At 46.2% G+C, this 104,573-nt stretch carries 106 protein-coding genes and 2 pseudogenes (1 of these 108 running past the window's edge); 49 read left to right on the forward strand and 59 right to left on the reverse strand.

The features are described 5' to 3' along the window. On the forward strand, positions 1-1,109 hold the 3' end of the coding sequence (locus ACO0KZ_RS16085; protein WP_422997020.1) for an error-prone DNA polymerase. It extends 2,050 nt beyond the left edge of the window; the window shows 1,109 of its 3,159 coding nt (coding positions 2,051-3,159); its start codon lies off the left edge, out of view; it ends in the stop codon at positions 1,107-1,109. 242 nt (positions 1,110-1,351) lie between these two features. Beyond that, positions 1,352-3,589, forward strand: coding sequence for a DUF6600 domain-containing protein (locus ACO0KZ_RS16090; protein ID WP_422997022.1), 2,238 nt, complete (start codon positions 1,352-1,354; stop codon positions 3,587-3,589). Positions 3,590-3,867: 278 nt separating this feature from the next. Here the strand turns inward: ACO0KZ_RS16090 and ACO0KZ_RS16095 are convergent, their stop codons facing one another. Next, positions 3,868-5,421, reverse strand: coding sequence for a S10 family peptidase (locus ACO0KZ_RS16095; RefSeq protein ID WP_422997024.1), 1,554 nt, complete (start codon positions 5,419-5,421; stop codon positions 3,868-3,870). Between the two features lie 292 nt (positions 5,422-5,713). Between ACO0KZ_RS16095 and ACO0KZ_RS16100 the strand changes: the two genes are divergently transcribed. From ACO0KZ_RS16100 to ACO0KZ_RS16115, 4 genes are all read left to right on the forward strand, one after another. Beyond that, positions 5,714-6,058 (forward strand): hypothetical protein, encoded by a 345-nt coding sequence (locus tag ACO0KZ_RS16100; RefSeq protein WP_422997026.1) that lies wholly within the window; start codon positions 5,714-5,716, stop codon positions 6,056-6,058. Between the two features lie 372 nt (positions 6,059-6,430). Next, complete coding sequence (locus ACO0KZ_RS16105) at positions 6,431-6,841, forward strand: hypothetical protein (protein ID WP_422997028.1); 411 nt, start codon at positions 6,431-6,433, stop codon at positions 6,839-6,841. Then, positions 6,841-7,032, forward strand: a complete 192-nt coding sequence (locus tag ACO0KZ_RS16110) for a helix-turn-helix transcriptional regulator (RefSeq protein ID WP_422997030.1) — start codon at positions 6,841-6,843, stop codon at positions 7,030-7,032. Before ACO0KZ_RS16105 ends, ACO0KZ_RS16110 begins: the two co-directional genes overlap by 1 nt. 58 nt (positions 7,033-7,090) lie before the next feature. Further along, a complete protein-coding gene (locus ACO0KZ_RS16115) occupies positions 7,091-8,110 on the forward strand; it encodes an alpha/beta fold hydrolase (RefSeq protein WP_422997032.1) in 1,020 nt (339 codons plus the stop codon). Positions 8,111-8,238: 128 nt separating this feature from the next. Here the strand turns inward: ACO0KZ_RS16115 and ACO0KZ_RS16120 are convergent, their stop codons facing one another. The 21 genes and pseudogenes from ACO0KZ_RS16120 to ACO0KZ_RS16220 form a co-directional block, all read right to left on the reverse strand. Continuing rightward, positions 8,239-8,724 (reverse strand): hypothetical protein, encoded by a 486-nt coding sequence (locus ACO0KZ_RS16120; protein WP_422997034.1) that lies wholly within the window; start codon positions 8,722-8,724, stop codon positions 8,239-8,241. Between the two features lie 22 nt (positions 8,725-8,746). Then, a pseudogene (locus tag ACO0KZ_RS16125) lies at positions 8,747-8,938 on the reverse strand (DUF5086 family protein); the annotation flags it as partial. A 29-nt stretch (positions 8,939-8,967) separates the two neighbouring features. Further along, positions 8,968-9,657, reverse strand: coding sequence for an aquaporin Z (aqpZ, locus tag ACO0KZ_RS16130; protein ID WP_315472275.1), 690 nt, complete (start codon positions 9,655-9,657; stop codon positions 8,968-8,970). A gap of 264 nt (positions 9,658-9,921) precedes the next feature. After that, positions 9,922-10,857: a class A beta-lactamase gene (gene bla / locus ACO0KZ_RS16135; RefSeq protein WP_422997037.1), complete on the reverse strand. Its 936-nt coding sequence runs from the start codon at positions 10,855-10,857 to the stop codon at positions 9,922-9,924. Positions 10,858-10,925: 68 nt separating this feature from the next. Beyond that, on the reverse strand, positions 10,926-11,423 hold the full coding sequence (locus tag ACO0KZ_RS16140; protein ID WP_422997039.1) for a GNAT family N-acetyltransferase: 498 nt from the start codon (positions 11,421-11,423) through the stop codon (positions 10,926-10,928). A 119-nt stretch (positions 11,424-11,542) separates the two neighbouring features. Beyond that, positions 11,543-11,929 (reverse strand): MAPEG family protein, encoded by a 387-nt coding sequence (locus ACO0KZ_RS16145; RefSeq protein WP_422997041.1) that lies wholly within the window; start codon positions 11,927-11,929, stop codon positions 11,543-11,545. Between the two features lie 141 nt (positions 11,930-12,070). Next, positions 12,071-12,532 carry a hypothetical protein gene (locus ACO0KZ_RS16150; RefSeq protein ID WP_422997043.1) on the reverse strand — a complete coding sequence of 154 codons (462 nt, stop codon included), beginning with the start codon at positions 12,530-12,532 and terminating at the stop codon, positions 12,071-12,073. Between the two features lie 84 nt (positions 12,533-12,616). Continuing rightward, positions 12,617-13,201: an SMI1/KNR4 family protein gene (locus tag ACO0KZ_RS16155; RefSeq protein WP_422997045.1), complete on the reverse strand. Its 585-nt coding sequence runs from the start codon at positions 13,199-13,201 to the stop codon at positions 12,617-12,619. Between the two features lie 251 nt (positions 13,202-13,452). Beyond that, positions 13,453-14,142: a VIT1/CCC1 transporter family protein gene (locus ACO0KZ_RS16160; RefSeq protein WP_422997047.1), complete on the reverse strand. Its 690-nt coding sequence runs from the start codon at positions 14,140-14,142 to the stop codon at positions 13,453-13,455. Positions 14,143-14,187: 45 nt separating this feature from the next. Further along, complete coding sequence (locus tag ACO0KZ_RS16165; RefSeq protein ID WP_422997049.1) at positions 14,188-14,358, reverse strand: hypothetical protein; 171 nt, start codon at positions 14,356-14,358, stop codon at positions 14,188-14,190. Positions 14,359-14,580: 222 nt separating this feature from the next. After that, complete coding sequence (locus ACO0KZ_RS16170) at positions 14,581-14,934, reverse strand: SMI1/KNR4 family protein (RefSeq protein WP_422997051.1); 354 nt, start codon at positions 14,932-14,934, stop codon at positions 14,581-14,583. A gap of 114 nt (positions 14,935-15,048) precedes the next feature. Then, positions 15,049-15,174, reverse strand: coding sequence for a SecY-interacting protein Syd (locus ACO0KZ_RS16175; RefSeq protein ID WP_422997238.1), 126 nt, complete (start codon positions 15,172-15,174; stop codon positions 15,049-15,051). Positions 15,175-15,441: 267 nt separating this feature from the next. Next, positions 15,442-16,107, reverse strand: a complete 666-nt coding sequence (locus tag ACO0KZ_RS16180) for a hypothetical protein (protein WP_422997053.1) — start codon at positions 16,105-16,107, stop codon at positions 15,442-15,444. Positions 16,108-16,328: 221 nt separating this feature from the next. Next, positions 16,329-16,694 carry a glyoxalase superfamily protein gene (locus ACO0KZ_RS16185; RefSeq protein WP_422997055.1) on the reverse strand — a complete coding sequence of 122 codons (366 nt, stop codon included), beginning with the start codon at positions 16,692-16,694 and terminating at the stop codon, positions 16,329-16,331. A gap of 141 nt (positions 16,695-16,835) precedes the next feature. Beyond that, positions 16,836-17,051, reverse strand: a complete 216-nt coding sequence (locus ACO0KZ_RS16190; protein ID WP_422997057.1) for a DUF7661 family protein — start codon at positions 17,049-17,051, stop codon at positions 16,836-16,838. A gap of 112 nt (positions 17,052-17,163) precedes the next feature. Next, complete coding sequence (locus ACO0KZ_RS16195) at positions 17,164-17,655, reverse strand: DUF7000 family protein (RefSeq protein ID WP_422997059.1); 492 nt, start codon at positions 17,653-17,655, stop codon at positions 17,164-17,166. Positions 17,656-17,764: 109 nt separating this feature from the next. Next, positions 17,765-18,039 (reverse strand): annotated as a pseudogene (locus ACO0KZ_RS16200) (DUF3817 domain-containing protein). Between the two features lie 130 nt (positions 18,040-18,169). Continuing rightward, positions 18,170-18,730, reverse strand: coding sequence for a hypothetical protein (locus ACO0KZ_RS16205; RefSeq protein WP_422997061.1), 561 nt, complete (start codon positions 18,728-18,730; stop codon positions 18,170-18,172). Positions 18,731-19,275: 545 nt separating this feature from the next. Next, complete coding sequence (locus ACO0KZ_RS16210) at positions 19,276-19,584, reverse strand: hypothetical protein (protein ID WP_422997063.1); 309 nt, start codon at positions 19,582-19,584, stop codon at positions 19,276-19,278. Positions 19,585-19,708: 124 nt separating this feature from the next. After that, entirely contained in the window at positions 19,709-20,119 is a 411-nt protein-coding gene (locus ACO0KZ_RS16215) for a hypothetical protein (RefSeq protein WP_422997065.1), read from the reverse strand. Positions 20,120-20,277: 158 nt separating this feature from the next. Continuing rightward, on the reverse strand, positions 20,278-20,538 hold the full coding sequence (locus ACO0KZ_RS16220) for a hypothetical protein (RefSeq protein ID WP_422997067.1): 261 nt from the start codon (positions 20,536-20,538) through the stop codon (positions 20,278-20,280). A gap of 666 nt (positions 20,539-21,204) precedes the next feature. Here ACO0KZ_RS16220 and ACO0KZ_RS16225 point away from each other — a divergent pair. Then, positions 21,205-22,287 (forward strand): IS110 family transposase, encoded by a 1,083-nt coding sequence (locus ACO0KZ_RS16225; RefSeq protein ID WP_422997069.1) that lies wholly within the window; start codon positions 21,205-21,207, stop codon positions 22,285-22,287. A gap of 66 nt (positions 22,288-22,353) precedes the next feature. Further along, entirely contained in the window at positions 22,354-22,581 is a 228-nt protein-coding gene (locus ACO0KZ_RS16230; RefSeq protein WP_422997071.1) for a hypothetical protein, read from the forward strand. Here the strand turns inward: ACO0KZ_RS16230 and ACO0KZ_RS16235 are convergent. The 5 genes from ACO0KZ_RS16235 to ACO0KZ_RS16255 form a co-directional block, all read right to left on the reverse strand. Then, a complete protein-coding gene (locus ACO0KZ_RS16235) occupies positions 22,578-23,033 on the reverse strand; it encodes a DMP19 family protein (RefSeq protein ID WP_422997073.1) in 456 nt (151 codons plus the stop codon). The genes ACO0KZ_RS16230 and ACO0KZ_RS16235 overlap by 4 nt on opposite strands. Positions 23,034-23,123: 90 nt before the next feature. Next, a complete protein-coding gene (locus ACO0KZ_RS16240; RefSeq protein WP_422997075.1) occupies positions 23,124-23,540 on the reverse strand; it encodes an SMI1/KNR4 family protein in 417 nt (138 codons plus the stop codon). 543 nt (positions 23,541-24,083) lie between these two features. Further along, a complete protein-coding gene (locus ACO0KZ_RS16245; protein WP_422997077.1) occupies positions 24,084-24,482 on the reverse strand; it encodes a hypothetical protein in 399 nt (132 codons plus the stop codon). A 125-nt stretch (positions 24,483-24,607) separates the two neighbouring features. Then, on the reverse strand, positions 24,608-25,276 hold the full coding sequence (locus ACO0KZ_RS16250) for a hypothetical protein (RefSeq protein ID WP_422997079.1): 669 nt from the start codon (positions 25,274-25,276) through the stop codon (positions 24,608-24,610). A 144-nt stretch (positions 25,277-25,420) separates the two neighbouring features. Next, on the reverse strand, positions 25,421-26,155 hold the full coding sequence (locus tag ACO0KZ_RS16255; RefSeq protein WP_422997081.1) for a ubiquinone/menaquinone biosynthesis methyltransferase: 735 nt from the start codon (positions 26,153-26,155) through the stop codon (positions 25,421-25,423). Positions 26,156-26,317: 162 nt separating this feature from the next. Here ACO0KZ_RS16255 and ACO0KZ_RS16260 point away from each other — a divergent pair, with 162 nt between their 5' ends. The 3 genes from ACO0KZ_RS16260 to groL all read left to right on the forward strand — a co-directional run bounded on the left by ACO0KZ_RS16260 (position 26,318) and on the right by groL (position 29,672). After that, positions 26,318-27,313, forward strand: coding sequence for an integron integrase (locus ACO0KZ_RS16260; protein WP_422997083.1), 996 nt, complete (start codon positions 26,318-26,320; stop codon positions 27,311-27,313). A gap of 366 nt (positions 27,314-27,679) precedes the next feature. Then, on the forward strand, positions 27,680-27,970 hold the full coding sequence (groES, locus tag ACO0KZ_RS16265) for a co-chaperone GroES (protein ID WP_186889009.1): 291 nt from the start codon (positions 27,680-27,682) through the stop codon (positions 27,968-27,970). Positions 27,971-28,019: 49 nt separating this feature from the next. Next, positions 28,020-29,672: a chaperonin GroEL gene (gene groL / locus ACO0KZ_RS16270; protein WP_422997085.1), complete on the forward strand. Its 1,653-nt coding sequence runs from the start codon at positions 28,020-28,022 to the stop codon at positions 29,670-29,672. A gap of 133 nt (positions 29,673-29,805) precedes the next feature. Here the strand turns inward: groL and ACO0KZ_RS16275 are convergent, their stop codons facing one another. Next, positions 29,806-30,390: a hypothetical protein gene (locus tag ACO0KZ_RS16275; protein ID WP_422997087.1), complete on the reverse strand. Its 585-nt coding sequence runs from the start codon at positions 30,388-30,390 to the stop codon at positions 29,806-29,808. Between the two features lie 254 nt (positions 30,391-30,644). Between ACO0KZ_RS16275 and ACO0KZ_RS16280 the strand changes: the two genes are divergently transcribed. Next, on the forward strand, positions 30,645-32,633 hold the full coding sequence (locus tag ACO0KZ_RS16280; RefSeq protein WP_422997089.1) for an OPT family oligopeptide transporter: 1,989 nt from the start codon (positions 30,645-30,647) through the stop codon (positions 32,631-32,633). 47 nt (positions 32,634-32,680) lie between these two features. Here ACO0KZ_RS16280 and ACO0KZ_RS16285 read toward each other — a convergent pair whose 3' ends face one another. The 5 genes from ACO0KZ_RS16285 to ACO0KZ_RS16305 all read right to left on the reverse strand — a co-directional run bounded on the left by ACO0KZ_RS16285 (position 32,681) and on the right by ACO0KZ_RS16305 (position 37,715). Continuing rightward, positions 32,681-33,295 (reverse strand): tRNA-uridine aminocarboxypropyltransferase, encoded by a 615-nt coding sequence (locus tag ACO0KZ_RS16285; RefSeq protein WP_422997091.1) that lies wholly within the window; start codon positions 33,293-33,295, stop codon positions 32,681-32,683. Between the two features lie 13 nt (positions 33,296-33,308). Continuing rightward, a complete protein-coding gene (locus ACO0KZ_RS16290; protein ID WP_422997093.1) occupies positions 33,309-34,205 on the reverse strand; it encodes a TIGR01777 family oxidoreductase in 897 nt (298 codons plus the stop codon). Between the two features lie 22 nt (positions 34,206-34,227). Continuing rightward, entirely contained in the window at positions 34,228-36,207 is a 1,980-nt protein-coding gene (locus tag ACO0KZ_RS16295; protein ID WP_422997095.1) for a TonB C-terminal domain-containing protein, read from the reverse strand. 145 nt (positions 36,208-36,352) lie between these two features. Beyond that, positions 36,353-37,006, reverse strand: a complete 654-nt coding sequence (locus ACO0KZ_RS16300) for a LysE family transporter (RefSeq protein ID WP_422997097.1) — start codon at positions 37,004-37,006, stop codon at positions 36,353-36,355. An 82-nt stretch (positions 37,007-37,088) separates the two neighbouring features. Beyond that, a complete protein-coding gene (locus ACO0KZ_RS16305; RefSeq protein WP_422997099.1) occupies positions 37,089-37,715 on the reverse strand; it encodes a glutathione S-transferase family protein in 627 nt (208 codons plus the stop codon). Between the two features lie 412 nt (positions 37,716-38,127). Here ACO0KZ_RS16305 and ACO0KZ_RS16310 point away from each other — a divergent pair, with 412 nt between their 5' ends. After that, a complete protein-coding gene (locus ACO0KZ_RS16310; protein ID WP_422997101.1) occupies positions 38,128-39,228 on the forward strand; it encodes a hypothetical protein in 1,101 nt (366 codons plus the stop codon). Positions 39,229-39,281: 53 nt separating this feature from the next. Here ACO0KZ_RS16310 and ltaE read toward each other — a convergent pair whose 3' ends face one another. Next, positions 39,282-40,346, reverse strand: coding sequence for a low-specificity L-threonine aldolase (gene ltaE, locus ACO0KZ_RS16315; RefSeq protein WP_422997103.1), 1,065 nt, complete (start codon positions 40,344-40,346; stop codon positions 39,282-39,284). 283 nt (positions 40,347-40,629) lie between these two features. On the opposite strand from ltaE, the gene ACO0KZ_RS16320 reads away from it, so the two are divergent. The 4 genes from ACO0KZ_RS16320 to ACO0KZ_RS16335 all read left to right on the forward strand — a co-directional run bounded on the left by ACO0KZ_RS16320 (position 40,630) and on the right by ACO0KZ_RS16335 (position 44,365). Beyond that, positions 40,630-41,571 carry a 4-hydroxyproline epimerase gene (locus ACO0KZ_RS16320; protein ID WP_422997240.1) on the forward strand — a complete coding sequence of 314 codons (942 nt, stop codon included), beginning with the start codon at positions 40,630-40,632 and terminating at the stop codon, positions 41,569-41,571. A 12-nt stretch (positions 41,572-41,583) separates the two neighbouring features. After that, positions 41,584-42,723: an NAD(P)/FAD-dependent oxidoreductase gene (locus tag ACO0KZ_RS16325; RefSeq protein ID WP_422997105.1), complete on the forward strand. Its 1,140-nt coding sequence runs from the start codon at positions 41,584-41,586 to the stop codon at positions 42,721-42,723. A gap of 62 nt (positions 42,724-42,785) precedes the next feature. Then, complete coding sequence (locus ACO0KZ_RS16330; RefSeq protein ID WP_422997242.1) at positions 42,786-43,058, forward strand: (2Fe-2S)-binding protein; 273 nt, start codon at positions 42,786-42,788, stop codon at positions 43,056-43,058. Beyond that, positions 43,055-44,365, forward strand: a complete 1,311-nt coding sequence (locus ACO0KZ_RS16335) for an FAD-dependent oxidoreductase (RefSeq protein WP_422997107.1) — start codon at positions 43,055-43,057, stop codon at positions 44,363-44,365. The genes ACO0KZ_RS16330 and ACO0KZ_RS16335 overlap by 4 nt, the downstream gene beginning before the upstream one ends. Before the next feature lie 63 nt (positions 44,366-44,428). Here ACO0KZ_RS16335 and ACO0KZ_RS16340 read toward each other — a convergent pair whose 3' ends face one another. The 5 genes from ACO0KZ_RS16340 to ACO0KZ_RS16360 all read right to left on the reverse strand — a co-directional run bounded on the left by ACO0KZ_RS16340 (position 44,429) and on the right by ACO0KZ_RS16360 (position 47,302). Then, positions 44,429-45,232: a transporter gene (locus ACO0KZ_RS16340; RefSeq protein WP_422997109.1), complete on the reverse strand. Its 804-nt coding sequence runs from the start codon at positions 45,230-45,232 to the stop codon at positions 44,429-44,431. 82 nt (positions 45,233-45,314) lie between these two features. Beyond that, the gene (locus ACO0KZ_RS16345) at positions 45,315-45,575 is read right to left on the reverse strand and encodes a hypothetical protein (RefSeq protein ID WP_422997111.1); all 261 of its coding nucleotides are present in this window, start codon (positions 45,573-45,575) and stop codon (positions 45,315-45,317) included. Positions 45,576-45,788: 213 nt separating this feature from the next. Next, positions 45,789-46,151: a zf-TFIIB domain-containing protein gene (locus ACO0KZ_RS16350; RefSeq protein ID WP_422997113.1), complete on the reverse strand. Its 363-nt coding sequence runs from the start codon at positions 46,149-46,151 to the stop codon at positions 45,789-45,791. 287 nt (positions 46,152-46,438) lie between these two features. Beyond that, on the reverse strand, positions 46,439-46,873 hold the full coding sequence (locus ACO0KZ_RS16355) for a hypothetical protein (protein ID WP_422997115.1): 435 nt from the start codon (positions 46,871-46,873) through the stop codon (positions 46,439-46,441). A gap of 39 nt (positions 46,874-46,912) precedes the next feature. Further along, positions 46,913-47,302 (reverse strand): GFA family protein, encoded by a 390-nt coding sequence (locus ACO0KZ_RS16360; protein WP_422997117.1) that lies wholly within the window; start codon positions 47,300-47,302, stop codon positions 46,913-46,915. Positions 47,303-47,486: 184 nt separating this feature from the next. Between ACO0KZ_RS16360 and ACO0KZ_RS16365 the strand changes: the two genes are divergently transcribed. Further along, complete coding sequence (locus ACO0KZ_RS16365; RefSeq protein WP_422997119.1) at positions 47,487-48,224, forward strand: polysaccharide deacetylase family protein; 738 nt, start codon at positions 47,487-47,489, stop codon at positions 48,222-48,224. Between the two features lie 55 nt (positions 48,225-48,279). On the opposite strand, the gene ACO0KZ_RS16370 is transcribed toward ACO0KZ_RS16365, so the two are convergent. Next, entirely contained in the window at positions 48,280-48,723 is a 444-nt protein-coding gene (locus ACO0KZ_RS16370) for a GNAT family N-acetyltransferase (protein ID WP_422997121.1), read from the reverse strand. 117 nt (positions 48,724-48,840) lie between these two features. Continuing rightward, the gene (locus ACO0KZ_RS16375) at positions 48,841-49,032 is read right to left on the reverse strand and encodes a hypothetical protein (protein WP_422997123.1); all 192 of its coding nucleotides are present in this window, start codon (positions 49,030-49,032) and stop codon (positions 48,841-48,843) included. 146 nt (positions 49,033-49,178) lie between these two features. On the opposite strand from ACO0KZ_RS16375, the gene ACO0KZ_RS16380 reads away from it, so the two are divergent. Then, entirely contained in the window at positions 49,179-49,604 is a 426-nt protein-coding gene (locus tag ACO0KZ_RS16380; RefSeq protein WP_422997125.1) for a YidB family protein, read from the forward strand. A 64-nt stretch (positions 49,605-49,668) separates the two neighbouring features. Here ACO0KZ_RS16380 and ACO0KZ_RS16385 read toward each other — a convergent pair whose 3' ends face one another. Then, on the reverse strand, positions 49,669-51,228 hold the full coding sequence (locus tag ACO0KZ_RS16385; RefSeq protein ID WP_422997129.1) for an ATP-binding protein: 1,560 nt from the start codon (positions 51,226-51,228) through the stop codon (positions 49,669-49,671). Further along, positions 51,225-51,923 carry a response regulator transcription factor gene (locus ACO0KZ_RS16390; RefSeq protein WP_422997131.1) on the reverse strand — a complete coding sequence of 233 codons (699 nt, stop codon included), beginning with the start codon at positions 51,921-51,923 and terminating at the stop codon, positions 51,225-51,227. Before ACO0KZ_RS16390 ends, ACO0KZ_RS16385 begins: the two co-directional genes overlap by 4 nt. A 341-nt stretch (positions 51,924-52,264) precedes the next feature. Here ACO0KZ_RS16390 and ACO0KZ_RS16395 point away from each other — a divergent pair, with 341 nt between their 5' ends. Together ACO0KZ_RS16395 and ACO0KZ_RS16400 are read left to right on the forward strand one after the other, a co-directional pair. After that, entirely contained in the window at positions 52,265-52,933 is a 669-nt protein-coding gene (locus ACO0KZ_RS16395) for an energy transducer TonB (protein WP_422997133.1), read from the forward strand. A gap of 47 nt (positions 52,934-52,980) precedes the next feature. Further along, on the forward strand, positions 52,981-54,885 hold the full coding sequence (locus tag ACO0KZ_RS16400) for a vWA domain-containing protein (protein ID WP_422997135.1): 1,905 nt from the start codon (positions 52,981-52,983) through the stop codon (positions 54,883-54,885). Positions 54,886-54,961: 76 nt separating this feature from the next. Here ACO0KZ_RS16400 and ACO0KZ_RS16405 read toward each other — a convergent pair whose 3' ends face one another. Then, entirely contained in the window at positions 54,962-56,380 is a 1,419-nt protein-coding gene (locus tag ACO0KZ_RS16405; protein WP_422997137.1) for an HD-GYP domain-containing protein, read from the reverse strand. Between the two features lie 169 nt (positions 56,381-56,549). Beyond that, positions 56,550-58,202 (reverse strand): hypothetical protein, encoded by a 1,653-nt coding sequence (locus ACO0KZ_RS16410; protein ID WP_422997139.1) that lies wholly within the window; start codon positions 58,200-58,202, stop codon positions 56,550-56,552. A gap of 295 nt (positions 58,203-58,497) precedes the next feature. Between ACO0KZ_RS16410 and ACO0KZ_RS16415 the strand changes: the two genes are divergently transcribed. The 16 genes from ACO0KZ_RS16415 (at position 58,498) to ACO0KZ_RS16490 (ending at position 75,797) form a co-directional block, all read left to right on the forward strand. Further along, a complete protein-coding gene (locus ACO0KZ_RS16415) occupies positions 58,498-60,723 on the forward strand; it encodes a hypothetical protein (protein ID WP_422997141.1) in 2,226 nt (741 codons plus the stop codon). 273 nt (positions 60,724-60,996) lie between these two features. Then, complete coding sequence (locus ACO0KZ_RS16420) at positions 60,997-61,965, forward strand: bifunctional riboflavin kinase/FAD synthetase (protein WP_422997143.1); 969 nt, start codon at positions 60,997-60,999, stop codon at positions 61,963-61,965. A gap of 75 nt (positions 61,966-62,040) precedes the next feature. Then, the gene (ileS, locus tag ACO0KZ_RS16425; RefSeq protein ID WP_422997145.1) at positions 62,041-64,920 is read left to right on the forward strand and encodes an isoleucine--tRNA ligase; all 2,880 of its coding nucleotides are present in this window, start codon (positions 62,041-62,043) and stop codon (positions 64,918-64,920) included. Between the two features lie 235 nt (positions 64,921-65,155). Further along, a complete protein-coding gene (gene lspA, locus ACO0KZ_RS16430) occupies positions 65,156-65,692 on the forward strand; it encodes a signal peptidase II (RefSeq protein WP_422997147.1) in 537 nt (178 codons plus the stop codon). Between the two features lie 108 nt (positions 65,693-65,800). After that, a complete protein-coding gene (gene coaBC, locus ACO0KZ_RS16435) occupies positions 65,801-67,006 on the forward strand; it encodes a bifunctional phosphopantothenoylcysteine decarboxylase/phosphopantothenate--cysteine ligase CoaBC (RefSeq protein ID WP_422997149.1) in 1,206 nt (401 codons plus the stop codon). A 6-nt stretch (positions 67,007-67,012) separates the two neighbouring features. After that, on the forward strand, positions 67,013-67,462 hold the full coding sequence (dut, locus tag ACO0KZ_RS16440; protein ID WP_186890929.1) for a dUTP diphosphatase: 450 nt from the start codon (positions 67,013-67,015) through the stop codon (positions 67,460-67,462). A gap of 454 nt (positions 67,463-67,916) precedes the next feature. Continuing rightward, positions 67,917-69,317: an asparagine--tRNA ligase gene (asnS, locus tag ACO0KZ_RS16445; RefSeq protein WP_422997151.1), complete on the forward strand. Its 1,401-nt coding sequence runs from the start codon at positions 67,917-67,919 to the stop codon at positions 69,315-69,317. A gap of 219 nt (positions 69,318-69,536) precedes the next feature. Further along, positions 69,537-69,863, forward strand: coding sequence for a hypothetical protein (locus ACO0KZ_RS16450; protein ID WP_422997153.1), 327 nt, complete (start codon positions 69,537-69,539; stop codon positions 69,861-69,863). A gap of 631 nt (positions 69,864-70,494) precedes the next feature. Further along, positions 70,495-71,004: a GNAT family N-acetyltransferase gene (locus ACO0KZ_RS16455; protein ID WP_422997155.1), complete on the forward strand. Its 510-nt coding sequence runs from the start codon at positions 70,495-70,497 to the stop codon at positions 71,002-71,004. Between the two features lie 111 nt (positions 71,005-71,115). Further along, positions 71,116-71,664: a peptide deformylase gene (locus tag ACO0KZ_RS16460; protein ID WP_422997157.1), complete on the forward strand. Its 549-nt coding sequence runs from the start codon at positions 71,116-71,118 to the stop codon at positions 71,662-71,664. A 183-nt stretch (positions 71,665-71,847) separates the two neighbouring features. Continuing rightward, positions 71,848-73,125: an RNA polymerase sigma factor gene (locus ACO0KZ_RS16465; protein WP_422997159.1), complete on the forward strand. Its 1,278-nt coding sequence runs from the start codon at positions 71,848-71,850 to the stop codon at positions 73,123-73,125. Between the two features lie 403 nt (positions 73,126-73,528). Beyond that, positions 73,529-73,975 (forward strand): SRPBCC family protein, encoded by a 447-nt coding sequence (locus ACO0KZ_RS16470; RefSeq protein WP_422997161.1) that lies wholly within the window; start codon positions 73,529-73,531, stop codon positions 73,973-73,975. Between the two features lie 40 nt (positions 73,976-74,015). Further along, complete coding sequence (locus ACO0KZ_RS16475; RefSeq protein WP_422997163.1) at positions 74,016-74,426, forward strand: VOC family protein; 411 nt, start codon at positions 74,016-74,018, stop codon at positions 74,424-74,426. Positions 74,427-74,453: 27 nt separating this feature from the next. Continuing rightward, on the forward strand, positions 74,454-74,801 hold the full coding sequence (locus ACO0KZ_RS16480) for a YciI family protein (RefSeq protein WP_422997165.1): 348 nt from the start codon (positions 74,454-74,456) through the stop codon (positions 74,799-74,801). A gap of 80 nt (positions 74,802-74,881) precedes the next feature. Beyond that, positions 74,882-75,292: a VOC family protein gene (locus tag ACO0KZ_RS16485; RefSeq protein WP_422997167.1), complete on the forward strand. Its 411-nt coding sequence runs from the start codon at positions 74,882-74,884 to the stop codon at positions 75,290-75,292. 19 nt (positions 75,293-75,311) lie between these two features. Continuing rightward, positions 75,312-75,797, forward strand: a complete 486-nt coding sequence (locus ACO0KZ_RS16490; protein ID WP_422997169.1) for a DUF1579 domain-containing protein — start codon at positions 75,312-75,314, stop codon at positions 75,795-75,797. A gap of 20 nt (positions 75,798-75,817) precedes the next feature. Here the strand turns inward: ACO0KZ_RS16490 and ACO0KZ_RS16495 are convergent, their stop codons facing one another. Further along, on the reverse strand, positions 75,818-77,152 hold the full coding sequence (locus tag ACO0KZ_RS16495) for an HD-GYP domain-containing protein (RefSeq protein ID WP_422997171.1): 1,335 nt from the start codon (positions 77,150-77,152) through the stop codon (positions 75,818-75,820). 551 nt (positions 77,153-77,703) lie between these two features. Here ACO0KZ_RS16495 and ACO0KZ_RS16500 point away from each other — a divergent pair. Continuing rightward, entirely contained in the window at positions 77,704-78,183 is a 480-nt protein-coding gene (locus ACO0KZ_RS16500) for a YciI family protein (protein ID WP_422997173.1), read from the forward strand. A 244-nt stretch (positions 78,184-78,427) separates the two neighbouring features. Here ACO0KZ_RS16500 and ACO0KZ_RS16505 read toward each other — a convergent pair whose 3' ends face one another. Then, entirely contained in the window at positions 78,428-78,685 is a 258-nt protein-coding gene (locus tag ACO0KZ_RS16505; RefSeq protein ID WP_422997175.1) for a DUF6691 family protein, read from the reverse strand. Further along, positions 78,660-78,848: a hypothetical protein gene (locus tag ACO0KZ_RS16510; RefSeq protein WP_422997177.1), complete on the reverse strand. Its 189-nt coding sequence runs from the start codon at positions 78,846-78,848 to the stop codon at positions 78,660-78,662. Before ACO0KZ_RS16510 ends, ACO0KZ_RS16505 begins: the two co-directional genes overlap by 26 nt. A 503-nt stretch (positions 78,849-79,351) precedes the next feature. On the opposite strand from ACO0KZ_RS16510, the gene ACO0KZ_RS16515 reads away from it, so the two are divergent. Then, positions 79,352-80,107 carry a substrate-binding periplasmic protein gene (locus tag ACO0KZ_RS16515; protein ID WP_422997179.1) on the forward strand — a complete coding sequence of 252 codons (756 nt, stop codon included), beginning with the start codon at positions 79,352-79,354 and terminating at the stop codon, positions 80,105-80,107. A 361-nt stretch (positions 80,108-80,468) separates the two neighbouring features. Here the strand turns inward: ACO0KZ_RS16515 and ACO0KZ_RS16520 are convergent, their stop codons facing one another. Continuing rightward, on the reverse strand, positions 80,469-81,083 hold the full coding sequence (locus tag ACO0KZ_RS16520; protein ID WP_422997181.1) for a glutathione S-transferase family protein: 615 nt from the start codon (positions 81,081-81,083) through the stop codon (positions 80,469-80,471). Positions 81,084-81,399: 316 nt separating this feature from the next. On the opposite strand from ACO0KZ_RS16520, the gene ACO0KZ_RS16525 reads away from it, so the two are divergent. The 4 genes from ACO0KZ_RS16525 to ACO0KZ_RS16540 all read left to right on the forward strand — a co-directional run bounded on the left by ACO0KZ_RS16525 (position 81,400) and on the right by ACO0KZ_RS16540 (position 85,187). Next, entirely contained in the window at positions 81,400-82,131 is a 732-nt protein-coding gene (locus ACO0KZ_RS16525) for a substrate-binding periplasmic protein (protein WP_422997183.1), read from the forward strand. Between the two features lie 215 nt (positions 82,132-82,346). Next, a complete protein-coding gene (locus ACO0KZ_RS16530; RefSeq protein ID WP_422997185.1) occupies positions 82,347-82,940 on the forward strand; it encodes an HD domain-containing protein in 594 nt (197 codons plus the stop codon). 444 nt (positions 82,941-83,384) lie between these two features. Next, entirely contained in the window at positions 83,385-84,353 is a 969-nt protein-coding gene (locus ACO0KZ_RS16535) for a sensor histidine kinase (RefSeq protein ID WP_422997187.1), read from the forward strand. 30 nt (positions 84,354-84,383) lie between these two features. Continuing rightward, the gene (locus ACO0KZ_RS16540) at positions 84,384-85,187 is read left to right on the forward strand and encodes a LytR/AlgR family response regulator transcription factor (protein ID WP_422997189.1); all 804 of its coding nucleotides are present in this window, start codon (positions 84,384-84,386) and stop codon (positions 85,185-85,187) included. 148 nt (positions 85,188-85,335) lie between these two features. Here the strand turns inward: ACO0KZ_RS16540 and gcvA are convergent, their stop codons facing one another. Next, the gene (gcvA, locus tag ACO0KZ_RS16545; protein ID WP_422997191.1) at positions 85,336-86,232 is read right to left on the reverse strand and encodes a transcriptional regulator GcvA; all 897 of its coding nucleotides are present in this window, start codon (positions 86,230-86,232) and stop codon (positions 85,336-85,338) included. 131 nt (positions 86,233-86,363) lie between these two features. Here gcvA and ACO0KZ_RS16550 point away from each other — a divergent pair, with 131 nt between their 5' ends. From ACO0KZ_RS16550 to ACO0KZ_RS16560, 3 genes are all read left to right on the forward strand, one after another. Further along, the gene (locus ACO0KZ_RS16550; RefSeq protein WP_422997193.1) at positions 86,364-87,263 is read left to right on the forward strand and encodes a DMT family transporter; all 900 of its coding nucleotides are present in this window, start codon (positions 86,364-86,366) and stop codon (positions 87,261-87,263) included. Between the two features lie 188 nt (positions 87,264-87,451). Beyond that, positions 87,452-87,859, forward strand: coding sequence for an SRPBCC family protein (locus tag ACO0KZ_RS16555; protein ID WP_422997195.1), 408 nt, complete (start codon positions 87,452-87,454; stop codon positions 87,857-87,859). A 292-nt stretch (positions 87,860-88,151) separates the two neighbouring features. Further along, positions 88,152-88,643 carry a GNAT family N-acetyltransferase gene (locus tag ACO0KZ_RS16560; RefSeq protein ID WP_422997197.1) on the forward strand — a complete coding sequence of 164 codons (492 nt, stop codon included), beginning with the start codon at positions 88,152-88,154 and terminating at the stop codon, positions 88,641-88,643. Positions 88,644-88,833: 190 nt separating this feature from the next. Here ACO0KZ_RS16560 and ACO0KZ_RS16565 read toward each other — a convergent pair whose 3' ends face one another. Then, the gene (locus ACO0KZ_RS16565) at positions 88,834-90,255 is read right to left on the reverse strand and encodes a M56 family metallopeptidase (RefSeq protein WP_422997199.1); all 1,422 of its coding nucleotides are present in this window, start codon (positions 90,253-90,255) and stop codon (positions 88,834-88,836) included. Next, positions 90,252-90,623: a BlaI/MecI/CopY family transcriptional regulator gene (locus ACO0KZ_RS16570; protein WP_422997201.1), complete on the reverse strand. Its 372-nt coding sequence runs from the start codon at positions 90,621-90,623 to the stop codon at positions 90,252-90,254. Before ACO0KZ_RS16570 ends, ACO0KZ_RS16565 begins: the two co-directional genes overlap by 4 nt. A 358-nt stretch (positions 90,624-90,981) precedes the next feature. Here ACO0KZ_RS16570 and ACO0KZ_RS16575 point away from each other — a divergent pair, with 358 nt between their 5' ends. After that, a complete protein-coding gene (locus ACO0KZ_RS16575; RefSeq protein WP_422997203.1) occupies positions 90,982-91,905 on the forward strand; it encodes a methyltransferase domain-containing protein in 924 nt (307 codons plus the stop codon). Positions 91,906-91,948: 43 nt separating this feature from the next. Here ACO0KZ_RS16575 and ACO0KZ_RS16580 read toward each other — a convergent pair whose 3' ends face one another. After that, positions 91,949-92,626 carry a hypothetical protein gene (locus ACO0KZ_RS16580; protein WP_422997205.1) on the reverse strand — a complete coding sequence of 226 codons (678 nt, stop codon included), beginning with the start codon at positions 92,624-92,626 and terminating at the stop codon, positions 91,949-91,951. 312 nt (positions 92,627-92,938) lie between these two features. Between ACO0KZ_RS16580 and ACO0KZ_RS16585 the strand changes: the two genes are divergently transcribed. After that, positions 92,939-93,340, forward strand: a complete 402-nt coding sequence (locus ACO0KZ_RS16585) for a hypothetical protein (RefSeq protein WP_422997207.1) — start codon at positions 92,939-92,941, stop codon at positions 93,338-93,340. A gap of 214 nt (positions 93,341-93,554) precedes the next feature. Here ACO0KZ_RS16585 and ACO0KZ_RS16590 read toward each other — a convergent pair whose 3' ends face one another. From ACO0KZ_RS16590 to ACO0KZ_RS16610, 5 genes are all read right to left on the reverse strand, one after another. Continuing rightward, the gene (locus ACO0KZ_RS16590) at positions 93,555-95,399 is read right to left on the reverse strand and encodes a DUF885 domain-containing protein (RefSeq protein ID WP_422997209.1); all 1,845 of its coding nucleotides are present in this window, start codon (positions 95,397-95,399) and stop codon (positions 93,555-93,557) included. A gap of 172 nt (positions 95,400-95,571) precedes the next feature. Continuing rightward, positions 95,572-97,272, reverse strand: a complete 1,701-nt coding sequence (locus ACO0KZ_RS16595) for an MFS transporter (RefSeq protein ID WP_422997210.1) — start codon at positions 97,270-97,272, stop codon at positions 95,572-95,574. 303 nt (positions 97,273-97,575) lie between these two features. Then, positions 97,576-99,006, reverse strand: a complete 1,431-nt coding sequence (locus ACO0KZ_RS16600) for an efflux transporter outer membrane subunit (protein WP_422997212.1) — start codon at positions 99,004-99,006, stop codon at positions 97,576-97,578. Beyond that, complete coding sequence (locus ACO0KZ_RS16605) at positions 99,003-102,230, reverse strand: efflux RND transporter permease subunit (protein ID WP_422997214.1); 3,228 nt, start codon at positions 102,228-102,230, stop codon at positions 99,003-99,005. Before ACO0KZ_RS16605 ends, ACO0KZ_RS16600 begins: the two co-directional genes overlap by 4 nt. 75 nt (positions 102,231-102,305) lie before the next feature. Further along, positions 102,306-103,619 (reverse strand): efflux RND transporter periplasmic adaptor subunit, encoded by a 1,314-nt coding sequence (locus ACO0KZ_RS16610; RefSeq protein ID WP_422997216.1) that lies wholly within the window; start codon positions 103,617-103,619, stop codon positions 102,306-102,308. A 148-nt stretch (positions 103,620-103,767) separates the two neighbouring features. On the opposite strand from ACO0KZ_RS16610, the gene ACO0KZ_RS16615 reads away from it, so the two are divergent. Beyond that, entirely contained in the window at positions 103,768-104,400 is a 633-nt protein-coding gene (locus tag ACO0KZ_RS16615) for a TetR family transcriptional regulator (RefSeq protein ID WP_422997218.1), read from the forward strand. A 49-nt stretch (positions 104,401-104,449) separates the two neighbouring features. On the opposite strand, the gene ACO0KZ_RS16620 is transcribed toward ACO0KZ_RS16615, so the two are convergent. After that, positions 104,450-104,573, reverse strand: a 124-nt coding sequence (locus tag ACO0KZ_RS16620) for an integrase core domain-containing protein (RefSeq protein ID WP_422997244.1), incomplete at its 5' end; no start/stop codon positions are given.

Consider the following 104,573-nt stretch of genomic DNA (forward strand, 5'->3'; position numbering starts at 1 on the left):
AGGCGGATGAATTACGTCGCGCTATGGCGGCGTGGAAACGTAAAGGCGGCCTCGCACATTACGAGAAACGCATCATTGATAGCATGGTAAAGAATGGCTACGAATTAGAGTTCGCCATGGCAGTATTTAATCAAATGCTGGGCTTTGGTGAATATGGTTTTCCTGAAAGCCATGCTGCCAGTTTCGCCTTGTTGACCTACGCTAGTTGCTGGATTAAATGCCATCAGCCGGCTGTGTTTTTATGCGCCTTACTCAATTCGCAACCGCTCGGCTTTTATACCCCCTCACAATTAGTTCAAGATGCCAAACGTCATCAGATCGAGGTGCGCCCTATTGATGTCATGCATAGTGATTGGGATTCCAGCTTGGAAGATGTCAAAGTTCGTCATACGCAAGGCTTACAGGCCGCAGTACGTTTGGGTATGTCCTTATTGCGCGGCATGTCGCAAGAAGCGGCACAAAGAATTATGGCAGCGCGTCAACAGGCGTCGTTTACAGATATTCATGATCTGGCTCGTCGTGCGCAACTCAAACGTAGTGATGTCGAAGCACTCGCACATGGTAATGCGCTGACTGCCTTGGCCGGACATCGACATCAAGCTTTGTGGTTAGCGATTGCGGCGGTTCCTGATAAGGACTTGTTGCAGCCGACCAATTTAGCAGAAACACCAGCACAACTGAGTACGCCCAGCGAAGCTCAGGAAATCATGCGTGATTACCGTAGCACGGGCTTGAGCTTGCAACGTCATCCTGTTGCCTTATTAAGAACTCGCTTACTCACACAACGCTTCCTACCCGCCGATGTACTTCACACATTTCAAAACAAACAATTTGCACGTGGTTGTGGCTTGGTCACCGTCAGACAACGTCCCGGTACCGCCAAAGGCGTTCTGTTTATCACGATAGAAGACGAAACCGGTCCTATCAATGTGATTGTCTGGCCCGCCTTGGTCGAACAATTCCGGCGTGAAGTATTCCATGCCAGACTATTAGGCGTGTACGGTATTTGGCAAACCGACGGCAAAGTCCATCATCTGGTCGCCAAACGCCTGGTCGATATGACACATTTATTAGGGAATTTTGAAACGATCAGCCGCGATTTTTGTTAATCTTTAGTACAAATACATTTGTAATATTAGGTAAATCTCATCATATTTGAGATCAATCCAATCTACAATTGACTAAGGAACAAATGCGCCATAACAAGAACATCATCATTTTTTTATAGTTTGTGAATTTTTGTGACATCCGAAAGCACCACTCGCGCGTTAAGCCCCAACAGGTAGACTTATTTTCACAATCTAATTCGCTTTCTTCCTTCTATATTCACTCCATGTGCGAGAACATCACCATGACACTGATACATCACACAAGAAAAATTCTGAGCATCGCTGCCATCAGCATTGCCACTTTGGGCTTGGCACAATCAGCAGGTGCTCAAGATGAACCTCCTGCGCGTGTAGCCCGCGTTGGCTACGCCTATGGCAATATTAGTTTTGCCGATGCGGGTAGCAATGAATGGGTACCTTTAATCGCAAATCGCCCAATTTCTACTGGGGATAGTGTCTTTGTACCCGGCAACGCCAGAGCAGAACTACAAGTTGGTGCCAATGCATTACGACTGAGCGAGCAAACCCGTATCAGCTTTATCAATTTAAATGACAACAATATACAAATCAAACTCTCGCAAGGCAGCATGGTGTTACGTGTACGCGCCCTGCAAGAAAGAGAGAATGTAGAAGTTAGCACACCCAATCTGAATTTTTCTGTCCAAGAACCTGGTGAATACCGCATCAATGTCAATGACGACAATACCAGCACCATCATCGTGCGCAGCGGTATCGGCGTGGCACAAGGTGATCGCGATGTCATCACCTTACGTGCTGGTGAGCAAACTCGTTTCTCCGGCACCAACTTGAATCACACACAAATCGCCCGAGTGCCGCCCTTTGACACCTTTGATCAATGGGCCGCGGATCGTGATCGTGCTGAAGAAAATTCGATATCAGCACGCTACGTCCCTCGTGAAGTGGTCGGCTATCAGCAACTCGATGACTACGGCAATTGGGAGACCCATGTTGAATATGGCTCTATTTGGTATCCACGCGGCATCTCCGCAGGTTGGGCACCGTATCGCGACGGTCAATGGGTTTGGGTTGCGCCATGGGGTTGGACTTGGGTAGATCGCTCACCTTGGGGCTTTGCACCGTATCACTATGGTCGCTGGGCATTTGTTGGCAAACGCTGGGGCTGGGTACCAGGTCGCTATGAACGTCATTACCGCCCGGTGTACGCACCTGCCTTAGTGGCTTTCGTTGGTGTTGGCAGCAATGGTATCAGCGCAGGCATCAACCTCAATAGTCGCAATCACGGCTCTTCAGTGTCATGGTTTCCACTGGGGCCTGGCGAAGTTTATCGCCCGCATTACACGCAAAATAGCCGTTACATCCAAAATATCAATCAAACCGTGATCATCAATAACACCACGGTGGTGGATCGTACAGATCGCGGCTACCGCAATCAGCACGTATACAATGCAATCACGTCGGTTCCAACCAGAACCTTTGTGCGCGGCGAACATGTCTACCCTGCTTCGTCTTCGATTCTATCGGGTCAGATAAGACAAATGCAGGTCGCTACTGAAGCACCGAATCTGGTACCAGAAAAAGGTAATCGCTTTGGCGATGCGCGTCCACGCAACTGGCAAGAAAATGATCAGTTCCGCAGCCGTCCGGTTATCACCAATTCAAATCGCGGTGAACCTATACAAACCACGCCAAATACGGGCGCATCAACAGGTACAGTGAACGGCATTATAGGAAGCACACTCAATCAACGCCCACAGGACAACCGCGAGAATAATCGTGAAAACATTCGCGACAACAATACATCATTTGGACGTCGTAACGACAATTCAGAACGCCCACAAGCAGCGCTGAACGATGCCCGAGCCGTGACGGTTCCGAATACGAATCAACAAACAGCGCCAGCGAGCAACAACTTAAACAATACCAATCCATCAGGCATACGTACTGTGGAAGAAATGAATGAACAGCGCAATCGCAATCCACGCATAGAACGTCTGGAACGATCTGATCGTTTTGATCCTCGTAGCAACAACAATAGCGGATTTAATGCTGGCAGCCCAAGCACGCCTATACCACAACCATCACAGCAGCCACAACAAATGCCACAAGCGCCAGTGGTCACGAGACAGGAAGATTCAAGTCGCTCCACGATTAACAATCCAAGAGTAGAAAGTCGTCGTGACAATTTTGAACGCAGCAGCGCTCCCGTCAATGTACAAGACAATAGTGCAGCAATGCAGGTGCCTCGCCCAATGGAACGTTCGGCCGAGCGCACGGTAGACCGTAGCGAACGACGCGTAGAAAGAAGTAATAACGACCGCCAGTTTGAGCGCCCTGCAGAACGCCCAGTAGAGCGTCCGCAAGCAATGCCTAGAGAAGCAGCGCCCCAAGCGGCAATGCCACAAGCACCAAGAGCTGAGCCACGTCCAGCGGCAGAGCCAAGAAAAGAAGTAAAAGCTGAAAAAGAAAAAGAGGGAGAAAAAAAGAGATTCGAACGCTGATTCTTTTCTTAACTCCCTTCTCCCGCAAGCGGGAGAAGGGTTGGGGATGAGGGTGTTTCAGTCTCAACCAAAGATAGTTAAAAATCTAAATCCATCAGATTTTTACTGTTTAACTTCTAACACTACGAAATCGTTTCTGAACTACCCTCACCCTAGCCCTCTCCCGCCTGCGGGAGAAGGGATTTCCAGCGTACTTAACTTGACGAGACGAAGGCTTAGCTGAACGGCATTACACATAGAGCGCCGTTTTTTTCAATCAAAAATACCAATTCACAGTTTTAATACTTCGCAGCTTGTCCACTAGCTGGCGTCGCTTTCTTAATGAACTCGCGAATATGCTCATTTGACGTCACCAAATCTTCCGAACGCAAATACATCATGTGACCACTGCGATAGCCTTTAAACTCCATACGATCTCGCATCTTACCGCTAGGGTCAACTTGCCACATCGTGTATTTCGCGTCGAAATAAGTGGTCGCGCCGTCATAGTAGCCAGACTGCACTAACAAACGCATATAGGGATTTTCTGCCATCGCCAGACGTAGGTTTTCACCCGTACGATCATTGCTGTTATCCCAAGGATGCACAGGGCCAAACATGTTGTACTTCACATCCGTTTTGTACTTCAATACATCACGCAAATAATGATTAATCGCCGGCGTAAAAGAATGCAACCAGGACGTCAGCTCCGCATTGTAATCAGGGCCACTACCCGCATCCATTCTGTCGATACCTAAGTAGCGTGAATCCAAACGTCCGACAGTTTGTCCGCGAGTGCGCAACAAATCTTTCCAGAAATAAGACGTCGGCACCGCCAAATTGTGTTGCAACACCGTGGTTTCAGACAGACCGGAATATCGCGCTACTTTCGCCGCCATGTCTTTGCGTTGCGCCGGATCGATAAACCCACCTTTGGACAAGGCTGGAATAAATTCATTCAGCGTGAAAGTTTCAACTTCCTCCAAGACTTCATTCAAATCGCGCTTCTGCAAATCGGCAGGCAAGACTTTGTGGTGCCATGCCGAAGCCGTGTAATAAGGCAAACTCAAAGCATCATTAACGGGACCATCACGTTTGATTCCCAGTCCTGTGGGAGAGACCAGAATCACACCATTCAAATACATCCAGTGATTATTCTGCAGCTCTTTAGCCAAACCAGAAACACGCGCGGTCCCGTAGCTCTCACCGATCAAATACTTGGGAGAATTCCAACGGCTATTGCGTGAAACAAAGGTATTCAACCATTCAGCCAAATAAGCGATATCAGCATTCACGCCAAAGAACTGATTGCGATCCGCTTTAGGATCAAGAATTCGGGAGAAGCCCGTATTGACCGGATCGATATACACAATATCGGCGACATCCAAAATCGAATGTGGGTTGTCACGAATGCCGTAAGGCTGAACTGGATAACCTTCGTCATCAATGTTCAACATTTTAGGGCCGGTATAAGCCACATGCATCCAAACCGAAGCAGAGCCAGGACCGCCATTAAAAGAAATCACCAAAGGACGCTTGTCGCGATTCGTCACGTCGCTACGTTGGTAGTAGGTGTAAAACAAAGAAGCGATCACTTTGCCATCTTTATCCCACACCGGTTGCGTACCGGCAGTGGCTTTATACGGCACCAGCTTACCTTTGATCGTCACCTGACCCGTTGAATTGACAGCAGATTCGGCTGGCAATAAACGGTCATTACTCGTATTGGCTTTAGCACGCTCTACGACTGGTGCAGGTGCAACGGCTGAAGCAGCAGCGGTAGTTGCTTCCTGTGCATAGGCACTAGAAATGCACAGCGCCATGCTGACAAGAAGTAAGTTGGTTTTTTTCATAGTAAGGTGTCGCCTCTCTTTTTTATAGTCTGGCTAAGTTGCCACGTTCTCACCAGAACAATTATAGGAATGTGAAAAGTATTGCTGCACTTCTAGCGTTACCAGCATGTCCAAACTTATTTGAACCTGCCGTGAAAAGAATCAAGCGCTCCTTTAAGATATATTAAGATGAAATAAGTTCCCCCAAGCACCTAATTTTGCCTGCACTTGCCAGCGTATAATACGCAAAGCTTCTCAAAAATCAGACGCAGCTAGATAAAACCAGACAAAACTAAGCACAACGAGGCAAAAAATGAGCGACACCACCGATATCCAAATCTGCGGCACTTTCAAAGCAAACGACGCCAATGGTAAAGAACATACCATCAAAGGCATACGAATTTACGATGAAGGCTACGGCATTATTGATGTCTTCGTTGATTTTGCTGCAGCGATGGAAGCAGGCAGCTATCGCGATAGCAGCTTGATCAAAACAATCATGCAAGCCCTACATAAAGCCGGCTATGTCGGTCCGGATTTTGGTGTTACCGATCCAAGCTTGCAAGAGCGCAAAATGATCGTATTAGAAGCGCCCGAAGAATTCTGTACGTTTGCCAAGACTAAGGGTTGGAAGAATTTGGCTGAGGAATTTGAATAAAGCATTCATGCTAAAAAACCAATATTTCTTTAGCTTCAAAACTATTTTAAAATTTTTTGTAAAGGATGCTTGACATCCTTTTTTTTTCGTTTAATATGTCAAACATGCTTTACACATTCAAGTGTACAGAGTTTAGAAGCAAACGGTAAAAAGTAAGAGCAGCAATTCATACGCTGCTTATTTTTTACCTAGCCATGTAAAGCTTACTTGACTAAAATTGAGAATACGAAGTAGAAGCAAACGTAGCGATAGATTTAGCAACAACGAAGCAGGAGGTTCCGAGATTGGGATACCTGCTTTTTTAAAACCAAACAATGTAAAACAAACTTTACAAACTCAGCGTTTCACCCATTTCAAAATAAGGAGCACACGATGTCGAACAATCAATATTCAAAGAAAGACAAAGCAATAGCGAAACAATACGGTCTTGAACTAGGACTGAGCCTGCTGATTTACATGATCGTCTTATTTACTTCTATTTATTTCGCCAAAACCATGGAAGATGGTTTGTTGCGCACGCTCACCGTCTTAACGCCATGCATCCCGGCACTCGGTGCGTTGTGGGCGATCGTGCGCCAATTCAAACGCCTCGATGACTATCTGCGAGTCTGGCTATTGGAAGTATTAGCAATCGCAGGCGCTATCACCACGATCTTTAGTTTCAGTTACGGCTTTCTAGAAGGCATAGGTTATCCCAAATTAAGTGGCTTCATTACCTACGCGATTTTTATGGGAAGTTGGTGTGCTATCACCTGCATACGCAAAGTCATGGAGCGCGAATAATGAGAAATATCGTCAAAGAATTGCGCACCGATCGCGACTGGAGCCAGGCCACCTTGGCCGATCATTTAGAAGTATCACGCCAAACCGTGAATGCAATAGAAACCGGGCGCTACGATCCTAGTTTGCCCTTGGCATTTACCATCAGCAAGCTGTTTGGCAAACCCATAGAACAAATATTTTTTGTGGATTAATTTTTAAACGCGAATTTGATTTAAACGAAAACTTTACTACTGATCAAAAGGAAAAATCATGAAATCCCTTTCTTTCTGCAACACAAAACCTTCAACAAAACGTATTCACTTTGCCGTCCTGATCGCACTCATATGTGCGCTCAGCAGCAACACAGCTAAAGCCAGCACAAGCAACGAAGCGCTCTCAGGCAAAGTCACTACGTCAGTCACAACTGGTACAAATAATACGACTAAGGCAGCAAGCGCCGTCGAATACCAAGTCGGCAGCATGTACGTGGAAGAATACCTCAACCCTAATGCCAAAGGCGCTCCCATCATCTTGATTCCGGGCCTGTCGAGCGGCGGCTATATTTGGGATGACACGGTCAAGGCGCTACGTAATGAACATAATTTGTACGTCATCACACTAGCGGGTTTCAATGGCAAGCCAGCTATCGCCGGGCCAAAAATCGCCAAAGCCAAGCAATCATTACTCGAACTGATTACGAGCAAACAAATCGACAAACCTATCTTGGTCGGACATAGCTTGGGCGCCCTGCTCTCGACCTGGTTTGCGGTAGAAAATTCAGCACGGATACGCGGCGTCTTTGCAGTTGATGGCTTACCCGTTTTCCCACGCACAGAAAATATGCCGGCGGCTCAACGTCCGGCAATGGCACAAGCCGCCAAGACACAAATGGCAAATGTAACGCAAGCCATTTTTGCGGAACAACAATTACAATACATGCGTACTATGGGTGTGGTGGAAGAAAAGAACGCACAAACTTTAGCAGAACTCAGCAGCAAAAGTGACCGCGTCGCAGTCGCTGAATACATGGGCGAATTACTAGAAGCCGATATCCGTCAAGATCTGCCAAAAATCAGCGTACCTGTCACTTTTATCTCGCCATACTATGCACCTGATTTTACTCCGGTGAATATATCAGAGGATGCAAAACATGCTTACTATGGCACGCTGCTCAAAGGTATTCCTCAATTAACTATGGTTGGCATAAGTAATTCTCGCCATTTCCCCATGGTCGATCAGCCTCAAATTTTCGCAGACAAATTAGCGCAATTTATCAAATCATTGCCTTAAGTAGCGACGACTGACATCGAAGCTTCATGTGAAGATGTCATCTATAGCAAAACAAAAAAACCATATTCCCTAAGCAAAGGAATATGGTTTCTCATTCAAAAACAGAACCTTGTTTATTACGCTTATACCTAATCTACACGACCAGGCGCATCCAAGCTCCTCTTCAATGCGAGTAATAAATTGCGAGCCTGATGCATCAACGAAAACTGCCTCGTTGCCATAAACCAAGTGCCAGCAATTAGCATCACACCAGCGACTAATGGCAAATGCCACCACGAAAATGGAATCTGAAAAGCAGCGCTAAGAAGTACGAATAGCATGACCGCAGAAAAGACACTAACCAAGGAAAAAACCAAGAGTTGTGTCGCATAAACTGGCATGACGATCGCTTTACTGCTGTGATCAAACCAGCCGTAAATATTCCGCCAGTGATCAGGACCAGGCATTACTAGTGAAAGCCTATCTCCTGATTTCGGATGCAGATGGCCGAATGCACGCGCTCCAATGAAATTCGCCTGAGTTGAAGTAAAACCAAACTCTGTAAAACGTCCTTGCTTGCTAGTGACATGAGTCAAATCGGAAATATTGGTAAATGTAATGTCTTGAATATGCATTAAATTCGTCTCTCGCTAACTCTTATTTTAAACATGCAACAACACTTGATTTGCAAATAACCGACTTCCCCAGCGCATGTTGCGTCTTGCAATTTGCATAAGCAAAGTTAAATGTTTCTGGATAAACAGCGCCCCGTTTCAATGGCTTGATGATACTGGCACGTAAAGCTGTAGCAGAGATCGCCATATGAGGTGCAAGATAACTAAAGTTCCAGACTAGAGTTCCATGTGAGTTTTAACAACTCATTTTTGCTCCGCACCGATAAAACGATATACAGTCGCACCCAATACCGCGCCAACTATCGGCGCAGCCCAAAACAACCACAATTGCGCCACCGCCCAGTCACCTACAAAAATCGCGACGGCTGTGCTGCGTGCAGGATTGACTGAAGTATTGGTCACCGGAATGCTGATCAAATGAATCAATGTCAGACATAAACCAATCGCGATTGGGGCAAAACCGGCTGGCGCACGTTTATCTGTTGCGCCGAGAATCACGATCAGGAAAAACATAGTCAACACTGCTTCAATTAAGAACGCCGCAGTCATAGAATAACCACCTGGTGAATGCACACCAAAGCCATTAGACGCAAAGCCTTTAGCAACATCAAAGCCTGGTGCACCGCTCGCGATCAAATACAAGATCGCGCCACCCGCTATGCCACCAGCCACTTGCGCCACGATGTAGGGCAATAACTGATTCGCTGGAAAACGGCCACTCAACCACAAGCCAACCGATACAGCCGGATTCAGATGACAACCAGAGATATGGCCGATTGCATAAGCCATAGTCAAAACCGTCAAACCAAATGCCAGCGAAACGCCAACAAAACCGATCCCCAAACCTGGAAATCCCGCAGCCAACACGGCACTACCGCAGCCGCCCAAAACTAACCAAAAAGTACCGAAAAATTCTGCGCCTACTTGTTTCATACTATTCCCCCTGCTATTTAGTTTGAGATTGTCATGAATTAAATTCAAAGGCGTCTAAATGAAGTGAAATATTCTTCGCACTACGCTTATCATCAATTGAAAATTAACTAAGTCATCTTGAAACACGTAGATTAATAGGTCAAGTAACTTAATGTAGATTTAACAAAATTTCTCTTTCACACCATGTCCACAAAGCGTGGCAACTGTTCTTTCAATCAACAAAGAAACATCGATCAATTACTTAAACAGCAGCAACAAAAACAATCACTTACTATTTCGAAGCGCTGTGTCCATTTTAGGTAGTTTTAACTCAGACCGGTATTTAACTAAGATCTCAGACGCGATCCGAGCAACTTCCGCTATTACAGTATTTTTTATTTCGCTTGCTACGTTTGAATCCGTATAAAAGACGGCAATAGTAAATGGCGGCAAACCTCGCGGATAAACAATGGCTACATCATTCGCTGCACCATTGGAGCCAGTTCCAGTTTTATCGCCAATCAACCAATTTTTATCGAACCCTGCCTTCAGTCTGTTTGCCCCAGTTGTATTACCAAACAACCAAGCTTTAAATTGTTCTTTAGAGGTCAAACTTAGCACATCCTCACTCAATAGCTTTTGCAAACTACTGGCCATCGCGGCTGGCGTACTGGTATCTCTTTCATCATCTTTCATGTTGGTATTTAAAGTGGGTTCATTGCGATCCAAGCGCGTTGTCTTGTCTCCAAGCGAACGCATAAAATCAGTCAATGCGGCGGGACCACCGATAGATTCAAGCAATAAATTAGCCGCAGTATTATCACTGTATTGAATCGATGCTTCGTTCAACTCTGCGATTGTCATGCTACCGGCACTCAGATTCTCTTTAGTAATTGGCGCATACTCGAGCAGATCGCTTTCTTTATAGGAGATCGCACGCCCCAAGGATTCACGTTGCGCGTCGACCCGAGCGAGCACCGCAGCACCGAGCAAGGCTTTGAAAGTACTGCACATGGCAAATCGTTCGTTCTCACGCCTTGCGAGTAATGGTTTTCCATTTAAAAGCACCACAGCGACACCCAGTCGTCCGCCATGTTGCTTCTCTAAAGCAGACACTCTGGTAACAAACTCTTTTTGAGCCGAATTAGACTCTGCATTGGCAGTTTGTGCAGCAAGGAAAAACAAAAAAGACAGAAGAAATAATGTGAAACTTTTTTGCATACCGCTATTCAAAAAAAACATAAATAAGACTCTACTATTCAAAATAAAAACTGATAAACCCATGAACCCTACATCTCAGCAGCTTGCAAACTGACTTGCTTCGTGTCATTCGCCACCCACTGCTGCCCTAGTTCTTTAAAGCCAAACTTGTCATGAAACGCTTGCGAAGCGGGATTAGGTGGTTGAATATTGTATTCACAGCAGACAGTATGCACGCCCTGCGCACGTGCTACCTGAAACAAGTCTCGATATAAAAGGCTACCAATTCCTAAGCCTGAAAACTCAGCCGCAACCACGATCCTATCGACATAAATAAATGATGCAAATCGAGAAGCGAACCATTCATAATTCATATTTTGGTAAGCAGCATCTTCCCGAAAAGCCATCAAAAAAGCCGCAACCACACCGTCAACGGTGGCCACTTTATGATAAGCCGCCATCTCTGCCAAGTAGTTCAAACGTGGTAGATCCATAGCACTGGTCTGCTGCACTTCGGCTTCGTTCAAAACTAAGATTCGAGCAAAATCTTCTTCAGTCGAATCGCGAATGGAAATTTCTTTTGTCATCTTTTTTCCTGCCCCCCCTATTTATCAGCGTAAAGGTGAACAACGCAGGGCATCTTTCTCGCGTCGCGTCCAGCGACCGAGGGGAGCGGAGTTAACCACCCCGTTACAACTCATGCCATTCATACAGTGAAGTACTTAAAGATGAGAAACACGCAAGACGTAAGCATAGCAGTGAAAGTCATCACCATGCCAGTCACCCTAAAGACAAACTTTTCTTTGAGCTGACTCACACCATACGCGTGAATACTTCGACCAAGCAGCAAGCACAGGCCAAGCGCATGAATCAAAAATTTTGCGCCACCTTGAACTTCAACCAAGTAAATCAAAATCAATACGATCGGTACGTATTCTGCAAAGTTCGAGTGAACTCGCATGGCCCGTAGCATCTCATGGTTGTCACTTGCGCCGATGCCAATTTTTAGTTTCCTACGAAGACCAATGGTTCGAACACTCAGGTAAAAAAACAAAACGCCACACAACGCTGCATATATTGGGAGGATATACATTTTAAACTTAACTCCATGTTGGACTTGCGATTTTCACTAGTTGATTGAGTTTTAATGTTGCCCTGACTAGCACGCTCGTGTGCAAGTGGAACGCAAAGATTTTAAAATTTACTTTTACCGTGTTGGCTCAATTTAGCTTATTCAGTTCTCGAGACGGATTTCTCGTTCAGAAGGTAGAAGCCTCAATCGAACCGTGCCCTCTAGCTTCCACACATTGCCCTCCTTGATCGCTTCGGCAAGCAGAAAAGCTCGACCTTTGGTACCAACCACCGTAACCAAGTAATTAGCCTTGGTCAGCTTGGGACTCCCAATACTTCCAGATGCCTCGATAACACGGACAGGTTCGCCGAGCTCTGCAAGACCAACAGAGCTCCTATGGAGTTGTTCCACCGCCAGTTGAGTCAGACGTGTATCGGGCCTATTGGGCGCGGGCAATTTCGCAAAGTAGCTAGGTAACTTGATGCCAAAGACTTTATAGATATCTGGTCGATCTAGAGGCCCCATGTAAACAACATACTCCGTGCCAATGCCAGCGACAGCGCCAGCCCAAATCCCCCCCACACCAAAAAGCACAAGAGCAAACACAGATAGAATCGTTTTCATTAATGAGTCTCCTTTAATTTCTTTATAGTTTTCATCTAAGGTTCAATTAAGGTGAGGCGACAGCCGTCTCTCTCGAATTTAGGTTTAAGTGTTTGAATCATTATAAATAACATTGCCATCCGTATCGTAGACGCTGTCATAGGGCAAAATTGATTGCACAAATTCTCTAAAATTATGCGCCACCAAGAGATGATTAGCTTCATCAGACTCTACGACGATGACTGTGGGGTCTGTAGCAGACTCCCGATAATCAAGGGCGAGCCATGTATGACCGTCTCCCTCGATCAGCACTAATTCTTTAGGCAAACCCCATTCTTCGGTGAGGCTGGCGCTGTCAAATATCGAAAAGCCATAAGGGTCAGGTTCTATACCAGCAAACTTACCCACCTCATAAAATCCATCTCCAAAATAGAACTGAGTCGATTCGTTGTCACACGATGGCAACTTCACCACGCTTGAACCCTTAGTACCTGCGTATTGGATATATTCAGGTGGGAGTCTGACACCATATTCATCCTCAAACATCTTCACTCGTTCTTCTTTCGAATAGACTCGGTAGTCCTTCTCTTCGTGTAAGTCACCACAACTAGAACATACAAAATAAGCGATGCCATCAATAATATCTGGGGTTGGATAGTCGCTTCGGCAACCTATGCCCTTACATTTCATTAGATTCACCTAGCACCAAGCTTGAGGGAGGTCGACGCGAAACAGTGCGATCCCACTGGAGCTCACGATTAGGTTGATGAAAGGTGATAAATAAGACGGTGTCGGAATTTCTCATAATGTTAAACCTGCTATTAAAAGCTATGACTGTTGATCGGCACTAGTTTTTTTTGCATACCAAATTGTATGCCTGATGCGACCGGAATGAGTCTGATCACTTCGAGCGAGACATAGTTACCCTTCGCAGGCTTACTTCATGCTGCCACGCCGAAGATGGCGCCAACACCAGCGGTAAGTCCCATTGCTAATGCTCCCCAGAACGTGACGCGCGTGACAGACACAAGCACGGGAGATCCTCCTGCACGTGCAGCAATAAAACCCAACAGCGCAAGAAAAAAAAGTGAGCTTCCGGCAAGACCCCACATAAGCGCTGTAGGGGGAAAAATAAAAACCATGAGTAGAGGTAAGAGTGCGCCCGCTGCAAAAGTGCCAGCAGAGGCGAGCGCTGCCTGAATTGGTTTGGCGGCTAAGGTATCTGAGATACCTAGCTCATCTCTTGCGTGCGCGGCGAGCGCATCGTGCGCCATCAACTGCGTTGCGACGCTCGATGCCAATGTCTCATCCAGACCGCGCTTAACGTAGATAGCCATCAGTTCTGCGTGTTCCTGAACTGGATTCTCCGCAAGTTCCGCTTTTTCTCGATTCAGATCTGCACCTTCAGTGTCGGCCTGTGAGCTGACCGAGACATACTCGCCTGCTGCCATTGACATGGCTCCAGCAACCAGGCTTGCAATACCGGTGACGAGAATGACTTTGGTACTAGCACCTGTCGCTGCTATCCCCAGAACCAGACTCGCGGTCGAGACTATCCCATCATTGGCTCCCAGCACGGCCGCGCGCAGCCAGCCTGTTCTGTGAGTTCTATGTCGTTCGCTGTGTCTCATTTAGGGTCCTTGGTTGTTTATAAGCCTAACGCCGTTGGCGCGCAATCAATTTTGACCAGCCTTACGCAGCGCCTCGTAAATTGATTTCAGGCCGTTGATGGGAAACGGGGGTTCATCACCTAACTCAATTCTATCGTAGTACCCATGCAGAGTTGCTTTTTGTTCGACAGTCAGTTCGCCGTAAGTTTTGTTTATTGGAATGGCGCTACCTTGCACGGCATACTGCTTAATGATTGATCCTATACGAGGCTGATCCTCTCGGATTCCAAATTAAGGCTTTACTTTTTGACCTAGGCAGGGAAGACAAAACACAATGGCGAGCGCCGCCACACAGCGTAAAATTAGAATGCTTGCCATAGGCCTCCCAACGAATAACGCCAGGCTACCGGGATCAACGACTACATGGTTAATCCCGAGTTGAACGCCAGATAAAAAGGTTTAATCGGGCAGTGCGCAGTCATTATTTATCCAGTCATCAAAGTTGGTTGTTACCAAAGTACATCCGTCCTCAGTCATGTCTCCATGGTCAACAATGAAAACAGAACCTGTCCATTTGTCGATAGGAATAATAAAAGCTCGACCTCCACTATCATCACCGATGACCAAATGACCAGGGCAATATGCCTTGGTCTCATATATCGAATTGCGCTCAATGAGGTCATCCACAGAATAAAGCAACACACGTTCACCCAAAATTTTCTCAGGATGCTCAAGTAAAAATTTCGCATACTGTTCGGGCAAGCGAAGTCCTAGCCATTCCTCAACCTCAGCAATTTTTTCCGTTGTTTCCATCTGTTCAATTACCTTTTAAAGTTAAGTTGACTTTCTCACTAGTGCGTAGGCGTCGGACAAAAGCTTGAATCCTTTCATTTGCACACACGCTCAGAAAATTTTCGAACTCAAAGGCTAAAGTAGCTGCTTTAGGAAATCCGATAGCGACGGTGCTACAGAACGGATTGGTGCATATCCGGGTTCCTCAAGCAATACCTCACCTGTCACATTGTTTACACTAAAAAAAGATCCGACTTTCAGAAATTATGTTGAACTTCAAGACCCTGGCCTCTTGAATTAGGGGACGCACCAACATTTAAAACAACTGGGATCGTAGAATTTATCGTACGTCGTGACACAGAACAAAAGCGGGTTACGGACAAGTGCAAAGGTGAAGATTGCGATAACCAACAGCTCCATCCAGTGTGATGCGCCAACGCGATGACCGCGATAACTCATGCTTGAAGCGGGCCATTTGCCCTGCAGCGACAAGCACCCGACTTCAACGCCACATTTCCAGGTCCAGACTCAGTACTTCCCAAATGGCCACAGCTTGCGAATGATGTCCCACGGGCTACGATCGAAGCGCAACTGCGGCGCCTCCCCTTTGTTGAGTACTTCCTCCGCTGTAATGAGGTGATCGATCCGGTCGATAACCTCCTGTGCTTCGACCGACACGCTCTGCAACTTGATTTTATCGCGCAACAGTCGGTCACGCAGGATCTCCAGCGCATTACGAAATGCTGGCAGCCGAAACAGTTGATCACGCGTGATGATGGTACTGGTTATGACCAACAGTTGAAGCGCACCGTTCTTGTTCAGCACAGGCCGTACCCGTATCTTGGCCTCAACAGAAGCCGCCGCCTTGCTCACCGCGGTTTCGATAAACTGCATTACGGACTCGAACGGATCCGCTGGAGGCGTCGGGGGAACTACTGGTCTATCGGCATAAAGACGGACCGGGCGAGAGGCGGCCGACGATTTGAGAAAGGCATCGATGTTCCCCGGCAGCTTCATGAAGCGAAACGCCACAGCCGCCTCGCCGAACTCATCCTCAAGCTGATTCCATCTGGCGGGCGGCAATGCGAGGAAGGCCAAGGTCAGACCGATGGAGTCGACGCAGCAGCGTAGCTCCCCAAGATAGGGTTGAGTCAACTGGGTGTGCCAGATCAGGTCGTCTTCATGATTGAGCATGTCATCCCAGCTACAACTTTCGGGGGACCTAGTCAGCATGCGTCGTGCGAGTTCTAATTGATTATCTGATGTCATGTCGAAACGCAAGCTGAAATTGAGTTTTGGGTGGTAGTAGTTCTGCAGTTTTACAAACAACGGTCATTAGAACAAGTGATGCGCGCCGCCAGTTGCAGCAAACACGAATAGTGATCACAACCACGAAGTTACAATCGACTGACATGTCATGTGTTTGCAGGCTCATTAAAAAGCACTTTGTTTGAAAATGGGTCCGTTACCGTAAGGCACCGATCCCCCCACGACGCCAGCTCAATTGCTGGCTTATTGTACTTATATGGTCGAGACGCAAGCTCACTATAGAGGGAATCAAGGTCTTCTACATTGACAAAGACTTTGCTGCCCGGCGTGCAATCACCCGAGTGTTCGCTTAAATGGAACACTAGATTTCCTTTTGATACTTGCATATATATTGGAAAATTGGGCTCAAAGCGATGCTCCCAATCAAGCTCCATACCTAGAAAATCTAGATAGAATTCCTTTGCTTTGTCTTCATCGAAAATTCGCAGAATTGGTATTGTTTGAAATTCCATGCTCTCTTCCTGATTACGCATAACGCGGATGAGACGGGATCGCCGTCACGATTGTCAATAGAAGCGAAGTCATCATCAGCGACTCCCGCCGAAAATCATATTAAACATTGAACACATTATCATTTTCTCCGACAGAACAATTCAAAACCTCACAACCTCAGCGTTATTTGGCCTAGCATTTTCATGAAAAAGATCTCCGAGGTACTGTTCTAGTTCATTGTCTTCTATGTCTTTTGGGATGACAAAATCGGCTAGTCGCTTTTTTCCATCATTACCCAGATAGTAAACACGCCAACCATCAGCATCTTTTTCTACAAGGACAATAAGTCCAAAAACCTTAAATTTTGCTTGTCCCATAAAGTACCTGTTTAACGCATTGCAAATGGGCTGCCGCGGCGTAACGTAGGCAGTCCCGTGGAGGCCACACTGTTTGTGGCAGGAACAAAATTAGGCATCTTGCTTTGTGCCACTATTCGTATGCCAGAAGTATGTCAAAAATATCCTTTGTCAGAACGCTAAATGAGCTGTGAATAGATTCAGATAGCTTCTCAGGATCGTCAAAATCAGGTTTTGCAAGCATCACTATTTCAAAAATTGCCCACTCTGGCATTGAATTTTCGTTTACCCACTTCGCACCTTTCAATTTGTCCCAGTAAGCAATTTGGACCTCCTTTGTTTGTCCAAGCAGCCAAAGTTCAAAGTGCACTTGATGGTGATTAAGTACGATAGCTAATTTAAGTTTGTACTTTTTGAGGTAGTCATTTTGTAGATAAAAATAAGTGAAATCAATATAGCCATGCAGCACGTTTGCTACTGTGTACTCGCCGACATAAGTCTTGGAAAAATCAGTTCTAAGATTTTGAACAATACCGACCAAATTTTGGTAGGTTCTTTGTATCTCTCCGCTCGCGAAAGCTTCTTTATAAGCAGATATCCGAGCATTCAGACTTTTAACTGACATTATTCGTATCCCCTAACCTCATCTGGCACATAAGCTTTGAATTAAACGACGCGCTTCGGTACATTTAGCGCCGAAGGTGCGAAGTCGATTGAATTGTTATGTGCTCTTTTCACTTTTTTCGTAGCTCTTTTTTTACAAAAACTTCTACAGCGACAAAGGCAAATGGAACAATGGATGCCAAGAGAACACAGAGCCAAGTGACTACCGACCATGATTGCTTATGTGAGGCCAAAAGTGAAAGTACGAAATACAAAAAAATAATCCACCGTGCGCCATGCCAATTGTGAATACAAGTTCTCTGCCTATCAGTCCAAGTGATACGCACAATATAAGAAGGTATGAGCAACCTTCTAACAGGCTGGCAACTCTAAAAATCTTTAGCATCTAAACGTTTTCCTATTTGTTGGTGGAAGCATATAACATTAAATTGTGGTGAGCCGCGAGACGTAGCTTGAAGCTAAGGAAATTAACTTCACGGCTTCATCCTCGACAGTCCAGTGAGGCATTCGCAAGACTAATCATTGAATTGAAAAAAGAGGTGAAAAATTCGATTCCAAGGAGGAACACCTTCACTTCGTTCAATCGGCTCAAATCCATCAGGTGCCAGTTTTCCAAAGAAATCAGGTGATTCAATTGCATATGGAGTCTTTGCCATAGCTGCTCTTATACGAGCCTGCATTAAGGTTGATTGTATCTGATTAAAATTCAATAGATCTGGGATGTCTAGCGCACCATAACCTCTGGACACGCAAGCTCCATTTGGACCCAATGTCTCGCTCCAAGACGAATTCCCTAAAGCTGCAACTGGAGTGAAATAATGAAAGTAAAGGAGCAAACAAGGGTAGTTGGTACAAACTTCTTCTTTAGTCTGTACATACCGAGTTAAATCAGCAAGTGCGTAGACATAAACTGGGACATAATTATTATATGTGTGGTCACCAACAAAAGCTCTAAGATCTAAATGCTGGTTAATGGCTGCAACAAATGTCATGACTGCTGCGTGGCAATCTTCTTCTCCAAACGAGCTGATCGGTTCCCAATTGGAAAGAAGTCTTAAGGTCGAGTCGTCGAACATTCAGATTCCTAACGAAAAATTGAAGGGTTCGCCGCCAAGGTTGTAAATAAAAACGAAAGCATCATTGGCGACTCCCAGTTGAAAGTTTTGTTAGACCTGACTAGCACTGACAACCTCCTTTAGAGACTGAAGAAATGCCAATCGTGACACTATGATATTCGAAAAAGGCATACAAACTCTGTCGAACACTGGTTGAAGTTCTTTTTCAGATGCGGACAACCCTTTCTCAAGAATTAGGAGCATCGATTTTTTTGAAATTGCATTAAGCGCCTCAAATTCGGAAAGGACTGCCAATTTGAATGCTTCTTTCTTTTGGTCTTGGTCGTCGAGATCAAAAGCCGATAGCCGATCAAATAGGTCGTCGTCCAAGTATTCAATATCAAAGTATTTAAGCCACGAAATTAGCGCTTCATGATCGCTTTTTTGTCTCCGCATCAATGATTCCGAGTGAGGTCTAACGCAACGGTGAACGGATGGCCGCCCACAAATTTATAAAACACTGAGCCGCATCGCGGCCAGTCCGATCGATTGTCTTGTTATAGCTCTTACTGCAACCTAAACTTTCTTTGCCATTGTATGAATTCATCTTCATTTGGGGTATTGAAAAGAGCTTCGTAGTAGTGCACCCGATCAGCCATTCCGACGGATTCAATATGGCAAAAGAAATCAATATTTTGGGCTGGTATTCCGTGAATATGACAAAATTCTTCATTTGTAAATTTTCCATAATAGCTATTTACCAGCTCAATCGATTTTTCATGAGTATGGGCGTGATCTGCTTTTAAGTGACTGACAATACGTTCAAATAACCAAATTTCATCTTCATCATAGTCTTGTGAAATCTCTAGTTTCATAAGGGAGTCCACATATTCATTGAGCTGTAACGCTGAATTGTACGGCGCACGCGCCAGAAGCGGAAGCGCGGAGAATTGCTGAATCGCGCGCCCGTTAAGAATGTTAAGTTATATGAAAAGTATCTCAACAAATCCCCATCTGCATTCCAGGAAAAATCCCGAATAACGCCCACATAATTAAGTCTAGGAAATAAGAAAAAAGCGTTCCCAATAAGCTGGCAAAAACCAAAATCGGCTTACGTTCAAAAAGTTTATAGCAAAGCCCTAAAACAAAGAACCAAATAATATATCTGACTGGAAATAGAGTTAAAAGCATTTCAAAGTCGGAAGGATCTCGCTCCCCAACAAGAGCGGAAAACGCCATCAAGAAAAGGAACCCTCCGACGAATCCGCTCGCCACTTTGATAAACGCAAATTTTAACGGTGGAAATTTCTGTTCTAGCTTTTTATTAACCGCCGACCCGAAGTAATAACAACCTCCCACCTTAATGGCTGTGTATGTTGCTGCTGCAAAAAAACTTGGAATCATTGGCATTTAGCGAACACTCCATGAGATATAACGCAGAGCTAAGGGGCAGACACAAGCGGCGCATAAAATGCGAAGCATGCGCCGCTTGTGTCTGTCCAGTGACGAACCAACGACCTTAAGCGACTTGTTATATAGCGCACTCATTAATTACCTCTTGTAAAAAGTTATGCGCTTGGAAAAAACAATTGCCACAGAATAAAGAAAGCGCCGCCTAAAATAAGGCCGCCCACACCTATAACTACAAGTGCACCCTTGCGAAATTTCTCAGATGCCTCTCCGAGCAAATATTCATCAGAATCTCCCATAGTCATGGCTAAAAGAAAAAATGGAACAACCGCAACTGTAACGACCCATTTCGGCGAACCGAATTCCACGGCAGCCCAAGGCGGAATTGTTAGTAGCAGTAACCAGATATACTTGCGCATTTTTTCCTTTCAGAATAATTGGTACGCGGTTAATTATTTCGGGCCTTATAACGTTGAATTGAAATGCGCGAACGCAAATCTGTAAAATTTAAATTTGTGCGAATTGTCGCGTCATTTTCGAATGCGAAGTTAGAACTCATAAATTGCTCCCGTCAAGTTTGAGTCCGCAATTTAAACATTTTCTTGAGAAGCTGTTATATACGTGGGGCGAAAAAAAGCCAGTGCCGTAGCGTTTGAAGTGAAATTTCTTGCCACACCTCGGACAAAGATATGAGTGAATAAAGAAACTAAGAAAGAACCCAACAAAAGCCCAGAAAAAAAATAGCTGGTAAATTGGCAGAACCGCTTGCTTGAAGTCAGACGGTAGCACCAAAAAGCTAGCGGCAAAGAGAAAAATTACAAGCCATGGGAAATGGCAAACAAACCTCAGCGTGCGCAAAGAGCTTAGCTTTTTTTGGATCTCTACTGGGGTCTTTGGTGTGTCCGACATATTGAGTTCTAACGTGTGAGCTAAGCCGCGCCGGAGCGCAGCGGAGGGAAGCCAAAAGCGTAGCTTTTGGCCGTCGGCTTGAGTGATGGGATGGACTCCTCCGCCTTTTTGCGCGATATTAAGCGCACTGGTTCACATTGGGTATGGGGATCAGATTTCAACGTAAGGAGTCCACTATGAATACTACTACTGTGGCCGTTGATTTGGCCAAATCTGTGTTTCAACTTGCTGTCGCCGATACGCAATGGCGTGTGATCGAACAACACCGTCTGACCCGCGCACAATTTGAGCGATGGTTTATCAATCGCAATGTCTCTCTGGTCATTATGGAAGCTTGTGGCTCGGCTCATCATTGGGCGCGTTCTTTAAATGCTCTTGGTATAGAAGTTAAATTACTTCCCGCAGCATACATCAGAGCTTATGTAAAACGCAATAAAACAGATGCGGCCGATGCTTGTGCATTATTGGAAGCTGCACGTTGCGCCGACATTCGCCCCGTTAAGATTAAGTCGATTGAACAACAGGCTTTGCAGGGCTTGCACCGCACTCGCTCATTGTGGATGGGAACACGCACCTCGCGCATCAATGCATTACGCGGTTTTTGTCGTGAGTTTGGTATTTCCGTTGCGACTGAAAGTCGCAACGGCATAGAACAGATCTCACGCGTTCTGGCCGACCCAAACACTTCCGTTCCTCAATTGATTCGAGGCACCATGAAATTATTGATTGAAGAAATTCGTTTGCTCGAAGCGCGAGTCGCCCAATTGGAAAAAGAATTAACCCAACTCGCTAAGCAAAGCGCGGCTTGCACGACCTTGCTTTCGATTCCTGGTATTGGCTTGTTGACGGCAACCGCGATGGTCGCTGCCACGAGTGGAAGCGTTGCGCACTTTAACGATGCACGCCATTTCGCAAGTTGGTTCGGTTTAACGCCGAAAGAATATTCTTCTGGCAGCACGCGATACTTGGGACATATTTCGAAACGTGGTGACCGCTACCTTCGCATGCTATTGACGCACGGCGCGCGTTCCGTTTTACGAGCGGCTAGCGTCAGTTTTAGTGCAGGTCGTCATTTAGATGAATTGCGAAGCTGGGCGTTGAAAGTTCAAGGCAGAACGAACCACAACAAAGCTGCCTGCGCACTTGCTAACAAACTGGCGCGCATTTGCTACGCAACCCTGCGTGATGGTGAAGACTATGGTGTTGAACACAAACTGAATAAAAAGTTGGAAAGGACTTCGTATGCAATGCCAGCTTAAACACATGACTTGATATTTGAGAAACTGATTTCCCACCAGCCTTTGCGTAGAGATTAATCACCCATCATGGCACAACGGAACGCAACCAGATCATTGAACGCCGATAACACGTCTGGCAGCTTCACGCCTGCCGCTCGTAACGAGTGGCGCAATGATCACGCAGATTCCATGTCGGCACGGAACACTATAGATTCCACATCAGATGCCGGATATACGACTGCAGGCTTATTCCTCGCGCCAGAACTATTGATTAATTTCTTGTACTTTGGGGGGAGTCCATATACGACGGGTTAGGCATCAATGGCAATCGCTTGGTTAATAAGCTGAGCGTAGCGAACTTCCAGCAGCTCAAGTAAAGACGCTTGATCGTAATAGGCCCTGTCTTCTGCAGTAAATGAACGCTCGGCGGCAAGGGCAGGATAGTCGTTTAGCGACTTGACCCGCGAGACCGGGTGGTCCTGAACCTGATGCCAACATTCAGTTAGCAGGTGTGCGTGAGAAGCTGCGCCGATACTCTCAAGCGCCTGGATTGTTGCTGGAACGGCAAGAGTACCTTGGTTGTGAAAATACTGAAGATGTCCACCGTTGTTAACTTCGGCGTCGTATATGTACGAAAGCCAGAAATCGCGGAACGCCGGAAGTTGTTGTGCCTCAGGGCGTTCCGCGAGGTAGAAAACTAAGGCCCATAGTCGGGCGCTTGGGTCTGCGTCCAATTCAGATGCGGAGATGGTGGCGATGGGTTCCATGATGCCTAACGCAGAGGTGCCGGGATCGCCGCCACCAGAAAATTAATAAAGAGAGAAATCGTTATGGGCGATTCCCTGCCGACCGTCTTGTTAAACATCCTTTTTCTCCACGCCAATCAACGCTAAAAATGTTGGGAAGTCTTTCGCAATAAGATCCACGCTCTCGGCAAGGTTAATGTTGGTCATATCAATCGCAACAATTGGCCAAGGTTCCGACGATCGAAGATCAAAAGCGATGAAATCGCCACCACCACTTCCACCAAACACAAAGAAGCCTGGAAAGAACTCTTCATAGATCTTCTCAACTTTGTTATTTGTGGCATCTTCGGCTGAATCAAGACAGAGATTAAACGGCGAAATTGGAAGACTTCCTTCACCGCCATTACTATATTCAAGCAGCTCAAAATATTCGACTGGTAGATTAACGCCGGCCACTACACGAAGCGATTGCAACGCATCATTCGAGGCTCCAGGATTTCTAAACCATGTACGATCTGGTGAAAACATATGGATGTTTAACGCAGAGGTGATCGGAACGCGACCACAAGTTGTAAAAAGAATGATGTATTCATTCGCGATTCCGATCGACCGTCCTGTTATGCACAAGGACTTCCCTTACGTAACTGCTCATTTTTTCGAATTCGAGAATATTCATAGTTCAATGATATTAATTGATCTGCTAGATGCCCATCATACGAATCTATTATTGCTCGCGCAAAAGTCGGCGAAAAATCATTGGGATCAAGCGCCTTCGACATTTGGTGAATTTCATTTAAAAGCTGGGTGGTCATTGCATCGGAGAATGTCTCGTTGCTTGAACTTTTCAACGCAGCGATAGCCGATTCACAAAGTCCAAAAACGTATTGTTGCCGTTCATTCATATCGTGCATAACGCCGAGTTCAGCGGCAGTTTTTAAGTTGTGGTTTTATGGAATAATTTTGCGCAGCAAAACCATAAAACCGCGACTTAAAAACTGTCCAGTGCGCGAAGCGCACGAGCTGCAACGACTTGTTATGCATTTACTCTATTGGTAAAAGGCAGCAAGATACCTAAGAAGCCCTATAACCAAATTCAATTTCCTGTTCGTGACAATAAAACATAATACCTTTTGATTCACTGTGCAGTATTACTGCATCGTCTCTTGAAGGTACAAATATTCTGTGCCAATTTAAAAGAAACTGATCTGTTGGTAAAACAATTACCTCTTCTTCACCAAATACGATATGTACTTTTCCTGTTGATTCCAGATGTGAAATTACCCAATTCTCCGCAACCGAATAGCTTTCAATTTCAAGCCTTTCAATTTCATTAACTGTAGCTTCACTTAAGCCGTACCTATTGCTACTGCTAAATTGTAATGCATATTCATAGGTGTTTTTCGCGTGTTCTTTAGAGAGCCAGCGAGCATCAAGATTCAATTCTTCAATTTCAGATATTCTATAATTCATAATTCTGCATAACGCCGAAATGAGCGGATGGCCGCGCAGAAATTAAAAAAGAACGCAGCCGCTTCACGGCCAGTCCGATCGATTGTCCTGTTAGGCTGGCGTGTAATGGCATATTGTTGCACTGTCTACTCTGGATCTGAGAGTGTTTTTTTATTTTGGGACGATAATAATTTGAATTCGACTGTCAGTTTTACCTCTGCATTAGAACCAAACATTTCAACTGCTAAGGCTTCTGCGGCTAGTGTCAATATTGCGTCTTGGTCCTGCCCAAGTTCCTGTGGTATTTGTATTTCTGTGACATGGAACGTGATGTTAACGCTTTGATCTGGCATCTTGATGAAGGTCTTTGCTGATGCGCCGCCTCCACCGCAATGTATTCTTATCTTGATTCCGTTGTATACAAAGTCGTACATTTCCGGAATCTCAAAACAGCCGCCACCAAGCCCTATAAGTATTATGCTCTTCTGTTGGTTCACTATCCATGTCGACAACCTGAGCAATTGGGGTATATCGAATTCATTGCCACACCAGTCCCTAAATTCCAACTTTTCAATTAAAGGAATGTCGGCTTCGGTTATCTTTTCGCGATGCAGATTCGATTCACCATCAGGTTTCAATTCAACGAAGACTTTCTTAATTATTGATTTTGCGCCTTCATACGCCTGAGTATTTTGAATGGGTTTGTTAGTCACAGTTTTTCGGATTGGCTTATTTGCGATCTTGCTGATTTGCGATTTGCGACGCTTTAGGAACGATGGCAAATACAGCAAACCAATTACCGCAATCGCTATCATCGTGGATTTATACATGGCCTAACGCAGAGTTCAGCGGCAGTTTTTAAGTTGTGGTTTTATGGAATACTTTTGCGCAGCAAAACCATAAAACCGCGACTTAAAACTGTCCAGTGCAGCGAAGCGGAACGGTGCTGCAACGACTTGTTAAGCATTGCAATTTGGTTTTACTGCCACATGAATTGCAACGATACCAAAAGAAAGGCGTTCAAAGCTAATTTCTTCAAAACCAATCTCAGCTAATTCAGAACACAATTCTTCAGCAGTTGGAAATGCCTCGACACCCTGCAGCAGATATCTATATGCAGATGCATCACCATTTGTAGCAAGCCAACCAATAAGCGGCATAACAATAGCCATATATTTCAGGTATAACCTATGAACTAGCTTTATGGGAATATTTGAAGCTTCGAGAACCACAAGCCTTCCAGAGGGCTTCAACACTCTAAATGCTTCTTTCAACGCCGAAGTGCGCTCACATATTTTCAGGCCTAACGACATTGAAAATAGTTCAATTGACTCACTCCCAATTTCAGGCATTGAACATGCATCTATAAGTCTAATTTCAACATTGGATGTATTTGTTTTAGATATTCTCAGTTTTGCAATTTCCAACATTTTCTCACTAATGTCAGAAACTATAATTCTTTTGTTTGAACTAATATCGGCTTTTCTAATAACACGAAGCGCGATATCGCCTGTACCAGATGCGGTATCCAAAAACGTAGACCATTGCGCATCTGCAATTATAGAAGCAACTCGCGACTTCCAGACTCTATGGATACCAAAACTAAAAAGATCACAAAGCAAATCATACTTTGATGCTATACGACCAAAGACGTCGTCTTTTTTTGTTTTAAAACCTGCGGCATTTTCCAGCACAAATTATTCCTTGATTAGTGAGACTGCTTAACTTTAATTTAATTTGACAAAAATGCATATTAACTTGTCGAGCAAAAAAACACAATTTGTTCGAAACCTCTTGAAATGCGCATGAAACCTCGCTATATTTGGTTATACTGAGCATATATACAGTATAACCAAATGGACAAAAACATCACTTCAGAGACAGTCGCAAAACCCCGGTTATTAGACCAGGTGCGTGAGCGCATGCGCTATAAGCATTACAGCTTATCTACAGAAAAAGTGTACGTTTATTGGATTCGTTTCTTTATTCGCTGGTCTGGGCTACGACACCCGCTAGAAATGGGAGTAAGGGTAGTTGAAAGCTTTCTAACTATGTTGGCAACGGAGCGACATGTATCACCGTCTACACACAAACAAGCACTCTGCGCGATCCTATTTTTATACAAAGAAGTTTTACAGATAGAACTGCCTTGGATGGGGCAGATAGGCAGACCAAAAACACAGCAGCGACTTCCGGTTGTATTCACTAAATTAGAAGTTCAAAGTATCTTACAAGAACTTAATCGTACCCACATTGAATATGGCCTATTCGCGAGTCTTTTGTACGGCACTGGCATGAGAATTATGGAGGCCGCTCGCTTGCGTATTAAAGATATTGATTTTGATCATTCGGCGATCATCATTCGAGAGGCAAAAGGTGCAAAAGAGCGCGTAATCATGCTACCCGACAGCTTACGGACGTCGATGCAGAGTCAAATTCAACAAAGTAGAAGAATTTGGCGTGCCGATCTGGATGCACATATGAGTGGCGTTGAGATGCCTTTTGCCATCGATAAAAAGTATCCACAAGCAGGACACAGTTTGGCTTGGTTTTGGGTTTTTCCGCAAGCAACTTATTCCACCGATCCTCGCAGCCGCATCGTACGACGGCATCATCTTTACACGCAAACCTTTCGGCGCGCATTTACGACCGCATTGAAGCAACTTAACTTACATAAACCTGCGACGCCACACACCTTGCGTCATAGTTTTGCTACTCACCTACTACAAAACGGTTGTGACATCCGAACGGTTCAAGACTTGTTAGGGCACAGTGATGTGAGTACAACGATGATTTACACCCATGTTCTAAAAATTACCGCAGGTGTGCGCAGCCCACTCGATCACTTGTAATTAAATCTCTTGTTACAGCGACCACGAACAGATATCACCCCGATTTGCTATTTTTTATGCGCCAAACGCCTAGCCTATCGAGGCTAAGCCCCTGATTTTTAAAATAAAACCGCTATTTTCAACTTTCTTCCTTGAAAAAGCCCTACCCCGCCCATATAATTAGCACTCAGCGAGAGAGAGTGCTAACAATTCGACTAGCATTTACTTTTAGCAACATATTCCCTTGTGGAATTGAGGGCTTGAAAGTGGCTTGTGTTGCTCCCATGTAGTGGGCTGCAGAGCACAAAGCGCAAAACACGCGAGCTCACATTTTTGCATTTTGTTTACTTTGGTAATTTTACTTTTGTAATTTTTTTAGGAGTTAGTATGAATCTTCGTCCCCTGCACGATCGCATTATCGTTAAACGTTTGGATCAAGAAACAAAAACAGCATCCGGTATCGTTTTGCCTGACGCAGCAGCAGAGAAACCAGATCAAGGTGAAGTACTGGCTGTCGGTAACGGCAAAGTATTGGAAAACGGCACAGTGCGCGCTTTAGAAGTTAAAGTCGGCGACCGCGTGTTGTTCGGTAAATATTCTGGTCAAGCTGTCAAAGTTGACGGCAATGAAGTGTTGGTTATGCGTGAAGAAGACGTCTTCGCTATCGTTCAAAAATAATTGAACCGCAACCCATTCACTTTTACATTTATTTTGGAGAAATTCTATTATGGCAGCTAAGCAAGTAGTATTTGGCGATGACGCACGTGCAAAAATCGTTAACGGTGTTAACGTTTTGGCTAACGCAGTTAAAGTAACTTTGGGCCCTAAAGGTCGTAACGTAGTTTTGGAGCGTTCATACGGCGCGCCTACCGTGACTAAAGACGGTGTGTCTGTCGCTAAAGAAATCGAACTGAAAGATCGCCTCGAAAACATGGGCGCACAGTTGGTGAAAGAAGTTGCTTCCCGCACTTCTGACAACGCTGGTGACGGTACAACTACTGCGACAGTATTGGCACAAGCTATCGTTCGCGAAGGCTTTAAATATGTTGCTGCTGGTTTCAATCCAACGGATTTGAAGCGCGGTATCGACAAGGCAGTTGTGGCTTTGGTAGCGGAAGTTAAAAACATCGCTCGCCCAACAACAACAAATAAAGAAATCGCTCAAGTTGGTTCTATCTCTGCAAACTCCGATCAAAACATCGGCGACATCATTGCTAAAGCAATGGACAAAGTCGGCAAAGAGGGCGTGATCACTGTTGAAGATGGTAAATCTTTGGAAAACGAATTGGATATCGTCGAAGGTATGCAATTTGACCGTGGCTACTTGTCACCGTACTTCATCAACAATCCAGAAAAACAAGCTGTGATTTTGGATAACCCATTTGTTTTGTTGTACGACAAAAAAGTATCTAACATCCGTGATTTGCTCCCGGTATTGGAACAGGTTGCAAAATCTGGTCGTCCTTTGTTGATCATCGCAGAAGATGTCGATGGCGAAGCGTTGGCAACTTTGGTGGTGAACAACATCCGTGGCATCTTGAAAACTGCTGCTGTTAAGGCGCCAGGTTTTGGTGATCGTCGTAAAGCGATGTTGGAAGATATCGCGATTTTGACTGGCGGCCAAGTGATTGCAGAAGAAGTTGGTTTGACTTTGGAAAAAGCAACTTTGGATCAATTGGGTCAAGCTAAGCGTATCGAAATCAGCAAAGAAAACACCATCATCATCGACGGTGCAGGTCCTGCTGTCGGTATCGAAAGCCGCGTAAAACAAATCCGCGCTCAAATCGAAGAAGCGACTTCTGACTACGATAAAGAAAAATTGCAAGAACGCGTTGCCAAGTTGGCTGGCGGTGTTGCAGTGATCAAAGTTGGTGCAGCGACTGAAGTTGAAATGAAAGAGAAAAAAGCACGCGTTGAAGACGCATTGCACGCAACCCGTGCAGCGGTTGAAGAAGGCGTTGTTCCTGGCGGTGGCGTTGCATTGCTCCGCGCACGTGCAGCAGCTGGCGTAATCAAAGGCGACAATCCAGATCAAGACGCAGGTATCAAATTAGTCTTGAAAGCAATCGAAGCACCATTGCGTGAAATCGTTGCAAACGCGGGTGGCGAAGCAAGTGTAGTGATCAATGCTGTTGTGAACGGCACTGGCAACTACGGCTTCAATGCAGCAAACGATACCTACGGCGACATGATCGAAATGGGTATTCTCGATCCAGCTAAAGTAACACGCTCTGCATTGCAAAACGCAGCATCTGTTGCTGGCTTGATTTTGACAACTGATGCTTTGGTTGCTGAATTGCCAGAAGACAAACCAGCGGGTGGTGGCGGCCATGATATGGGCGGCATGGGCGGCATGGGTGGTATGGGCGGCATGATGTAATCATGAAGTAAATGCGGTAACCGAACCAGAGCCTAGCGTTCTAAGTTCTCTGTTTCAAAGAAAGCCTCGTTATTTCGGTAACGAGGCTTTTTTGTTTTGTAGCGCGCATCCAAGTTTGCGTCGAATTATGCGCCTACAACTTCCCTTTAATACCCGAACTAATCGCCGTCAAATCATTCCCGTTTGCATCCTCTGCCTGATGTAGTCTGACGCAGAAGCGTGATTTAGATAAAATTAATTTAGTAACGTTTGAGCGTGCTGCCACCTCGACCCACTTGCCCGGTTCGCGCACAATTTTGCCATCAGCAAGGCGTGTTTGGAATACACAGTCCAGCGTACCCATCGCCACCGAAAATTTCTCACTTTTAGTTAATTTGGCAGAATTCGAACGCACGTCTTGTGCTGCTTGCTGAGCGGGTGTCAGTGTCTCTTCGGCGACGGATTTGGGCACCTGTAATTGATAGCGATTCGCGATACTAGCTAAGGTCGTCAAGTCTTTACCTGAATCAGAACCAGTTAATGGAGCACTTGCTAATTCGTTTTTACTTCCTTTTTCCACCGAAACCTGTTCGCTGACTTTGGCATCGACCGTCTTAGTGGGCTTATTGAGTGAGGTTTGTAACTCTCGCGGTTTGAGCGCTTTCTTGTTCGAAGCCGCAGACTTGGCGGGTGGCGCCGGATCAGGTGTCGCTAAGCGATTAATCGGTACGATAGTCATTACAGAGTTTGAGAACCTAGTATTCGTCCCGAGGTTTGGCCGACTCAAAAAGACGATGACCAAGCAATGACACAATACGATCAAGCACCAAAGAATCAAACGCGTCGAACGAAAAGAGCTTACTAAAGTTGTGTTAGTCATCTGAGGCAATGTTTTTTAATGCAAAAAAAGTAAGCGGCATAATAACCCACTTAACTTGACAACACTACAACTGCCCTAGATACTTCAAGCACAATGCAAATCTGGAGGCTATCTTGGCAATTCAACAGCTGAACGAGACACAGATACAAACTTGGACTCGCCATCAAAAAGATCAGTGGTGGTTGGAGAAGGTATTTCGAGGAGATATGGCCCAATTGAGCTGGCGCTCGGGCTTATCGGGTTTTTTACTGGGTGGCATCTTATCTGCTACCGCAATGTACATCGGTGCCAAGACCGGCATTTCTATCGGCGTCAATCTGATCTCGGTGATTTTAGCATTTGGTATTTTCAAAGCACTGGAGAGCGCGGGTCTTTCCAAAGACTTCACCATCTTAGAAAACAACTGTACACAATCAATAGCGACTTCGGCGGGTTATATGACTATGCCTCTGGTGGCTTGCCTGCCGGCTTACATGATGATCACTGAGATTATTCCTAGTTGGTGGCAGATGCTGATTTGGATGGTGGTTATCGCAATTCTCGGCGTATTGTTGGCCTTTCCACTTAAACGCCGTTTTATCAATGAAGAACAACTACCCTTCCCCGAAGGCAATGCCTGTGGCGTGGTACTCGATACCTTGTATAACGGCGATGCTGGAAGCGGCATTTTTAAAGCAAAATTGCTGGCTAAAGTCTGCCTGTGGGCTGCGGCCTTACAAGTGATTGTGAGCGATGGCTGGATGAAACTGCTGCAATTTAAACTCTTGCGACTGGATCAGTGGGCAGGTTTGAGTGAACCTTGGTATTTGAAAGAAAGGCTGGATACTTATTACTATCTAGCGGCGGTCAAATATGACTTGTGGATACCCAAAATCTTAGGTGTTGATTTTCGTACCCTAGGCTTACGCTTTACCCTCGACGCTGCCATGCTGGGCGTTGGTGCCTTGATGGGCATACGGGTTGCGACCAGTTGCCTGATCGGTACGGTACTGAATTTTGCCATCCTCGGGCCCATCATGATTAGTCGTGGTGACATCGCTCAGCGCATGGGACTCGACGGTAAATTAGTACCGCTGTCACGCATAGAAATCGTAAATCAGTGGTCCTTGTGGTGGGGTATCGTGATCATGGTGGTGGCGGCTTTGATCAGCTTGTTTGCCAAGCCAGAAATCTTTAAGGGTCTGTCGCGACTGTTCAAAAAAGAACCCGATACGGATCAAGGCAAAGATGTACTTGCGCATATCGAAGTGCCATTATGGATTTCTTACCTCGGTGTCCCTGTCTTTAGTTTATTAGGGGTGTGGGCAACCCATACTTTCTTTGGTGTGCCTTGGTTGTTTGCCTTTATTTCTTTAGCTCTCGTGTATCTGCTGACCGTGATCTGCATTAATTCTATGGCCTTAACTTCTTGGATACCGACCAGTGGTTTATCCAAGATCACCCAGTTCTCTATGGGCGCGCTGGATCGCAGCAATCCTGCTACAAATCTCATTCCCGCTGGGATGTCAGCTGAAGTCGCCTCTAGCGCTGCTAGTCTGTTATCCGATATTAAGCCCGGCTATATGCTGGGTGCCAAACCTCGGCATCAAGTGTTGGGACATTTGATCGGTATTTTTTCTGGCACGCTGGCTTGCATTCCTGTGTACTTTTTACTGTTCTTACCGCCAGACGCCAATGGTGTACGCAATACTGCCACCATCGTGACGGATCAGTTTGCTTTTCCCGCTGCGATGCAATGGAAAGGCGTCGCTGAATTGATCGGGCATGGTTTCAATAACCTGTCCCATAGCGCGATTATCTCCATCGTGGTCGCCGCCATCGCTGCTGTTCTAATTGAAACCGCCACGATCATCAGCAAAGGAAAATTTCCTATTTCTGCCGTCTCGATTGGCTTAGGCGTGGTACTACCGCCAGAAGCCGTACTCGCCATGTGGATAGGCGCGTTTGTATTTTGGTTGATGGACAGTAAACATAAGCACAGTCCAAAAGATAGTAAGGGCTATAAGGTATGGATCGATGGCATGCAGGCGGTTGCGGCTGGATTACTGGCAGGCTCGGCCTTGATAGGGATAGGAAATGCGATGATTAATGTGCTGATGTAGCTGTGATCTCACTTAGTTACGCTAAGCTTAGTTGAGCTTAGTTGCAACTATTTACGTTTATCGCGCAACAAATTATTTACGCCAAACTCAATCTGCATCTGATTAAACGCATCGAAAGAATGCAACAAGGCTTCAAATTTTGACGCATCACTTTCTAACTGCATCAAGGCATAAGTACAGGCTTCTAAAGTAGATAACTGGTCGTCGGCATACGCATGTCGGATTTGATAGCGCGAAGCTGGCACCTCACGCAATGCATAGCGCGGCAGGCGTTGCAGCAAAGGATTTTTTAAGAGCATTTGACGACTGTGACGCCAACTTGCATCGATGACGACTAGACGTATAGCATTACTTTCTTGCTTCAAAAATTTAGATACCGTGGGCAAACCAGTCGTCTCTGGATACAACAAGACACTTTGCTTTTCATCTCGTTCTAATGTTTGTTTAAGCTCGGCTTCGTCAAATACTTCAGCAATCATGATGGCGCTATTAGGAAGGCAAAGATGTAGCAAGCGGGCGCTGCCTTTGACATGCTTAGTCTCGGCAGGATGCTGCAAAATGAGTACTTCGGTTTGACTTTGGACCTGATGGACACAAGCGCAGATACAAGCTAGGCTAGCGCGCAAACATCGTGGGCAAATTTGCCGTTTCGGTCGTTCCATCACGCTCCCACCACTACTTGAGCAAGTCTCGAAGCGCCGAAGTCAAATCAGCAAATTCAAATTTAAAACCACGCTCGGACAAAGCTTGCGGTACGACTTTTTGACCCGATAAAAGCAAATCAGAACGTTCACCGAGAACCAACTTTAACATGGTCGCCGGGGCAAAAAAGACAGCCGGTCTGTGCACCGTACTAGCCAAAGTCTGGGTAAATTGCGCATTCGTCACAGGCTGCGGCGCGGTCAAATTAAATGCACCTTTTGCGGTTTGGTCGTCTAACAAAGTTAAGACGGCGCGCAAGTAATCTTGCCTGTGTATCCAACTCATCCATTGCCGGCCATTGCCCAAGCGACTGCCCAGCGCCATACGAAATGGCAATAACATCTTCTTTAAAAGCCCGCCCTTTTCATCCATGACTAAGCCTGTACGTAGCAATACCACACGTACGCCTGTGTCTTGCGCCACTAATGCGGCCTGCTCCCAAGCAGCACATAATTGCGCAGAGAAGTCATGACCTGAGGCGTCATCCTCAGTCAGGCTTTGTTCTTCATGCATACCGTAGTAACCGATCGCCGAGCCACTCAGTAAAACTTGAGGCTGGTGTGTTGCCAGTTTGATTTTTTGCACCAAAGTCGTGGTCAATGCCACCCGGCTATCGAGTAACATTTGTTTGCGTTGCGCAGTCCATCGGGCATCAACGATAGGCTCGCCTGCCAGATTGATCACCGCGTCAAATTCTATGTTCGGGGTATATTCATCGAGGCTCTGTATCGATTTTACCGAGGCGCCACACAAAGCTGCGACCTGCTGTGGGCGACGGCTCAATACGGTAACTCGATCACCGCGTGCGGTCAAAGCGGCACAAAGGCGACGGCCGATTAATCCCGTGCCACCCGTCATCAAAATACGCATATTTTCTCGCTTAACTGTAGGATCAAAACGAAGGCGGGAGATCTTCCAAAATACGAAGGCGATCTCCAAAACTCCAAACTCGTTGAATTTCTATCACATCATACTTCGCCGCCAGCGTTGGAGGGAAAACAGAAAACGGTGCATTTGCCATGATGATGTTACGGGCTTTCTCATCGATTGCACGATTACCACTGGTGCGCATGATAGTTACATCTTCTATCGAGCCATCACTGCGTATCACCATGTTAATCAAAACATTGTGTTCGATATCGCTGAGTGAACGTTTTTCATAAATCAAATTACCGTTACGTTCCATCTTTTGCTTCAAGCTATCAACATACATACGCAGCGGCACTTCTTTATCGTAAGCCCCTAAGAAGCTGCGTCGGCGTGAACGACTATCGTCGGGCAATTTGCCATTCGAGGGCGTTGCGGGAGCTGACTTAAACAAATCTCCGCTACGCGCCTGTTCGCGCAAACGGCTGGCGAGATCGCCCTTGCCTAAGCTCGACGCTAAGTTAGCATTCCCTGCGGCATTATTGCCACCACCCTTACCCTGTCCTGTGCTATCAGTATTCCCTTTACCCGCAGCCAAACGTGCCGCATTGGCGGCAGCAGTGGCCGCCGCAGCCTCACGTTCTGCGTTGGCACGTGCGGTCGCCTCAGCTAATGCCTTTTGCTCTGCCAACTTTTGTTCCGCTGCTCTTTGTTCTGCTTGTTTTTGTTCTGCCAGCTTCTGTTCCGCTATTTTTTGATCAGCTAATTTTTGCTGAGCGATCTTTTGTTCGTTAGCACGCTGTTCTGCTAGTTTTTGTTCTAAGACCTTTTGTTCGGCAAGACGCTGTTCCTGTAGTTTTTGCTCAATCTGGGCGGCAAGTTTTTGCGCCTCTAACTCTTCAGCTCTCTTGCGCTCCGCAATTTCTAAAGCACGCTTTTTCTCAGATTCTTCTTGCTGCTTCTGACGCAATTGCGCCTGAGCCAGGGCTTCTTGTTTTTGTTGCTCTTGTTCTTGCGCCAATTGACGCAAACGTTTTTGTTCTGCCTGTCGTCTTTGCTCTTCTTGCTTTAACGTTTCTTGCGTCAATAACTCCTGGCGCTTCGTTTCACGCAACATCTCTTCGATCGCTCGCTCACGTTCTCGTTGCACCGTTTCTTGAGCCAATCTCTCTTGCGCCATTTTTTCTTGTGTGGCTTTTTGCTGCGCTATTTGCTGCGCGAGCTGCTCTTCTTGTTGGCGCAATTTTTCTTTTGCCGCTTGCGCTAATTTTTTCTGTTGAAGATCTGCCTCACGTTTCTGTTCCTGCAGCACTTTTTCCTGCTCTATTTTTTTCAGCTCATCCTGACGTTTTTGCTCGGCGAGCAAATCAGGGTCAGCATTCTTATCGATGATGGCATCCTCTGGAATTGCTTCCGCTTTCTGCTTATTCTCTTTCTTGTCTTCCGCACGACGTTGCAATTCTTCTTCGCTAGTCAAAGGCACAACAAAATCATCGTTCTTAACTTGATCTTGGGCAATGATGCGAGTTGGGGATTCGGCCGGTGGCAATACCCGCTTCACAGTCCGCGGCGGTGGGGTAGCGGCTGGTGCTTTTGTCTTACTTGGCTTGGTGATTTTTTTGACAGCGACAGGTTCAACTTTAGCCAAAGGCGCGACCAGCTGAATCCCACTGTGTGGCGGCTCACTGGCTTTCGGTATGGGCGCAGGCAATACTGGCGTTGGTAGTTTAAATAATTCTGGTGTGGTAACAGATGGGGTAGGCTTCACAGGCAACGCTTGCGGTGCAGGATTCGCGATCTCGATTTGCAAAGGCTCAATAGCCGTGCGACGTTCTTTCCACGGCGCCTCCAAACTGGGCAAATCTAAACCTGGGATACCAAATTGCAAAGACAATATGATCGCATGCAGTAACAATGAGACCAAAATGCCGCCAATTAAACGACGATTTGCCAAAGCGGTATCGCTCATTTCTTCGGGTTCTTCAGGAATCGTCTCAAAACGCATGCAAATTGATAATCATAAGAAACAATGAATCCTCATTATCCCAGATTTTCTGTTTTCCTTAGGTGCAATGTTGCAACTATCGGCAGTAGTGGAAATAGTACGACAGAAGAATTCAAAATAGGTATGTCCGTATGATCTGGCTAAATCAAGCAGATATCGCGCTGGCATCTCGCTTAACAAAAAACAAACTCGCCCCTACCAGCATCAAGACGGCTCCAAATAGTCGATTTTGTATGCGCTGTGCTTTCACATCCCGCATCAAGTTTTGCAAAGAAGACGCAAGCAAGGCATAACTATGCATGACGGTGCTGTCGATCACGACCATCGTGATGGCCAAGATGGTCAATTGTGGTAACAAAGCAGCTTGACTATTAATAAAGTTAGGCAAAACCGCCACCATAAACACGATCCCTTTGGGATTACTGGCATTGGTCAAAAATCCCGTCAGCACGCGACGGCGAAAACTGGGAATGTGGGCGCCGGCATTTGCGTCCTGCACCACAACACTCGCTTGGGGCTGGCTAAAAAACTGTGTAACGCCCAAATACATCAAATACAAAGCACCTAAAATTTTCACAACGCCAAATGCAGTTTCAGATGCCAGTAATAAAGAGCCAACGCCTGCACCGGCGACGATCAACACCAATAACAGTCCAAACTGCAAGCCCAATATGGTGACACTCGCACGTTTGACACCATAATTGAGTCCATGCGACATCGACAAAATCGCACCAGAACCCGGTGATATAGCGATCAAACACGCGGCACAGAAAAAAGAAAACCAAGTAGCAAAGCTCATTGTATTTATTTTTAAAGGTAAAAAAGCCAATTATCCCGTGAAAGCGATTCGTCTGCAGCTGTAAGGTATGCGTCGGCTAAGACTAAGCTATACCATTCGCGCCATATTTTAAGAATCCTGGACGCAGTGATAGTCGTTCAAAATAAGTCTCCAAGGCCGGTAAATGCGCATGCGCGATTGGTGCCGAGCGCCAACGATTTAGCGACAAGCCCAAAACGATATCGGCTAAGGAAAACTGTTCGCCATTTACAAAAGCCTGGGTATGTTGCAATTGCTGATCTAGCATGGCCATATGACGATTCCACTCTCTGACACTATGTGCAATTGCATCAGGATCTTTATGGTTAGCGCTGTGTCTGACCGTTGCCATAAAGGCGTAACGCCAAGCATTGTTTAACTCCGTTGCCTGCCAATCCATCCATTTTTCGACTTGAGCGCGTGGCATTGGGTCTTGCGGTAGCAGATCAACACATTGATGACGGGTAGCCAAATAACGGCAAATCGTATTAGATTCCCATAAAGTCACACCTTCATCCTGAATGACGGGCACCATGCCATTTGGATTCATGGCCAGGAATTCTGGCGTATCAACAGCATGTGGTGCACCTGAGCCGTATTCACTCAACTCAAATGGCAAGTCAATTTCAGCGCATGTCCAAAGCACTTTACGCACATTGATAGAGCTGGCTTTACCTAAGATTTTTAACATTAGCAGCTTTCGGTTTCAGTAAGAATATCATTAAGTTTATTGCCGCATGATACCAAAACTAGGAAGGACATAGTTTTCTTCGCTGCCATGTTTTCGGATGCGACAACGCTACTACGATTCAATTTAGATAGAAGTTTCTTAGTAACTACTGATTATTAATCTGGGCTACAGATCAATAATCAGCAGTCGATGACGCTTTTTACGATGAATCTATCTAAACAAACAAATCAAGCTTTTTAAGAAAGCTCCGTTACCTCATTAGGTGAAAAAATTACGTGAAAGCTTACGTAAAAAGCTGATGGCCATTCCCTAAAGTGATGGCGATGCTACCGCACATCTGTTTGCTGCGCATACCGAGACGAGTCAAGAATGGCCTGTACTTCTAGATCAAACCGCATAACGGGATACCGCCATGAAAATCGCTACTTCTGATATTCAACTTCAAGGCAATTACAACGCCAGCAAACGACTTGAGACGCAAGAGACAATGCGTGCCTGGATAGGTGAACAGCGTCCCGATTTTGAAGGACGTCGTAACAATAGATTAGAAAGTCGCTCCACGCCTCAAGCTTCTCAACTCACACAAGTCGATCAGGTACAGCTCTCCGATGCTGCGATTTCAGCCCAAACCCAAGAAGCACAGGCAATTGAGAATATCGATGATGAGATTGCCAAAGATCCACGCTATGCACTCATTAAATATATAGTCGAATTACTGACAGGTCGGAAAATTACGACCTTAAATCCTGCCGACATGAAACCATGCGAAGATAGCGCATGCCCTCCCTCTGCTGCGAATAGCAACGCAAATCAAGCGACACCAACTGCACCGGTGGCGAAACGCGCTGGATGGGGAGTCGAAATTGAGAGGCGTAGTTCCTATACCGAAACCGAACAGAGTAGTTTTCAAGCCAGCGGTACTATCATCACGGCAGATAATAAGAAAATTGAATTCAATCTCAGTTTCAATTTACAACGCAGTTATCATGAAGAAAGCAGCGAACAGATACGTCTCGGTGATGCAAAAAAAGTCGATCCGCTGGTACTTAATTTTTCTGGCAACAGTGCCCAACTCAGCTCACAAAAATTTGCTTTCGACCTGAATGCGGACGGCAAAAAAGAAAACATTTCCTTTGTACAAGGCTCAGGTTTCTTAGCATTCGATAAAAATGGCGATGGCAAAATTAATGATGGCACAGAACTATTTGGTCCCGGCACAGGCAATGGTTTTGCCGAGCTGGCTGCCTATGACAGTGACGGTAACCATTGGATAGATGAAAACGATGCGATCTACAAAAAACTTCAAGTGTGGACTAAGGACGGCAGCGGCAAAGATCAACTACAAAGTTTAAAGCAAGCCAATGTCGGCGCGCTTTATTTGGATAATGTCAGCACGCCATTCGAACTTAAGAATACCCAAAATCAGAGCGATGGACAGATACGCTCGTCGGGCTTATGGCTAACGGAAGATGGTCACGCGAAGACCATGCAACAGGTAGATTTAGTCGTATAGCTTGAGTTGAATTAACAAGCGATTCGGTCTGCAAAAGTGCTACTTCCAGTGTTTCAATAAGGGTTTGATGAAGCCATATTGAGGGCCAGATCAGACCCTGCATGCTCGTCTTTAGAATGAAAAAACTGTTTCAAAGCATGCACAAAATTTTCCGCAGCATCGCTACTGATATCCAGATGAGTCACCAGACGCACACGCTTCCCTGCCGAAATCAAAATGCCACGCTCTTGTAAATAGCTTCCTGCTCGCAAACCGATTTCTTGCGACGCAAATTCTATATAGAGCATATTGGTGTGAGCCTCTTCCACTTTTAACTCAACGATCTGGCGCAACTCATGTTGCAGTTTCAAAGCCAAGGCATGATCTTGCGCTAAACGTGCCACGTGATGACCCAATGCGTAATCTATCCCTGCCGCAATCATGCCAGCCTGACGCATACCGCCACCCACCATTTTGCGCCAACGACGTGCCGCTAAAATGAAATCACGGGGTCCACATAAGAGACTGCCGATAGGTGCCCCCAAACCTTTCGAACAACACACCGACACCGTATCAAATGGTGCGGTGATGTCACTCACAGGCATCTGCTGCGCCACCGCCACATTGAATATCCGTGCACCGTCTAGATGGGTCGCCATCTGATGCGACTGTGCCAACGCGATCGCCGACTGCAAATAACTATTACTCAACACTTTACCCAGATGGGTATTTTCTAAACTCAGTAACCTAGAATGCGCATAATGCACGTCCTTAGGTTTGATCACCGCGCTAATTTTATCCAAATCCAAGCTACCATCTGCTTCCACAGCGACCGGTTGCGGCACGATACTACCAAGACTGGCAGCGCCACCGGACTCATACAAATAGGTATGATAATTTTGTCCAACAATGTATTCGTCACCACGTCCGCAATGGGTTAGCAAAGCAATTAAATTACTCTGTGTACCACTCGGCACCAACAAGGCTGATTCCTTTCCGGTGAGTTGAGCCATCTTTTCTTCCAGTGCATTCACACTAGGGTCATCACCATATACATCATCCCCGACTTCGGCATTTGCCATCGCCATACGCATTGCTACAGTGGGACGGGTTACCGTATCGCTTCTAAAATCTATCATAATGTGTTGCCTGGTTAGGATTAATAACGGAGAAGTTAAGAACATTTTACAGAAATTTAGTTCCTCAATTGACGAATGAAATCAAACACAATGGAACATACAAAAGAGCATAGTCAATTACTCATTTTATTAAGCATTCAGAAAGAAGACATGACTATGCTGATTTCGGCATCCGATAAACTATAAATAAACAAGACGGCGCAAACCCAGTTCGCTACACTGATTTCAATAATTAACCTCTACCACTACCAGCATCTACGGAGAGTCCAACATGAGCACGTCCATCAAGAAAATTCATATTATTGACTCCCATACCGGTGGTGAGCCAACCCGTTTAATCGTTGACGGCGGCCCCGATCTGGGCAATGGCCCTTTGTCGGAACGTGTCAGTCTCTTTAAAGAAAAATTTGACCATGTGCGCAGTGCCGTCGTGTGCGAGCCGCGCGGATCTGATGTCTTGGTCGGTGCCCTGCTTTGCCAGCCTCACGATCCCTCGTGCTCAGTGGGCGTCATTTTTTTTAATAATGTGGGCTATCTCGGCATGTGTGGGCATGGCACTATGGGTCTGGTCGCCACACTGGCGTATCAGGGCGTATTGGATGTCGGCGTTCACAAGATTGATACGCCAGTAGGTGCAGTGGCTGTCGAGTTGCATGAAGACCACAGTGTCACGGTACATAATGTGCCAGCGTATCGCGCCAAGCACTCAGTCACCGTTGAGGTCGAAGGACACGGCCCAGTCACAGGCGATGTGGCCTGGGGCGGCAATTGGTTCTTCCTCGTCGCAGAGCATGGACAAGACATGCGTCTGGCAAACGTAGAAGCGCTAACGAGTTTTGCCTGGCGTGTACGTGAAGCACTCAGTGCAGCCGGGATTACTGGCGACAATGGCGGAGAAATCGATCACATAGAATTATTCGCATCACCGTCTGCACCTGAAAATGACAGTCAAAATTTTGTGCTATGCCCAGGCAAGGCCTATGACCGCTCACCTTGCGGTACAGGCACCAGCGCAAAACTGGCTTGCCTCGCGGCTGACGGTAAGCTCAAAGAAGGTGAGATCTGGCGTCAGGAAAGTATCATAGGCAGCGTGTTCGAAGGCAGCTTCCAACATAGCCAAGAAACTGGAAAAATTCACCCAACTTTACGCGGAACCGCATTCGTCAATGCAGAAGCTACTTTGATACTCGATGAGCGCGACCCTTTCGTCTATGGCATACGCTAAGGACGCCTGACAATGACTAAACAGGAATCCTACGACGTCATCATTATCGGCGGCGGCATCATAGGCTGCGCCTGCGCTGCCGCGCTCGCCAAAGCTGGTCTCAAACTTTGCTTAATTGAACCCGGCAGCATAGGTGGCGGTGCGACGGCAGCGGGTATGGGTCATTTGGTCGTGATGGATGACAATCCCGCGGAACTGGCACTAAGTAGCTACTCCTTAAAATTGTGGCGCGAACTGGTAAGCGATGATGTGCGCCTATCAAACAAACATGAATACAGTCAATGTGGCACGATCTGGGTCGCAGCCGACGAAGAGGAAATGGCAGCTGCACAAGCTAAACTAAATATTCTGCAAGCCCATGGTATCGCTTCGGAATTATTAAGCGCTAAACAATTGTATCAACACGAACCAGAATTACGCCCCGGATTAGCAGGCGGTTTGTTGGTCAAACAAGATGCTTTGGTCTATCCACCCAAGAGTGCAAAAATTTTACTCGATATCGCATTGGCAGCCAAACCGGGTAAGGCGGTACACCATCGTGGCAGCGTCAGCAAACTGATAGATGGTGGTGTCGCTTTATCCGATGGTAGCCAAATATTTGCCAAGCATGTAGTCGTGGCAAATGGCATCGCTTCAAGACAATTGATTGAGGACCTGCCCTTGCGCTACAAAAAAGGGCATCTCTTGATTACCGATCGCTACCCCAATTTTATTCGACATCAGTTGGTAGAATTAGGCTATATCAAAAGCGCTCATGCTTCAGACGGAGACTCGGTCGCCTTCAATTTGCAACCACGCCCAACTGGACAAGTATTTATAGGTTCGTCGCGTCAATTTGATGTCACTCACAAAGAAATCGATTCCGACATTCTCAGCAAAATGTTAGCGCAGGCAATTAGCTATGTACCAGCACTGGCAAATTTGAAAGCAATACGCGCCTGGACAGGCTTTCGTGCAGCAACGCCTGATGGTTTGCCTTATATTGGGCCACATCCTAGCCTCAAGAACGTATGGATGGCGACCGGACACGAAGGCTTGGGCATTACAACTTCACTGGCAACCGCTGAAATTTTAAAAGACCAAATCTGCCAACAAACCAGCAAAATTGCGATTGCCCCCTACTGGCCTTCAAGGGATTTACAGCAACACTAATCGACAATTAAAAAAACGAAGCCACAATGAAATCACCCGAACATACCGACTCAAGCTCAGACATGAACCCAGAACTACCTATCTGCTCAACGCTTAGCATCACGATCAACGGTCAAGTATATGAGGTAGAGCCAGGCATCAGCGTTGCGGCAGCGCTAGCTGTGTGCGAGGTGTTTCACACACGGCTATCAGTCACAGGTATAGCGCGCGCGCCAGTATGTGGAATGGGTGTTTGTCAGGAGTGTCGTGTAACGATCAATGGCCAGCGTCACCAGTTAGCTTGTCAAACGCTAGTCACCAAAGACATGCAGGTCTTGACCGGAGCATTAGTATGAACACGGATATCCTCATCATTGGCGCTGGCCCAGCGGGTCTGGCTGCCGCTGCCGCTGCCGCAGGATCGGGTCTGCAAATCGATATCATTGACGATAACTTTATGTCTGGTGGACAAATCTGGCGTGGCGGAGCACACACACAAAGCGACCCTAGAGCACTCGCCTTGTGGAATATGCTGAACAATTGCCATCATGTGCGTTTTCATTTTCAATCTAAAGTAATTCATGCCTCTCATAAAAACGATGAAATTGAAATCATTGTTGAGACTCAAAGCAGACTAGAGGCGCAAGTTTTCATCGCAAAAAAAATCATTTTATGTACCGGCGCACGTGAGCTCTTATTACCCTTCCCCGGTTGGACGCTACCCGGTGTCACCGGTGCTGGTGGTCTGCAAGCCCTATCCAAAGCTGGATATCCGGTAGCAGGCAAACGCGTTATCGTCGCGGGAACTGGCCCATTGCTGTTAGCAGTGGCCGCCAGCCTGATAGAGCGTGGTGCTGAAGTAACGCATATCTTGGAGCAGGCAAAATTTGGCCAGCTTAGTAGGTTCGCCTTAGGTCTATTAGCCACACCAAGCAAAATCTCTCAGGCACTAAAGCTAGGACGTAGTTTAAAACAAGTGATCTATCACGCTGATAGTTATGTAGTGAGTGCACAAGCCCGGGTTCAAGCTGATCTAACTACGCATGCACAGGAACAAGTTGGCAGTGCGACGGTATCGATACTCGGTGAAATCCAAGAAATCCCATGCGATCTACTCGCCTGCGGCTATGGACTGATTCCTAATATCGATCTGGCGGCGGCATTGGATTGTAAACTCGAAGATTTAGAAAACTACGAAAAAGTAGTAGTCAACGAGTGGCAAACCAGTACCCAAGAAAACATCTACTGCGCTGGCGAAGGCACAGGTATCGGCGGTGTTGACCTGGCACTGGCGGAAGGTCGCATCGCAGGATATGCCGCGAGCGGGCAAAATGCCAAAGCACAAAAATACTTCAATGATCGCAAGAAGTGGCAAGCTTTTGCTGCACGCCTACATCGTAGTTTTGCCTTGCGCCCCGAGCTTAAGCAGCTCTGTGTTAATGACACCATCGTATGTCGATGCGAAGATGTCAGCTATCAAGAATTAAGAAAACATACCGACTGGCGCGATGCCAAGCTGCATACACGTTGCGGCATGGGCGCCTGCCAGGGACGCATCTGCGGCGCAGCAAATCGGGTTTTATTTTCTTGGAAAAAGGATGCCGGGCGACTGCCATTGAGTCCTGCGAAGATTTCTAGTTTGCAGGACTTAATTAAGTCTTAATGGAAAAACTCAAAGAAAGTGATTCTTACTTTTTCGACGCGACCAATGAATCGATTTTTTTACTCAAAACAACTTAGCAACCGGAATTACAAAGCCACTAAATAGAGTGTAATCAGGTGCACCTTTATTCAAGCCTTTCACCACACCAAAATCGATAGTCAAGCGATTGTGCGGACTATAAGTCAACGCCAGCAAAGTCTGTGCGGTACTAGCACTGCCACTGCGTAGCGTACCGCTCACTTCTCCGGTGATCCCCCATTTATCATTGATCGGTGTGGAAAAAGAAGCTGACCAGGCTTTTTGCAATGAGGAACTACCTGCCTCAACAGAGCCCAGATGCGTCAAATTGACATTCAAGTCCATATGTACCGCATCCAGATCGCGGCTGTAAATTCCATTGAGAACAAAATCATTTTTCCCGCTACCGATACCCTCTTTAGCAGTGGCGATTTTACTGCCTAACTCGATACCGAAGGCGCTGCCATCTGCATTCAAAAAGGCGCGTTTCAATACCAAATTAAAGTCACCAAAACCACGTTGCGTGGGGGCACGATCTATCCGATTTACCACCTGCGCTTCACCACCGACTAACACGCCCCACTCTTTACTAAATGCCAGCTTAAATAAATACGGCAAGCTATCTCGACGCAACTCGTCTTGTTTCACGCGCAGCAAGCCTAACTCAAATTCCAATTGACCCGCTAAAGGCAATAATGCAGGACTAGAAACTGAAGGCCGATAGGGAGAAATGGCATCGGTATTCTCTTGTGCGTATACGACAGTGCTAGCCAGCGTGCTGACTAGGATACTAGCCAAGCCAAAAGCAAACTGGAATCGACTTGGAATGGAATTTTTAGTTATTAGCATCTTGGTTTCTCACGCTTTACGATGGGTATTAATAAGTATCGAAATGAAAATTCTTGAAACTTAACACATACCGGAGTAGATGTTACATACCTACACCCCAGCGTTGAACTGAAACTGAGCTCACTTTATCAGTACCTGAAATTTCGACAAGCACGGCTACGTCATATTCCATCATGAAACCGCTTCCCACTCTGCGTTCAATGATGAAGTGGTATTTCGGTCCAGGTGGAGCCGTAACACAGCATTTAAGTTCGGCGCCCCGTGAAGTAAAAAATTCTTCAGCCTGAGCCTTAGTTGCCCCAAGCGGTAGTCGTGCTGCCGTTTCTGCTCTCCAATACGTCATTCTTGCTTCTACTGCAGCGGTCGAACAAGCAGACAACATCGAAACTAAAAAGGCACCAACAAAAAGCGTCGTGAGTTTGTACCACCTAAAGTGCCTTAAAGCCATTCAAGTCCTTTTTCATTAAATGGGCAGCGTAACAATATGCTGCCACCAAATGTAAGTTAAATCCCTCATACAATTAATCATAAAGCAAATGGCATCACATTGAAATGTTTAATCAAAGTCGAACAACTCAGATAAGAAGCCTTCTTTTTTCTTTTTGTGATAGCCATGTGGCTGCTGCTGATGGCCATAACTGTTTGGGTGTCGCTGTTGTTGTGGATACGCTTGCTGTGGATAAGTTTGTTGTTGCGGATAAGGCTGCGGTGGTTGTTGAGGATAAGATGGTGACTGAGCTTGCGCAGAAATTTTCGGCTCAACTTGAGCCGCAGTTGGCACTACTAAAGAACGTTCAATAATTTTATCTAACTCACCGCAATCCAACCAAACACCTCGGCATTGCGGGCAATAATCAATCTCTATTCCCTGACGCTCCGACATCATTAAATTAGCATTTTCACATACTGGACATTTCATGATTATTCTCTCTTGAATAAATGGATTAATCTCACTTGCAACGGCAGGCGACTTACACGCAAGAAGAAGCACCTGATAGCACTTTTACCTTTTGTAAACACATGCACATGCCGGCAGCATTCTATGCGGTTTAAGAGAAGAATAATGATCACTTACGCGGTAAAAATTTTTGAAATTTACCGTACGGATATTCCATTGCTATGAAATTCGAGGATAGGATTGGCAATCCAAAACAAAATGAATTTAGGTGTTCTATGATTTAACGGTGCGAGCTGTTCTGAAATCGCTCACGGTTTATTCAGCTGCACCCAACGCAATCCAAACACAAACCCAATGCCAGCCAATCCCCACACGATAGCAGCAACAATCTCGAAAGTATTGCGTAATTCTGGATGATTAATCATCAAGGGCCACAACACCAATGCACGAAGCAGGCAGATAGTTGCCATGCCCGCCAGGCACGTCCGTAATAATGGCAAACGACGTATGATGCCGAGCGCAGAAAAAGCATAAGCTGCGCAAATCGCCATTAAGCCTGCAATGACTAGGGCACCTACCGGTGCAAGCCAGGTGCCGTTACGAGCGGATTCCACGACACCAGGTGGTGCGCCAAAATACGCATACCAGCTTGAGCCGCCAAAGATCGCTGCAATGTGGATAGCAACACCTATCAATGCGATGAAACCTGCCAAGATGATCCAATTTTTCTGAATTTTTTTCATGTAGCTTGTTCAGCGAACGAAATCGCTGTGTAGTGCAAATCAAAACCAATAATCAGCAACGCACTTTCCATCACGAGGCAAGTCGTCGAATGTGTCCAGCCCATCAAAATGATCAATAGCAATCTGCGCCACCGCTGCTGGTTCCGCCAATCGTAGATTAACTGCAATACGGCGGCGACCCTGTTCATCCCGTTGCAAACTACGCCAGAATGCTACACAGCCGCACTTCGGGCAAAAATGAAATTCCAGCGCTCTTCCACGCACATGGGCTCGCGTTTCGCCGCTAACGCTTATGCCTTCATTTTCGTAATCATAAGCCCACAGCACACCATAGCGACGACAGGCAGTGCAGTTGCAGGCGGTAGCACCATCTGGTTCTCCCGCAAAAGTCCAGTGAACGGCACCACAAAGACAAGATCCTTTAATCATGAACTTTCCTTCCACTTGCGTTTCAGCATTAAAAAAAGATAATCACCGACTAACGACAATTAAACAGCAAGCATTTTAATCAATTGGAGGCGGTGCAATGCAAAATTCTTGCTTAGCTAATCATGCTGCCATATGATGGCCCGAAGTGTGCAACACGACTCCTAAAGACAATTCAAGCAAACCTATGAATATAAGACTGACATTATCATGCTGTCTCTTACTATGGATATCCAATGAAGTACAGGCCGCGACTTGCGATAAGCAGGTTCTCGGTACTTCGCGCACCATCACCCTAAAACGCGAAGCGGCTTTATATGGGACGAAGCAACACAAGGCGCTGCCATTAAATAAAAATGAAGTTGTGCTGACTTTTGATGATGGACCGTCGCCAGAAAATACGCCGCTAGTACTCAAAGCACTTGCCGATCAATGTAGTAAGGCGAGTTTTTTCATGATAGGACAACAAATAGAGCGTCATCCTGAGTTGGCGAAACGGGTAGTCGCTGCAGGTCATACGCTTGGTTTGCACAGCTATAGTCACCAACGCTTAGCAAAGCTTAGCGTCGATGAGCAACTTGCCGATTTGAAGAAAGCACAAAAGATTTATCAAGATACCTTTGGCACGAGTGCGCCCGCTTATCGCTTTCCTTTTTTGGAAGAAACCCCGCCTTTACTAGATACCCTCAAAGCTAAAAAAATGACAGTAGCGTCAATAGATTTGACGATCGACGACTGGTTACCTGATGATACGACTGAGATTTTGCTTAAGCGCTTATCGCAAAATCTGGATAAATCCGGCGGCGGGATTATCCTCATGCACGACGCTAATGCGATTACCGCAAAGGCCGTGCCTGCCCTACTAGCCCTATTGAAAGTGAAGGGCTACAAAGTGGTTCACTTGCAATGGGAAAAAGCATCTTGAGGATCTCGCTATTTACTTATGTATAGCCTCGGTGAGACTCATTTTTAATATGTTTTCATATTTTGCTAGCGACTCGCTCCAATGTAAAACACACCTCACGCTCATTCTTCATCTCTCCTCGCGCCCACCCTTGCGCAAGATAGAACCGTTCTGCTCTTGAGTCTGGGCTGGTACCTAGTTTAATCTTCGTTGCACCTTTCTCGAACAGCCATTGCGTAGCCAAATGGAGCAACTGTTGCCCGGCACCTAGGCCTTCGTGGTCTGGGTCGACAAACAGCGCCCAAATCGAATGATCCACAATCGCTGCGTACGAGAATCCAATAATTTGTCCCTCAAGTTCACACACCCAGCCGCGCCCTAAGGAGTCAAGATAATCCTCATACATTTGCTGGGTGACCAATGCGGGATTAGACAATACATTTTCACGTACAGATAGACGAATCTTGGACATCGCGGGAATATCTGCGGAAGTGGCTAGTCTATACTTCAAGTTGTTCATGATGGCAGTTCTTTATGGTCTATTTATATTTGTCGTCAATAAATTTCATGTCTGATGATGACTTACATTGCTCGCACAAGATCGGATCCAATCCACCGGGCACAATTGGCTATTACTTTACGCATTTACCATGACATTCTTAGCTAGTGTTTTGAAACGTTCACCGTTGTCTTGCACTACGGTGATGGTCTGATGACCCGTCTTACTGATGTTAATATCACGCACGATGCCCGACTTTCCTTTATGTGTTCCACCGATGACCGAACAGCGATCGCCGTCTTTAAGTTGATTTTGTTTTTCGATTGTCATATTCCCTCCCTAGCCTTTAGCTGATCTCCGATTGTAAAACATAAACACAATTTACTGAAAAACTAGAATGCCGCAAACATCGTTCACAATTGATAAGCGGTTTTTGATTTACCATAGCATTTCACTTTACCAAGAAAGGAAACATCATGGGTTTATTAGATGCCGCTTTGGGTATGCTAGGCGATGCACAACAAGGGTCGGGAGGCTCTCAGGGTAATTTAGTCCAAGCGGCTTTGAGCCTGTTAAGCCAAACACAAAATGGTGGTGGCTTGCAGGGTTTAATCGGTGCATTTCAAAATGCAGGTTTGGGTGAGGTGATCGCTAGCTGGGTAGGTACTGGGCAAAATTTACCGATTTCAGCAGATCAAATTCAGCAAGCTTTAGGTGGTGGTCATTTAAATCAATTAGCCGAAGCAAGTGGGATGTCACATTCAGACACTGCTGGCGGTTTGGCCGCAATTTTGCCAGGTCTGATTGATCAGTTGACGCCAAATGGACAAGTCGCCGATGCCGACAACATTAATCCGACAGCGATGTTGCAGCAGTTTTCTTCCTTGTTTGGCGCGCGTTGAAATACGACGATACTTCTATATTGATATGATCAACGAGGGTGCGCACAACGCACCCTTCGATTTTCTAGATCAATAATTCGACAGGCAACTCAATCACAATAGTCGTCCCCGCACCGACCTGACTACGTAAATTAAATTCACCACCCCAAGCCAGTACGCGTTCGCGCATGCCGCTAAGACCGACACCATCGGCGACTTGCCCGGTGTCAAATCCTTTACCATCATCGGCCACGCTGATTCTTAGTACCGGTCTATCAGAATGCATTTGCAAGGTAATTTCCACTTGTTTTGCTTGAGCGTGTTTAAGTACATTGGAGCAGGCTTCCTGCACGATGCGGTAAGCCGAAATGGCCAAATCCGGGTCCAGTTGCGCGAAGTCACCTTCCGAAGAAAAATCAAAATGGCATTCTTCATGCGCTGCATTGTAAAGTCGCAACATCTCTTCAATCGCCCCTTCCAAACCCAGCATATCTAACACTTCAGGACGCAAACGACGTACCAGATTTCTACCATTTGCATATAAATCCAGAGCCAGTTTCACGACTGCTTTTGCTCTGCCTTGTATCTCCTGAAACACCGGCGCAAAGCGTTCATCGTTCTCTGCCTTGGCGGCGATTTTAGCTATGCGTTCTGACTCTAAACGCACCGCAATCAATGAGGCATTGAGTTCATCATGAATCTCTATGGCGATACTTTGGCGTTCGTTTTCGACGATGGCATTGACTTTATGAATCAGGCGACGTTTCTCGGCGTCGGCTTTGAGTGCCTCATTGCGCGACGCGATTAACTCTTTAGTGCGTTCGGCCACGGTGTTTTCTAAATGGGTTTGAGACTGGTGCAGGCTGTGCGCCATCTCGTTGATGGAGCTTTGTAGTTCACCGATTTCGCCACCATCTGAAATCTTGATTTGCGTTTCGGTGCGACCCGCACTGATATCGCGCAAAGCTTCAACCGCACCATGCATAGGTTTAGTCAGACTATTCGACAGATACCACGCCAACCAGGCGCTGACTGAGAGCGCTAATACCGACATCAACATTTCGATGGCGAAGCGGTAACGCTGTTTGCTGAGTAAATAGGATTTGGTCATAGTGACGCGTACATAGCCTAGAACCAGGCTTTTCTCTTTTGAGTTATCCAGCTTTGCTAATTCATCCGCGCTCTCCGTATGCAAGTTCACCCACACCATATGACGCCGGATTGGCAACTCTACAAAATTAGTTTCTGGCTTGGCTCTCCCTGCGTTTTCTACATGACTCAGTTCTTTTTTATTGGCATCAAAAATATCAATGCGATAGATGCCGCGATCCGATTGGATCACGCTATAAATCATGTGTTTGATACCTTGCAAATTACCGGCAGTGATGTTGTATTCCACACCATCGGCTAAGGCGGTGGTGATGGTTTTAGCGCGACTATTCAATTCCTCTTCAACTTCGGTCACACGGGCGTAGTAAGAGTAAGAAACCAGCGAGAAGAATAAATACACCACAGGAAAAACGGCGATCACGGTCAAGCGAGTGCGGATACTCCAATTGCGCCATAGCAGAAGCTTCTTGAGTAAAACCAGTTCGCCGAACTTGGCTCGCTTGTTTTCTGGCGCGCTATCGATATTCAAGTTCATGGCTCGATCAAGCCATGTTTCATCGCAAGTTTAGTAATCAAAGCCGGTCGATGTATACCTAGCTTTTCTTTGACGGCTTGACTGATATTGCTGATAGTTTTTTGTGAGAGATCGAGTTTTTCTGCAATCTCTACATTGGTTAAGCCTTCTGCCATCAATTTGAAAATTTCCAAACTACGCTCATCAAGCAAAGTTTGTGGCGAAGCATCACCACGCACCGAAAGATTAGCTAACCGTTCAGCGATCTGTGGCATGAAATACAGCTCACCCAAACTGGCTCTTTGCACCGCAACTGCCAGATCGGCGGGGTCGCAGTCTTTCGTCACAAACGCTTTTGCGCCTAAACGATAAGTCTCTTTAATCAAGGCATCTTGGTCGAACTGACTCAAAAACACAATCTGCGCCTCTGGCTGATTTTCCAAAATATGTTTCGCTGCATCTAAGCCCGTCATTTCAGCACCAAAACGGATATCGAGCACGACCACATCGGGTTGCAAGGCGGCATATTGTTCCACCGCTTCTTGCGGCGTTTTGGCCTGCCCCACAACGTCCATACCTTCCGCCGCTAATGACATTGCAAACCCCGTCATCACGATCGGATGATCATCGGCTAACAAAACCCGAATCGATTTATTGGCACTTTCGTGAGGATTGCTCGGTGTTGCTTGAATTGCTTGATTTGCTTGAGTTGACATGTCTTTCTCCTGAGCTGATGTGAGTCCACACACCAAAATACTTAGCCATGGAAATCATTTTACTAGTAAATAGCAATTTATTTGAGTTTATTTACTAGTCGCTAGCAATTATTTGCAAAATTGTGCGCATCACTAAGCCATTGATTCAAAAGAAATAAACACAAGATAGAAGGCAATTAACTACCAAGACGCAAAATTAATTCTTAACTTTACCTTTATTTTTGCTAGTTACTAGCATATTATACCTCCAACGATGAGCAAAAAAGGACTTCGAAAGCACATCGTGAGACTAGTAACAGCGGTAAACCTATATCCCAAATTCACGCTATCAGGAGTTCATCATGACTACTTACAACTTTGGACAAGCACAGTATGGTCAAGCACCTCGCAGAAAAATGTCTTCTTTGTTGATTACCGCTGCTTTGCATGCAATCGCACTCGGTTTAGGCCTGCAAGCGAGCAACGTCATTGACTTGCGTCAGCCCAAGATTATCGATATCAGCCCCTTAGCCCCTCCGCTGAAAATCGAAGAGCCAGTAAAAATGAAAGAGCCACCTAAAACAACGCCGACGATTCCTGTCATTCAACCGCCGTTGATCGACATTGCAAGAGACGATAGGCCGACGATTACAGTGAAGGAAGGAGACAAGCCTGAACATAAGGAATTCGAGCGCACACCGCCAACAACGGGTGGTCCGGTAAAAACCGAAATTCCTACTGCAAGGGCACCAGTTCATATCGCTGCGCAAGTGGATTCCAATGCCTGCGAAAAACCAGAATACCCAGCTAGCTCGATTCGTACTGCCGAGGAAGGCACTGTGAACTTGGCGATGCTGATAGGTCCCGATGGTCGAGTCTTGGAGAGCAAAGTAGAAAAATCCAGTGGCTCACGGGCACTCGATAAAGCGGCGATTCAGGGCTTGAGTTTATGCAAATTCAAACCAGGCTCTATCGACGGCGTACCAGAAAAATCCTGGGCCAAGTTGCAATATGTTTGGACGCTTAATTGATATCTATAGAAACGACACATCAACCTCTCAACCGACAAGGATCTATCATGAAAAACCATAGACAACACCCGCTCTCCCAAAACTGCAATCGACTTTTGATACTCGGCGTATCAAGCCTCCTGATGGCATGTAGCGCCTCTAGCCAACTTGAATCAAGTGACGATGCTCAAGCCAAAAGAGACGCAAAGGCCAAGCAAAATTTGGCACTGGAAGCAGTTATCGTAGAACAAAAAATGCCTGTGTCTGAACTTAACAAATCAAATGGAAGACAAGATGTTGCAATAGTAGCGAGACCGACTGAGCGCGTGTTCATGCCAGCGCCAGTAACTATGTCTGAGTCAGCACCAGCCACACCACCGCCCGCCTTTATTCCACCGGCCGAGATGATGATCGCACCGGCTAAAGCGGCAAACTACGCACCAGCTATGCGCGAAGCACCGATGATCACCGCACACAGTAGCGCACAAAGTAAGGTACAAGATACAGCGAAGTATCAAAGCTATCAAGAAAACAGTTGGAAGCGTGTTGCCGAAGATCCCGTCTCTACGTTTAGCGCCGATGTGGATACCGGCAGTTATGCCAACGTGCGGCGTTTTATACAGCAAGGTCAACTGCCTAACCCCGATGCAGTAAGAGCGGAAGAACTCGTCAATTATTTTTCTTATGACTATGCGCTGCCAAATAAGGAGGACGCCCATCCATTCAGCGTCAACACACAATTGACCGCATCGCCGTGGAATGCAAAACGTCAATTACTTCGTATTGCGATCAAAGGTAAAGACATTGCGAAAGAAAGCTTGCCGGCAGCGAATCTGGTGTTCTTAGTCGATGTATCAGGTTCTATGTCTCCACAAGATCGCTTGCCTTTAGTCAGGAGCGCTTTAAAACTACTAACGACACAGTTAAGAGCACAGGATCGCGTCAGCTTGGTCACCTATGCAAACGGCACACAAGTCGTATTGACACCGACACCTGGCAATCAAAAAGACAAAATCAATTTGGCGATCGACCAGCTATCTGCAGGCGGAGGCACCAATGGTGAAGCGGGTATCAAGCTCGCTTATGCGCAAGCCCATGCAGCAAAAATAAGCGGCGGCATCAATCGCGTGCTATTAGCGACAGATGGCGATTTAAACATCGGAGTGACCAATGATAAAGATTTAAAATCTCTGGTAGAACGCGAGCGCAAAGCGGGCATCAGCTTAAGCACATTAGGCGTGGGTGACAGCAATTACAATGAGGCGCTGATGAAAAAGTTGGCTGATAATGGCGACGGCAGTTATCACTATTTAGATAGCTTGCAAGAGGCCCATAAAGTGCTGGTGAATGAATACACCTCAACGCTAGCCCCCATTGCACAGGATTTGAAATTACAACTAGAGTTTAATCCTGCCTTGGTCAAAGAATATCGTTTGATAGGCTATGAACTGCGTGCGCTAACTCGGGAACAATTCAACGACGATAAAGTGGATGCCGGTGATATAGGCTCGGGTCACACGGTAACCGCCTTGTATGAAATCGTGCCACAAGGCAGTAAAGGTAATGTAGATCCTTTGCGCTATCAGGCAGACAAAGCTGATAAGGCAATCAAGGGGGTCAACAAACAAGAACTTGCATGGTTAAAGCTACGTTACAAACAACCAGGTAGCACACAAAGCCAGTTGATAGAAACGCCGATACAACAAGCAACGATGTTGCCCAATATTCGGGCGGCGGATCAGGATTTTCGTTTCGCTACCGCTGTTGCCGCCTGGGCACAATGGCTGCGCGGCAGCAGTCTGATTGAGAATTTTGGTCCGAAAGACATCTTGGCACTGGCTAACTCTGCACGTGGCAATGATCGTTACGGACATAGGGCTGAATTCGTGCGATTGGTTGAATTGTCCTCTGCCTTGCATCCAGCTCAAGCTGCACAGCACAAAGCAATTGAGCTTGCTCCCGACGGCGAATAGTGTAACGAAAATTTGACTTGTATCCAGTGGGCATTCACGATGAAGTTCACTGGATTGCTCAATACATAAATTGGATCTAAACGTGATCCAACTTAGCAATCGCCACTTTCAAAGCTTCAAAGCAACGGATATCGATGGCAGTATGCAAGTTCTCTGCCATCATTTCTAAAGTCTTGGGAATAGGAATGGCGCCGCGATATGGGCGCTCTGCAGTGATCGCGTCAAAAATATCAGCGGTAGTGATGATCCGCGTTTCTAAGGCAATCTCTTCCCCCTTCAAACCGCGCGGATAACCCGTGCCATCCAATTTTTCGTGATGTGAAGCAGCGACTTTGGCCAACTCTGAAAATACCGAAATGCGCGACAAGATGGTTTCCGTGTAGCTGGCGTGCTGCTTTACTTCATCCCATTCTGAGATATCGAGTTTGCCCGCTTTGTCTAACACGCTGTTACTGACGCCCAACTTGCCAACGTCGTGCAGCAAAGCACCACGTTTTAACCAGCGACGTCGCTCTGGACTTAACTCTAGGGCTTCGGCAATCATATCCGTGTACAAAGCAACGCGTTCACTATGACCGCTGGTATAAGGACTTTTAGAATCCACTACCTGTCCGAATGCAGCTGCGATATCGTCTAAGTAATCATCATCGACCGGCACTTCATGCGCACTAGGTTCCAGGCTCAAAACTTTACTAACGATGTCTTTCGCATTCAGTGCATGCCAAAATTCGGGATTTTTCGCGACACGTTCAAAGGCATCGGTCAGGATAGGATCAAACCAGACCCCTGATCGTTCGCGCACCTCAGTCAAGGCGGCATCTGGGCCATCGGCGATTTGAAACACGTCGATCACCTGCGCCAACAGAGCGATACGGGCAAAAATAGGAATCGCAGCACCACGCAAACCCTCAGGTTTCCCTTGCCCATTGAAATGTTCGTCAAGGCTATAAATACCCAATGCAACATCTTCAGAAAACCGCAATAGACGAGCAATTTCTGCACCACGCTGACAACGAGTGGCTATCAATTCATGGGCAATATTGCTGCCATCACGCAAGATGGTTAGTACGCTGCGAAAACGCTCAGCGAGGCCTGCTTTGAGCCCTGTGTGTTTTAAAACGAAATGTAAAACCTGAGGCAAACTATCGCCGACGGTTTTGAAATCACGCTTAAATTGCAAATCGTCAGTCAAATAGAGCTCGCAAATACGCGCGGCATTACTACTGCAACCGAGGTCTTTGAGTAGCAAGGTGTAATACAAATCCCACAGTTGATTTTCTGGAAGATTGATCTCACGACCGATGTGCATACCGATCCAACAGCAGCGTATGCAATGGCCTTCTGGCTGACCTTCGGTGATATCCAAGGCGTGACTTAGTGCGCTGATCAGTTCGGATAATTTAATGCCAGGAAGCCGCTCTGCTTCTGGAGCCAAATCCAAAATTTGATTTTGACTAAGTAAAGTACTGGGCGCGGCTGCACTGTTGATCGACATTTCACTTTTCCTTCGAGCGTGACTCCTGACTATCCTGACACAATAGTCATTCACGATAGTGGTGAGCCTAAGAATACATCAAATCAAAAAAATTTGCCGGATAGAAACTAATCTACCCGGCAAACTTTTTCTATATGACTCGTAAAATTCACTACCTAAAGCACGTATCCTATTTTCCAATGGCGAAAAGAACCGCGTTATTAATCGCATACACCTTACCATCCGCACCTATCGCTGTCGGCGTATAGGACTCACCAAGACCACTCGTTAAACGTATTTTTTCGCTCAATTTATTCGTGGTCAAGTCCCAGCGATACAAAATACCGTCTTCACTGTTGACGATCACTGATTTGGTGAAAGGATCGACAGCAGCGGTGTTCACGCACCACTCAATAAAACCACCCGGTACTGCTGGATCTGGCGTAGGTCCTAAAAGAGTCAAAACTTCTTTCATGGTTTTCACGGTCGACATTCGATCAACTTGCTCTGCGAAGGGATCGATAATCGCGATTTCGTTTAAACCATTCCCAGAACCTGCTCTTTCATAATTGTTATATTTCACCATCAATAAATAAGGCGAACTCCCTTTATAACTCGCAACTAAATTCGCTGGCACCAGTGATGGCGTAATATCCCACCCGAAAGAACCTGGGATTTTAGTTTGCGACAGATCTGCATTGAAGTGCAATAACCAGCCCCGCGCATTGTGCGAGCCATATGTTTTTTCTAAGACACCGATATAGACATCGCCATCGGGCGCAACCAAAGGCGACGCCGTGCTGTCATCGGAAATATTAGCCGGACCATTTTCATTCGGATCAATTAACTGGACTTTTGATTTCAATGCAAGGCTGGTGCTATCAAGTGCCAGCATATAACCAGTCTGTCTCACACCAGTTGCGATGTTATCGTTGGCGACAACATAAATGGTCTTTTGGTCTTTGGAAACCGCAATCGCGCTATTGGTCGCCGCTTTTGCGACTGCCGAAGTGCCAGCTACAGTTGCAACACTCACCCAACTACCTTTGCCGTCCGCAGCAATGCGTGCGATGCCGCTACTTAAACCAGCAGCGTTGCCGGGCGTAGCGATAAAACCAAAATAGATATTATTTTGCGCGTCGCTGGTAATAGGCGTATTGATAATAATAGCCTTGTCTAATGCAGCTTTATTTGCGGTATACACACTATCACCGTAAAACACGAAAGACTTAAAACTACCTGTCGCTGCATCAGCATCATCGCGATACATAATTTTGCCGCCAGCGCCAGGCGCAAGCACACGATTATTCGCGGTCAAAGTAGCGTTGTATGTTGGTGTCCAACGATACGGGGGCATCACATAATCGGTATTTTCTGACCAGATGACAGTGCCATTATCACCCGACCTTGCCTCAACACGATAAGTAGGATTAGCGCCCGTTTTCACTGGCAAAATTACGGTATTTTTTGCAGTAATCACCGGAGAGCCATAATGCACCAGCAAATAGCCTTGGGCGCTATATTGCGGTGCCATATCGACCGGAGTCTGCCAAGCGATGCGAGAAAACGTCTGTGTCGCGACGCCAGCTAAGGCCTCGTGTTGCGCATTCCCACCGAAACTCATCCATGGCGGCCCCACGACTGCGCCATTACCACTACCTGTACCGGGATTAGTGCCAGTCCCAGTATTATTAGAAGGCGGAACACTATTACTTGAGCTACCACCGCAAGCCACCACCACAGTACCTGCGACCAAAAGCGCCACAGCACTTAACGTCAAACGATGCAAGCGCGAGGTTTTACGTTTAGCTTCCGACTTGATTTTAGTAATTGATTCTGACATTTTTGATCCTAGATTTAAAATGCTGCAAATGACATTCTTGTTGGACGGCTATTGCTGTTATTGCTCTTATTTTCCCCACCTTGTTTTAATAGCCATATCAGAGTGCCGTAATTTTTCGAAAAACTCAAGGGACTTTAACCCAAACTAACACAGCCTGGCTTTGACCACGAGATCAGCAACTATTCAACAACCGCTTTTCTTGGTGTCTGCGATAATCTGGGACAAAATTAAATTTGACCCAACTAAGTTGTCAATCGTGTTGTATTTAAAGTCCCACTTTAGCGAGCCTCCATTAATGCGCTGTATCTTCGCCACAGTATTCTGCCTCTGCCTGCTCAGCGCTTGCCGCCCTGCGTCTGACCAATCTGGCGCACCTAAAGATAGTATTGCACCAGACCCAGCGCCATTTTCGGCGCCAACAAGCTTGAGCCGCTTGCCACCCGAAAATCAAACCTACCCAATATTGTTTGTCACTCAAGTCCCACTTAGCAGCGATAAAAATGGTCGCCTGTCCGCATTTGCCAATCACATGACAGGACCCGATCAAGTACCGCGTGGTGGTGATTTGATGTTGTATTATCCTGACGGGACTTTGAGAAATTTGACCAAAGAAGCTGGCTTAGGTGTCGCAGGTTTCCAAGCTAAAAACGCGATCGCTGTGCGTGAACCAGCGGTACATTGGAGTGGCAAGAAAGCGCTATTTAGTTTACTGATTGGCGCACCAAGCCAAGGTGAAAGCCTAGACCATTCACGCTGGCAAATCTATGAGGTCAGCGGATTAGAACAAGGACAAAAATCCCGCATACAAAAAATCGCAGGACAAGATATTCGTTATAACAATTTGTCTCCAATTTATGGCATTGATGACAGCGTTATTTTCACCTCAGACCGGCCACGCAACGGCGAAGCGCATTTATATCCGCAATTAGACGAATATGAAGCTACCGCTAGCACCACAGGCATCTGGAAACTACATCAAGGCACATTACAACTGCTTAGCCATACTCCGAGCGGCGCTTTTAATCCTCTCATCGACAGCTTTGGACGTATCATCTTCACCCGTTGGGATCACTTACAACAAGATCAGTTAGCAGATCGCGATCGCGACGCGGTACGCAATCAGGTTGCCCTTCCGTTTCGCTCATTCAACTATTCAGACGAATCGGCGAATGCAAAAAAATTGGATAGCCGTACCGAGTTTTTTCCTGAGTCACGTGTCGGCGGTCATGGTGTTTATGGCGAAGTCAGCGCCTTCCGCAGCAATTTCTTTACGATTTGGCAGATACACCAAGATGGTAGCGCCGAAGAAACCTTAAATCACGTCGGCTTACATGAATTGAGCTACGGTTTTCTGACGCCTAGCTTTATGCAAGACGCCAATCTGAGCAATAAGACCTCCCCTAACTTGCACCAGAATCGTCTCGCCTTGCGGCGTGAAGGCGGACTGTTTCAACTCCGTGAAGATCCACTGCAAGCTGGCACTTTCTTCGGTATCAATGCGCGGGAATCAGGTTCTTTTGCCACTGACAGTATCGTCAAAGTACATGGTGATCCGCGTTTAAATCCAGAGCAAATGCAGATCCTCGCGGTCACGCCCGTCAGCAAAAGCGACAATCTAAGCGACGGTCGCTATCGTAATCCTCTGCCACTGGCGAATGGTGGATTAATTGCCAGCCACACCTCAAATCAGTTACCACCGGAGCCAGAGACAAGCCTAAATAATTTACGCTTGCGGTTCCTCAGCGTAAATCCGACTAGCAATTTATATAAACCTGGCACCTACCTGAGCCCAGGCATTAAAAAGAAAGTGTCGTGGTGGGATGGGAAAAAAGTCCGAAATTTTGAGGGCGATTTATGGGAGCTCGAAGCGGTTGAAGTCCGTCCGCGCAATGCACCAGCTAAGGCCTCACCGCCATTAGACGCGCCCGAAAAAGCAGTGTTAGCGGAGGCCAAGGTGGAAGAACAGACTTTGCGTGACTGGCTACTCAAAAACGAACTTGCCTTGATCATAACCCGCGATCAAACCAGTCGCGACCGTGCCGATTTACAGCAACCATTTAACCTAGAAGTACCCGGTGGCGTCAAAACCCTGTCGGCGCAAAATCCTAACGGCAAGTTGTACCAAATTAGCCATTTTCAAATTGTCCAAGCAGAACAATTGCGCGCTTATCCTGACCGCCCCGGCCGTCGCAATTTGGGACAAGCGTTAGGCAATCTGCACAAGTTAAACCAAAAACCGGGCGACGAGATCACCATCACAGGCGCAGTCAAAATTGCCAAAGATGGATCAACCGCAGTCTTAGTGCCGTCGGGCAGAGCTTTAAGTTGGCAAACCACCGACGCGCAAGGCAATCCCGTGGTCAGGGAGCGCAACTGGATTAGCTTTAAAGCGGGCGAAATCCGGGTTTGTGCTTCTTGTCATGGCGTGAACACCCGAAATCAGGCAAATTTTCCAGCGCCACTACAAAAACCTTTAGCATTCAAAGAATTCCTTAATTCATGGAAAAATCGCGATAAATAGGCTCAAATTCAGACAACTTCAATCATTTTAAAGAAATCGACTCATGCAATGGAAATCTTCGCTAGTGTATAAACAGATATGAGGATTATTGCGACGCAAAAACCCCTAAATTCAGAGTGAAAAGCCTTTATAATCAAGGGTTTTTGTTGCCCTGTTTACTGTCTTGCTTATTGCCTTACTCATTAACTTACAAACTGGCATGCCGTTTAGAATTCCAGTGTTGCGCAAAAGACAGGTAAATTGGCTTTCAACTTACATAAGAATTTTTGACCTATGAAGGTTTTTCGTGGACTCCCAAATGCCGCTGCACGTGCACCTTGTGCCTTGGCAATCGGCAATTTTGACGGCGTGCATCTTGGACATCAAGCTTTACTGTCTGACTTGCGCGCAGCAGCCACGCGTCTGAATATCGAAGCTGCCGTCATGAGCTTTGAACCGCACCCACGTGCTTTTTTTGCACAGATGATGGGCGACATATCCAAAGCACCGACTCGCATCGCCAATTTGCGCGACAACTTATCGGCATTAGATCTGGCAGGTGTCGATCGCGTCATCGTGGAACACTTTAATGCCCATTTCGCAGCACTAAGCCCGGAAGACTTTATAAAAAAAGTCTTAGTCGAAGGCATGCACGTCAAGTTTGTGATAGTTGGTGACGATTTTCGCTTTGGGTCCAAACGCGCTGGTGATATCAAGACATTGACAGAAGCAGGTCAGCGCTATGGTTTTGAAGTACAAACCATGACCACCGTAGAACGTGACGGCAACCGCATATCATCCTCCGCAGTAAGGACGGCATTAGCCGCTGGTGATTTTTGCGAAGCGCAACATCTACTTGGACGCCCTTACCAAATTTCAGGTCATGTGGTACATGGTCAAAAGTTGGGACGCACTCTGGGTTTCCCTACACTCAATCTACGCATCGCCCATCACAAACCCGCCGTCATGGGTATCTTTGTCGTGCAAGTACATGGCTTAAGTGAAAATCCTTTACCCGCCGTTGCCAGTATGGGTGTGCGCCCCACTGTCGATGATAGTGGTCGCGTTTTACTCGAAACGCATATCCTCGACCAACATGTCGATGCCTATGGCAAAGTGATACAAGTTGAGTTTTTAAAGAAACTCCGCGATGAAGAAAAATATATAGACCTGCCAACTCTGACAGCCGCGATCAATCGCGATGCCGATCAGGCGCGCAGCTACTTTCAACAGCGAGTCGGCTCAGCAACTGACCGAATTTGAAGAACGCTCGGCAAGTTCATCCGCATTTACCTATTCCCGAATTATTTGAATTTAAATTGATACGAAACGAAATCTATGTCTAACGAAAAGCAAGCAAAAAAAGAATCAGCAAAACCAGCGAGCAAGTATCCAGTCAACATGACGGAAACACCCTTCCCTATGCGCGGCGATCTCGCTAAGCGTGAACCGCAATGGGTCAAGAGCTGGCAAGAAAAGAAAACCTATGAACGCGTTCGTAAAGCAGCAAAAGGCCGCCCGCAATTTATCTTGCATGACGGTCCTCCGTATGCGAACGGCGACATCCATATCGGTCACGCCGTCAATAAGGTATTGAAGGACATGATCATCAAAGCACGCACCATGGCGGGCTTTGATGCGCCTTACGTGCCAGGCTGGGATTGCCACGGTATGCCTATCGAAATCCAAATCGAAAAACTGCATGGCAAAAACCTACCAGTCGCTGAAGTGCAAGAAAAAGCGCGCGCTTACGCCGAAGTACAAATCGAGCGCCAAAAAGCCGACTTCATCCGTTTGGGTGTATTGGGCGAATGGGATAATCCTTACAAAACCATGGCTTTCGGCAACGAAGCTGATGAAATCCGCGCGCTCGGCAAACTCTTCGAAAAAGGCTATGTGTACCGCGGCCTAAAACCAGTCAACTGGTGTTTCGATTGCGGCTCTGCTTTGGCGGAGGCCGAAGTTGAATACGAAAACAAACGCGATCCTTCTATCGACGTCGGCTTCCCATTTGCAGAGAACGACAAATTGGCAAAAGCTTTCGGCTTAAACAAACTGCCACTGGAAAAAGGTTATTGCGTGATCTGGACCACGACCCCGTGGACTATTCCGTCGAATCAAGCACTGAACATGCATCCAGAGATCACTTACGCGTTGATCAAAACTGAGCGTGAGGGTGAGCCTTGCCTGATTTTGATGGCGAAAGATTTGATCGAAACCGCCTTCACCAATTGGGGCATGCAAGCCGAAATCATCGCCACTTGCCTCGGTGAAGCGCTGTCTGAAATCAAATTCAAACATCCCTTAGCCGCAATGCATGAAGGCTATGATCGCTTTTCACCTGTGTACTTGGGCGACTACGTCAGCACTGAAACCGGTACTGGCGTGGTTCACTCTGCACCTTCATACGGTATCGAAGATTTCCAGTCATGCAAAGCGCATGGCATGAAAGATGACGACATGTTGAACCCAGTGATGGGCGATGGTCGCTACGCATCCTGGTTGCCGTTCTTCGCGGGCATGACGATCTGGGAAGCCTCCAAACCAATCTGCGACAAATTGCGCGAAGCCGGTACTTTGTTCTCACTGAAAATGTTTGACCACAGCTACATGCATTGCTGGCGTCATAAAACGCCGATCATCTATCGCGCTACTTCCCAATGGTTCGCCAGCATGGACAACACACCAGCCGATGGCGGAGCCAGCTTGCGTGAAACCGCATTAAAAGCGATTGATGAAACTGCTTTCTTCCCGGGATGGGGTAAAGCGCGTTTGCACGGCATGATCGCGAATCGTCCTGACTGGACTTTGTCACGTCAGCGTCAATGGGGTGTGCCGATGGCATTTTTCTTAAACAAAGAAACTGGCCAAATTCATCCACGCACACCAGAGTTGTTAGAGCTAGTCGCCAAGCGTGTTGAAGCCGAAGGCATTGAGGCGTGGCAAAAAATTACTGTAGAAGAAATGCTCGGTGAGGAAGCGCCATTGTATGAAAAGAATCGCGATACGCTAGACGTGTGGTTCGATTCTGGCACCACGCATTTCACGGTCTTGCGCGGCTCACACAAAACGCAATCAGCCTACCCTGCTGATTTGTATTTAGAAGGTTCCGATCAACATCGCGGCTGGTTCCATTCGTCATTATTGACAGCATCCATGCTTGACGGCCACGCGCCTTACAAAGCTTTGCTCACGCACGGCTTCGTGGTCGATGGCGAAGGCAAAAAAATGTCCAAGTCCTTGGGCAATACATTAGCACCGCAAAAGATTTTCGATACTTTAGGTGCCGACATCTTGCGCTTGTGGGTAGCATCATCTGATTATTCCGGCGAAATCTCTATCTCTGACGAAATCTTAAAACGCGTGACTGAATCGTATCGCCGCATGCGTAACACTTTGCGATTCTTGTTGGCGAATACGTCTGATTTTGATTTCAGCAAAGATGCGGTGGCTGTTAATGATTTGATGGAAATCGATCAATACGCGATTGCGCATACAGCCGCTTTGCAGAAAGAGGTATTGACGCATTACGAGGCATACGAATTCCACCCAGTCGTCGCCAAATTACAATCCTTCTGTTCAGAAGATCTCGGTGGTTTCTACCTCGATATTTTGAAAGACCGCTTGTACACCAGCGGCACGACATCGTTTGCACGCCGTTCTGCGCAAACAGCGATCTGGCATATCACGCAAAGTTTGTTGCGTTTGATGGCACCAACGCTGTCATTCACCGCAGAAGAAGCGTGGCAAAGTTTTGCGAGTGCAGAAGCCTTCGCAGGCAGCGATGAAACCATCTTTACCCAAACTTATTACGAGTTACCGGCGATTGCAAATAGCGAGGCACTTGAAGCGAAATACGCGAGTTTACGTGCGGTACGTGCGGATGTAACGAAGCAATTAGAAGAAGTGCGTGTCTCAGGTGCGATTGGTTCCTCCTTGCAAGCGGAAGTGTTGATCAAAGCCAGTGGTGATAAGTTTGGCGTATTGAGTAGCTTAGAAGATGACTTGAAATTCGCCTTGATCACTTCTGCAGCGAGTGTGGAACAAGTTGCCACAGAAGCCGACGAAACAGTCGTTGTCAGTGCATCGAAATATCAAAAATGCGAACGTTGCTGGCACTATCGTGCGGATGTCGGTGTGAATGCCGAACACCCAACTTTGTGCGGCCGTTGTAATAGTAATTTGTTTGGTGCAGGTGAAGCACGTAAATATGCGTAAGCTCACTTAATGCAAAATATGAGTCCCCTCTCCCGCAGGCGGGAGGGGGTTAGGGTGAGGGAGCTTCAGAAACTGAAGAGTCTAAAGAAGCAACAATCAGTAAAATGAATGCACTAATCACATGATGCCTCATTTGACTTTATCCGAATCTGAATCCCTGTCAAAGCATGCTTTGACTCCTCTCCCCTTCTCCCGCTCTAGGTAGAAGGGAGCTAACGATGAAACTGACAAGAACATGGCCACAAAAAAATCGAACACCAACGCTAACAAGCCAAAGCCTTCTGGTAGCAGCACGAGTTCAGGCAGCTCCTTGATACCTTGGTTAGGTATCGCTGCCATCATTATTTTGCTAGATCAAGTCACGAAAATCACGGTAGAAAAAGCATTTACCTACGGTGAAAATTTGGCGTTAACTTCGTTCTTCAATTTAACCTTGGCTTACAACCGAGGCGCTGCGTTTAGTTTTCTCGCTGCAGAAAGCGGCTGGCAGCGCTATATGTTCACCGCCATCGGTGTGATCGCCGCGGTCGTCATTACCTACCTGTTAAAAAAGAACGCAGGGCAGCGTTTATTTTGCTGGTCTCTATCGCTGATTATGGGCGGTGCCATCGGCAATGTCATAGATCGCATCGCCTATGGTCACGTCATCGACTTTCTCGATTTTCATTACAAAGAGATTTACCACTTCCCTGCTTTTAACATTGCTGACAGCGCGATTTGTATTGGTGCTGCTTTGTTTATTTTGGATGAGTTAAGAAGAGTAAAGAAGTAAAAGCATTTGCCGCAGAGGCGCGGAGGACGCGGAGAAATTCCTTAAAAAACTCTGCGTTCTCTGCGCCTCTGCGGTTCAAGCTTTTTAGAAGACTTGCGAAAGAACATCATGACATCAAGACTCGCTGGTAAAAAAATCGTCCTAGGCCTGACTGGCGGCGTGGCCTGCTACAAGGTCGCGGATTTGTGCCGTTCACTGGGAAAGCTTGGCGCAACAATACAAGTGGTAATGACCCAAAGCGCCACACAATTTATTACGCCAGTGACGATGCAAGCCTTGTCGGGCAATACCGTCTACACCGATCAATGGGATGCGCGCATTGCCAACAACATGCCGCACATTGATCTCACGCGAGACGCCGATGCGATTTTGATAGCGCCATGCAGCACCAATTTCATGTACAAATTAGCCCATGGTGCATGTGACGATTTACTCTCCACACTCTGCATCGCACGCCCCGCTCACCTTCCTTTATTCATTGCACCCGCGATGAACGTAGAAATGTGGAGCAACCCCGCAACGCAACGTAATGTGGAACAAGTTAAGCAAGACGGCATTAGAGTCTGCGGCCCAGCAGCAGGCGAACAAGCCTGTGGCGAAGTCGGCATGGGTCGTATGTTAGAACCAGCGCAAATTTTGGCGGAACTCGAAGCGGCATTTCAAAACAAATCATTGGCTGGCAAACGTGTATTAATCACCGCTGGCCCAACCTTTGAACCTATCGACCCAGTGCGCGGCATCACCAATTTATCGTCTGGGAAAATGGGTTATGCGATCGCGCGAGCTGCGTGGGAAGCTGGTGCAAACGTCATACTAGTTTCTGGTCCAACGGCACTCGAAGCACCTTATGGCGTACAACGTCAACAAGTCCAAACCGCGCAGCAAATGCACGATGCGGTGATGGCGCAAGTACAGACGCAAGACATTTTCATCGCAGTAGCCGCCGTAGCCGATTGGCGCGTGGCGAATGCTAGCGATCAAAAAATCAAGAAGACCAATAAGAGCGACACGCCACAACTGCAATTTGCCCAAAATCCAGACATCCTAGCCAGCGTCGCCGCATTAGCAAAAGCGCCCTACTGCGTCGGCTTTGCAGCAGAATCAGAAAACCTGCTCGAATACGGCGCGGCTAAACGCATCAAGAAAAACATCCCGCTCTTAGTCGGCAACATCGGCCATCAAACTTTTGGAAAAGACGAGAATGAGTTGGTGCTGTTTGATGCAAATGGACATCAGGCTTTGCCTAAGGCCGATAAGCAGACGTTGGCGAATCAACTCATCTCCGAAATCGCAAAAAGAATTCAAACAAGCTAAAACAATATGAAAAACATAGACTTAAAAATCCTAGATCCACGCATGAAAGACCAACTCCCTGCCTACGGTACACCGGGCAGCGCGGGGCTTGATTTGCGTGCTTGCATAGATGAAGCGATCACCATACAACCGGGCGAAACCGTCTTGATACCAACAGGCTTGGCAATCCATATTGGCGATCCAGCTTACGCCGCCATGATCTTGCCACGCAGCGGCATGGGTCACAAAAACGGCATTGTGCTCGGCAACCTAGTTGGCTTGATTGATTCAGATTACCAAGGTCAACTCATGATCTCGACTTGGAATCGAGGGCAAAATGCTTTCACTTTAAACCCGATGGAACGCTTAGCGCAGTTGATTATTGTGCCTGTGTTGCAAGTCGGGTTTAACATCGTTGAAGAATTCGGCGACAGTGAACGTGGTGAAGGTGGATTTGGTAGTACGGGTAAGCATTGAGTATCGAGAAGGAAGAACCAGCCCCTTCTCCCGCAAGCGGGAGAAGGTTGGGATGAGGGTAGTTCAGCAAGACGAAAGAACGAAATCCTTACGGAATCAAAATTCAATCTTAAATTTAGATTCCGAGTTTCGTAACCGCCCTCACCCCAACCCTCTCCCGCCTGCGGGAGAGGGAGCGATCCAAGCGCCAAAAAATTAAGAAACAAAGCAACACCCAAGCCCAACTCAAAAAGAGCGACGGCAAATAAGTAACCAACACAAATTGGTTTTAACGGCGCAAACGGCTATCATATGCGCCACCCGAGAATTTCCAAAAATCTCATTTGGGGATGAGACGCTAGGCGTACACCGCAACAATGTCACGATATGTCGATATTGCGAGGATGTACAACAACGCGGATCGCCCCACATGAGGTTTTGAGAAGTTCTCGAATAAATATTGGAGAAATAAAACATGGCAACTTTCAGCGTTAAAGACGTCCTCAACGGCAAAGCCCCGAGCGACACCAGTGTTACCGTTCAAGGATGGGTTCGCACCCGCCGCGATTCCAAGGCTGGCGTATCCTTCCTGGCACTAACCGACGGCTCTTGCTTCGGCACTTTGCAAATCGTTGTTCCAAACACTTTGGGCAACTACGACAGCGAAGTTTTGCACTTGACAGCAGGCGCATCTTTCTCAGCAACCGGCATGGTCGTGCCATCGCATGGCGGCGGTCAAAGTTTTGAAATGCAGGCGGAAAGCGTGCAAGTATTTGGCTTGGTCGAAGACCCAGATACCTACCCAATTCAACCAAAACCGCACAGCATGGAATTCTTACGTGAAAACGCCCACTTGCGCGCACGTACTAACATCATGGGCGCTGTGGCTCGTACACGTCACTCGATTGCACAAGCGATTCACCGCTTCTTCCATGAGCAAGATTTTTACTGGGTGAACACACCAATCTTGACCGCATCTGACTGCGAAGGCGCAGGCGAAATGTTCCGCGTATCCACATTGGATATGATGAACTTCCCTAAGACACCAGAAGGCAAGCCAGATTTCAGCAAAGACTTCTTCGGCAAGGAAACCTTCCTCACCGTGTCTGGTCAGTTGAACGTAGAAACCTATTGCATGGCTTTGTCTAAGGTCTACACTTTCGGCCCAACCTTCCGCGCAGAAAACTCTAACACCAGCCGTCACTTGGCTGAGTTTTGGATGATCGAGCCTGAAGTTGCTTTCGCCGATCTTAAACAAAATGCTGATCTCGCCGAAGCAATGTTGAAATATGTATTCACTGCGGTCTTGAACGAACGCGGCGACGACATGGCCTTCTTTGAAGAGCGCGTAGAAAAAGGCGTGATCGCCAAATTAGAAAACATGATCGCCAAGCCATTCGTGCGCATGGATTACACCGAAGCGGTCAACATCTTGCAAAACTGCGGTCAGAAATTTGAATATCCAGTCGCATGGGGCACCGATCTGCAATCCGAACACGAACGCTACCTCGCCGAAAAACACGTAGGCGGCCCAGTGGTTCTGCAAAACTATCCGAAAGACATCAAGTCTTTCTACATGCGCATGAACGACGACGGCAAAACAGTCGCTGCGATGGACATCCTCGCACCAGGCATAGGCGAAATCATCGGCGGCTCACAACGCGAAGAACGCTTAGATGTATTAGACGCGCGCATGGATGAAGTCGGCCTCGCGAAAGAACCGTACTACTGGTACCGCGACCTGCGCCGCTACGGCACAGTGCCACACGCAGGTTTTGGTTTAGGTTTTGAACGTGCTGTGTCTTACATCACTGGCGTGGGTAATGTGCGGGATGTGATTCCGTTTCCACGTACACCGGGGAATGTGCGGTTCTAATTTTTTGGTTTGAGTTTGAATGAAGAGGGGCGACTTTTAAGTCGCCCTTTTTTATTGATATTTTGGTGATTAAACCGCGTGTTTTGACATTCTGTGATGTGCACTTTTTGTCGATTTGGTTATACCTAAGGTTTATACAGGATAAGCATTTGCAAGCAAGCGCCATGCGGGTTTCAAGAGACATGAAACGAATTGTCTTTTTTGACGAGCCAAGTTAATATGCATTTTTGTCAAATTAAATTAAAGTTAGAGCGCATGAAACAGACCTCCGCCGCAAATCTTGCCTTTCTTCTCGTCGTCGCTGGCTGGTCGCTCGCGTTCTACGGAGTCATGTCGCAACTCGGCGATCCATCTCCATCCGTTCCACACGCGCAAATCGAAGCTGCTCGGCATCTCTCAATTTTCGTGTTGTGCATCGGTGTGGTGTGCGTCCTAGCTGCGCTCTGGTTGTCCGGTTATAGCTTTTCCGCAGCAAGGGTTCGTGCCAGCATCTGCGCGGCCCTAATCATTTCGCCGTCAGTCGCTGTCATCTTGAGCTTGCTGTAAGTGGCAGTGCGCTCTAACCATTCATTCGAGGCGGACGGCTACGCCCCCGCTCAATTCCAGCGTTAAACCAAGCATAAAAAAACCTTTCGATTTTGTTTGCATTAATCTATTCCGTGCTTCCCCATAAATGAAAGTTTTAGCCTGTAGGTATTTTTCATGAAAACCTGTATTCATCCAAGCTATCAGAAGAGCCTTCAGCGAAAATTTATCTTTGTTTGGTCAACTTGTGCAATTAGCTTTGGCGCTGGGCTATTTTTTCATAAGTCTGGTTTTGAATTTATGGGTTGGCTACTATTTGGAGTATTTGGAATACTCATTTTCGGTGGATTGGGTTATTTATTTTTTTTACACTTTCACGTTAAGTGTTTGTCGTGCAACGGCGAAACCAAAACCATAAAAGATTCAACAAATTCAAAATGGATGGCAGTATGTAGTAACTGCCAAATTGAGTGGGACCTGCAAACAAGTGTAAGCACTGACTAAATACCAAATGTTAACAGGTCGCTCAAACTTCGTGCGCTGGACAGTTTTTAAGTCGCAGTTTTGTCGTTTTTCTGCGCAAAAGTATTTCGCAAAACCACAAGCTAAAAATAGCCGTATAACTCAGTGCGAGCCCACAATCTAAGGTGCCATGAACATTTCAACTTTACAAACAGAACGACTCGACCTAATTGCACCGGATGCTAGTTGTGACTCAGCGTATCAACGTTTTTACACTGACCCTGATGCATCCGCCGCATATGGTGGGCCCTTGTTGCCTGGTGCGATTTGGTCTCGCTTGATCTACGACCTTGGCTCATGGCATCTCCAAGGGTTCGGGGTCTGGGCACTTCGCCGTCGCGCAGATATGACGATTATCGGCGTTTGCGGATTTTGGCAAGGACGTGGTTGGCCACGTGAGCTTACTTGGTGGCTCCTCCCCGAAGCCCGAGGGCAAGGGTACGCAATTGAGGCCTCGCGCGCTGCTGTTGAGCATGCCTACGGCGAGTTGGGATGGGACACAGTGAATACCTATTGTGCCGACTCGAACGATGCTGCAATCGCGCTGATATCACGCTTAGGCGGAATGAAGATTAATAGACAAGCGTTTCCAGATGGGGAGGAGCGCAATGTATATCAGATTCCACGACCTATGGCCTAAGCAATCGAGTCGACTGTAGTCGACATGCCGCTGCTAGCAGCTCAGCTTCTTTCAGCGGCTTCGACCATTTTGGCGCATTCCATACCAAATATCTATTTCAGGAAAACCAACATGAGTGATCAAGTTTTATCCCTTGAAGATCCGCGGCTTAGAATTGTTTGTGCACCCATCCAAGATGTAAGCAATCCTGAGTTCATCCGTGAAAACGAACGACTTAAAGTCGCCCTCAACGTCTTTCGTACAGAGCGTGGCTTTGGTCGAGGTATTGCCGCGCCTCAGATTGGCATCCTTAAGCGCTTTATTGCCGTCAACTTCGGTGCGGGCACGTACTCCATGATTAATCCTGTCATTACCTGGCGCAGCCAAGAAACTTTCACCCTTTGGGACGATTGCATGTGTTTCCCAGACCTTATGGTGAAGGTACGCCGCAACTTCTCGATCTCCATCAGCTTCATTGATGAACAGGGGCAATCAAAGGTGTTGGAAAAAGTGAGTCAAGCTGAGTCTGAGCTGTTCCAACATGAACTCGATCACCTTGATGGCGTCCTGGCCACAGATCTTGCGTTGGATTCCCAGAGCATAATCACTCGCTCCGCCTACGAGGCAGACCCCTCCTATTTCCATAGCCAAGTAGATTACGTCATCCAAGCCACCATCTGAAACCATATTGGATTTTGTAATCGTCGTCGCAAAATCTTCTATATCTTTCATTTATCACCTTAAATGACCGTAACGCGTGGGCACGATGATGCCGTGTCCACCCTACGCACTACAACTTAATTTCACAATTTAAACTCACTTACGCAGATAATATCTATTTAATTTATCTAGCACTCCAGTCGAATGCACACTACCGATCAAGACATCGTTTTGACGATCGACCAACTCTATCGACTATCGTCGCGGCAACTCTTTGCGACTTTGGTACGTCTACTCGGTAACTTTGATCTAGCGGAGGAAGCGCTGCACGAGGCGTTTAGAGCCGCCATCGAGAAATGGCCAACGCAAGGCATTCCATCTAACCCGCATGCATGGTTAGTCTCCGCTGGGCGCTTTAAGGCTATTGACGGCATACGACGCAATCAACGTTTTACCGCTTGGGATGAAGCTACTGAGGAGGTGGAAAGTATTGCAGACGGTGCGCTCGCCTGGGATGAGTTACAAGAGCAGCAGATGTTGGAAGACGATACGCTGCGTCTGGTTTTTACCTGTTGCCACCCTAGTCTCGCATTTGATGCGCAAGTCGCGCTGACGCTGCGCGAGGTCTGCGGCTTGACCACCGAAGAAATTGCGAGTGCGTTCCTGCTGCCTGCGCCTACTTTGGCACAACGCATCGTGCGTGCCAAGAGCAAGATTCGCGATGCTCGGATTCCCTATCAAGTGCCGGATGCAGCGGAACTTCCTGCGCGACTGAGCAGCGTCTTGCGCGTGATTTATTTGGTGTTCAATGAAGGTTACTCTGCATCGAGTGGCGATATGCTCACGCGTGGTGATCTATCGAATGAAGCGATTCGCTTGGCGCGTTTGTTGCATGAATTACTGCCCGACCAAGCTGAAATTATGGGTCTATTGGCACTGATGTTGTTGCATGAATCGCGCCGCGCTGCGCGCGTCAATCTGCAGAATGATCTGGTTCCACTTGATGAACAAGATCGCCGTTTGTGGAATGCCGAATTGATCGCCGAGGGATGTGCCTTGGCTGAACAAGCGCTACGCACAAGGCAATTCGGCGCATACAGTCTGCAAGCCGCGATCTCTGCTGTGCACGCAGAGGCTCCGACAAGTGCGGACACCGATTGGCTGCAAATCATCGGTTTATACGATGCCCTATTTCGTTTGGAGCCCAGTGCTATTGTTGCACTCAATCGTGCGGTGGCAATTGCGATGCGCGACGGCCCAGTGGCAGGTCTGGCGTTGGTGAACTATCTTTTACAAGAAGAATCACTGCAAAAATATCACTTAGCACACGCAGCACAAGCCGACATGTATCGCCGTTTGACTCGTTATCAGGAGGCACAATTTGCTTATGAACAAGCTTTAGCTTTGACCAAACAAGGCGCTGAGCAGAGGTTTTTGCAGAAACGCATTGCCGAAATGCGTGGCCTTTTGGCGGAGAATTAGCAATAACTTAGAGTGTAATAATAGAGAACTCAAAAACCTTACGACCTATTGAGAAAATAATTCAAAATATTTTGTAGCAATGCAGCTGTTGTGAAGCGATGACTCTTTTAGCAAAATTAAAACCCTTTTACGTCATGCCGGACTTGATCCGGCATCCAGAATTCACCTTTAAGCCTGTGAAACTGGATTCCGGATCAAGTCCGGAATGACGACTTAAGCGATTTTGATTGACTCAAACTAGTCTTGTCATTGGGACTAAATAGTCACAATATTTTTTTGATCTGGTGTCGATTTAAGATTCTGCCATTCGACTAGTATTAGATTGGGAGTTGGATGCCACGCAAGTTATGACCGTAATCGCATTGATCCCGAACTCATACATCAATTAAAAGGAGATATTTAGATGGCAACTGGCACCGTCCAACTTCACCGCGTTCTCAAAGCAAACCCAGACAAGGTTTATCGTGCGTTTTTAGACAAAGCTGCGATGGCTAAGTGGATTCCACCGTATGGCTTTACCTGCACCGTCCACCACATGGACGCCAAAGTCGGCGGCACTTTCCGTATGTCGTTCGAGAATTTTTCGACTGGGGATTCACATGCGTTTGGTGGGGAATATTTGGAACTAATCCCTGGTCAATTGCTGCGCTATACGGACAAATTTGAAGACCCCAATCTACCAGGAGAATTGCTCGTGACTGTATCACTCAAAGCGGTCGCTTGCGGTACGGAATTGAATGTGAGCCAAACCGGTATTCCCGAAGTCATACCTGTCGAGATGTGTTATTTGGGATGGCAAGAATCTCTAGAACAATTGGCGAAGCTGGTTGAACCAGAAATCGCTGGATAAGCATCAGAATTTAGTTCATTCCTCACTTTAAGGAAACGCTATGCCAAAAATGATTTTCGTGAATTTGCCGGTCACCGACCTCACTAATTCGATTGCTTTCTACGCTGCGATAGGCGGTAGTAGAAACCCACAGTTTTCAGACGACACGGCGGCTTGTATGGTGCTATCTGAAGCCATCCACGTGATGCTGCTAACACATGCCAAATACAGTTCTTTTACAGCTAGGCCGATTGCCGATGCGCGTTCCACCAGCGCCGGTCTATTCGCATTAACTTTCGATAGTCGGGACGAAGTCAATGCAACTCTTGATCGTGCAGTCGCGGCAGGTGGAATGGCAGACCCAAATCCGCCACAAGATCTCGGCTTCATGTTTAGTCGTTCGGTACAGGATCCAGATGGTCACGTGTGGGAGATTTTTTGGATGGACCCAGCGGCATTGGCTAGTGCCTAAACGCCATACTTGATAAGGAATCTTGCTATGAAATATCTCTGCCTCGTCTATCTATCAGAAGAAAACTGGAACGCCTGCCCTGATACCACTTGCTTTGCATTTGCCGAGCAATTAGCACAAAGCGGTCACATGCTCGCCGCAGAACCACTGCACCCGATACAAACTGCGACAACAGTGCGTGTGCGCAATGGGCAAATGTCGATGACTGACGGACCATTCGCCGAAACCAAGGAGCAATTGGCAGGGTTCTATTTGATCGATGCCAAGGATCTCAACGAAGCGATTAACTGGGCTGCGAAAATTCCACCAGCGAAGTTCGGCAGTATCGAAGTGCGACCAGTGCGTGAGTTGGATTTAGGCGCGGCCACAACATAAATGGCAGCTTAGTCAAAGCGACTGACAAGGCGAAGAATCAGGTCGCTTACCCACCTAACACAAATTAGCAAGGAAGAATCATGGCAAGGACCATCACCATTAGTTTACCCGTCAAAGATATCGATGTTTCCAAGGCATTTTATACAGAGCTCGGTTTCAAATTCAATCCACAATGTGGCGACGAGAGTGCGGCATTAATGGAATGGAGCGAGACCATCAGCGTGATGTTATTGACGCATGAAAAATGGAGCAGCTTCACAACACGTCCAATTCCACCAAGCACATCGAGCGAAGTCGCATTGAATATATCCTGTGAATCACGCGACGAAGTTGATGCAATGAATAATATCGCATTGGTCAAAGGCGGCACTGCCGATATCAACCCAGTACAAGATCATGGCTTCATGTATGGTCGCGATTTCGCTGATCCCGATGGTCATATTTGGGGCGCCGTTTGGATGGATATGTCGGCGATTCCGTCGGCACAATAATCACCACTAAAGGAGAAAAATGATGCAAATTCCAGAACCACAAGCAGAACATCTTTGGCTACATCAACTCATCGGTGAGTGGACGGTTGAATCCGAATGCATTATGGGTCCCGATCAACCGCCTATGAAAACCACGGGCACAGAAGCAGTTCGTCAATTAGGAAATTTTTGGGTCATTTGCGAAGGCACTGGTAAGTCGCCAGACGGTGGCTCATGGGATTCCATCATGACAATGGGATACGATCCGCAATCTAAGCGCTATGTTGGAACTTATGTCGCATCAGTCATGACACATTTATGGCCTTACCTTGGCACCGTCGATGCGTCAACAAAAATTCTTACACTCGACTCTGAAGGACCAAGCTTCGCTGGTGATGGCACGATATCGAAGTATCAGGACATCATCGAATTCATCACGCCCGATCACCGCACGCTCACTTCGCGCATGCAAAGTGAAGATGGCACTTGGCACCAGTTCATGTGCGCGCATTATCGCCGTGAATAGTCGACATAACAGGCGACCACTCATTTTTTGACTGGTTCTGTTTGACCAACACCGGAAGATTTATGCGGCGCAGCATAATAATTGATTCGTTCACGTGGATTGAGATAGTCAAACACTTCACTGGATAAAGTGCTTGGGCGCATACTTCCGGAGATATAAATATCTTCGCTTTCCTCCGATAAATCCAGGACGATTGCCTTGTCTTTTGGGGTATCTGCGTCATAGACCAAAACATTAGGACGCATGGATTCGCCAATGTTAATACTCACGACCAAGCCGATCGCACCATTTGATAACTGCACGATGGTCCCAGGTGGATAAATTCCCAGGCTTTTTACCATGGTAGCCATGATGGCACTATCAAACTGTGAACTCCGACGTAGGTACATACTAGAAATCGCTTCATGCGGTGTCAGTGACTGCTTGACATCAATGTGATTGCACAAGTTGTCATAGACATTGGCGATGGACACTATCCGCACCGGCATCGTAATAGAGTCTCCTTTCAAGCCTTTAGGGTAGCCAGAACCATCAAGAAATTCGTGATGATGATCAATCACATGTAACACCAATTTTGATAAGCCAGCCTTTTTGCCGATGTCGACGCCATACAAGGGATGCATTTCAAAGAAGTGTTGCTCGGCCTTATTCAATGGCTCCTTGCTGTTAGTAATTTTTTTGGGAATATTGATTTTGCCAAGATCATGAAACATTCCGGCCAAACCAACTTCTCTGATTTGAGCTGGGGTGCAATTCATTTCATGTGCCAGCGTCATCGCTAGGATAGAGACATTGAGCGAGTGGAAATAGACATCTTCTTTGATACCAGCTTGTTGGATCAAGTACATATAAGTGTAGTCTTGTTCGTCGAACACTTCTGCAATGCTATCGACCAGTTTGGCTGCTTCCTTCAACACCTGTTCAGGCTTAGAAAAGATTAAGTTATTAATGTCTTTCATGACGTTGGTAGCATTGACAAATTTTGCCTCAACTTTTGCCAATTCTTGTTTTTGTTGATCCATCCTTTTCGCACGGGCGAGTTTGGCGTCCTTGATGTCTCCAAAAATTGATGGTGTGTCATTCAGAGCTTGAGTGGTTCCAACTACGGTTGCAGCAACCTGAGCGCTACTTGTGTTTGGATCTGATTTTTCTATTTTTTCTGCCTTCACATCCGACTTGGAAGGAACGTAATCGATATGCGTTAGGCCCAATGCCTTTAGTTCATTCAACTCGCGTTGATTCACAATTTTGAACGCGTTCATAGAAAACGAATGTTCAAACCAATTGAGATTGAGTTTGATAAACATCCCAATTTTGACTTGGTTGATTTCGATGCGTTCTAAATCTTTTGGCATGATGGTCGTTTCGCTGGATGAAGTGACTGACAGACTAAATTACTATGTAGTCGCAAGATTGAGCATTGGTCTGATCAATGTAGGGTGCCAATGGGTCCTGCGAGCGTAAAACCGATCAAAAATCAACAAAGCGATAACAGTGCTTTCATATTAACTCAGTCTTTGTTTCTTCGCATTAGCCTCTGGTTAAAACGACGTTTGATAGTGCACCTAAGACCTCAAATTAAATCCTAAACACCTGGCGCGATTACTGTTTTTCAATTTTGGATCTCTACCCAAGGGATTTGAGCATGACGTGCACTTGGTGATCGAAGGCTAGGCTCACTCTTACACTCACAGCTAACGCTCTTCTAACGCTCTTTTCAGCGTTTGCGGTGCGACGCAAAGCTCTGTTTTAATCGAAGTACGATGCCTTTCTCAAAACAGAACAGGAGACTTTACAATAAAGCCGCTTATATCTAATCTAGGAAGGCCTCTGGCTTTATCTGCAAGGGAGGCCAATAGAAATTCTGTCACACATTAGCTAATACTCAACGAACGAAAGAGCTCGTATGTCAAATCAAAGAATTAGTTTAGTGATCTGCACTATCTGTTTGTCCCTACTGAATTTTGCAAATATCAAACCGGCTTGGTCACAGCAAGGAGCTAAAACCGACAATTCAATGGTGTATGCAAAAGGTAATAAACAAAGAATCAATGCTTTTATTGTCTTGCTACGCTTGCGTCACGACCTATTTCTACGCTGGAAAGACAGTGGTAAGTGGCCTGATGATAAAGAAGCGAATGCAGCGCTCGCAGCGCATGGCGAATATTGGGCCAAACAACTTGGCGAAGGAAAAGCAGTACTCGCAGGTGGCATGGAGGGAGATTATTGGGATAATGCAGCCGTCATCATTTTCGAAGCAGAATCGCTAGAACAAGCCCAACAAATTGCTAAGGCTGATCCCGCAGTAAAGTCTTACGTATTCCAAGCACAAGTCAGGCCTTTTGGCGTGAGTTTTATTACGAACAAATATGGCAAGAAGGAGTGACCCCTCGCTATTCGTCTTCTGTCTAAAGTGAAGTTAAGGACGCAAGCGTAATTCATTGCGTCCCACAACCTGTTTATACTCAGATTACTTGCATCTCTAGAGACGTTTTGACCTTAGATCGGGTGCGTGATCAAATTCCTTCTATGCCCATTCTTTTCGTTAATCAATTGAGCCCTGTTTACGACGCGATAAATTTCTCCGCTTGCTCTACCGCTATGGATGAGTGCGAGTAACAATAACTACCTCATGACACTCTTACCCTGTAGTGAATGGGTAAACGATTGAATGGCACCCAAATGCGATCGATGAAGCTTTTATTGGTGCCTTCAATGGCCTCCGTACGGCGATCTGCCAGCCACATTCCACAGCACATCATGACAACAAATGTCCCGCCCTTAGTGATCCCCATTCCCAATAAAACAATACTTGGGCCCGGACAGATTCCTGCGATTCCCCAACCAATTCCGAACAATAAACTACCAATATTGAACGCTATAAGCATTCCGACTTTTTGCAGCAATCAATCCTATCATCGCGCCAGCAAGTATGCCAGTGACGCCGGCAATTCCACCGATTCCCGCCATCAAAACGATAGCAGCCAAACCGATAAGTAAGCCACCGCCAATTGCGGTGAAAGGCGTAAATTTTTCCCATGCGATATACATCGTTTGCCCTCCGAAAAATACTAGTCTAATTCGATTTTGAAAACGATACGAGGATGCGAATTCTGTAGTTCATCGTCTACGACCATCGTGAATCTTGATGGAAAGATTCCGAACAAAAGACATCCTGCTTGGCGAGTGTTGACGGCATTTCTTTTGCCGCACAATAAGCGTTGAACTTAGCAAAAAAGTATATATCGAAACCCTAAAAATCTAGAAAACCCTTATAGAGGTATTCAATAAAATGGGGCATCAATTACAGATGGCAGAAATGCCCTACCGTCTACTATGTGAATACCGACCGACTGTCGGAAAGCAAAAACAATTTACATCTCTTTCCAAGCTAAGGTCTTCAAAAACCCAAAAACAACAGCACATCGTTTGACCTACCTATCAGCTTCAATTATCCTAAACACATAAAATGACATGGAGCAATACCATTATCATGAATGAAACCACTGATCACTGATCACTTGTTCATTTCAAACCGACTTTGGCAATATAAAATGATACGAAAAAAGCACTTTAACACCACAGTTTTCCTCATGTGGATTGTGCTTGCTTCCGCTTTCTCTAGTGCATCCGAAGCTCAAACAAAACCGAGTTCCATTACCATCACGACAGAATACCTTTATCCTCTGAATGCTTCTGATAAAGAAGGCGACGCTATCTATGGTCAATCTGCCGATAAGGTGCACGAGTTATTCAAACGTAGTCAAATTCCCTATCAGATAAAAATGATGAGCTGGAACCGGGCTTTCGAGTTGGCACGGAATAATTCTGATACTTGCGTATTTTCAACGGCACGGATAAAAGAACGCGAATCCTGGTTCCATTGGATAGGACCGATCGCCACTGGTAATTGGGCGGTTTTTGGGAGCCCCGATAAGCTTGGAAAAATCACTCGACTTGAGGACATCAAACGATCAAGTATTGGAACGGAAGTTGGTAATGTATCGGTACCCTACCTCTCTGGAAAAGGCTTTCGTATGGTAACTTCTATCGAAACTGCGACTACCTTTAAGAACGTAGCGTGGGGTCGAATTGACTATGCAACAGCTGGAGACATACATGGTAAAAAAATTATCATGGACAATCATCTGGAAGACAAAGTCATTTGGCTATTTAATTACCAAACTTCGGATTATTACTTAGCCTGCAATTTAAAAATGAATGTAGAGACGATATCGCAGTTGAATTTGAAACTACGAGATATGAAAGCAGATGGGACGTTCAAAAATATCGACAATAAATATAAATGATAAATACAAATATTTATTACCGTCGTCTCAGCACAAATGGTGTCACAAGACCCATCGCGTCTTGCCATGACGTAGTTTAAAACCCGTAAAAATCCCAATCACACAAAGTGCGCACGCACATTGATCAGCATTCCTGCACCAGCATCTGCTGGCGCGAAACATCTTCTTCTTAGCATCGTAATCTTACTGACATGATGTTGAGGGCGCGCTCATGTCGCATTCGCTTCACTAATTTTTCAAAAGATCGATACAAGCGCTTTCCCATCAAACCGATTTATCCTTGAATTCGACAAACTGAAGGCGGTATCGAAAAACGAGGTTTGAGTGCCTCATTTATTAAAAAGCTTAAAAATTGGGCGTTTCAGGACGACTTGACTAGGACTTTATCGGGATGCAACCAATTCGGATGTGCACGCATACGATCCAACCATGCTTGAATGTGCGGGTAATGATGCTCATGAATTCCTACATGATCTAGCCAAAATAAATACGCTGAGCAGCTAATGTCGGCGATAGTCATTTGATTACCCACCAAATAGTCTCGACCAGCTAAAAATTTTTCTAGACACATTAAGTCACTGCCCATGCGCTCACTTAGGTAGTTCAAAACGATAGGTGGCTGTTTATCAAAATGTAGAGAGGAACGCAGGTTAGGCAGGCTAGAGCCAATACGATCACTCTCCCAACACAACCATTCAAGAATTTGCTGCCATTCTTGCGGTGTTTTTCCGCAAAAACGACGCGTCTTCTGTGATAAATAAATCAATATTGCATTTGATTGGCAGTAAGATTGATCTTGATAGACTAAGACGGGTACTTCGCCAAATTGACTCGCTTGTATAAAGTCGGCTGGTCGCTGATTCTTAGGTAAAGATAAGTCGATCCAGCAATATTCATGCGGCAGACCGCCGAGCAATAAAAAATTACGTACTTTGTAGGAGTGACCCGAGTCAGTATTGCCATAGAGCTTAATCATAGAAATCCTTAAGTCAAATCGTCACTCTCCTATTGTAATCATTTGTGCCGTTTGGGTGTGGCGAAAACTCAGTACACTATCTAAAGATCAAGTGTGAAGTGTCGACACTATGACAAAGTGAACAAGTCCAGAACAGTAGTTGACCGCCTTCGTTGCTTGAACTATTCTTGGATCTATTACAGCATTTTATTTTGTGATATCCGTATTCGACCTTTGCTTGGTCATTGTTTAGCCATTGCTTAAGCGATATTTAGCGCGTCTTCTTATCGCTACTTAACGCACAATTAGTTTTTCTAACTTGAGATTGACATCGCTCTTGAAAACTCCATTACTCAGTTTGTGTTTTTTGCTGTCGTCAACATTGTGCGGTTTAAGCACAGCGCAAACGAAACAAGACACAATCATTGTTACGACTGAACATTACTATCCTTTCAGTATTTCTGACAAAGATGGTGCGGTCTATGGTGCGTCGGCTGACAAAATTCATGAATTATTCAAACGAAGCAAACTCGTATATCAAATGAATATGATGAGCTGGAACAGAGCATTTGAATTGGCGCGTAACAATGCTGATACTTGTGTCTTTTCCACGTCACGAACCAAAGAGAGAGAATCGTCTTTTCATTGGATAGGACCAATTATTACAGGCAATTGGGCGGTCTTCGGAAGTCCTGACAAATTAAACAAAGTGACCAATCTCAGAGACATTAAACAATCAAGTATTGGAACCGAGGAAGGACAAGTAGCACTCTCTTACCTGGCTGACAAGGGCTTCAAGATGGTGACATCAACGGAATCCGTCACGACATTCAAGAATGTCGCCTTCGGCCGGATCGACTATGCGACCGCTGCAGATACCCACGGCAAAAAGATCATCGCAGAAAACAATCTCAAAGATAAAGTCGTATGGTTGTTCAATTATTCAAGCTCCGATTACTACTTGGCCTGTAATCCTAAGATGTCCAACCGAACTATCGGATTGCTCAAAAAAAATTTACGCGAAATGAAGGCCGATGGTAGTTTCAAGAGTATCGAGAATAAGTACTAGGGCATTCTGGGTGTGCGCAGTACGATCAAGTTCTTTTCTATTTCATACCTTGTTTCAAAGAACTCGTTAAAGTCCACATCACACAAAATGCACGCGCACAATATTCAACATTTCTGCGTAAAAATCTGATTGAGCATCAGATCTCAATCTTACTTACTTTACTTAGTGGACGCGATCACGCCGCATTCACTTCACCCATTTTTTTAAGAAAATCAATGCAAGAACTCTCCCAACAAATCGATTTCATCCTCGAACTCGACAAACTCAAAGCGGTATATCGTAAAGCGCTGATCAAGACGGATAACAATCGCTACGAAAATAGTGCTGAGCATAGCTGGCATATTTCGTTGACGGCACATGTCTTGGCGCCTTATGCGAATGAAGCAGTCGACATCTCTCGCGTAAGCTTGATGTTGTTGATTCACGATATTGTGGAGATAGACGCGGGCGATACTTTCGCGTTTGATCATCATTCTGTACTAGGTGAACAAGCAGGCAAGGAGATCGCTGCAGCTGATCGTATTTTTGGTCTGCTGCCAGAATCACAGCGACACAAAATTGCCTCGCTTTGGCATGAATTTGAACAAGCCGAGACACCCGATGCGCAGTTTGCGAAAGCCATAGATCGCATACTTCCGTTAATTCAAAACATGCAAAACGAAGGCGGTAGCTGGGCGCAAAACAAAGTATTCAAGCATCAAGTGATACAACGCAATCAATACCTAGCAACGTCAGCCCCGAAACTTTGGAACTACGCATTAGCGCAAATTGATATCGCTACTGATAAAGGTTGGCTGAGAACGGAATAAAATACACGAGTGATTTGCGTCTAATGGAAATAGAGTCGTTTCTTGACACATCAGGTTTCGCCAGACAACCACCGGTTAAAATAAACTGATCTATTAAAAAACTAATTATTTGCACTAGCTCCGTCCCAGTATGAAAGCCCTTGCAAAAAGACAAATCAAAAAATTAGACTAGCTCTGTCCTCATTCGAATTATTGTTTAGCCTCACTTCAGGCGACAATGGTCACCATTTAACAACATAGAAAACACACGAAGCCTTACAGCGGAAGTTACAAGCGGACAGGCAAAAAACACTAGTCCTTCACTCATACCCTCTATTGCTTCATTCGTCAGATCATGATTTTTCCTTTTGGTAGTTGCGACGATACTTTGGCCTACGCTCACTAGCGTCACTGTTACACAAATCGTTGCATAAGCATTCAAACCTTATATAGGAGCAAACACAAATGAATACGAGTATTCCCTTAGAAAGCAAACGTGAACGACTGTTTCGCCTAGGCTATATATTATTTGGGATAGATCTCCCTAGTCAAAACCAATCCACATCTCCACAATGGCTAAGTCAAAGCCTGTTGCGGATTGCGCTGGCGCTCATGTTTGCCTTAGGCTGCACTTATCTTATTTCTAGCTTAGGTGACTTTGTTAGTGGCTTTATCGAAGGCTGGAATTGGGCTGGAAACGACGACGATACAAAATTTGAGTCATGGCGTATGTCTCAACAATTGCTGCTTAGCCTATTAGCGATAGCATGGTTCCTGTCACACAATTTCTTGCTAAAACGAGCGATTGCCCAGACAATTGCCCGCCATGATGCAGAACGTGAACGAGCGAATCAATTAGAGATTACGAGTACTTTACAATTGCTCAAAGCGCAAATTGAACCACATTTTTTGTTCAACACCTTAGGACTAGTTCAACATTTAGCTGAACCCACGGCGCCACAAGCAGCGGCATTAACTGCAGACCTGATTCAATTTTTACGGGCAACGCTAGAAAGCCTACGGGCCGACACGATTTCACTCCAAGATGATTGCAAAACTTGTGAGGCTTATCTCAAAATTATGCAGAAACGTCTACCTCGCAGACTAAGCTATGAGATTGATTGTCCACCTGAGTTACAAAGATTTCGCCTTCCCTCTGCACTTTTGCTTACCTTAGTCGAAAATGCAATTAAACATGGTATCGAACCAGCGATCGATGGCGGTCATATACGCATCGCAGCAAATCGAGTCAACGAACATGTGATAATTACTGTGAGCGACACAGGCGTAGGATTTGGTGAGCAAATCGGGCACGGTTTGGGACTAGATCATATTCGTAATCGCCTGTCTCTTACCTATCCAGACAAGGCAAAACTGGAGCTCGAAGAAAATGAAACTCGTGGTGTCATTGCCCGCTTAGTACTCCCGGTGTAACTCGGACTCATCAATACAACAATAAACGCTATGACTGAACTACCCCACCCCGCCATCAAAATCCTGATAGCTGAAGATGAAGACATGATGCGCGAGCGTCTAATATCCCAATTAAAACAATGCTACCCACAGGCGCAAATCGTCGCCATTGCGGAAAACGGTAATGATGCTTGGGACCTTTGGCTAGAACACGAACCAGATGTCGTGTTTCTTGACATACAAATGCCGGGAATGAGCGGGCTCGCTGTCGCAGAGCGCATTCGCGGACGCTCACACATTGTGTTTGTCACTGCATATGATCAACATGCACTGCAAGCCTTTGAACATGCAGCCTTAGATTACCTGCTCAAACCAGTCACTTTGGAACGATTGGAACAAACCGTCAAACGTTTAATCGACAGATTCAACACCTCAGGCAAGGCGACAACGCAATCGTCGGGAAATAGCGAACGCGACCTGCATGCAGCCGCTCTCAATTCGATCGCCAACGTCAACGAGAAGAAAACTGCTCCGAAGTGGATTAGAGCCAGTGTCGGCAAACAAATTCGCCTGATTCACTTGAGCGATATCTTGTTCTTACAATCGGATACCAAGTACACGCGAGTCGTGACAAAAGAAGTAGAAGCCTATATTCGTACACCGCTCAAAGATTTGGTCGATATGCTAGACCCAGAAATTTTTTGGCAAATTCACCGTGGTACGATCGTCAATGCGCATGCCATCGAAGCTGCGGAGAAGATCGACAGCGAACGATTACAAGTTTGTCTTAAAGACTGCGCCGAGCGATTGACGGTGAGCCGAAGTTTCGGCTACCTATTTAAAGAATCGACTTAACGCTTGATAATCGATGCTTATCTTAAGCACATAAGGTAAGCGTCTAAGTTTGGATCACGCGATTCGCCGAAAAAAACCAATGATTTGAACCTTAACAAAGTTGACGTCAATCACTACGAAAATAGTGCAGGTCATGGTTGGCAAGCGATTACTCAGGCGAAGTTTTTCCAAATTCTATTGCCTCTTTTTTCAACCACGCTTCGAATGCCTGTAAGGCTTGGTTTTTTTTCAGATCTTTTGGTGTTACCAAATAGTAGTTGTAATCAGAAGCTGCGATCAGGTCAAACAGGCGGACCAGATTGCCTGCCGCAATTTCACCAGCGACCAAACTATGACGCGCAACCGCTATACCCTGCCCTGCCTTGGCTGCCGTTAACATCAGATTGCTGTCGCTGTGATGGGTTTCGTGTTTAAAAAGACTAATATCGACACCAGCTAGCTGACTCCAGTTTTGCCACTCGCGGCCATTTTCCACAGATAAGATGCGGTAGTTTCCCAATTGACTAGGATAGTCAGGAAATTTTCCGGCATTAAAATCCGGGCTACAAACAGGATAAAGTTGATCCTCCAACAGTTTCTCGGCGTTGTAATCATCCCATTTGCCCAAACCAAAACGTATTGCGATATCGGTCTTGGTCTTATCCAAATTCACTAAACCAATAGCCGCTTGAATATGAATGGCTAAATCAGGATAGGCCGCCTGGAATTTACCAAGGCGCGGCAGTAACCAAAATGTTGCGAACGATTGTAAAGTCGCGACACGGATAGCCGGTACGCGCTTCTCTGTTTTGACCTGTGCCAAAGCGCGAGTGATTTGGCGTAAAGCCGGCTGTATTTGCTTGAGTAATTGCACGCCTTCGGCAGTCAATTGCATTTGGCGACCTTTACGCTCAAACAAGGCGACACCCAGCGATTCTTCTAATAAACGCATTTGCTGACTGATAGCACTGTGCGTAATATGCAATTCGGCAGCCGCCAAGGAATAACTTTTATGGCGCGCCGCGACTTCAAAGGTAGCGAGGGAATTGAGAGAAGTTGGTAACATCCTGTATTGTTAGTTTTTCTTACAGTGACTGTCAATAAGTATCGTTCGCTTTTTTCGATCGTGGAGACTAGCATGCTGCTTTGATATTCCTCTCTCGTTAGCCCTATTCCTACCTTAACAAAGAAACTGCCATGTCTACCTCCAATCTGATTCGACTTTTGCTGCTAGCGCTAATCTGGGGCACCAGCTTTATGTTAATGCGCATAGCGTCTCCCGTGTTTGGTCCTTTTTTAACCACATTTGGCCGAGCCAGCTTGGGTGCCTTAGCGATTTATCTTTTCGCACGTCATCGCGGTATTGAATTTCATTGGAAAAAAAATGCCAAAACTTATTTAATCATTGGTCTTGGTAACACAGCTATTCCTTTTAGTTTGTTTGCCTGGTCAGCTTTACACATTCCATCAGCATACATGGCAACCATGAATTCTCTCGCGCCAATATTTACGGCAGTCTTTGGTTTCATCATGCTAGGCGAACGATTAAGTTGGTTGCGTATTGGGGCATTTATCATGGGTCTATTTGGCGTAGCGGTGTTGGTCGGTATTGGCCCAGTTGCCGTAACGCCGCTTGTGATAGCAGGTGTTTTGGCGGGCATGGGCGCATCGGTAAATTATGGCTTTGCAGCGACCTACACGCGTATGTATGCCAAAGAGATCCCTTCGCTGGCGACAGCAGCAGGCAGCCAGTTTGCCGCTGCACTCGCGCTCCTGCCTTTTGCGCTACCTTCTGTCCCGCACGCTATTGAATACGGTACATCGAGCGCACTACTGTCCGTCGTGATCTTGGGCATCGTCTGTACGGGTATAGCGTATGCCCTGTTCTTCCATTTGATCTCAACTGAGGGCGCGAGCAAAGCAGTGACAGTCACATTCCTGATTCCCGCTACCGCGTCTGTCTGGGCATGGCTATTACTGGATGAGCCGATCACACCAGGCATCATCACGGGTATTCTGATCGTCTTAATGGCGACGGCGATGTCCTTAGGCGTATTGAAAAAACCTGCGTTTTTGAACCGGGCATTGAGTCGATAAATTCAGTTCATAAACCGAATACAAGGAGGGGATGCATTTTTGCATCCCCTTATTTTTTCAACTCGAGCCTTGACTTATGATGTACCTTGTCTAATTTCGCACCTCGAGCGCACGTATATTTAAGAATTGGATTTTTTGTCGGTGATGTTAAACTTATTGAAAATCAAGCTACAAAAGGAGAATAGCGCATGAATATCACCGTCGAAACAACCGTCAAGGCCCCTATAGCAAAAGTCTGGTCGCTCTACAATACTCCTGAGGCGATTAAGCAGTGGAATGCGGCATCAGATGACTGGCACACAACGGCATCTACCGTAGACTTGCGTGAAGGCGGTACTTTTTCTTCTCGTATGGAAGCTAAAGATGGCAGCATGGGATTCGATTTTGCCGGCACGTTCACCAAAATAGTCGAGCACGAATTAATCGAATATAGCTTCGGCGATCGCAAGGCGACGATAAACTTTTCGAACACGCCTGCAGGCGTAAAAGTGACAGTCGCTTTTGATGCTGAAAGCACTTCTTCCATTGAACAGCAGCAGCAAGGTTGGCAAGCGATTTTGAATCGTTTTACTCGTTACGTAGAGACTGCTCAATAAATTTACGACCGGTGTTTTATTGACTGTTTGTCGTATCCATACCGTGCTATCAATATTTGATGAGAAGGACAATGCGATGGCAGGACTCTTTGAAATGACACTTGGAGGTATACCTGGTAGCGATTTGGCAGTAGCCGTTTTCAGGGCTGTATTTTTACGTAGAAATAAGATAGCCAAGTCCAAAATCAAGGTGCATCAAAAAGTAAGCCTTTTTTTGCCAGAATCATAGTCTTACCGCGATGAGAAAGCCTCCTTCTCGCCTAAAAATTAAGAGAACCATAGAGTCCCCCCAATGTCATTCACCCTACAGCCACTGAGCTATCAACAATTGCTGATACTCGCCGCGTCGCAGATGCCAACAGAATTTGCCTCACGTGCAGCGGTAGGTGCACTACCTCCCGACTTCGTTGCCGTTCGTGCGCTCACTCAATTACAAGCGGGAAAATCGGCTTTCTGGTGCAGTACCTTCGTTATTACGAGAAATGCTGACCAAGTCATCGTGGGTAGCTGCGGATTCAAGCATGAACCTCAAGCTGGCAGGGTCGAAATTGGCTACAGTATTTCGTCGGACTTCAGGCGTCAGGGTATCGCCAGCGCCATGCTAACTGCTTTACTAGAACTCGCCTTCGCGCATGGTGCGACTGAGGTCCTGGCAGAAATTTTACCTACCAATACCGCATCCATCGCAACCGTAAAGAAAGCGGGATTCAAGAATATTGGCACTCGCATCGACGATGACAATGAAACCGTGCAGCAATGGATTGCGATCAAGCAAGCAAAATGAAGGACAAAAATGGCACATCTTCAGTTACGTGCGAATTGAAGACGCTCTGAGCCTAGAAAATTTCAACACAAACTAGTTGGTTTGCGAAGACAAAAAAACTGCAATTGCAAACAGATGCGTGGTCGTTTCGGTGAAAGCATTTACCCTCAGCCATATCAATTCAACGCATCTGTATGCAATAAACGATCCTCTATTTAAGCTTAGCATCAAACTCCGCCACTGCCCCCAAGATGTCCAGACATGTCACGTCCATCATATTGCTACTATAAAGAGCCGTGGGATGTTTTAGTGTGACGTTGCGAAAAACCGTAGGACATTGTTGCTTAAAAATCGTCAAGGCTGCGTCGAATTGAACGTCGGTAAACTTCATCCCAAATCGTTCCTCCATATCACCAAAAACTGCAGCGACATCAGCGCAAGCAACATTAGAAAAATTAACGTTGACGTTCATATCAGGCTGACGTAATTTAACTTTGGCTGTACTACCAGGACATGCACTTTCTGCGTTTTGCAGGAGCTGCTTGAGCGGCAAATTCTTCCCACTCAAATTGACTGTATCGCTATTACCGATTTGTATCCACGAATACGCTGCAGTCGTGATTCCCATACTTAAGAGCAGTGCCGCGCTGATCGTTCTATGAACGCGGTTCGCATAGTTTTTTTCTGTTGAAAACAGTCTTTGTATTCTAGGCAGTAACATATTTTTCCTTCCAGTAAAGGCAGTGGTGGTGGTTAAGAAATGCGTGTGCATTTCAGCAAATTGTTGTAAGGTTTTGGCGTACAACAGCGGATTACTACATATGCCAACGGCGATGTCGTCGCAGGCATTTTCGCGTTCCTGATCAAGCTTGGCGCTGATCCAGAATACAAAAGGGTTAAAGAAGTAAAGTGCTTTCAATACGCTCTGCAAATTCGCCAGCAGTACGTCAAGACGCTTTATATGCGCTAGCTCATGCAGGACAATGACCTCAATTTGTTGTGGACTCATACCAAGCAGAAGACTGGCTGGCAACAAAACGACTGGTTTGAAATAGCCCAGAACACACGGCACAGTGTTTTTTTCAGACAAGCGAAAACGGACAATTCTGCGCAACCCTATACTGTCAGCCAAGCTTAGAAATTGATTCTCCCAATGATCCGGCAACATTGTCATTTTGCGCTTTATGTGTCGCTGATCGAAAAACCAGTTCCAAGTATTCTTGCCGCCAATCAGTATGAAACCAAGGCTCCAGCAAAACACGATTTGCGATAAGTACTGATTCACATAGCTGCTAAAAAAGGCCACCAAATTAGTCTCTGGCGCGATGGGTATGTAAGTTGCCACTCTGCCCTGCGTGCTGAAACTCAGAGTCAACACGCTCTTTTGAAAGTAAGAAAAAAAAGTCGCTACATTGAGCGCAAAACAGGAAAAGATGCCCAAGGCATAAATCTTATAGCGCAGAGCAGCCTGGCTTTTTTTTGTGAGCCCGATGAACGCTACTAAGCACAAACTGACTAAACCAGCTTGCCACAGGGAATGCACCAGACTCCAGGTCAAAGCATGCAATGCGTCTACCCCAAAGAGGTCGGACAACACAACAAATCTAGAGGAATCAATTAAAGGCTGACTCATTTCTCAGACTCAATCTTTTGTAAATAGGCTTTGATCTCAGCTAGCTCTTGTTTGCTCACTTTTTTGTCTTCAAACAAGCGCATCACCATGCTTGATTTTGATCCGCCAAACGCGGTTTGTAACAGTCGATCAACCAATGACATCTGCGTTTCATGTTGCTGCTCAAGCGGAAAATAAATATGACTCTTTCCATCCTTTTTGCGTCCCAACAGCCCTTTTTGTTCCATGATTTGCATGGTTTTTAAGGTCGTGGTGTAACCGACGGGTCGTAACTTACACAGCTCATCATTGACGGCCTGAATTTTGCTCTCACCAAGGCGCCACAGGATGGCGAGGATTTCTAGTTCTGATTGCGTGGGGTTTGCCATTGCTCTAGTCTCATTTTCTATCAAATCATTTTCCAAATTGGTCTCACCGACCCAATTACGAAAGCCTCCGTAACAAATAACAATATATACGAAGATCTTCGTAGATTCAATTGAAATTTGATTTTAGGATTTAAATGACAACATCGGTCAGTCACAAAACATGAATTGAAGCAGAAACACCCTGCATCTCCGTCCTTTGTTTCCACCAAGAAATCCGATAATCCTTACATCGGCGCATTTATTTACTATATTTAATAGCATTGGTACGCTGAATAGACTACCGACTCGCTGGATACTAGGATTTGCACGAAAACAGACCCTAAGCCTTCGACCTCACACCCTATTAAGAAGGAACACCATGTTAATCGAACGCGAAGCTGAGAGCTGTTACTTAGGCCAATTTATCCCGCTGCAATATCATCACAATATGTTGATGGATGCGAATCGCATGGACAATTTCAAAGCTGCGATACAACGACAAGTACTTGAAGGCGCCAAAGTATTGGAACTCGGCGGAGGCACGGGCGTTTTATCTTGGTTTGCGGCGCAGGCAGCATCTAAGGTCTATTGCGTGGAATTTAATCCAGACATGGTCGCCGAAGCACGTCGCCTATTAGCAATGAACCAATACGGTGATCGGGTTGAAGTTATCCATGCGGATGCGTTTGAATATTTGCCGCCGGAACCTGTGGATTTTGTGATTTGCGAAATGATCCATGTCGCCATGCTGCGCGAAAAACAAGTCGAAGTCATCGAGAATTTTAAGCAACGTTATGCAGAAAAGTTTCCTGGACAAATGCCAGTCTTCATTCCAGAAGCCGTGGTTATGGCAGTGCAACCACTCCAACAGCGCTATGATTTTTCGGGTTATCAAGCACCGATTATTCAGTTTCAATTGCCGGGGGCTTTTACCTCTGACACAGTGGAATTGGCGCAACCAGCGCTGTACAAAGTCATCGACTTTACTCAGGCCAATGACTTATTGATCGAATGGGAAGGTCAATTCACGATAGAAACAGCTGGCCAATTAAGTGCATTGCGCTTCGTCACCAAAAATATTTTGGCGATCGTCATGGAAAACAATTCGACAATAGACTGGCTTAATCATTACATGGCATTGCCTATCCCAGACCCAATCGACGTCGTCGCCGGTGATATCGTGCAGGTGAGTTTTCAATATCGCGCCGGCGGTTCCATTGAATCACTGCAAAATGCGATGCGCGTTACTTTAAAATCTTCAGCGAAATTACGTTCTAAACATTTATCGCTAGCCATCGGCTAAAAAAAATAATCGATCAACCAAAATACTGTTTTTGGTTGATCGATTACTTGGCCTGCGTCGCTTGTTTTGATAGCTGACGCATCGCATCATTAATTTTCGACATAGTACTCGTCGAAATATCCTTGCTACACACAATGTAACTATCTAGCCCTTTTGGGATACCATCCATTTCAACGATGCGTGTTTGTTGAAAATAAGAATCAGAGTCTTTCAGAAAATCCCATGCTGCTTTTTCTATCAGCATGAACGAAGCACGATTGGCGCCTATCATACGCGCCATAATCATCGGCAAAACGCCGTGGCGCTCCTGCTTGTTTCTGCTGACTTTAATCATCGCTTCGAGCTCAGTGCCGTAGCTAGCAGAATCCACACTACCCAATGTTAAGCTGGGATCAGATAAGAGTGATTTTAGGTTTGGATGTGCGGCCACCTTGGGGTATGAATTCACATTAGCCAATACCGAGTAGCCTGTATTTTTTTCTAGTGTGATACTAAATTGCACTAAGGCTTCACGTTCAGGTAAGCGATACCAGTCGAAAGAACAATAGTTCTTTACGCCAGCGGCATATTGACTCCAAATTCGTTTTGGTGGCTCTTGAACCAGGACAAAAGGTATTCGAGTCAAACTAAAAATCTGCTTAACGCGCTCTATTCGCTCGCCTTTTTCTACGCCATTTTCTAAATATTGGTATGGTGGGCGGACATTCCACGCCACAGTCAAGGGTGCGCCTGTAAGCGCGTGTGCTTGGAAGCTGCACAAAAGCAAAAAAAATAAACTAATTAGCGCGCTAAAAAATTGAACGAAATTCTTAATGACCATCATGAAAAATGTTGTTTGCGGTATTGATCTCTGCGTTCGACGATCAAATCGATTTATATAAAAATTGAGTATGCCTTATTTCATTCACGGCTCACACAGAAAAATCAGATAAACTGCGTTTTACGCACAATTCAAATCAAAAAAGACAAAAGCTCAGAGCAAATTAGCTAAACTTTTTATTATATTTATTATATTCATTATCGAATTTTCACTATGACACGCAAGATCATTCTGCTACTTTGTGGACTAGGCATTTTGTTTTATGTTTACAAAATTTATCTTTTAAAAGATACCATTACGCTGTTTCCAAGTGCTAAAAGCGTGGCAGTAAGCATGCCCGCCAAAGGCACATCAGGCCCTAGCATGCGATTGAAGTTCACTTTAGAAACAGACAGTGTCGATACGATGGCGAGCTGCCGTAAGTTGTTTGACCAGGCCGATGATATTGCGAAAATCAGCGCCCATCCCAAGGAAGAAGGCAAAGCCATTTTAAATGTAGAACGACTTTTTCCCGCCAGTGAATTGCAAACCACCTTAGCCTTAAACAAGGTACTCAAGGAGCAAGGCTGCTTAAAAGGGGAAAGAGACGTCTTTGCTTTAGAAACTGTTCAGTAGCTGGCAAAAATACCTAAAGTTGGGGACGGCACGCCCACCGCAAATGCAATAAGCAGTTCAAAGCCAGGTTTGTAAGCGGGACAGTACAATTTCGATTACACAGGTCTTGAAGCGACTTACTTGGCCCTTACTTGTTATTGCGCGCAAAAAAAGCATGTGACTTTGAAGGTCACATGCTTTTGTTTGCTCTAAATTGTGCGCACTACGCTATTTGTTATTTCATACTAGCTGGCACAAATTCTTGCATTACCGCTTGACGCAAAATCTTGGCAGGTACCAGGCCTTGTGCCAACACAAAATCATTAAACGCCTGGCGATTGAATTTTTTGCGCAATGCCACTTCCGCTGCCTGGCGTGTTTCCATTAGCTGTTGATAGCCATAGAAATACGAAGTCGCTTGTCCCGGTGCGCGGAAGGTGTAGCGTTGCATTTCTTGCGTCGCCATACCTTCAGACAGACCGACTTCATCCATCAAAAATGACTTCACGCCTTCGGGTGTGATTTGCCCTAAATTTACCATGGGATCAAGGAAGGCACGTGCCGCGCGCTGCGCTCTCGCTTGTAGCGCAAATAATTGACCATCCATAGGTTCAAATGGCTGCATCTCAGCTTCGGCATATAAAGCCCAGCCTTCGACATTGACACTGTTAAATGCAAAAATACCACGAGCCGTAGAAACACCGGCTTCTATCATTTTGGCAAATTGCAGCTCATGTCCAGGACGAGCCTCATGCGCGGTCAAAGTCCAGGTCGCGCTCTCATGAGTAAAATCATCGAAGCTTAAGACCTTACCGCTTGCATCTGGTGGCATCCCCGTTGTCAATACAAACTCCCCATATTCACCGGTATTGCCAATCAAACGTGGTGGACTCATATGCGGCGCCGGTTGCTGCGCATTTTCCGCATCGGTAGCGAGGCGGATTTTAGCTTTACGCTCAGGTAAAGAGACGATATGTTGTTTGCGTACGCTGTCTTCAATTTGTGCCAGACGAGCTTCATAGATAGGCATCACCTGATCTTTGCTCATCTGCTGCTTTTTCAATTCACGCATCACCGCACGATAATCTGCATCAGGTAAACTACGTTCTTTCGCCAGAATACCTGCGGTGATCGCCATTTGATTACGGATCTCGGCGAACGAAGTCAGGGCTTTTGCGATTAACTCTTCTGGGCCGATGTCCACGCCAAACTGGCGCAGGTTATCGGCATACACTTCGGCGGGCAATTTATGATCAGTACGCGCATGTGGCAAAATTTCCGTTTTGATCATAGAGTTATAAGCAGTTAGCTGCTGCTCTAGACTTGCGTAAGTTTTTTCCCAGCCCTGCAAACTACTTTTTTGCAGCATAGCTTTCATTCCCGTCAATAATGCGGGCGCACTATTTAAGACTTGCTCGACTTCACCTTTATAAGGCCCCAGCAATTTCGGATTGGCTTTTAAGCGTTCATTCATGCGCTCTTTAGCGAGCTCGGTAATAGGACGAAAACCCTTAGTCAATCCTGCATATTTATTCAATCGTACTAACAAAGTTTGCTGGCGCTCTTTAGGAATACGCGGATCTAATGTTTGACGCATCACACCAAAGATCATGCCAGTGATATCTTGAAATGGTAAAAAATGTTGGCGCGTTAAGGCTTCAGAACGCATATTGTCTTGCGCGCTGTTGATCAAAATTTGTAAATCTTGTTTGATCTTGGGATGGGTTTCTTGTTTCAGTCGTTTTTGTAACTCGGCGATTACGGCTAAGCTTTCTTTATTGCGCACGTCAAACAGATCACGAGACATATCAGTAATCTGTTCATCCAAACCATCAACACCAAGACCTCCCGCACCTTCTGGCGCATATTTACCCATCAAATTAAGTAAGAGTTTGGCGTTTTCATTGCTCTTCTTTACCCAGGCTTGTTCGACCACTGTGGCAGGCTCGGCGCTAAACTCAGAGCTAACCCCATTACCAACCATTAATGGCTGTTCAGCCGCTGCAACCATTGCGCTCAAACCTGTAGCGCCGACGCTCAATGCCACTAATAAAGCATTAACCATTATTTTTTTCTTCATGCTATCTCCAAAAATTTGTTTTGCCGCTCAAATGAGGAGGCTGAACAAGCAGTATCCTCTCAGCAGAAAGCAGGGTCAATCGAAGTAAGATGAAGCGCAACAAACACGACTTGAACTTGCATTTTATGGGAATAAAATGCAAGTTCAATTGACAAGGATACTGCTACGTGCACTATTGTCTACGCTTAAGCCAATTATTAAAAATTAATAGACACAATGCCGTCACTACACCAATCGCAGCAAACAATCCCCACATTAAAAGTGGCTGCTGCATCTCTTTTGCAATTGCAGTGTAGGCCCACCCCGACAACAAACCAGCGAACAAATTTCCCAAAGCCAGAGAGACGAAGTAATAACCCATATACATCGCGGTTTTACTTTTAGGCGCAATCGCAGCAACGTATTCCTGACTTTTGGGAGAAGCGATCATTTCGCCTATGGAAAACACAACGACCGCAAAGATAACCGTAAAACCACCTATGGTCAGGCTCGCGCCCAATCCACACATGGCAATACCTGCACTCAAAACCAAGGTACCAAATACCAGAATCGGTAAAGCTTTCCATCGTTGAATATAGGCACTCAGTGCTATCTGACACAGAACGATCATACCAAAACCGACATTCACTATATATTCGGGATTCACCTGGCGATATTGTTGCGCCCAGATGTCGGCTAGCTGTTTAGCTTGCACACTACCTGCCTGTAAATCAACTAAACCGAGTCTTAACGCGGCATCAGGGATCATGACTTTATAGTTCACCAGTTCAAAACCAATTTGTCGCAGTGCCGCCGTATCCATTCCCACATGATATTGTTGTGCCAAAGGAGGTAAAGCGGCACTAAGCTGATCGACATTCACTCCCGCCACAAAATCTAGCCATGAAGGCAGATACTGCTGGATGGCGGACACCACATCTTTGGTATCGACGAAGTCGCGGATAAACACGGGCAAAGTGGTAAACAACTGAAAATAGACGATCCAAAATCCAGTCAGAATCAATAAATACAAAACGAAAGGCAAGTTACCTACTTGTACGGATTGGCGATACCAGGCAATTGAATTTGATGCACTCACGGATTTACACAAGACAGTCCACAAGAAATTCAAACCTATCCACACTGCCACACCAAGTAAATAGTATTGGAAAGCGATCCCCATCCGCGTCGTCACCATCAAGGCGATAATGGCAGGCACCACCATCAAAGCCAGGCGTCCATTACCTAATACTTCCTGCACTTCCAATAAAACCAATTTCAAACTACGTTGATCTTTATAACTATCGTGCTCAGGCTCTTTGTAGAAAAACAGAGCAGGAATAAAATTAATGCCTATCCAGATTGCCGACATCACAAACACCATATCCCAACTCACTGCTCGGACATAACCAGCGACAAATGGGCCGATAAATCCACCGACATTCACCATGGTATAAAACACGCCAAAACCGAGTCCGCGATTGGTATCGTCCGTTGAGCGCCCTATCGTTCCAACTACCACTGGCTTAAAGCAGGCGGCACCTACGGCGACTGCGAAAAAAACCAAAAAGAAAGTCCAAAAGCTGTGCACCTGTCCCAACAAGTAATATGAGGGACACATAATGATGAAGGAAATCAGGAACATGCGACGATAACCAAATCGATCGGCTAAAGCACCCGTAATCACTGGCAGCAAATACAGCAGAAAAGGAATCATTCCCTGCAAAAACCCACGCTCGTTATCGGTAAAGCCCAATCCACCTTGTGCGGTAGGACTGGTGATGTAAAGGGAAGACAGGGTGAAGAAACCATACCAAGCCAGACGTTCAAAAATCTCCATCGCGTTGGCGACATAGAAGGCTCGTGGAAAAGGAGTGCGGGAAAGTTTTGTCATATTGCTTGTCTCTTTCGCTTTTTTTTGGCCTATTCTGTATCGTCTGAGGTTCTTAATTTTCTTTATCGCTTGTCCCGCCATAGTAAGACGATGTGCGGCTAAGCAAAAAGCACTGGAATTGCCTGATCAAAATTTCTTAAAACAAATTCGATACTACATTCAAAAAAAACAGTACACAACACCGAAACTGCAAACACCTACTTAAGCTAATGACTCGCTACGAAAGGTCTAATGCATCTAGCAAAAGCAAAAAGCCGAACCTTTTACAGTCCGGCTTCTCAAAAAAACGTCAAACAAATACGACTATTGCCCCCAACCGCCACCAACAGCCTTATACAAAGCCACACCTGAACTTAGCTTTGCACGTTGGCTATCAATCGCTGCAATCTCTGCTTGCATCAAATCTCTTTGCGCATTCAAGACTTCAACGTAAGCGCTATAGCCGCTTTGGTAACGCAGATTCGATAAGCGGTAAGTTTCACGAACTGCGGTTAAACGCGCCTGTGTAGAGACGTCGATTTCTGCATTGCTCGCGGCATTGTTCAAGCTGTCATGCACGTCACGGAACGCATTTTGTACAGTCTGCACATACTGCCCCAGCGCCTGACGTTTGCGCGCCTCTGCGCCTTCCACTACCGCCCCCACCGCACCCGCACGAAAGACGGGCTGCACCAGGCTAGATGCGACATTCCACAATAAGGATGCAGGGCTAAATAAGTCTTCCAAAACGCGCGATTCACGCCCTAAAGAAGTCGTTAAGCGCAGACTAGGAAAATACGCTGCCTTTGCTTGTCCAACATCTGCATTGGCAGCAACCAATCCCTGCTCTGCAGCAGCAACGTCGGGACGACGCGCTAACAAGTCTGATGGCAACTCAGCAGCGCTAGGCAAATTTTGTACCAATTGCTGTATCGTCAAACCACGCGCAATCTCTGGATTCATCACTTGCTTTGGTGAACGCCCTAGCAAAACTGCGAGTGCCGATTCGACATTACGTAGGGCCTGCTTGGCTTGGCTAAAACTAATCTCGCCAGCTGCCAATTCCGATTCGGCGTAATGTAAGTCAATATCACCGATTGAACCAGCAGCGTGACGTTTACGTTGCAAACTCAAGTTTTCTTGACGGCTCTTCACTGTCGTTTCCGCAAATGCCAGTTGGGCATCAAAAGCGCGCAGGGAGAAATAAGTTTGCGCGACATTTGAAATCAAACTCAGATGCACCGTGCCACGATTCGCACCGCTTGCGACCAAACGTGCTTTTGCTGCTTCATCAGCACGACTCAATTTACCAAATAAATCTAGCTCGTACGCGGCACTCAAACCAAACTGGTAATCCTTCGTAATCGGATTGGCATTCGATGGCAACTTACCTGAATTTTCACTAGTACGGGAACGACTTGCTGCCAAGGTCGCATCCACTGTCGGGAAACGACTTGCCATGGCGATGCCCGCTGTCGCCTTCGCCTCGTCGATACGCGCTGTCGCAATCAGCAAGTCTTGATTTTGCTGGAGTGATTCAGCTATCAATTGATCCAATACAGGATCTTTCAATCCTTTCCACCAGTTTTTTAAATCGACTTGCTTTGCTGTTTGTGCAACTGTGGCTTGGGGCAAATCTAACTGCGGACGTTGATAATCTGGACCAACTGAAATACAGCCCGCCAAGCTCAAACTCAACACCAATGGCAACAAGATCAAGTGCCTTGAGCGAGGAAAAATCTTCCCTAATTTCATGATTTCACCTCATTATTTTCTTTACTGATTTCATCTTTTTTTGTCTCTGCAACTTTCGCTTCTCCCAGCTTTTTGAACGGGCTGTCAAATGGATCGTTGGCATAGTGGTGCTCTGGATGACCAAAGTCGGTATCTAAAGTTTTGAAACGACGGTCATAAATTAATTTAAAGAACAGAGGCACTAAGAAGATCGCTAAGAATGTCGCCGCGATCATGCCTCCTAGCACACCCGTCCCCAGAGATTGACGTGCTGCCGCGCCCGCGCCACTCGAGAACGCCAATGGCACAACACCTAAAATAAATGCCAAAGACGTCATCAAAATAGGACGGAAACGTAAGCGTGCTGCTTCCAACGCTGCCGCCACGGGCGCATAACCTTCGTGTACTTTCATGACCGCAAATTCAACAATCAAAATCGCATTCTTCGCCGACAAGCCGAGCAAGGTGACCAGTCCAATCTGGAAGTACACGTCATTATTAAAGTGACGCAAATACACCGCTAGCAAGGCACCAAAAATACCGAAGGGCATTGCCAATAGAACCGAGAAGGGCAAAGACCATTTTTCATATTGCGCAGCGAGAATCAAAAAGATCATCAAGACACCCGCGCCCAACGCCAGACCAGCGGCATTGCTGCTACGTTTTTCCTGAAACGATGCACCGCCCCAATCGTAAGTCACATCAGCTGGCAATACTGCTTGTGCTGCTCTTTCCATCGCAGCGATGGCTTGTCCAGAACTGAAACCTGGTTTCGCATCACCTAGTAATTTAATCGCGGGCAAAGCGTTGAAGCGTTGGACGGAGTCTGGGCCAGTAATAAACTTCGTCGTTGTAAAAGCACGTATAGGGATCATTTGACCGCTAGTCGAACGTACATACAGATTACCGATGTCTTCTGGTTTAGCGCGGTACTGCCCTTCTGCTTGTAACTGCACCGTATAGACGCGACCATTTTTATTGAAGTCATTCACATAGTAGCTACCCAAGGTCGCTGCTAAAGTATTGTAGACATCCGATAAAACCACGCCCATAGAACGCGCTTTTTCATTATCAACATCAACGAATAATTGCGGGGAATTCGCTTGCCACAAAGTTTTTACGCCTGCCAATTCTGGTTGTTTATTCGCTTCTGCAATCAAGGCTGGCAATAAACCTGCCAAACGCTTCACGCCACCTTCGCCTTTATTTTGCAAATAGAATTCAAATCCACCGGTTTGACCTAAGCCTTGAATAGCTGGTGGACTAAAGAACAATGGCAAGCCTTCTTTGATACCACCCGTACGCATAAATGATTCACCGACTAAATCTTTCGCAGACTTACTACGTTCTTCCCAAGGACGCAATGGGAAGAACATCGTTGCAGCAGATGACTTCAAACCGCCACCGCCCAAGAAATCGAGACCGATCAAAGCAAAACGCGTATCGATATCTTTGTTCGACTCCAAAGCCGTTTCCATTTGTTTTACCATCATATTGGTACGCTCTAAAGAGGCACCTTCTGGCAAAATCGCAGCGCCGATAAAGTAACCTTGATCTTCATCAGGCACCAAACCACCTGGTACGGTTTTCCACAACAAACCAGCCAAAGCAATCATGCCGACGAATAAGCTCACGCCTAATACCGCACGCTTTAAGAAGAAAGTCACACCCGACGTATAACGCTTAGTCAATTTTGCAAACGAGTGATTGAACCAATCGAAGAAACGATTATGATTTTCCGCACCTGGCTTCAGCAAAATGGCACACAAGGCGGGCGTCAAAGTCAAAGCAACGATACCGGACAAAATAACGGCGATAGAAATCGTGACTGAGAATTGGCGATACAACTCACCCGCCAAACCACCTAAGAAAGCAATAGGACCGAATGCGGCGACTAACACCAATACAATCGCGATAACTGGACCTGTGACTTCGTTCATGGCCTCAATCGCCGCTTCTTTCGGCGACATGCCCTCTTCGTTCATCAAACGTTCGACGTTTTCCAAGACCACAATCGCGTCATCCACCACAATACCAATCGCCAGCACCATACCGAAAAGCGTTAGCGTGTTAATGCTATAACCAAGCAAGTGAAGACCAGCCATTGTACCGATCAAAGATACCGGCACTGCCAGGGTTGGAATGATTGTTGCACGCCAGCTCTGTAAGAATACATACACTACGATGAATACCAAAACCATCGCTTCAGCCAAGGTTTTTAATACTTCGTAAATCGATTCAGTGACGAATGGTGTGGTGTCATACGGTGTCGCATAGGTCATACCCTCTGGGAATTTTGCTTTTAATTCCTGGAAAGTTTTTTCAACAGCTTTACGTGTATCTAAAGCATTTGCGCCAGTCTGTAAAAAGATACCTATGTTTGCAGATGGATGACCATTAATTCGGCCATACAAATTATAGTCTTTAGAACCCAATTCAACTCGTGCGACGTCGCTTAGGCGTATCGTGCTGCCACCTCTGACGGACTTAACAATGATATTCGCAAATTCAGATGGTTCCAGCAAACGACCTTTTGCCGTTACCGTCATGGTCAACTCTTCCGTATTATTCGGCGGCGCACCGATTTTACCGGCGGCATATTGGGCATTTTGTTCGCCCACTGCACTGGCAATATCACTAACTGTCACACCTAACTGCGCCATGCGATCAGGACGCATCCAGATACGCATCGCATAATCTTTGGCACCGAATACCTGTACATTCGTCGTACCTGGAATACGCTTAATTGCATCTAAAACGTTTTGAGTTACATAGTTCGACAAGTACAAACTATCGTAGCGATTATCTTCAGAATAAATCGCTGCGACGACTAAGAAGTTAGACGAACTTTTCGACACCGTCACACCTTGACGACGGACTTCTTGCGGCAATTTCGCCTCGGCTTGTCGCACGCGATTATTGACGTTGACGGCGGCGATATCTAGATTGGTACCAACTTCGAAAGTCACGTTAATTGAAACGCGACCATCTGCTGAAGAAACCGAATCCATATACAACATGTGCTCAACGCCATTGATTTGCTCTTCAATCGGCGCAGCCACAGTACGCTCCAAAACTTCAGCAGAAGCGCCTGGATAAAAAGCCGTCACGTTCACCACAGGGGGTGAAATTTCGGGGTAACGCGAGATCGGTAAGATGCGCAAGGCAGCTAAACCGGCGATCACGATAATCAGAGACACTACGGTCGCGAAGATCGGTCGATTAATAAAAAATTTGGAAAACATTATTTATCCTTAAAACCTGTTGGGCTCACACTAAACCTTGACCATGCTGAAAAGACTCAGCATACGTAGGCAAGATTAGTGCGCTGCGGATTTTGCACTGGCTGCTGGTGCTGAAGCTGCTGATGCAGGAGCCGATGCTGCTAGCCCTGTCGGCGAACCGGGCGATGCTTTAGCATCAATTGCTACAGGTTTCACCGTCATGCCTGGGTCATGCGCTTTGATAAAACCATCAACCAAGACGCGCTCGCCGGATTGCAATCCTTTAGTGACCACCCATTCACCACGTGACCAACCGTCCAATTCAACAGGACGCGGCACCAGTTTATTATCAGGAGAAACACCAAATACCATCTTACCCATAGGACTATCGATCACAGCACGTTGCGGCACTGATATCGCATCTTTACGCGTACCACCTTGTAACATCACGCGTACAAATTGACCTGGGCGCAAAGCCCCATTTGGATTGGCAATCTGAGCGCGGGCATCAAAACCACCTGTCGTTGTATTGACTTTCTCGCTCAAGAAATTCATCTTGCCCGCCGTTGGGAAAATGGTGCCATCTGCCATTTTGACTTTGACATCAAAGTCCATGCTGCCGTTACCAGCGCGTTTTCCTGGCAATTGCAATTTGCCACTTGCCAAATCGGCGTTCAATTTTAAATAGTCTGCTTCGCTAACACTAAAATTGACATACATAGGATCAGTTTGCACGATGGTCGTGAGCAGGCTATCAGCCGGCGTTACTAAACTGCCATTCGGTTTCGTCGCGACACCCGTCACACCCGCAATCGGCGCGACCACTTTGGTGTAGCCCAAATTTAACTTAGCTTCGTTCACCTGTGCGCGTACTTGTTTGTAGCTCGCCTCAGCCATTTCCAAAGCCGACTTCGCGTCATCGTATTCACGTTGACTGATCGCTTTTTCACTCGCCAGTGGTGCTAAACGCGCGTACTCACGTTTTGCCTGATTTAGCTTTGCTTCACTCACACCTAGAGCAGCTTCAGCAGATGCCAATTGCGTTTGATACGCGCCCGGATCGATTTGAAACAGAACTTGGCCCGCTTTAACCTTCGTGCCTTCTTCGTAAACTCGCTGCTCGACAATGCCACTGATACGGGCTCGAACTTCGGTTTCGCGTATTCCAGCGGTTTGTCCTACGTATTCAAAATCGACTGGTAAATTGCGGGCTTGCAAAGTCACCACATTTACTTCCGGCGGTGGCATTGCGCCCATACCAGGTGCTCCGGCACCACCTTGTTTATTGCAAGCGGTCAAGCCCAAAAACGGCAAACTCAAAGCAAGCACTAAAGCCAACTTATTGAATTTAAATGGAAAAACCGTCGAACGACGATTACTGGTCAATAATTTATTGTTGATCTTGCTCATGAATTTCCTCTTTAAATGATAATCGCGGTGTGCTATTATATACATACACGAATGTTTGTATAGTTTTGATTCAATAAATTTGTCAAATATAATTAGAATTAATAACGTGACGATGACGCATTCACCAACTCGATAAGGAACCTTTATCATGGTCAGAAAGACCAAAGAAGACACCCAACAAACCTATGAAGCTCTGCTCAATGCGGCTGAACTGGTGTTTTGCGAAAAAGGTGTTTCTAAGACGACTTTAAATGATGTTGCCGTTGCTGCGGGTATGACTAGGGGTGCTATTTACTGGCACTTTAAGGACAAAAAGGAATTGTTTCATGCCCTGTGTGACCGCGCGTTTTTACCAATGGAAACCTTGCTAACTGAGATAACGAGCAGCTCCATTGATGACCCCATCGCCACCATACGTCGATTAAATTTACATTTTCTACGCCAAGTAACTATTAACCCGCGCCAAACCAAGGTGTTTGACATCATTTTTCATCGATGCGAAAAAACCGCAGAGATGCAATTTTTTATTCAAGAGCGCGAAAGTCGCGCAGAGTGCATAGACAAAATTGCCGAAATCTTCAAGGCAGCAGTTGCTAAAGGTATCTTGCCTGCCAATACTGATATTGCCATCGCAGTTCAGATCAATCATGCATTCTTAGTTGGCCTAGTGCACGAATGGTTAATCGACACAAGCGCTTATGACCTATCTGCTCATGCAGAAACCATGATTGATGTATTGATGGCGGGATTGGTAGCACGACCACCCTTATTAAAATCTTAAAACATTGAACAGCCGGATGGCAGTGTCTAGTCCTAAAATAAGTTGGCAACTAAAAGTGTTGCAAACACGCCCGATGAACCTCATTGGGCGTTTTGTTTTTGAGACTCGAGTGTGGTCGTTCGTTGTTATAAATTTGAATGGATTGTGCGATAAGCTTTCGTGCTTGGGCAAGA

The sequence above is a fragment of the Undibacterium sp. Di24W genome, assembly GCF_049340325.1.
Taxonomy (GTDB): Bacteria; Pseudomonadota; Gammaproteobacteria; order Burkholderiales; family Burkholderiaceae_D; genus Undibacterium.

What these genes read in the sequence shown, in the direction of transcription:
- ACO0KZ_RS16090 (WP_422997022.1), top strand. Translation starts at nt 1,352, where the DNA reads ATGACACTGATACATCACACAAGAAAAATTCTGAGCATCGCTGCCATC.
- ACO0KZ_RS16095 (WP_422997024.1), bottom strand. Translation starts at nt 5,421, where the DNA reads ATGAAAAAAACCAACTTACTTCTTGTCAGCATGGCGCTGTGCATTTCT.
- ACO0KZ_RS16100 (WP_422997026.1), top strand. Translation starts at nt 5,714, where the DNA reads ATGAGCGACACCACCGATATCCAAATCTGCGGCACTTTCAAAGCAAAC.
- ACO0KZ_RS16105 (WP_422997028.1), top strand. Translation starts at nt 6,431, where the DNA reads ATGTCGAACAATCAATATTCAAAGAAAGACAAAGCAATAGCGAAACAA.
- ACO0KZ_RS16110 (WP_422997030.1), top strand. Translation starts at nt 6,841, where the DNA reads ATGAGAAATATCGTCAAAGAATTGCGCACCGATCGCGACTGGAGCCAG.
- ACO0KZ_RS16115 (WP_422997032.1), top strand. Translation starts at nt 7,091, where the DNA reads ATGAAATCCCTTTCTTTCTGCAACACAAAACCTTCAACAAAACGTATT.
- ACO0KZ_RS16120 (WP_422997034.1), bottom strand. Translation starts at nt 8,724, where the DNA reads ATGCATATTCAAGACATTACATTTACCAATATTTCCGATTTGACTCAT.
- aqpZ (WP_315472275.1), bottom strand. Translation starts at nt 9,657, where the DNA reads ATGAAACAAGTAGGCGCAGAATTTTTCGGTACTTTTTGGTTAGTTTTG.
- bla (WP_422997037.1), bottom strand. Translation starts at nt 10,857, where the DNA reads ATGCAAAAAAGTTTCACATTATTTCTTCTGTCTTTTTTGTTTTTCCTT.
- ACO0KZ_RS16140 (WP_422997039.1), bottom strand. Translation starts at nt 11,423, where the DNA reads ATGACAAAAGAAATTTCCATTCGCGATTCGACTGAAGAAGATTTTGCT.
- ACO0KZ_RS16145 (WP_422997041.1), bottom strand. Translation starts at nt 11,929, where the DNA reads ATGTATATCCTCCCAATATATGCAGCGTTGTGTGGCGTTTTGTTTTTT.
- ACO0KZ_RS16150 (WP_422997043.1), bottom strand. Translation starts at nt 12,532, where the DNA reads ATGAAAACGATTCTATCTGTGTTTGCTCTTGTGCTTTTTGGTGTGGGG.
- ACO0KZ_RS16155 (WP_422997045.1), bottom strand. Translation starts at nt 13,201, where the DNA reads ATGAAATGTAAGGGCATAGGTTGCCGAAGCGACTATCCAACCCCAGAT.
- ACO0KZ_RS16160 (WP_422997047.1), bottom strand. Translation starts at nt 14,142, where the DNA reads ATGAGACACAGCGAACGACATAGAACTCACAGAACAGGCTGGCTGCGC.
- ACO0KZ_RS16170 (WP_422997051.1), bottom strand. Translation starts at nt 14,934, where the DNA reads ATGGAAACAACGGAAAAAATTGCTGAGGTTGAGGAATGGCTAGGACTT.
- ACO0KZ_RS16180 (WP_422997053.1), bottom strand. Translation starts at nt 16,107, where the DNA reads ATGCTCAATCATGAAGACGACCTGATCTGGCACACCCAGTTGACTCAA.
- ACO0KZ_RS16185 (WP_422997055.1), bottom strand. Translation starts at nt 16,694, where the DNA reads ATGGAATTTCAAACAATACCAATTCTGCGAATTTTCGATGAAGACAAA.
- ACO0KZ_RS16190 (WP_422997057.1), bottom strand. Translation starts at nt 17,051, where the DNA reads ATGGGACAAGCAAAATTTAAGGTTTTTGGACTTATTGTCCTTGTAGAA.
- ACO0KZ_RS16195 (WP_422997059.1), bottom strand. Translation starts at nt 17,655, where the DNA reads ATGTCAGTTAAAAGTCTGAATGCTCGGATATCTGCTTATAAAGAAGCT.
- ACO0KZ_RS16205 (WP_422997061.1), bottom strand. Translation starts at nt 18,730, where the DNA reads ATGTTCGACGACTCGACCTTAAGACTTCTTTCCAATTGGGAACCGATC.
- ACO0KZ_RS16210 (WP_422997063.1), bottom strand. Translation starts at nt 19,584, where the DNA reads ATGAAACTAGAGATTTCACAAGACTATGATGAAGATGAAATTTGGTTA.
- ACO0KZ_RS16215 (WP_422997065.1), bottom strand. Translation starts at nt 20,119, where the DNA reads ATGCCAATGATTCCAAGTTTTTTTGCAGCAGCAACATACACAGCCATT.
- ACO0KZ_RS16220 (WP_422997067.1), bottom strand. Translation starts at nt 20,538, where the DNA reads ATGCGCAAGTATATCTGGTTACTGCTACTAACAATTCCGCCTTGGGCT.
- ACO0KZ_RS16225 (WP_422997069.1), top strand. Translation starts at nt 21,205, where the DNA reads ATGAATACTACTACTGTGGCCGTTGATTTGGCCAAATCTGTGTTTCAA.
- ACO0KZ_RS16230 (WP_422997071.1), top strand. Translation starts at nt 22,354, where the DNA reads ATGGCACAACGGAACGCAACCAGATCATTGAACGCCGATAACACGTCT.
- ACO0KZ_RS16235 (WP_422997073.1), bottom strand. Translation starts at nt 23,033, where the DNA reads ATGGAACCCATCGCCACCATCTCCGCATCTGAATTGGACGCAGACCCA.
- ACO0KZ_RS16240 (WP_422997075.1), bottom strand. Translation starts at nt 23,540, where the DNA reads ATGTTTTCACCAGATCGTACATGGTTTAGAAATCCTGGAGCCTCGAAT.
- ACO0KZ_RS16245 (WP_422997077.1), bottom strand. Translation starts at nt 24,482, where the DNA reads ATGAATTATAGAATATCTGAAATTGAAGAATTGAATCTTGATGCTCGC.
- ACO0KZ_RS16250 (WP_422997079.1), bottom strand. Translation starts at nt 25,276, where the DNA reads ATGATAGCGATTGCGGTAATTGGTTTGCTGTATTTGCCATCGTTCCTA.
- ACO0KZ_RS16260 (WP_422997083.1), top strand. Translation starts at nt 26,318, where the DNA reads ATGGACAAAAACATCACTTCAGAGACAGTCGCAAAACCCCGGTTATTA.
- groES (WP_186889009.1), top strand. Translation starts at nt 27,680, where the DNA reads ATGAATCTTCGTCCCCTGCACGATCGCATTATCGTTAAACGTTTGGAT.
- groL (WP_422997085.1), top strand. Translation starts at nt 28,020, where the DNA reads ATGGCAGCTAAGCAAGTAGTATTTGGCGATGACGCACGTGCAAAAATC.
- ACO0KZ_RS16275 (WP_422997087.1), bottom strand. Translation starts at nt 30,390, where the DNA reads ATGACTATCGTACCGATTAATCGCTTAGCGACACCTGATCCGGCGCCA.
- ACO0KZ_RS16285 (WP_422997091.1), bottom strand. Translation starts at nt 33,295, where the DNA reads ATGGAACGACCGAAACGGCAAATTTGCCCACGATGTTTGCGCGCTAGC.
- ACO0KZ_RS16290 (WP_422997093.1), bottom strand. Translation starts at nt 34,205, where the DNA reads ATGCGTATTTTGATGACGGGTGGCACGGGATTAATCGGCCGTCGCCTT.
- ACO0KZ_RS16295 (WP_422997095.1), bottom strand. Translation starts at nt 36,207, where the DNA reads ATGCGTTTTGAGACGATTCCTGAAGAACCCGAAGAAATGAGCGATACC.
- ACO0KZ_RS16300 (WP_422997097.1), bottom strand. Translation starts at nt 37,006, where the DNA reads ATGAGCTTTGCTACTTGGTTTTCTTTTTTCTGTGCCGCGTGTTTGATC.
- ACO0KZ_RS16305 (WP_422997099.1), bottom strand. Translation starts at nt 37,715, where the DNA reads ATGTTAAAAATCTTAGGTAAAGCCAGCTCTATCAATGTGCGTAAAGTG.
- ACO0KZ_RS16310 (WP_422997101.1), top strand. Translation starts at nt 38,128, where the DNA reads ATGAAAATCGCTACTTCTGATATTCAACTTCAAGGCAATTACAACGCC.
- ltaE (WP_422997103.1), bottom strand. Translation starts at nt 40,346, where the DNA reads ATGATAGATTTTAGAAGCGATACGGTAACCCGTCCCACTGTAGCAATG.
- ACO0KZ_RS16325 (WP_422997105.1), top strand. Translation starts at nt 41,584, where the DNA reads ATGACTAAACAGGAATCCTACGACGTCATCATTATCGGCGGCGGCATC.
- ACO0KZ_RS16330 (WP_422997242.1), top strand. Translation starts at nt 42,786, where the DNA reads ATGAACCCAGAACTACCTATCTGCTCAACGCTTAGCATCACGATCAAC.
- ACO0KZ_RS16335 (WP_422997107.1), top strand. Translation starts at nt 43,055, where the DNA reads ATGAACACGGATATCCTCATCATTGGCGCTGGCCCAGCGGGTCTGGCT.
- ACO0KZ_RS16340 (WP_422997109.1), bottom strand. Translation starts at nt 45,232, where the DNA reads ATGCTAATAACTAAAAATTCCATTCCAAGTCGATTCCAGTTTGCTTTT.
- ACO0KZ_RS16345 (WP_422997111.1), bottom strand. Translation starts at nt 45,575, where the DNA reads ATGACGTATTGGAGAGCAGAAACGGCAGCACGACTACCGCTTGGGGCA.
- ACO0KZ_RS16350 (WP_422997113.1), bottom strand. Translation starts at nt 46,151, where the DNA reads ATGAAATGTCCAGTATGTGAAAATGCTAATTTAATGATGTCGGAGCGT.
- ACO0KZ_RS16355 (WP_422997115.1), bottom strand. Translation starts at nt 46,873, where the DNA reads ATGAAAAAAATTCAGAAAAATTGGATCATCTTGGCAGGTTTCATCGCA.
- ACO0KZ_RS16360 (WP_422997117.1), bottom strand. Translation starts at nt 47,302, where the DNA reads ATGATTAAAGGATCTTGTCTTTGTGGTGCCGTTCACTGGACTTTTGCG.
- ACO0KZ_RS16365 (WP_422997119.1), top strand. Translation starts at nt 47,487, where the DNA reads ATGAATATAAGACTGACATTATCATGCTGTCTCTTACTATGGATATCC.
- ACO0KZ_RS16370 (WP_422997121.1), bottom strand. Translation starts at nt 48,723, where the DNA reads ATGAACAACTTGAAGTATAGACTAGCCACTTCCGCAGATATTCCCGCG.
- ACO0KZ_RS16375 (WP_422997123.1), bottom strand. Translation starts at nt 49,032, where the DNA reads ATGACAATCGAAAAACAAAATCAACTTAAAGACGGCGATCGCTGTTCG.
- ACO0KZ_RS16380 (WP_422997125.1), top strand. Translation starts at nt 49,179, where the DNA reads ATGGGTTTATTAGATGCCGCTTTGGGTATGCTAGGCGATGCACAACAA.
- ACO0KZ_RS16385 (WP_422997129.1), bottom strand. Translation starts at nt 51,228, where the DNA reads ATGAACTTGAATATCGATAGCGCGCCAGAAAACAAGCGAGCCAAGTTC.
- ACO0KZ_RS16390 (WP_422997131.1), bottom strand. Translation starts at nt 51,923, where the DNA reads ATGTCAACTCAAGCAAATCAAGCAATTCAAGCAACACCGAGCAATCCT.
- ACO0KZ_RS16395 (WP_422997133.1), top strand. Translation starts at nt 52,265, where the DNA reads ATGACTACTTACAACTTTGGACAAGCACAGTATGGTCAAGCACCTCGC.
- ACO0KZ_RS16400 (WP_422997135.1), top strand. Translation starts at nt 52,981, where the DNA reads ATGAAAAACCATAGACAACACCCGCTCTCCCAAAACTGCAATCGACTT.
- ACO0KZ_RS16405 (WP_422997137.1), bottom strand. Translation starts at nt 56,380, where the DNA reads ATGTCGATCAACAGTGCAGCCGCGCCCAGTACTTTACTTAGTCAAAAT.
- ACO0KZ_RS16410 (WP_422997139.1), bottom strand. Translation starts at nt 58,202, where the DNA reads ATGTCAGAATCAATTACTAAAATCAAGTCGGAAGCTAAACGTAAAACC.
- ACO0KZ_RS16415 (WP_422997141.1), top strand. Translation starts at nt 58,498, where the DNA reads ATGCGCTGTATCTTCGCCACAGTATTCTGCCTCTGCCTGCTCAGCGCT.
- ACO0KZ_RS16420 (WP_422997143.1), top strand. Translation starts at nt 60,997, where the DNA reads ATGAAGGTTTTTCGTGGACTCCCAAATGCCGCTGCACGTGCACCTTGT.
- ileS (WP_422997145.1), top strand. Translation starts at nt 62,041, where the DNA reads ATGTCTAACGAAAAGCAAGCAAAAAAAGAATCAGCAAAACCAGCGAGC.
- lspA (WP_422997147.1), top strand. Translation starts at nt 65,156, where the DNA reads ATGGCCACAAAAAAATCGAACACCAACGCTAACAAGCCAAAGCCTTCT.
- coaBC (WP_422997149.1), top strand. Translation starts at nt 65,801, where the DNA reads ATGACATCAAGACTCGCTGGTAAAAAAATCGTCCTAGGCCTGACTGGC.
- dut (WP_186890929.1), top strand. Translation starts at nt 67,013, where the DNA reads ATGAAAAACATAGACTTAAAAATCCTAGATCCACGCATGAAAGACCAA.
- asnS (WP_422997151.1), top strand. Translation starts at nt 67,917, where the DNA reads ATGGCAACTTTCAGCGTTAAAGACGTCCTCAACGGCAAAGCCCCGAGC.
- ACO0KZ_RS16450 (WP_422997153.1), top strand. Translation starts at nt 69,537, where the DNA reads ATGCATTTTTGTCAAATTAAATTAAAGTTAGAGCGCATGAAACAGACC.
- ACO0KZ_RS16455 (WP_422997155.1), top strand. Translation starts at nt 70,495, where the DNA reads ATGAACATTTCAACTTTACAAACAGAACGACTCGACCTAATTGCACCG.
- ACO0KZ_RS16460 (WP_422997157.1), top strand. Translation starts at nt 71,116, where the DNA reads ATGAGTGATCAAGTTTTATCCCTTGAAGATCCGCGGCTTAGAATTGTT.
- ACO0KZ_RS16465 (WP_422997159.1), top strand. Translation starts at nt 71,848, where the DNA reads ATGCACACTACCGATCAAGACATCGTTTTGACGATCGACCAACTCTAT.
- ACO0KZ_RS16470 (WP_422997161.1), top strand. Translation starts at nt 73,529, where the DNA reads ATGGCAACTGGCACCGTCCAACTTCACCGCGTTCTCAAAGCAAACCCA.
- ACO0KZ_RS16475 (WP_422997163.1), top strand. Translation starts at nt 74,016, where the DNA reads ATGCCAAAAATGATTTTCGTGAATTTGCCGGTCACCGACCTCACTAAT.
- ACO0KZ_RS16480 (WP_422997165.1), top strand. Translation starts at nt 74,454, where the DNA reads ATGAAATATCTCTGCCTCGTCTATCTATCAGAAGAAAACTGGAACGCC.
- ACO0KZ_RS16485 (WP_422997167.1), top strand. Translation starts at nt 74,882, where the DNA reads ATGGCAAGGACCATCACCATTAGTTTACCCGTCAAAGATATCGATGTT.
- ACO0KZ_RS16490 (WP_422997169.1), top strand. Translation starts at nt 75,312, where the DNA reads ATGATGCAAATTCCAGAACCACAAGCAGAACATCTTTGGCTACATCAA.
- ACO0KZ_RS16495 (WP_422997171.1), bottom strand. Translation starts at nt 77,152, where the DNA reads ATGCCAAAAGATTTAGAACGCATCGAAATCAACCAAGTCAAAATTGGG.
- ACO0KZ_RS16500 (WP_422997173.1), top strand. Translation starts at nt 77,704, where the DNA reads ATGTCAAATCAAAGAATTAGTTTAGTGATCTGCACTATCTGTTTGTCC.
- ACO0KZ_RS16505 (WP_422997175.1), bottom strand. Translation starts at nt 78,685, where the DNA reads ATGCTTATAGCGTTCAATATTGGTAGTTTATTGTTCGGAATTGGTTGG.
- ACO0KZ_RS16510 (WP_422997177.1), bottom strand. Translation starts at nt 78,848, where the DNA reads ATGTATATCGCATGGGAAAAATTTACGCCTTTCACCGCAATTGGCGGT.
- ACO0KZ_RS16515 (WP_422997179.1), top strand. Translation starts at nt 79,352, where the DNA reads ATGATACGAAAAAAGCACTTTAACACCACAGTTTTCCTCATGTGGATT.
- ACO0KZ_RS16520 (WP_422997181.1), bottom strand. Translation starts at nt 81,083, where the DNA reads ATGATTAAGCTCTATGGCAATACTGACTCGGGTCACTCCTACAAAGTA.
- ACO0KZ_RS16530 (WP_422997185.1), top strand. Translation starts at nt 82,347, where the DNA reads ATGCAAGAACTCTCCCAACAAATCGATTTCATCCTCGAACTCGACAAA.
- ACO0KZ_RS16535 (WP_422997187.1), top strand. Translation starts at nt 83,385, where the DNA reads ATGAATACGAGTATTCCCTTAGAAAGCAAACGTGAACGACTGTTTCGC.
- ACO0KZ_RS16540 (WP_422997189.1), top strand. Translation starts at nt 84,384, where the DNA reads ATGACTGAACTACCCCACCCCGCCATCAAAATCCTGATAGCTGAAGAT.
- gcvA (WP_422997191.1), bottom strand. Translation starts at nt 86,232, where the DNA reads ATGTTACCAACTTCTCTCAATTCCCTCGCTACCTTTGAAGTCGCGGCG.
- ACO0KZ_RS16550 (WP_422997193.1), top strand. Translation starts at nt 86,364, where the DNA reads ATGTCTACCTCCAATCTGATTCGACTTTTGCTGCTAGCGCTAATCTGG.
- ACO0KZ_RS16555 (WP_422997195.1), top strand. Translation starts at nt 87,452, where the DNA reads ATGAATATCACCGTCGAAACAACCGTCAAGGCCCCTATAGCAAAAGTC.
- ACO0KZ_RS16560 (WP_422997197.1), top strand. Translation starts at nt 88,152, where the DNA reads ATGTCATTCACCCTACAGCCACTGAGCTATCAACAATTGCTGATACTC.
- ACO0KZ_RS16565 (WP_422997199.1), bottom strand. Translation starts at nt 90,255, where the DNA reads ATGAGTCAGCCTTTAATTGATTCCTCTAGATTTGTTGTGTTGTCCGAC.
- ACO0KZ_RS16570 (WP_422997201.1), bottom strand. Translation starts at nt 90,623, where the DNA reads ATGGCAAACCCCACGCAATCAGAACTAGAAATCCTCGCCATCCTGTGG.
- ACO0KZ_RS16575 (WP_422997203.1), top strand. Translation starts at nt 90,982, where the DNA reads ATGTTAATCGAACGCGAAGCTGAGAGCTGTTACTTAGGCCAATTTATC.
- ACO0KZ_RS16585 (WP_422997207.1), top strand. Translation starts at nt 92,939, where the DNA reads ATGACACGCAAGATCATTCTGCTACTTTGTGGACTAGGCATTTTGTTT.
- ACO0KZ_RS16590 (WP_422997209.1), bottom strand. Translation starts at nt 95,399, where the DNA reads ATGAAGAAAAAAATAATGGTTAATGCTTTATTAGTGGCATTGAGCGTC.
- ACO0KZ_RS16595 (WP_422997210.1), bottom strand. Translation starts at nt 97,272, where the DNA reads ATGACAAAACTTTCCCGCACTCCTTTTCCACGAGCCTTCTATGTCGCC.
- ACO0KZ_RS16600 (WP_422997212.1), bottom strand. Translation starts at nt 99,006, where the DNA reads ATGAAATTAGGGAAGATTTTTCCTCGCTCAAGGCACTTGATCTTGTTG.
- ACO0KZ_RS16605 (WP_422997214.1), bottom strand. Translation starts at nt 102,230, where the DNA reads ATGTTTTCCAAATTTTTTATTAATCGACCGATCTTCGCGACCGTAGTG.
- ACO0KZ_RS16610 (WP_422997216.1), bottom strand. Translation starts at nt 103,619, where the DNA reads ATGAGCAAGATCAACAATAAATTATTGACCAGTAATCGTCGTTCGACG.
- ACO0KZ_RS16615 (WP_422997218.1), top strand. Translation starts at nt 103,768, where the DNA reads ATGGTCAGAAAGACCAAAGAAGACACCCAACAAACCTATGAAGCTCTG.